General features: G+C 74.1%; 107 protein-coding genes and 5 tRNA genes (1 of these 112 cut by a window edge). 29 read left to right on the forward strand and 83 right to left on the reverse strand.

Annotated elements, in window-relative coordinates:
- The 6 genes from BUB17_RS10090 to pyrR form a co-directional block, all read right to left on the reverse strand.
- Nucleotides 1-838, reverse strand: the 5' portion of a protein-coding gene (locus BUB17_RS10090) for a beta/alpha barrel domain-containing protein (protein WP_244277111.1). The gene continues 515 nt to the left of window position 1, outside the view; the window shows 838 of its 1,353 coding nt (coding positions 1-838); it begins with the start codon at nucleotides 836-838; its stop codon lies beyond the left edge, outside the window.
- Between the two features lie 23 nt (nucleotides 839-861).
- On the reverse strand, nucleotides 862-4,191 hold the full coding sequence (gene carB / locus BUB17_RS10095) for a carbamoyl-phosphate synthase large subunit (RefSeq protein WP_072917447.1): 3,330 nt from the start codon (nucleotides 4,189-4,191) through the stop codon (nucleotides 862-864).
- A gap of 1 nt (nucleotide 4,192) precedes the next feature.
- A complete protein-coding gene (carA, locus tag BUB17_RS10100) occupies nucleotides 4,193-5,359 on the reverse strand; it encodes a glutamine-hydrolyzing carbamoyl-phosphate synthase small subunit (RefSeq protein ID WP_072917450.1) in 1,167 nt (388 codons plus the stop codon).
- A gap of 97 nt (nucleotides 5,360-5,456) precedes the next feature.
- Nucleotides 5,457-6,758 (reverse strand): dihydroorotase, encoded by a 1,302-nt coding sequence (locus BUB17_RS10105; RefSeq protein ID WP_072917453.1) that lies wholly within the window; start codon nucleotides 6,756-6,758, stop codon nucleotides 5,457-5,459.
- Nucleotides 6,755-7,675 carry an aspartate carbamoyltransferase catalytic subunit gene (locus BUB17_RS10110; protein ID WP_072917455.1) on the reverse strand — a complete coding sequence of 307 codons (921 nt, stop codon included), beginning with the start codon at nucleotides 7,673-7,675 and terminating at the stop codon, nucleotides 6,755-6,757. The genes BUB17_RS10105 and BUB17_RS10110 overlap by 4 nt, the downstream gene beginning before the upstream one ends.
- A complete protein-coding gene (gene pyrR / locus BUB17_RS10115) occupies nucleotides 7,672-8,271 on the reverse strand; it encodes a bifunctional pyr operon transcriptional regulator/uracil phosphoribosyltransferase PyrR (protein WP_072917458.1) in 600 nt (199 codons plus the stop codon). The genes BUB17_RS10110 and pyrR overlap by 4 nt, the downstream gene beginning before the upstream one ends.
- 219 nt (nucleotides 8,272-8,490) lie before the next feature.
- On the opposite strand from pyrR, the gene bldD reads away from it, so the two are divergent.
- Nucleotides 8,491-9,042: a transcriptional regulator BldD gene (gene bldD, locus BUB17_RS10120; protein ID WP_072917460.1), complete on the forward strand. Its 552-nt coding sequence runs from the start codon at nucleotides 8,491-8,493 to the stop codon at nucleotides 9,040-9,042.
- 102 nt (nucleotides 9,043-9,144) lie between these two features.
- Here the strand turns inward: bldD and BUB17_RS28205 are convergent, their stop codons facing one another.
- Entirely contained in the window at nucleotides 9,145-11,781 is a 2,637-nt protein-coding gene (locus BUB17_RS28205; RefSeq protein ID WP_072917463.1) for a helix-turn-helix transcriptional regulator, read from the reverse strand.
- A gap of 704 nt (nucleotides 11,782-12,485) precedes the next feature.
- Here BUB17_RS28205 and BUB17_RS10135 point away from each other — a divergent pair.
- The 7 genes from BUB17_RS10135 (at nucleotide 12,486) to BUB17_RS10165 (ending at nucleotide 19,015) form a co-directional block, all read left to right on the forward strand.
- The gene (locus tag BUB17_RS10135; protein ID WP_072917470.1) at nucleotides 12,486-12,722 is read left to right on the forward strand and encodes a hypothetical protein; all 237 of its coding nucleotides are present in this window, start codon (nucleotides 12,486-12,488) and stop codon (nucleotides 12,720-12,722) included.
- Nucleotides 12,723-13,264: 542 nt separating this feature from the next.
- Nucleotides 13,265-13,507, forward strand: a complete 243-nt coding sequence (locus tag BUB17_RS10140) for a hypothetical protein (protein ID WP_072917472.1) — start codon at nucleotides 13,265-13,267, stop codon at nucleotides 13,505-13,507.
- Nucleotides 13,508-13,651: 144 nt separating this feature from the next.
- Nucleotides 13,652-15,937 (forward strand): hypothetical protein, encoded by a 2,286-nt coding sequence (locus BUB17_RS10145; RefSeq protein WP_072917475.1) that lies wholly within the window; start codon nucleotides 13,652-13,654, stop codon nucleotides 15,935-15,937.
- A 383-nt stretch (nucleotides 15,938-16,320) separates the two neighbouring features.
- A complete protein-coding gene (locus tag BUB17_RS26795) occupies nucleotides 16,321-16,869 on the forward strand; it encodes a hypothetical protein (RefSeq protein ID WP_072917477.1) in 549 nt (182 codons plus the stop codon).
- A 540-nt stretch (nucleotides 16,870-17,409) separates the two neighbouring features.
- On the forward strand, nucleotides 17,410-17,646 hold the full coding sequence (locus tag BUB17_RS10155; protein ID WP_072917480.1) for a hypothetical protein: 237 nt from the start codon (nucleotides 17,410-17,412) through the stop codon (nucleotides 17,644-17,646).
- A gap of 191 nt (nucleotides 17,647-17,837) precedes the next feature.
- Entirely contained in the window at nucleotides 17,838-18,686 is an 849-nt protein-coding gene (locus BUB17_RS10160; RefSeq protein WP_072917482.1) for a glutaminyl-peptide cyclotransferase, read from the forward strand.
- An 86-nt stretch (nucleotides 18,687-18,772) separates the two neighbouring features.
- On the forward strand, nucleotides 18,773-19,015 hold the full coding sequence (locus tag BUB17_RS10165; protein WP_141242975.1) for a hypothetical protein: 243 nt from the start codon (nucleotides 18,773-18,775) through the stop codon (nucleotides 19,013-19,015).
- A gap of 18 nt (nucleotides 19,016-19,033) precedes the next feature.
- Here the strand turns inward: BUB17_RS10165 and BUB17_RS27410 are convergent, their stop codons facing one another.
- The 16 genes from BUB17_RS27410 to BUB17_RS10245 form a co-directional block, all read right to left on the reverse strand.
- Entirely contained in the window at nucleotides 19,034-19,318 is a 285-nt protein-coding gene (locus tag BUB17_RS27410; RefSeq protein ID WP_208983360.1) for a nucleoside/nucleotide kinase family protein, read from the reverse strand.
- Nucleotides 19,319-19,618: 300 nt separating this feature from the next.
- Nucleotides 19,619-20,026, reverse strand: coding sequence for a transcription antitermination factor NusB (gene nusB / locus BUB17_RS10175; protein ID WP_072917488.1), 408 nt, complete (start codon nucleotides 20,024-20,026; stop codon nucleotides 19,619-19,621).
- 24 nt (nucleotides 20,027-20,050) lie between these two features.
- On the reverse strand, nucleotides 20,051-20,611 hold the full coding sequence (efp, locus tag BUB17_RS10180; RefSeq protein ID WP_072917490.1) for an elongation factor P: 561 nt from the start codon (nucleotides 20,609-20,611) through the stop codon (nucleotides 20,051-20,053).
- Nucleotides 20,612-21,727 carry a M24 family metallopeptidase gene (locus BUB17_RS10185; RefSeq protein WP_072917493.1) on the reverse strand — a complete coding sequence of 372 codons (1,116 nt, stop codon included), beginning with the start codon at nucleotides 21,725-21,727 and terminating at the stop codon, nucleotides 20,612-20,614.
- Nucleotide 21,728: 1 nt separating this feature from the next.
- Nucleotides 21,729-22,163: a type II 3-dehydroquinate dehydratase gene (aroQ, locus tag BUB17_RS10190; protein WP_072917495.1), complete on the reverse strand. Its 435-nt coding sequence runs from the start codon at nucleotides 22,161-22,163 to the stop codon at nucleotides 21,729-21,731.
- Nucleotides 22,160-23,206, reverse strand: coding sequence for a 3-dehydroquinate synthase (gene aroB, locus BUB17_RS10195; RefSeq protein WP_244277113.1), 1,047 nt, complete (start codon nucleotides 23,204-23,206; stop codon nucleotides 22,160-22,162). Before aroB ends, aroQ begins: the two co-directional genes overlap by 4 nt.
- A 5-nt stretch (nucleotides 23,207-23,211) precedes the next feature.
- Entirely contained in the window at nucleotides 23,212-23,898 is a 687-nt protein-coding gene (locus BUB17_RS10200) for a shikimate kinase (RefSeq protein ID WP_280173868.1), read from the reverse strand.
- Nucleotides 23,895-25,088: a chorismate synthase gene (gene aroC, locus BUB17_RS10205; RefSeq protein WP_072917500.1), complete on the reverse strand. Its 1,194-nt coding sequence runs from the start codon at nucleotides 25,086-25,088 to the stop codon at nucleotides 23,895-23,897. The genes BUB17_RS10200 and aroC overlap by 4 nt, the downstream gene beginning before the upstream one ends.
- Nucleotides 25,089-25,214: 126 nt before the next feature.
- Nucleotides 25,215-25,889 carry a prepilin peptidase gene (locus tag BUB17_RS10210; protein ID WP_072917502.1) on the reverse strand — a complete coding sequence of 225 codons (675 nt, stop codon included), beginning with the start codon at nucleotides 25,887-25,889 and terminating at the stop codon, nucleotides 25,215-25,217.
- Nucleotides 25,890-25,894: 5 nt separating this feature from the next.
- The gene (locus tag BUB17_RS10215; protein WP_072917504.1) at nucleotides 25,895-26,698 is read right to left on the reverse strand and encodes a shikimate dehydrogenase; all 804 of its coding nucleotides are present in this window, start codon (nucleotides 26,696-26,698) and stop codon (nucleotides 25,895-25,897) included.
- A 22-nt stretch (nucleotides 26,699-26,720) separates the two neighbouring features.
- Nucleotides 26,721-28,337 carry an endolytic transglycosylase MltG gene (gene mltG / locus BUB17_RS10220; RefSeq protein WP_072917507.1) on the reverse strand — a complete coding sequence of 539 codons (1,617 nt, stop codon included), beginning with the start codon at nucleotides 28,335-28,337 and terminating at the stop codon, nucleotides 26,721-26,723.
- 73 nt (nucleotides 28,338-28,410) lie between these two features.
- A complete protein-coding gene (ruvX, locus tag BUB17_RS10225; RefSeq protein WP_141242976.1) occupies nucleotides 28,411-29,079 on the reverse strand; it encodes a Holliday junction resolvase RuvX in 669 nt (222 codons plus the stop codon).
- A gap of 5 nt (nucleotides 29,080-29,084) precedes the next feature.
- Nucleotides 29,085-31,781: an alanine--tRNA ligase gene (gene alaS, locus BUB17_RS10230; RefSeq protein WP_072917511.1), complete on the reverse strand. Its 2,697-nt coding sequence runs from the start codon at nucleotides 31,779-31,781 to the stop codon at nucleotides 29,085-29,087.
- Nucleotides 31,782-31,843: 62 nt separating this feature from the next.
- Nucleotides 31,844-32,122 carry a hypothetical protein gene (locus BUB17_RS10235; RefSeq protein ID WP_072917513.1) on the reverse strand — a complete coding sequence of 93 codons (279 nt, stop codon included), beginning with the start codon at nucleotides 32,120-32,122 and terminating at the stop codon, nucleotides 31,844-31,846.
- Nucleotides 32,122-32,547, reverse strand: coding sequence for a DUF948 domain-containing protein (locus tag BUB17_RS10240; RefSeq protein WP_072917516.1), 426 nt, complete (start codon nucleotides 32,545-32,547; stop codon nucleotides 32,122-32,124). Before BUB17_RS10240 ends, BUB17_RS10235 begins: the two co-directional genes overlap by 1 nt.
- Nucleotides 32,548-32,722: 175 nt before the next feature.
- The gene (locus BUB17_RS10245) at nucleotides 32,723-34,093 is read right to left on the reverse strand and encodes a replication-associated recombination protein A (protein ID WP_072917518.1); all 1,371 of its coding nucleotides are present in this window, start codon (nucleotides 34,091-34,093) and stop codon (nucleotides 32,723-32,725) included.
- 136 nt (nucleotides 34,094-34,229) lie between these two features.
- Here BUB17_RS10245 and BUB17_RS10250 point away from each other — a divergent pair, with 136 nt between their 5' ends.
- On the forward strand, nucleotides 34,230-35,147 hold the full coding sequence (locus BUB17_RS10250; RefSeq protein ID WP_280173869.1) for an aldo/keto reductase: 918 nt from the start codon (nucleotides 34,230-34,232) through the stop codon (nucleotides 35,145-35,147).
- Nucleotides 35,148-35,265: 118 nt separating this feature from the next.
- On the opposite strand, the gene aspS is transcribed toward BUB17_RS10250, so the two are convergent.
- The 4 genes from aspS to BUB17_RS10270 all read right to left on the reverse strand — a co-directional run bounded on the left by aspS (nucleotide 35,266) and on the right by BUB17_RS10270 (nucleotide 40,218).
- The gene (gene aspS / locus BUB17_RS10255) at nucleotides 35,266-37,041 is read right to left on the reverse strand and encodes an aspartate--tRNA ligase (protein WP_072917524.1); all 1,776 of its coding nucleotides are present in this window, start codon (nucleotides 37,039-37,041) and stop codon (nucleotides 35,266-35,268) included.
- Nucleotides 37,042-37,084: 43 nt separating this feature from the next.
- Nucleotides 37,085-38,071, reverse strand: a complete 987-nt coding sequence (locus BUB17_RS10260; protein WP_244277117.1) for an aldo/keto reductase — start codon at nucleotides 38,069-38,071, stop codon at nucleotides 37,085-37,087.
- 103 nt (nucleotides 38,072-38,174) lie between these two features.
- A complete protein-coding gene (gene hisS, locus BUB17_RS10265) occupies nucleotides 38,175-39,437 on the reverse strand; it encodes a histidine--tRNA ligase (protein ID WP_072917548.1) in 1,263 nt (420 codons plus the stop codon).
- A gap of 73 nt (nucleotides 39,438-39,510) precedes the next feature.
- Nucleotides 39,511-40,218: an MBL fold metallo-hydrolase gene (locus BUB17_RS10270; RefSeq protein WP_072917551.1), complete on the reverse strand. Its 708-nt coding sequence runs from the start codon at nucleotides 40,216-40,218 to the stop codon at nucleotides 39,511-39,513.
- 153 nt (nucleotides 40,219-40,371) lie between these two features.
- Between BUB17_RS10270 and BUB17_RS10275 the strand changes: the two genes are divergently transcribed.
- Genes BUB17_RS10275 through BUB17_RS10285 form a run of 3 tightly spaced genes read left to right on the forward strand, consistent with a single transcriptional unit; the run spans nucleotide 40,372 to nucleotide 42,568 of the window.
- Nucleotides 40,372-41,199 (forward strand): peptidylprolyl isomerase, encoded by an 828-nt coding sequence (locus BUB17_RS10275; RefSeq protein WP_072917554.1) that lies wholly within the window; start codon nucleotides 40,372-40,374, stop codon nucleotides 41,197-41,199.
- Complete coding sequence (locus BUB17_RS10280) at nucleotides 41,196-41,909, forward strand: peptidylprolyl isomerase (protein WP_072917556.1); 714 nt, start codon at nucleotides 41,196-41,198, stop codon at nucleotides 41,907-41,909. The genes BUB17_RS10275 and BUB17_RS10280 overlap by 4 nt, the downstream gene beginning before the upstream one ends.
- Nucleotides 41,909-42,568, forward strand: a complete 660-nt coding sequence (locus tag BUB17_RS10285) for a methyltransferase domain-containing protein (protein WP_072917559.1) — start codon at nucleotides 41,909-41,911, stop codon at nucleotides 42,566-42,568. The genes BUB17_RS10280 and BUB17_RS10285 overlap by 1 nt, the downstream gene beginning before the upstream one ends.
- 79 nt (nucleotides 42,569-42,647) lie before the next feature.
- Here the strand turns inward: BUB17_RS10285 and BUB17_RS10290 are convergent, their stop codons facing one another.
- The 20 genes from BUB17_RS10290 to BUB17_RS10385 all read right to left on the reverse strand — a co-directional run bounded on the left by BUB17_RS10290 (nucleotide 42,648) and on the right by BUB17_RS10385 (nucleotide 62,877).
- On the reverse strand, nucleotides 42,648-44,963 hold the full coding sequence (locus BUB17_RS10290; RefSeq protein ID WP_072917768.1) for a RelA/SpoT family protein: 2,316 nt from the start codon (nucleotides 44,961-44,963) through the stop codon (nucleotides 42,648-42,650).
- A 387-nt stretch (nucleotides 44,964-45,350) separates the two neighbouring features.
- Nucleotides 45,351-45,944 (reverse strand): adenine phosphoribosyltransferase, encoded by a 594-nt coding sequence (locus tag BUB17_RS10295; protein WP_072917562.1) that lies wholly within the window; start codon nucleotides 45,942-45,944, stop codon nucleotides 45,351-45,353.
- A complete protein-coding gene (secF, locus tag BUB17_RS10300) occupies nucleotides 45,941-47,341 on the reverse strand; it encodes a protein translocase subunit SecF (RefSeq protein WP_072917564.1) in 1,401 nt (466 codons plus the stop codon). The genes BUB17_RS10295 and secF overlap by 4 nt, the downstream gene beginning before the upstream one ends.
- Nucleotides 47,338-48,972 carry a protein translocase subunit SecD gene (gene secD / locus BUB17_RS10305; RefSeq protein WP_072917567.1) on the reverse strand — a complete coding sequence of 545 codons (1,635 nt, stop codon included), beginning with the start codon at nucleotides 48,970-48,972 and terminating at the stop codon, nucleotides 47,338-47,340. The genes secF and secD overlap by 4 nt, the downstream gene beginning before the upstream one ends.
- A gap of 14 nt (nucleotides 48,973-48,986) precedes the next feature.
- Nucleotides 48,987-49,319, reverse strand: a complete 333-nt coding sequence (yajC, locus tag BUB17_RS10310) for a preprotein translocase subunit YajC (protein ID WP_072917569.1) — start codon at nucleotides 49,317-49,319, stop codon at nucleotides 48,987-48,989.
- A gap of 157 nt (nucleotides 49,320-49,476) precedes the next feature.
- Nucleotides 49,477-50,601, reverse strand: coding sequence for a Holliday junction branch migration DNA helicase RuvB (gene ruvB, locus BUB17_RS10315; protein WP_072917573.1), 1,125 nt, complete (start codon nucleotides 50,599-50,601; stop codon nucleotides 49,477-49,479).
- A gap of 52 nt (nucleotides 50,602-50,653) precedes the next feature.
- Nucleotides 50,654-51,292 (reverse strand): Holliday junction branch migration protein RuvA, encoded by a 639-nt coding sequence (ruvA, locus tag BUB17_RS10320; RefSeq protein ID WP_072917577.1) that lies wholly within the window; start codon nucleotides 51,290-51,292, stop codon nucleotides 50,654-50,656.
- A 61-nt stretch (nucleotides 51,293-51,353) separates the two neighbouring features.
- On the reverse strand, nucleotides 51,354-51,920 hold the full coding sequence (gene ruvC, locus BUB17_RS10325; RefSeq protein ID WP_072917581.1) for a crossover junction endodeoxyribonuclease RuvC: 567 nt from the start codon (nucleotides 51,918-51,920) through the stop codon (nucleotides 51,354-51,356).
- Between the two features lie 200 nt (nucleotides 51,921-52,120).
- Nucleotides 52,121-52,870 carry a YebC/PmpR family DNA-binding transcriptional regulator gene (locus BUB17_RS10330; RefSeq protein ID WP_072917584.1) on the reverse strand — a complete coding sequence of 250 codons (750 nt, stop codon included), beginning with the start codon at nucleotides 52,868-52,870 and terminating at the stop codon, nucleotides 52,121-52,123.
- Nucleotides 52,871-52,946: 76 nt separating this feature from the next.
- The gene (gene pdxT, locus BUB17_RS10335; RefSeq protein ID WP_072917587.1) at nucleotides 52,947-53,600 is read right to left on the reverse strand and encodes a pyridoxal 5'-phosphate synthase glutaminase subunit PdxT; all 654 of its coding nucleotides are present in this window, start codon (nucleotides 53,598-53,600) and stop codon (nucleotides 52,947-52,949) included.
- Nucleotides 53,601-53,625: 25 nt separating this feature from the next.
- A complete protein-coding gene (locus tag BUB17_RS10340; protein WP_208983361.1) occupies nucleotides 53,626-54,732 on the reverse strand; it encodes a heparan-alpha-glucosaminide N-acetyltransferase domain-containing protein in 1,107 nt (368 codons plus the stop codon).
- A 58-nt stretch (nucleotides 54,733-54,790) separates the two neighbouring features.
- Nucleotides 54,791-55,705 (reverse strand): pyridoxal 5'-phosphate synthase lyase subunit PdxS, encoded by a 915-nt coding sequence (gene pdxS, locus BUB17_RS10345; protein WP_280173870.1) that lies wholly within the window; start codon nucleotides 55,703-55,705, stop codon nucleotides 54,791-54,793.
- Nucleotides 55,706-55,748: 43 nt separating this feature from the next.
- On the reverse strand, nucleotides 55,749-56,297 hold the full coding sequence (locus BUB17_RS10350) for a LemA family protein (RefSeq protein WP_072917589.1): 549 nt from the start codon (nucleotides 56,295-56,297) through the stop codon (nucleotides 55,749-55,751).
- An 11-nt stretch (nucleotides 56,298-56,308) separates the two neighbouring features.
- Nucleotides 56,309-57,523: a glycosyltransferase family 4 protein gene (locus BUB17_RS10355; RefSeq protein WP_072917592.1), complete on the reverse strand. Its 1,215-nt coding sequence runs from the start codon at nucleotides 57,521-57,523 to the stop codon at nucleotides 56,309-56,311.
- Complete coding sequence (locus tag BUB17_RS10360; RefSeq protein WP_244277119.1) at nucleotides 57,523-58,512, reverse strand: phosphatidylinositol mannoside acyltransferase; 990 nt, start codon at nucleotides 58,510-58,512, stop codon at nucleotides 57,523-57,525. The genes BUB17_RS10355 and BUB17_RS10360 overlap by 1 nt, the downstream gene beginning before the upstream one ends.
- 14 nt (nucleotides 58,513-58,526) lie before the next feature.
- Nucleotides 58,527-59,183, reverse strand: a complete 657-nt coding sequence (gene pgsA / locus BUB17_RS10365; protein WP_072917596.1) for a phosphatidylinositol phosphate synthase — start codon at nucleotides 59,181-59,183, stop codon at nucleotides 58,527-58,529.
- A gap of 1 nt (nucleotide 59,184) precedes the next feature.
- Nucleotides 59,185-59,763, reverse strand: coding sequence for an HIT family protein (locus BUB17_RS10370; RefSeq protein ID WP_072917598.1), 579 nt, complete (start codon nucleotides 59,761-59,763; stop codon nucleotides 59,185-59,187).
- Nucleotides 59,760-61,787, reverse strand: a complete 2,028-nt coding sequence (thrS, locus tag BUB17_RS10375) for a threonine--tRNA ligase (RefSeq protein ID WP_072917601.1) — start codon at nucleotides 61,785-61,787, stop codon at nucleotides 59,760-59,762. The genes BUB17_RS10370 and thrS overlap by 4 nt, the downstream gene beginning before the upstream one ends.
- Nucleotides 61,788-61,870: 83 nt before the next feature.
- Nucleotides 61,871-62,425 (reverse strand): MOSC N-terminal beta barrel domain-containing protein, encoded by a 555-nt coding sequence (locus BUB17_RS10380; protein ID WP_072917604.1) that lies wholly within the window; start codon nucleotides 62,423-62,425, stop codon nucleotides 61,871-61,873.
- Nucleotides 62,422-62,877: an HNH endonuclease gene (locus BUB17_RS10385; protein WP_083606238.1), complete on the reverse strand. Its 456-nt coding sequence runs from the start codon at nucleotides 62,875-62,877 to the stop codon at nucleotides 62,422-62,424. The genes BUB17_RS10380 and BUB17_RS10385 overlap by 4 nt, the downstream gene beginning before the upstream one ends.
- A gap of 175 nt (nucleotides 62,878-63,052) precedes the next feature.
- On the opposite strand from BUB17_RS10385, the gene BUB17_RS10390 reads away from it, so the two are divergent.
- Complete coding sequence (locus tag BUB17_RS10390; protein WP_072917607.1) at nucleotides 63,053-63,601, forward strand: dihydrofolate reductase family protein; 549 nt, start codon at nucleotides 63,053-63,055, stop codon at nucleotides 63,599-63,601.
- A 48-nt stretch (nucleotides 63,602-63,649) separates the two neighbouring features.
- Here the strand turns inward: BUB17_RS10390 and BUB17_RS10395 are convergent.
- The 4 genes from BUB17_RS10395 to BUB17_RS10410 all read right to left on the reverse strand — a co-directional run bounded on the left by BUB17_RS10395 (nucleotide 63,650) and on the right by BUB17_RS10410 (nucleotide 65,769).
- A tRNA-Val gene (locus BUB17_RS10395) sits at nucleotides 63,650-63,724 on the reverse strand.
- 25 nt (nucleotides 63,725-63,749) lie between these two features.
- Complete coding sequence (locus BUB17_RS10400; protein WP_083606239.1) at nucleotides 63,750-64,220, reverse strand: TIGR02611 family protein; 471 nt, start codon at nucleotides 64,218-64,220, stop codon at nucleotides 63,750-63,752.
- A 14-nt stretch (nucleotides 64,221-64,234) separates the two neighbouring features.
- Nucleotides 64,235-65,122, reverse strand: a complete 888-nt coding sequence (locus BUB17_RS10405; protein ID WP_072917610.1) for an anti-sigma factor domain-containing protein — start codon at nucleotides 65,120-65,122, stop codon at nucleotides 64,235-64,237.
- Nucleotides 65,119-65,769, reverse strand: a complete 651-nt coding sequence (locus tag BUB17_RS10410; protein ID WP_083606240.1) for a sigma-70 family RNA polymerase sigma factor — start codon at nucleotides 65,767-65,769, stop codon at nucleotides 65,119-65,121. Before BUB17_RS10410 ends, BUB17_RS10405 begins: the two co-directional genes overlap by 4 nt.
- A 127-nt stretch (nucleotides 65,770-65,896) precedes the next feature.
- On the opposite strand from BUB17_RS10410, the gene BUB17_RS10415 reads away from it, so the two are divergent.
- The 4 genes from BUB17_RS10415 (at nucleotide 65,897) to BUB17_RS10430 (ending at nucleotide 66,709) form a co-directional block, all read left to right on the forward strand.
- A complete protein-coding gene (locus BUB17_RS10415; protein ID WP_072917615.1) occupies nucleotides 65,897-66,340 on the forward strand; it encodes an SsgA family sporulation/cell division regulator in 444 nt (147 codons plus the stop codon).
- Between the two features lie 66 nt (nucleotides 66,341-66,406).
- A tRNA-Gly gene (locus tag BUB17_RS10420) sits at nucleotides 66,407-66,479 on the forward strand.
- A 41-nt stretch (nucleotides 66,480-66,520) separates the two neighbouring features.
- Nucleotides 66,521-66,591: transfer RNA gene (locus BUB17_RS10425), tRNA-Cys, on the forward strand.
- 46 nt (nucleotides 66,592-66,637) lie between these two features.
- A tRNA-Val gene (locus BUB17_RS10430) sits at nucleotides 66,638-66,709 on the forward strand.
- 150 nt (nucleotides 66,710-66,859) lie between these two features.
- On the opposite strand, the gene coaE is transcribed toward BUB17_RS10430, so the two are convergent.
- Nucleotides 66,860-67,456 carry a dephospho-CoA kinase gene (coaE, locus tag BUB17_RS10435; protein WP_072917618.1) on the reverse strand — a complete coding sequence of 199 codons (597 nt, stop codon included), beginning with the start codon at nucleotides 67,454-67,456 and terminating at the stop codon, nucleotides 66,860-66,862.
- A gap of 144 nt (nucleotides 67,457-67,600) precedes the next feature.
- Between coaE and BUB17_RS10440 the strand changes: the two genes are divergently transcribed.
- Entirely contained in the window at nucleotides 67,601-67,873 is a 273-nt protein-coding gene (locus BUB17_RS10440) for a hypothetical protein (protein WP_072917621.1), read from the forward strand.
- Nucleotides 67,874-68,007: 134 nt separating this feature from the next.
- Here BUB17_RS10440 and rpsA read toward each other — a convergent pair whose 3' ends face one another.
- Entirely contained in the window at nucleotides 68,008-69,468 is a 1,461-nt protein-coding gene (gene rpsA / locus BUB17_RS10445) for a 30S ribosomal protein S1 (RefSeq protein ID WP_072917623.1), read from the reverse strand.
- 215 nt (nucleotides 69,469-69,683) lie between these two features.
- Between rpsA and BUB17_RS10450 the strand changes: the two genes are divergently transcribed.
- On the forward strand, nucleotides 69,684-70,538 hold the full coding sequence (locus BUB17_RS10450) for a class I SAM-dependent methyltransferase (RefSeq protein ID WP_083606241.1): 855 nt from the start codon (nucleotides 69,684-69,686) through the stop codon (nucleotides 70,536-70,538).
- Nucleotides 70,539-70,548: 10 nt separating this feature from the next.
- Here the strand turns inward: BUB17_RS10450 and BUB17_RS10455 are convergent, their stop codons facing one another.
- Together BUB17_RS10455 and polA are read right to left on the reverse strand one after the other, a co-directional pair.
- Nucleotides 70,549-71,124, reverse strand: coding sequence for a GNAT family N-acetyltransferase (locus BUB17_RS10455; RefSeq protein ID WP_072917626.1), 576 nt, complete (start codon nucleotides 71,122-71,124; stop codon nucleotides 70,549-70,551).
- Between the two features lie 96 nt (nucleotides 71,125-71,220).
- A complete protein-coding gene (gene polA / locus BUB17_RS10460; protein ID WP_072917628.1) occupies nucleotides 71,221-73,965 on the reverse strand; it encodes a DNA polymerase I in 2,745 nt (914 codons plus the stop codon).
- Between the two features lie 145 nt (nucleotides 73,966-74,110).
- On the opposite strand from polA, the gene BUB17_RS10465 reads away from it, so the two are divergent.
- On the forward strand, nucleotides 74,111-74,515 hold the full coding sequence (locus BUB17_RS10465) for a PaaI family thioesterase (RefSeq protein WP_072917631.1): 405 nt from the start codon (nucleotides 74,111-74,113) through the stop codon (nucleotides 74,513-74,515).
- Nucleotides 74,516-74,575: 60 nt separating this feature from the next.
- Here BUB17_RS10465 and BUB17_RS10470 read toward each other — a convergent pair whose 3' ends face one another.
- The gene (locus BUB17_RS10470) at nucleotides 74,576-74,890 is read right to left on the reverse strand and encodes a hypothetical protein (RefSeq protein ID WP_072917634.1); all 315 of its coding nucleotides are present in this window, start codon (nucleotides 74,888-74,890) and stop codon (nucleotides 74,576-74,578) included.
- Nucleotides 74,891-75,258: 368 nt separating this feature from the next.
- On the opposite strand from BUB17_RS10470, the gene BUB17_RS10475 reads away from it, so the two are divergent.
- From BUB17_RS10475 to BUB17_RS10495, 5 genes are all read left to right on the forward strand, one after another.
- Nucleotides 75,259-76,530: a branched-chain amino acid ABC transporter permease gene (locus BUB17_RS10475; RefSeq protein WP_083606242.1), complete on the forward strand. Its 1,272-nt coding sequence runs from the start codon at nucleotides 75,259-75,261 to the stop codon at nucleotides 76,528-76,530.
- A 3-nt stretch (nucleotides 76,531-76,533) separates the two neighbouring features.
- On the forward strand, nucleotides 76,534-77,532 hold the full coding sequence (locus tag BUB17_RS10480) for a branched-chain amino acid ABC transporter permease (RefSeq protein WP_072917636.1): 999 nt from the start codon (nucleotides 76,534-76,536) through the stop codon (nucleotides 77,530-77,532).
- Nucleotides 77,522-78,592, forward strand: a complete 1,071-nt coding sequence (locus tag BUB17_RS10485; RefSeq protein WP_072917639.1) for an ABC transporter ATP-binding protein — start codon at nucleotides 77,522-77,524, stop codon at nucleotides 78,590-78,592. The genes BUB17_RS10480 and BUB17_RS10485 overlap by 11 nt, the downstream gene beginning before the upstream one ends.
- Nucleotides 78,589-79,461: an ABC transporter ATP-binding protein gene (locus BUB17_RS10490; protein WP_208983363.1), complete on the forward strand. Its 873-nt coding sequence runs from the start codon at nucleotides 78,589-78,591 to the stop codon at nucleotides 79,459-79,461. Before BUB17_RS10485 ends, BUB17_RS10490 begins: the two co-directional genes overlap by 4 nt.
- Nucleotides 79,462-79,640: 179 nt before the next feature.
- Complete coding sequence (locus BUB17_RS10495; protein ID WP_072917640.1) at nucleotides 79,641-80,060, forward strand: DUF7712 family protein; 420 nt, start codon at nucleotides 79,641-79,643, stop codon at nucleotides 80,058-80,060.
- A 69-nt stretch (nucleotides 80,061-80,129) separates the two neighbouring features.
- On the opposite strand, the gene BUB17_RS10500 is transcribed toward BUB17_RS10495, so the two are convergent.
- Complete coding sequence (locus BUB17_RS10500) at nucleotides 80,130-81,476, reverse strand: ABC transporter substrate-binding protein (RefSeq protein ID WP_072917642.1); 1,347 nt, start codon at nucleotides 81,474-81,476, stop codon at nucleotides 80,130-80,132.
- A 192-nt stretch (nucleotides 81,477-81,668) separates the two neighbouring features.
- Entirely contained in the window at nucleotides 81,669-82,271 is a 603-nt protein-coding gene (locus BUB17_RS10505) for an ANTAR domain-containing response regulator (RefSeq protein WP_083606243.1), read from the reverse strand.
- 85 nt (nucleotides 82,272-82,356) lie between these two features.
- On the opposite strand from BUB17_RS10505, the gene BUB17_RS10510 reads away from it, so the two are divergent.
- Nucleotides 82,357-82,430, forward strand: a tRNA-Leu gene (locus tag BUB17_RS10510).
- Nucleotides 82,431-82,661: 231 nt separating this feature from the next.
- Here BUB17_RS10510 and BUB17_RS28210 read toward each other — a convergent pair.
- From BUB17_RS28210 to BUB17_RS10540, 7 genes are all read right to left on the reverse strand, one after another.
- A complete protein-coding gene (locus tag BUB17_RS28210) occupies nucleotides 82,662-82,796 on the reverse strand; it encodes a hypothetical protein (protein WP_280173871.1) in 135 nt (44 codons plus the stop codon).
- Nucleotides 82,797-82,867: 71 nt separating this feature from the next.
- Nucleotides 82,868-83,644, reverse strand: coding sequence for a sulfite exporter TauE/SafE family protein (locus BUB17_RS10515; protein ID WP_072917648.1), 777 nt, complete (start codon nucleotides 83,642-83,644; stop codon nucleotides 82,868-82,870).
- Nucleotides 83,641-84,234, reverse strand: coding sequence for a rhodanese-like domain-containing protein (locus BUB17_RS10520; RefSeq protein WP_072917650.1), 594 nt, complete (start codon nucleotides 84,232-84,234; stop codon nucleotides 83,641-83,643). Before BUB17_RS10520 ends, BUB17_RS10515 begins: the two co-directional genes overlap by 4 nt.
- A gap of 103 nt (nucleotides 84,235-84,337) precedes the next feature.
- Nucleotides 84,338-85,717 carry an MBL fold metallo-hydrolase gene (locus tag BUB17_RS10525; RefSeq protein WP_072917653.1) on the reverse strand — a complete coding sequence of 460 codons (1,380 nt, stop codon included), beginning with the start codon at nucleotides 85,715-85,717 and terminating at the stop codon, nucleotides 84,338-84,340.
- A 58-nt stretch (nucleotides 85,718-85,775) separates the two neighbouring features.
- Nucleotides 85,776-86,081, reverse strand: coding sequence for a rhodanese-like domain-containing protein (locus BUB17_RS10530; RefSeq protein ID WP_244277121.1), 306 nt, complete (start codon nucleotides 86,079-86,081; stop codon nucleotides 85,776-85,778).
- Nucleotides 86,082-86,101: 20 nt separating this feature from the next.
- The gene (locus tag BUB17_RS10535; protein WP_072917797.1) at nucleotides 86,102-86,368 is read right to left on the reverse strand and encodes a metal-sensitive transcriptional regulator; all 267 of its coding nucleotides are present in this window, start codon (nucleotides 86,366-86,368) and stop codon (nucleotides 86,102-86,104) included.
- Between the two features lie 122 nt (nucleotides 86,369-86,490).
- Nucleotides 86,491-86,733, reverse strand: coding sequence for a hypothetical protein (locus BUB17_RS10540; RefSeq protein WP_072917656.1), 243 nt, complete (start codon nucleotides 86,731-86,733; stop codon nucleotides 86,491-86,493).
- Between the two features lie 36 nt (nucleotides 86,734-86,769).
- Between BUB17_RS10540 and BUB17_RS10545 the strand changes: the two genes are divergently transcribed.
- Entirely contained in the window at nucleotides 86,770-87,006 is a 237-nt protein-coding gene (locus BUB17_RS10545) for a hypothetical protein (protein ID WP_072917658.1), read from the forward strand.
- Nucleotides 87,007-87,065: 59 nt separating this feature from the next.
- Here BUB17_RS10545 and BUB17_RS10550 read toward each other — a convergent pair whose 3' ends face one another.
- A complete protein-coding gene (locus BUB17_RS10550; protein WP_072917661.1) occupies nucleotides 87,066-87,470 on the reverse strand; it encodes a DUF302 domain-containing protein in 405 nt (134 codons plus the stop codon).
- A 459-nt stretch (nucleotides 87,471-87,929) separates the two neighbouring features.
- Between BUB17_RS10550 and BUB17_RS10555 the strand changes: the two genes are divergently transcribed.
- Nucleotides 87,930-89,642 carry a pyridoxal-dependent decarboxylase gene (locus tag BUB17_RS10555; RefSeq protein ID WP_244277123.1) on the forward strand — a complete coding sequence of 571 codons (1,713 nt, stop codon included), beginning with the start codon at nucleotides 87,930-87,932 and terminating at the stop codon, nucleotides 89,640-89,642.
- Between the two features lie 47 nt (nucleotides 89,643-89,689).
- On the opposite strand, the gene BUB17_RS10560 is transcribed toward BUB17_RS10555, so the two are convergent.
- The 17 genes from BUB17_RS10560 to BUB17_RS10645 all read right to left on the reverse strand — a co-directional run bounded on the left by BUB17_RS10560 (nucleotide 89,690) and on the right by BUB17_RS10645 (nucleotide 113,140).
- Complete coding sequence (locus BUB17_RS10560) at nucleotides 89,690-90,571, reverse strand: acyl-CoA thioesterase (RefSeq protein WP_083606244.1); 882 nt, start codon at nucleotides 90,569-90,571, stop codon at nucleotides 89,690-89,692.
- Complete coding sequence (pyk, locus tag BUB17_RS10565) at nucleotides 90,568-91,983, reverse strand: pyruvate kinase (protein WP_072917663.1); 1,416 nt, start codon at nucleotides 91,981-91,983, stop codon at nucleotides 90,568-90,570. The genes BUB17_RS10560 and pyk overlap by 4 nt, the downstream gene beginning before the upstream one ends.
- A 233-nt stretch (nucleotides 91,984-92,216) precedes the next feature.
- A complete protein-coding gene (locus tag BUB17_RS10570) occupies nucleotides 92,217-93,704 on the reverse strand; it encodes a glutamate synthase subunit beta (RefSeq protein WP_072917665.1) in 1,488 nt (495 codons plus the stop codon).
- 53 nt (nucleotides 93,705-93,757) lie between these two features.
- Nucleotides 93,758-98,476: a glutamate synthase large subunit gene (gltB, locus tag BUB17_RS10575; RefSeq protein WP_280173872.1), complete on the reverse strand. Its 4,719-nt coding sequence runs from the start codon at nucleotides 98,474-98,476 to the stop codon at nucleotides 93,758-93,760.
- Nucleotides 98,477-98,795: 319 nt separating this feature from the next.
- A complete protein-coding gene (gene lgt / locus BUB17_RS10580; RefSeq protein ID WP_072917668.1) occupies nucleotides 98,796-99,761 on the reverse strand; it encodes a prolipoprotein diacylglyceryl transferase in 966 nt (321 codons plus the stop codon).
- Entirely contained in the window at nucleotides 99,758-100,552 is a 795-nt protein-coding gene (trpA, locus tag BUB17_RS10585; RefSeq protein ID WP_175561331.1) for a tryptophan synthase subunit alpha, read from the reverse strand. The genes lgt and trpA overlap by 4 nt, the downstream gene beginning before the upstream one ends.
- 2 nt (nucleotides 100,553-100,554) lie before the next feature.
- The gene (gene trpB, locus BUB17_RS10590; RefSeq protein WP_072917673.1) at nucleotides 100,555-101,904 is read right to left on the reverse strand and encodes a tryptophan synthase subunit beta; all 1,350 of its coding nucleotides are present in this window, start codon (nucleotides 101,902-101,904) and stop codon (nucleotides 100,555-100,557) included.
- A 253-nt stretch (nucleotides 101,905-102,157) separates the two neighbouring features.
- The gene (trpC, locus tag BUB17_RS10600) at nucleotides 102,158-102,967 is read right to left on the reverse strand and encodes an indole-3-glycerol phosphate synthase TrpC (RefSeq protein WP_083606245.1); all 810 of its coding nucleotides are present in this window, start codon (nucleotides 102,965-102,967) and stop codon (nucleotides 102,158-102,160) included.
- 177 nt (nucleotides 102,968-103,144) lie between these two features.
- Nucleotides 103,145-103,753: a Trp biosynthesis-associated membrane protein gene (locus tag BUB17_RS10605; RefSeq protein ID WP_244277125.1), complete on the reverse strand. Its 609-nt coding sequence runs from the start codon at nucleotides 103,751-103,753 to the stop codon at nucleotides 103,145-103,147.
- The gene (locus BUB17_RS10610) at nucleotides 103,750-105,246 is read right to left on the reverse strand and encodes an anthranilate synthase component I (RefSeq protein ID WP_072917682.1); all 1,497 of its coding nucleotides are present in this window, start codon (nucleotides 105,244-105,246) and stop codon (nucleotides 103,750-103,752) included. Before BUB17_RS10610 ends, BUB17_RS10605 begins: the two co-directional genes overlap by 4 nt.
- Complete coding sequence (gene hisI / locus BUB17_RS10615; protein ID WP_041242359.1) at nucleotides 105,233-105,607, reverse strand: phosphoribosyl-AMP cyclohydrolase; 375 nt, start codon at nucleotides 105,605-105,607, stop codon at nucleotides 105,233-105,235. Before hisI ends, BUB17_RS10610 begins: the two co-directional genes overlap by 14 nt.
- Nucleotides 105,608-105,642: 35 nt before the next feature.
- Complete coding sequence (locus BUB17_RS10620; RefSeq protein WP_141242979.1) at nucleotides 105,643-106,281, reverse strand: hypothetical protein; 639 nt, start codon at nucleotides 106,279-106,281, stop codon at nucleotides 105,643-105,645.
- 103 nt (nucleotides 106,282-106,384) lie between these two features.
- Nucleotides 106,385-108,037: an FAD-binding dehydrogenase gene (locus tag BUB17_RS10625; protein WP_072917691.1), complete on the reverse strand. Its 1,653-nt coding sequence runs from the start codon at nucleotides 108,035-108,037 to the stop codon at nucleotides 106,385-106,387.
- A gap of 86 nt (nucleotides 108,038-108,123) precedes the next feature.
- A complete protein-coding gene (locus BUB17_RS10630) occupies nucleotides 108,124-108,624 on the reverse strand; it encodes a hypothetical protein (RefSeq protein ID WP_141242980.1) in 501 nt (166 codons plus the stop codon).
- 92 nt (nucleotides 108,625-108,716) lie between these two features.
- Nucleotides 108,717-109,166 (reverse strand): hypothetical protein, encoded by a 450-nt coding sequence (locus BUB17_RS10635; protein WP_141242981.1) that lies wholly within the window; start codon nucleotides 109,164-109,166, stop codon nucleotides 108,717-108,719.
- Nucleotides 109,167-109,541: 375 nt separating this feature from the next.
- Nucleotides 109,542-111,353, reverse strand: coding sequence for an ABC transporter ATP-binding protein (locus BUB17_RS10640; RefSeq protein WP_072917699.1), 1,812 nt, complete (start codon nucleotides 111,351-111,353; stop codon nucleotides 109,542-109,544).
- The gene (locus BUB17_RS10645) at nucleotides 111,350-113,140 is read right to left on the reverse strand and encodes an ABC transporter ATP-binding protein (RefSeq protein ID WP_244277127.1); all 1,791 of its coding nucleotides are present in this window, start codon (nucleotides 113,138-113,140) and stop codon (nucleotides 111,350-111,352) included. The genes BUB17_RS10640 and BUB17_RS10645 overlap by 4 nt, the downstream gene beginning before the upstream one ends.
- 103 nt (nucleotides 113,141-113,243) lie before the next feature.
- Between BUB17_RS10645 and BUB17_RS10650 the strand changes: the two genes are divergently transcribed.
- Nucleotides 113,244-113,867 (forward strand): TIGR03085 family metal-binding protein, encoded by a 624-nt coding sequence (locus BUB17_RS10650; RefSeq protein WP_072917702.1) that lies wholly within the window; start codon nucleotides 113,244-113,246, stop codon nucleotides 113,865-113,867.
- The last annotated feature ends 36 nt before the right edge of the window (nucleotides 113,868-113,903 follow it).

A 113,903-nucleotide genomic window follows, 5' to 3' on the forward strand; every position in this document is an offset into this window, starting at 1 on the left:
ACGCGCTGAGCGTGTTGGGGCAGGACAGGTTGAGCTCGACGACGGTCGCGCCGGCCTCCTGGGTCAGCCGCGCGGTGGCGGCGAAGTCGTCGACCAGGCCGGTCCCGTCGCCCTCCCCCATCACGCTGACCACCAGCAGCTGGTCGTCGTCGACCGCGGCGAGGGACCGCTCCAGGTCGGCCATCCACTGCTCGGGCGCCGGGGAGGGGACGCCGAAGGAGTTGACCGTGCTGACGTCCGGTGAGCCCGGCGCCACCCAGTCCCACGGGTCGGCGGTGACCTCGGCGGCCGCGCCCGGCGGCAGGCTCCGCGCCTGGCGCGCCGCGAACACCCAGTTCGGCTGGGCATTGGGCTCGTGCGCGCGGCTGCGGACGGTCTTGTAGGTCAGCACGCTGTAGCCGTTGCGCGCGAAGTGGCGGACCCACTCCTCGCCGCCGCCCAGCACGCACGCCGGCACGCCGATCGGGAAGCCGACGTCCCGGCCGAGCACCCGCCAGCGGCGGTCCCCGGCCCGCGGCCGCTCGGCCAGCCGCGGTCCCAACGGCGTCGCGAGGTTGTCGCGGTAGGAGCCCAGCACGTCGTAGGCCGGCGTCGGCAGCCCGTGGGCGGCCAGCACCCCGCCGTGCCCGGCGAAGAACAGGACGCGGGTGAGCAGCGGCAGGTCGCCCTCGCCGGCCTCGCCCGCGGCCAGCCGCCCGGCCAGCGCGCGGGCCGCCGCGGCCAGCGCGTCGAGCTCCGGCTGCGGCGGTCGCGCGAAGCGGGTCACCCCGGCGAGGAACGCCTCGGGCAGGCCGTCGACCAGCCCGCGGGCGACCAGCTCCTCCCGCACGGCGGCCACCGTGCTCACGGTCGGGCCTGCGCTCACGGTCGGGCCTGCGCGTCGGCGAGCGCCGCGTGGACCTCCTGCAGGCTGCGCACGCCGACGTCCCCGCGGCGCAGCGCCTCGACGGCCTGCACCGCGGCGCCCAGCCCCTGCACCGTCGTGATGCACGGAACGCCCTGGCTGACCGCCGCCGTCCGGATCTCGTAGCCGTCCAGCCGCGGCCCGCTGTTGCCCGGCGCGCCGAACGGCGTGTTGACGACGATGTCGACGTCCCCGGCGAGGATCCGCTCGACGCAGTTGCCGGGGCCCTCGCTGTACTTGCCCACCACCTCGCACTCGACACCGTTGCGGCGCAGCACCTGGGCGGTGCCCGAGGTGGCCAGCACCCGGAACCCGAGGTCGGCGAGGCGCTTGACCGGGAAGATCGCGCTGCGCTTGTCGCGGTTGGCCAACGAGACGAACACCGTGCCACCGGTCGGCAGGCTGCCGTAGGCGGCGGCCTGCGACTTGGCGAACGCGGGCCCGAAGCCGGAGTCCAGGCCCATGACCTCGCCGGTCGACTTCATCTCCGGACTGAGCACGGTGTCGACGCCGTGGCCCTCGACGGTGCGGAAGCGGTGGAACGGGAGCACCGCCTCCTTGACCGCGATCGGCATGTCGGCGGGCAGGTCGGCGCCGTCGCCGGTGGCCGGCAGCACCCCGGAGGTGCGCAGCTCGGCGATCGACTCGCCCACCGCGATCCGCGCCGCTGCCTTCGCCAGCTGCACCGCGGTGGCCTTGGAGACGAACGGCACCGTGCGGCTGGCCCGCGGGTTGGCCTCGATGACGTAGAGGATGTCGTCCTTGATCGCGTACTGGACGTTGACCAGGCCGCGGACGCCGATGCGCGCCGCCAGCTGCTCCGTCGCCGCCCGGATGCGCACCAGGTCGGCGCTGCCCAGCGTGATCGGCGGCAGCGCGCAGGCCGAGTCGCCGGAGTGGATGCCGGCCTCCTCGATGTGCTCCATGACCCCGCCGAGGTAGAGCTCGGAGCCGTCGAACAGCGCGTCGACGTCGATCTCGACGGCGTCCTCCAGGAACCGGTCCACCAGCACCGGGTGCTCGGGGCTGACGTCGGTGGCCTTGGCGATGTAGGCCTCGAGCGTGGCGTCGTCGTAGACGATCTCCATGCCGCGGCCGCCGAGCACGTAGGAGGGCCGGACCAGCACCGGGTAGCCGATCCGCGCGGCGATCTCCCGCGCCTCGGCGAAGGTCGTCGCCGTGCCGTGGGCGGGCGCGGGCAACCCGGTGTCGGCCAGCACCCGGGAGAACGACCCGCGGTGCTCGGCGGCGTCGATCGCCTCGGGAGCGGTGCCCAGCACGGGCACCCCGGCGTCCTTGAGCCGCTGCGCGAGGCCCAGCGGCGTCTGCCCGCCCAGGGTGCAGATGACCCCGGCCACCGGGCCGGCGGCCCGCTCGGCCTCGACCACCTCGAGGACGTCCTCGAAGGTCAGCGGCTCGAAGTAGAGCCGGTCGGCGGTGTCGTAGTCGGTGGAGACGGTCTCGGGGTTGCAGTTGACCATCACCGCCTCGTAGCCGGCGTCCTGCAGCGCCATGACGGCGTGCACGCAGGAGTAGTCGAACTCGATGCCCTGCCCGATCCGGTTGGGCCCCGAGCCCAGGATCAGCACCGCCGGCTTCTCCCGCGGCTCGACCTCGGTCTCCTCGTCGTAGGAGGAGTAGTGGTACGGAGTGCGGGCGGCGAACTCCGCGGCGCAGGTGTCGACGGTCTTGTAGACCGGCCGCACCCCCAGCCGCCGGCGCAGCGTCCGGACGCCGTCCTCCCCGGCCAGCTCGGGGCGCAGCGCGGCGACCTGCCGGTCGGACAGGCCGTGCCGCTTGGCCCGGCGCAGCAGCTCCGCCGTCAGGGACGGGGCGTCGCGGACCTCGGCGCCGACCTCGCCGATCAGCGCGATCTGGTCGACGAACCACGGGTCGAAGCCGCTGGCCTCGGCGACCTGCTCGACGGTGGCCCCGGCGCGCAGCGCGGCCTCGGCCACGTAGAGCCGCCCGTCGACCGGCGTGCGCAGTGCCTCCAGCAGCTCCTCGGCGGAGCGGTCGGCTGCGTCCCCACCCGCCGCACCGACCCCGGCGGGCCCCGTCCAGAAGCCCGCGACCTTCGTCTCGGTGGAGCGCATCGCCTTGCCGAGCGCCTCGGGGAAGTTGCGGCCCATCGCCATGACCTCGCCGACGCTCTTCATCGTCGTGGTCAGCCGCGGGTCGGCGCCGGGGAACTTCTCGAAGGCGAACCGCGGGATCTTGACGACGACGTAGTCCAGCGTCGGCTCGAAGGCGGCCGGGGTGACGCCGGTGATGTCGTTGGTGATCTCGTCGAGGGTGTAGCCGATGGCCAGCTTCGCGGCGATCTTGGCGATCGGGAAGCCGGTTGCCTTGGACGCCAGGGCGCTGGACCGCGACACCCGGGGGTTCATCTCGATGACGACGAGGCGGCCGTCGGCCGGGTTGACCGCGAACTGGATGTTGCAGCCGCCGGTGTCGACGCCGACCGCGCGCAGCACCGCGATGCCGACGTCGCGCATCCGCTGGTACTCGCGGTCGGTGAGGGTCATCGCCGGGGCGACGGTGACCGAGTCGCCGGTGTGCACGCCCATCGCGTCGACGTTCTCGATCGAGCAGACGACGACCACGTTGTCGCTGCGGTCGCGCATCAGCTCGAGCTCGTACTCCTTCCAGCCGAGCACCGACTCCTCGATGAGGACGGTGTGCACCGGGGAGTCGGCCAGGCCGTGGGAGGCCATGCGGCGCAACGAAGCCTCGTCGGTGGCGAAGCCCGAGCCCAGCCCGCCCATGGTGAAGCTCGGCCGGATGACGACCGGGTAGCCGACCTCGGCGGCGGTCTCCAGCGCCTCCTCGACGCTGGCGCAGACCCGGGACCGGGGGGCGTCGGCGCCGATGGACCGCACGATGTCCTTGAACATCTGCCGGTCCTCGCCGCGGTTGATCGCGTCGACGTCGGCGCCGATCAGCCGGACGCCGTACTCCTCGAGCACGCCGTTCTCGTACAGGTCGATGGCGATGTTGAGCGCGGTCTGCCCGCCCAGGGTGGCCAGCAGCGCGTCGGGACGTTCCTTGGCGATGACCTTCTCGACGAACTCCGGCGTCAGCGGCTCGACGTAGGTGGCGTCGGCGATCTCCGGATCGGTCATGATCGTCGCCGGGTTGCTGTTCACCAGGCTGACCCGCAGCCCCTCGGCCTTGAGCACCCGGCAGGCCTGCGTGCCGGAGTAGTCGAACTCGGCGGCCTGGCCGATGAGGATCGGCCCGGAGCCGATCACCATCACGTGGTGGATGTCGGTGCGCTTGGGCATGTCAGGTCTTCTCCCCCGTGCTGTGCTCCACGACGGGAGGCGGGCTGACGGCGTCCCCGCCGTCGCGGGTGGTCTCCATGAGGTCCACGAACCGCTGGAACAGCGGCGCGGCGTCGTGCGGTCCGGCGGCGGACTCCGGGTGGAACTGCACGCTGAACGCCGGGACGTCGAGGCAGCGCAGCCCCTCGACGACGTCGTCGTTGAGGCCGACGTGGCTGACCTCGACCTGCCCGTAGGGGGTGTCGGTCGGCCGGTCCAGCGGCGCGTCGACGGCGAAGCCGTGGTTGTGGCTGGTGACCCGCACCGTGCCGCTGACCCGGTCGAGCACCGGCTGGTTCAGGCCGCGGTGGCCGAAGCGCAGCTTGTAGGTGCCCAGACCCAGCGCCCGGCCGAGGATCTGGTTGCCGAAGCAGATGCCGAACAGCGGCCGGCGGGCGTCGAGCACCCCGCGCACCGCCTCGACCGCGTAGTCGGCGGCCGCGGGGTCGCCGGGGCCGTTGGAGAGGAAGACGCCGTCGGGGCCGTGCTCCAGCAGGTCCTCCGCGGTCGCGCTCGCGGGCAGCACGTGGGTCTCCACCCCGAGCTCGGCCAGGTGCCGCGGGGTGGCGGTCTTGATGCCGAGGTCGAGCGCAGCGATGGTGAACCGCTTCTCCCCCACCGCCGGGACGACGTAGGGGTCGTTCGCGGTGACCGCGGGCGCGAGGTCCGCGCCGCTCATGCCCTCCGAGCCGCGCACCCGGGTCAGCAGCTCCTCGGCGGAGAGACCCTCGCTGCTGATGCCGGCGCGCATGGCGCCGCGCTCGCGCAGGTGGCGGGTCAGCGCGCGGGTGTCGATGCCGCTGAGGCCGACGACGCCCTGCGCGGCCAGCTCGTCGTCCAGGCTGCCGGTGGCGCGCCAGCTCGCCGGGCGGCGGGCGGGGTCGCGGACGACGAAGCCGGCCACCCACATGCGGCGGCTCTCGTCGTCCTCCTCGTTGACCCCGGTGTTGCCGATGTGCGGCGCGGTCATCACCACGATCTGACGGGCGTAGCTGGGATCGGTCAGCGTCTCCTGGTAGCCGGTCATCCCGGTGGCGAACACCGCCTCGCCCAGCGTCGTCCCGACCGCGCCGTAGGCCTCGCCGCGGAACGTGCGCCCGTCCTCCAGGACGAGGATCGCGCCGGTCACCGGAACACCGCCGTCCGGGGCGAGATCTGCACACTGGTCGCCTTCGGGGCCCTGGAGACGACGAGTGTGCAGATCTCGCCGCCGGAGAGCGGTTGCCTCACTTCTGTGCCTTCCCGTCCAGAACGGTCGGGACGCCCCGCAGGAACGTCGCGACCACCCGGCCGGGCAGCTCCCGGCCGGCATAGGGGCTGTTGCGGCTGCGGCTGGCCAGCGCCGCGGGGTCGACGACCGCGCGCGTGCCGGGGTCCACCAGCAGCAGGTTGGCGGGCTCACCCGGTGCGAGCGGGCGGCCGTGTGCGTGCAGACCGCCGCCGTCGAGCCGGCCGATGGCGGCCGGGCGGGCCGACATGCGGTCGGCGACGCCGCGCCAGTCGAGCAGGCCGGTCTCCACCATCGTCGCGACGACCACCGACAGGGCCTGCTCCAGGCCCAGCATGCCCGGGCGGGCGCTGGCCCACTCGGTCTCCTTGTCCTCCACCGCGTGCGGCGCGTGGTCGGTGGCGACGGCGTCGATCACGCCCTCGGCCAGCCCGAGCCGGACGGCCTGCACGTCGGTGTCCGTCCGGAGCGGCGGGTTCACCTTGAAGACCGGGTCGTAGCCCTCGGCGCACTCGTCGGTGAGCAGCAGGTGGTGCGGGGTCACCTCGGCGGTGACCTGCACCCCGCGGGACTTCGCCCAGCGGAGGATCTCCACCGAGCCCGCGGTGGAGACGTGGCAGACGTGCAGCCGGGCGCCGACGTGGTCGGCGAGCAGCACGTCGCGGGCGATGATCGCCTCCTCGGCCGCGGCCGGCCAGCCGGTGAGCCCGAGGCGGGCCGAGCGGTCGCCCTCGTGCATCTGGGCGCCCACGGTCAGCCGGGGCTCCTCGGCGTGCTGGGCGACGACGCCGTCCAGCGCCTTGACGTACTCCAGCGCGCGGCGCATCAGGGCCGGGTCGGCGACGCAGTGCCCGTCGTCGGAGAAGACCCGCACCCGGGCGGCGGAGTCGGCCATCGCGCCGAGCTCGGCCAGCCGCTCACCGGCGAGTCCGACGGTCACCGCACCGACCGGCACGACGTCCACCAGGCCGGCCTGCTGGCCGAGGCGCCACACCTGCTCGACGACGCCGGCGGTGTCGGCGACCGGGTCGGTGTTGGCCATGGCGTGCACCGCGGTGTAGCCGCCGAGCGCCGCGGCGCGGCTGCCGGTCTCGACGGTCTCGGCGTCCTCGCGGCCGGGCTCGCGCAGGTGGGTGTGCAGGTCGACCAGGCCGGGCAGCGCGACCAGCCCGGCGGCCCGGACCACCTCGGCGCCGGTCGCGGCGAGGTCCTCGCCGATCGCGACGATCCGGCCGTCCTCGACCAGGATGTCGGCGGCGTCCTCGCCGTAGGGGCGGGCGCCCGTGATGAGCAGCGTCATGAGGGCGCGCCTCCCAGCAGCAGGTACAGGACGGCCATGCGCACGGAGACCCCGTTGCCGACCTGCTCGACGATCGTGGAGCGGACGGAGTCGGCCACCTCGGCGGCGATCTCCATCCCGCGGTTCATCGGGCCCGGGTGCATGACGATCGCCTCGTCGCCCAGGGCCCCCATCCGGCGCGCGTCCAGGCCGTAGCGGCGGCTGTACTCGCGGGCGCTGGGGAAGTACGAGGCGTTCATCCGCTCGGCCTGGACCCGCAGCATCATCACCACGTCGGCCTTGGGCAGGACGACGTCCAGGTCGTAGGAGACCTCCGCCGGCCAGCTGCCCACCCCGACCGGCAGCAGGGTCGGCGGCGCGACGAGGGTGACCTCGGCGCCGAGGGTGTGCAGCAGCCGCACGTTGGAGCGGGCCACCCGGCTGTGCAGCACGTCGCCGACCACGGCCACGCGCACGCCCTCCAGCCGGCCCAGCCGGTGCCGGATCGTGTAGGCGTCCAGCAGCGCCTGGGTGGGGTGCTCGTGGGTGCCGTCGCCGGCGTTGACCACGCTGCCGCGCACCCAGTTGGCCAGCCGGTGCGGTGCGCCCGAGGCCGAGTGCCGGACGACGATCGCGTCGGAGCCCATCGCCTCGAGGGTCAGCGCGGTGTCCTTGAGGCTCTCGCCCTTGGAGACGCTGCTGCCCTTGGCGGAGAAGTTGAGGACGTCGGCCGACAGCCGCTTGGCGGCCAGCTCGAAGGAGATCCGGGTGCGGGTGGAGTCCTCGTAGAAGAGGTTGACCACCGTCCGGCCGCGCAGCGTGGGCAGCTTCTTGACCTCTCGGCCGGCCAGCGCCTGGTCGATCTGCGCGGCGGTGTCGAGCACCAGCGTCGCGTCGGCGCGGTCGAGGTCCGCCGCCTCCAGCAGGTGGCGCTTCACTGCTCCCCCTCCGTCACGACGACCTCGTCCACGCCGTCGACCTCGGCCAGCCGGACCCGCACCGACTGGTTGCGCGAGGTCGGCAGGTTCTTGCCCACGTAGTCGGCCCGGATGGGCAGCTCGCGGTGGCCGCGGTCGACCAGCACCGCCAGCTGCACCGCGCGCGGGCGGCCGAGGTCGCGCAGCGCGTCGAGCGCCGCGCGCACCGACCTCCCCGAGTAGAGGACGTCGTCGACCAGGACGACGAGCCGGCCGTCGATGCCGCCCTCGGGCAGCAGGGTCTCCTCCAGCGCACGGACGCCCCGCATGCGCAGGTCGTCGCGGTACAGGGTGATGTCGACGGCGCCGACGTCGACCGGGCTGCCGGCGAAGGCCTCCACGCGGGCGGCCAGCCGGCGGGCCAGCGGAGCGCCGCGGGTGGGGATGCCGACGAGGACCAGGTCGGCGAGGCCGCCGGCGGCGTCGTCGCCCGCCCCGGCGCACTTCTCGATGAGCTGGTGGGCCATCCGGTCGACCACGCGGGTCACGTCGGCGGCGGAGAGCACTGCGGACGGCGACGAGAGGTCGCTGCGGGCAGGCTCGGGCTGGCGGGCCATCAGGCCTCCTTCCCCGCCTCACGGGACGGGTCGTTAAAGGAGTGGTCGGACCGGCGTCGACGGTACTGCACGCTGCGAGGTGACCCGCGACGCGCCGGGAGAGGACACGATCGGGGGCCTGCCGACCCCGAGGAGCGTCCCGGTGTCGTCGGACCCGCTCGACCAGTACGCTCCGTGACGACAACCCCGCCCCGACGACGGACAGTGAGCAGGAAGCGAATGAGCACCGACTACTCACGGGCCCTCGGTGCCCGGCTCCGCGCCATCCGCAACCAGCAGGGGCTCTCGCTCCAGGGAGTCGAGGACAAGTCCCACGGCCGCTGGAAAGCAGTGGTCGTCGGGTCCTACGAACGCGGCGACCGTGCCGTGACGGTGCAGCGGCTCTCCGAGCTCGCGATCTTCTACGGCGTACCCGTCTCCGAGCTGCTGCCCGACCCGCGGCCCAGCTCGGCGGTCACGTCGACGACGAAGATCGTGCTGAACCTCGAGTCGCTGGGCTCGCTGCCCGCGGACGAGGCCGGACCGCTGGCCCGGTACGCCTCGACCATCCAGGCGCAGCGCCACGACTACAACGGCAAGGTCCTCTCCATCCGGGCCGAGGACCTCAAGTCGCTGGCGATCATCTACGACATGAGCCCCGACGAGCTGACCAGCCGGCTCATCGAGTGGGGCGTCCTCTCCCCCGGGATGGAGAGCGTCGTCGGCTTCGGCGGCGACGAGGACGAGGACGAGGTCAACCCGAACTGGGAGCGCCGCCGGGCCCCACGCTGAGGAGACGCCCCCGTCGGGTCCCGGCCGGGACCGGTGGGTGCGGCTCGAGCCGGTGGTCCGCGGTGGCGCGTGCGGGGGCGCGCTGCCACCGGGCCAGGACGGTCAGGACCGCGCCAGGGCGGCCGTCGGCAGCATCGCCCTCAGGTCCGCGCGGCTGCTGATCCCCAGTTTGGTGTAGGCGTGCGAGAGGTGGGTCTCCACCGTGCGCACCGACACCACGAGCCGGTCGGCGATCGCCTGGTTGCTCAGCCCCGCGCTGGCCAGTCGGGCGACCTCCTGCTCCCGGGCGGTCAGCGCCGGCAGCGGCAGGACCTCGAGCGCCGACCCCTGGGTCAGGCCGCACTCGCGGGCGAAGGTGGCCGCCCGCAGTCGGGCTGCGGCCGCCGCCCGGCGTTCCCCGCGCCGCTCGTAGGCGGAGGCGGCCTCGGTCGCCGCGTCCGCGGCCAGCAGCAGCGCTCCGCTCTGCTCGAAGCGGGAGCTCACCTTGTCCAGCCCCTCGGCGGACTCGGCGACAGCGGCCGCCGCGTGGGCGGCGAGGTCGGCCATGAACGGTGCGTCCAGCCGTTCGGCCTGTCGGTGCAGCCGGTCGACGATCCGCGGGCCTTGTCCCAACCGCAGACCGTCGTGCAGCAGGACCGCCTCGACGGCCTCCTGGCCCTGACGGGCGGCCAGCGCAGCCGCCTCGAGGACCAGGACACCGGCCTGGCCCCTCCGGCCCTCCGCGGCAGCGACCCATGCCTCTGCCATGCGCCGCAGCGGATCGAACACCGCGACCGCCCCGGCACCGGCCGGCTGCGAACCGTCCAACAGCCGACGGGCGCCGCAGACGTCTCCGACGAGGGCTCGCGCCGCCGCCAGGGAGGACCGGCACAGCGGGAGCAGTCCGACCGGATCCCGCTCCTCGAGAGCCGGTAGCGCCTCGGCCAACCAGCGGCTGGCCACGCGCGGCCGCCCGCTGGCCAGGGCCGCCCACCCGCGGTGGACACCGGCGATCGCATCCCCGATCCACTCCGGCGTCGTCGTCAGGTTCTGCCGGTGCAGTTCCGCCGCCCGCCGCTCGAGTCGGCAGAACCGTCCGCTCAGACCCAGCGCCAGGATCTCCGCCTGGTCGAGCGTCACCCGAGCGTGGATCCGTTCCGCCGGACCGGGGTCGGCGTCGAGCGCCAGCCGACCCGACTCGACCGTGGTCAACGCCTGATCCGTCCGGCCGGTCACCGCCAGGCCGGCTGCCACCGCGGCCGCCGCCAGCGCGTGGGCGGCGCCCGCAGGCGCGGACAGCACGGTGGTGCCCTCCTGCACCGCCCGGTGGGGATCCCCGCCGAGGAAGGCCAGCATCGCCTCGGCCGCGGTGAGGAGGGCGCGGGCGCCGTCGTCCTGCACGGTCGCACGGGTCTCGCGGAGCACCGCCCCCGCCTGGTCGAGCTGCCCGAGCCCGCAGCAGAGGGTCAGCGCCCGAGCCGCTGCCAACCGAGCCCGGTCGTCGTCGGAGCGCACCGCGGGTGCTGCGGCGGCGGCGAGCCGGTCGGCGAGCGCCGGCCGGCCCTGCCACCGGACTGCCTCGACCAGCGTCGCGTGGGCCGGGAACCCGCCACCCTCCTCGACGGCGGCCCGGGCCAGGCGCTCGGCCAGGGGGAGGTCCAGCTGTGCGACCGCGTGACGGGCCCCGGCGGTCAACAGGGCGCCGCTGTGCGCGGTGGCGCCGCTGTCGAGCAGCACGGCGGCGCGGTGCAGCAGGTGGTCGTCGCGTCCACCGGCGGCCTGGTCCCGGGCCAACCGGGAACGGATCCGTTGCCGCGCGGCCTCCGGTACGAGGCTCCGGACCACCTCGGTGTACAGCGGGTGGGCGACCTGGACCTCCCCGGACCCGCCCGCGTCGTCGATCATGCCGCGCCGCTCCAGAGCGGCGACAGCCTCCGGACTGCTGAGCTCCACGACCTGTTCGACGCTGCATGTCCCCGCCGTGCCGAGCACGTGCAGAGCCCGCCACTCGTCCGCATCCAGGTCCCCCACGTGGGCCAGGACGATCTCCGAGAGGCGTTGCGACGGGACCATCTCCCCGGCCCAGGACCAGAGGTCCTCGTACTGCCGCAGCCGGCCGGTACGCAGGCCGTCCTCCACGAGCTCGTGCAGGTACAGCGGGTTCCCCCGGCTCAGCCGCCAGAGACGCTCGACGGTCCGGGTGTGCACCTGACCGCCCACGCAGTGGCCGATCAGCAGGTCGGCGTCCTCACGCTGGAGCGGCTGCAGCTCGATGCGGGTGGCCAGCCCGTCCTTCCACAGGGTCGCCGCCGGGTCCTGGACGGCGTTGCCGGTGCGGACCGTCAGGACGAGGCGCACGGCCCCGCCGGCGGCGAGCTGGTGCAGGAGGGTGATCGACAGGGGGTCGAGGAGGTGGACGTCGTCGACCCCCAGGACGGGTAGCGGTCCGGCGCGGTCGCCGACGATGACCCGGGTCGCCTGCTGCAGGAGTGCCAGGGTGTCCGCCCCGGTGTCGAGGGCAGGGAGGAGGTGGGCGAAAGCGCCGAACGGCACCTGGGCAGCCGCCCTCGTCCCCGCGGCCCAACGGGTGGAACGGCCCTGGTCCTCGGCCAGGGACAGCGCCTCCCGGGCGAGCCGGGTGCGGCCGACACCTGCCGGACCCACGATCACCAGGTTGCCCGGAGAATCGGCGCCCCACGCGTCGAGGATGACCCGGCAGGCGGCATCCCGACCGAACAGCAGCGTGCGCTCCCCCGCCATCAGTCCGTCGGAGCAGGGGTCGACGACTGGCTCTCCTGTGGATGACCTCCGCTCGAGATCAGCCACTGCTGTGCCCAGACGTGCACAGGAACGATCATCACCGCAAGCTCCCCCGGGCCCATGTTCGAAACGGCCCTGTCGCGGAGAGTAGTGGTGATTTCGTCACCGAGCCGTCTCATCACGGGACGTCTCGCGTTCTCGTCGCATCGACGCGGCCCGGACGGTCGGGTCAGCACGGAGGGTGACGATGCGCTTACGACGCCGTGGCTTCACCGAGACCGTCCCGGACCAGCGCCCCGATGACAACTGGGCGTGCCGCCGACAGGGTCGCGCCGACGTTGTCCCGGACGACGTGACGAGCGGATCGCGGCCAGCCTCGGCGCCCCAGGTCCCACCACGCCGTCCCCGAGTCGCGTCCCGACGATCAGCACTGGTGTCACGGAGGCGCCGCCGCCGGGTGCTACGTGGTCGGGCGCCGTCGGTACGTGACCCACTGCGGTCAAATCCGTACGCACAGCCCTCATCTCGGTGGCGCTCGGCGTTGCCTGGACGCCGACCTCTCGTCAGGATCGATTTCGCCGACATCGACACGGTGATCGGCGGCCAGCCGGGCCGGAAATGGACACGGCCCGCCCGCGGGCTGCCTCTACGCGAGGTTTTCGGCCCTTCTGGCACCATTTCGTCGCGACATTCCAGGAGGAACCATGTTCGAGGACCAGACCGTCGACCTGCTGCCCGCACGGACCACCCTGCAGGCCGGAGCGGGCGGTAACGGCGGACGGGGCGGTCGCGGCGGCGACGCCCTCGCCGTCTCGGCCGCGGTCATCTTCGTCGGTGGCGACGTGGACGACAGCAGCTTCACGGCGACGTCCGCTGCGGCCACGGCGACCGGTGGTGCCGGTGCCGCCGGTGGCGACGGTGGTGACGGCGGCGACGACTGATCGCTGAACTGCGCTCTGGCGGCACCGCACCGATGACACCGCACCGATGACACCGTGGCGATGACACCGTGGCGATGACGGCCTGCCGCTGAGCCGATGACGAGGAGGGGCGCCCGGATACCGGTCGCCCCTCCTCCCGTCTCCTCCACAGGTCCTGGGCGGACGCCCCGACCGGTCGATCCCCTCGGGCCTCCCCACAAGGGCAGCTGCACCGCCGGCTAGCGCATCCCGGCGCCGCGAGACGTGACCGGACTACGTGGTCCGGACCCCGTTGTACGTGGTCGGGCGGGGGCGGCTCCGTGGAATTGCGCCGCAATCCCCGTGATGCACGGCGTTGCCTGTTCCTGTCCGGCTCGTCAGGATCGGTCGGGCCAACACCGGAATGGTGTCGATCTCGACGGGGTGATCCGCTCTCGGGCGGATGGGAACGAATCCGGCTTGTTGTGGCTCCCTCTCGGGCTGCATTCACGGCGGCCTCGGTTTCCGAACGCCATCACCTCGTGTCCTCGGCACCATCTCGTCCAGGACATCCAGGAGGAACCATGTTCGAAGACCAGACCATCGAGCTGCTGCCCGCTCGGACCACGCTGCAGGCCGGCTGGGGCGGTAACGGCGGTAACGGCGGCCGTGGCGGGGACGCGCTCGCCGCCTCGACCGCGGTCGTCATCATCTACGGAGACGTGATCGACAGCGAGATCACGGTGATCTCCGGTGCCGCGACGGCGACCGGTGGCGCCGGCGGCGACGGCGGCGACGGCGGCTGGGGTGGCGACGACAACGACTGATCGTTGAGCGTTGTCAGCGGCACCGCGTCGATGACGCCGGCCTGCCGCTGAACCGGTGAGGAGGAGGGGCGACCGGGCACCGGTCGCCCCTCCTTCCGTCCGACCCGAGGTCCTCGGACCCCGGGCAGAGTTGAGGTGAGCTGGATGACGACCCTGACCGACGACGGGCAGAGCCCGCCCACGGCCGTCGTGGGAGACCCCGGGCGCCGGCTCGCCGAGGGCACGGAGCTGCTCGGGGAGTACCAGGACTCCGGGTACCAGACGCCCAAGTTCCTCGTGCGACGGGCCGACGGCCAGGTCATGCAGCTGCCGCTGCTCCTGTACCGGGTGGCCAGCCTCCTGGACGGTCGTGACACCGAGCGCATGGCCACGGACCTGAGCGCCGAACTCGGCCAGGACCTCACCGCCGACCAGGTGTCGTACCTGGTCGAGGAGCGGCTCCGGCCGGCCGGCCTCCTCGCCCCCGACCACACCGACGCCGACGACCCCGGCACGGTGACGGCCCCGACCCGGTCCGATCCCCTGCTCGCCCTCCGTTTTAGGAAGCCCGTGGTCCCGGCCGGGGTCACGTGGCGCATCGCCGGCGTCTTCCGGCTGCTCTTCAGGCGTCCCGCATGGGTGGCGGCGCTGGCCACCTTCCTGGCTCTGGACGCGCTCGTCCTCCTGCAGGGCGACTTCGTGAGCCGCGTCGCGGCGGGCGCGACCACGTTGGTCCACCGGCCCGAGCTGACCCTCGTCCTCCTCACGCTCCTGGTCCTCTCGATGGCCTTCCACGAGATCGGCCACGTCACGGCGTGCCGCTACGGCGGGGCCCGTCCTGGCGACATGGGGGTCGGCCTGTACCTCGTCTGGCCGGCCCTCTACAGCACGGTGACCGACACCTACCGCCTGGGTCGGGTCGGACGGCTGCGCACGGACCTCGCGGGCGTCTACTTCAACGCCATCTTCATGGCCGTCCTGACCGGCCTGTACCTCCGCACGGACGCGACCTGGCTGCTCCCGGGGATCCTGCTCATGCACGTCCAGGCCGCCCAGCAGTTCCTGCCCAGCATCCGGTTCGACGGCTACTACATGCTCGCCGACCTGGCCGGGGTGCCCGAGCTGTTCAACTACGTGGGCCCGGTGCTGAAGAGCCTGGTCCCGGGCAGACCAGCACATCCTCGGGTCCAGGAGCTGCGGCCCCGCTCACGGCGGCTGATCGTGCTCTGGGTCACGGTGACCGTCCCCATGCTGCTGTTCTACCTGGTCACGTTCCTGCTCGTCGTGCCGAGAGTCCTGCCGGTGGTGTGGGACGTGCTGCTCGACTACCAGAGCCGGATGGAGGCGGCGATGCGGGCCGGCGACGTCACGACCGTCGCCCTGAGCGTGTTCCAGCTCCTCCTCATCCTCCTGCCCTGGGTGGGCGCCGCCCTGGTGGTCGCCATGCTCGCGGGGATCCTGCGTCGCCTCGGCGATGCGCGGGGATGGGCGTGGGCCGCCCCCGGTCGCTGGATCGCCGTCCGGCGGTACGCAGCCGTCGCAGGTGTCGCCGGGGTCGCCGGTGCGCTCGTCTGGCGAGTGGCGCAGGTGGCCGGGTCGGCTCCGACGTCGACCCCCGACACCGGGGCGGTCGGAGGGCAGGCCGACGTGCTGACCGGCAGCCCGGCGCTCGCGGTGCTGCCCTCCGTTGTGCTGGTCGCCTGCTTCCTGGCGTCGGCCGCGCTGCTCCGGTGGCGACTGTCGGCGGTCGTCGTGCCGCTGGCCGTAGTCGCGGCGATGGGGCCCGCCGTCTCCGTCCTGGCCACTCCGTCCCCTGCCGTGGTCGGTGCGGCGTGGACGGCACTGGGGGCGACGATCCTGGTGACGGCGAACCGGCTCGGTGCCAGCGGAGGTCGACGAGGACCACGGTCGGTGCCGTGGCAACGTGCCCTGATCGGAGCGGGGGTGGTGGCCATCGCCGCCGGGGTGGCGACGACGCCGCTGCTGGTGCTGCCGCTGGCAGTGGGTGCTGCGCTCCTGGCCATCCGGACGGGGTGGCGAAGCCACGGGCCGATGCGCGAATGGCTCCTGTCGATCGTCGGCGTGCTCGGGGTCACCGCGCTGGCCGCCCTGGCCACGCCCGCTCTGCTCCGGACGATCCCGGGCGCGCTGTCCCCCGCGGGGCACCAGGTCCTCCTGCTGATCGCGGGGCTGACCGTGATCGGCGCGTCGATGGTCCGCGAGCTCCGGTGGGCGGCCGCCGCCCTCGTCCTCGTCGTCATGATCGCCGTCGTTCCCGCGCTCGGCGGCGCCGCCGGCCTTCCCCTCGTGCTCTGCTCGACCGTCGTGCTCGGTGCGCTGCTCGTCCAGGCGCTGACGCGTCACCCGGTCGAGGACCGGCCGCACCCACTGCTCAGGGCACTGCTCGTCGTCCCGACCCTCGTCGTCGTGATCGTCGGGGCCCTCCTCTGATCGCGCCGATGCGATGAGCGTGTGCCGGCTGCGGGGTCTCGCGGACTGCCGGGGCCAGCGTGCGCCGTGTCTGGGGTCGGCCCCGTGGCCCGCGCGGTGCCGGATCGGGTGGCGGATCGGCGGTGGCTGACCCCGGACCGGCGGCTGGAGCGGCCGTGCCGAGCGCGCCTCCTCCACCTCGCCGTCAACAGCGGTCGCCACGGGCGTCCGAAGAGAGGGCGGCTGCGCACCGGTCGTGGAGGTGAAGCCAACGTACCCGGCCCGACTCGACTGCCTGGCTGTGGAGTCTCACGGACTGTTCCCGGTTTGCACCGGAATGGACTCCGAATTGCACGCGCGACGAGTGACGACCAGCGCGTCGGGGGGGACACTGTTGCTGAGCAGTGGACATTCCTGAGGACACCATCGAGATCTCTACACATTTCATGGAGGTAGCCATGCACTTTTCTGTGTCAAGTCTGACGCGGGCCACCAAGCTCTGTGCGGATGCCCTCGTCCCGGCGCTGGTGCTCGTGGCGTGCTCGACCTCCGCCGATGCGAGCAGTTCTGGGACAGCCGGTGCCGCGAGCGCGGCCGGGTCCGCCGGTGCGGCCGGGTCCGCCGGTGCGCCCGGGTCCGCCGGTGCGCCCGGCTCGCCCGGCTCGCCTGGTGCGGCCGGCTCCCCCGGTACCGATGCCGGTGCCAGCGCCATGAGCATCGCTTCCTGCTCGGGGAACTCGTGCTCGGTGACGCTCGCAGGCACCGGCTCACTCGTCCAGGTCCTCGGTGCGACGATCTCGGTCGAGGAGGTTCGCGACGGCCGGGCAGCCCTTCGCGTCGACGACCAGGACATCGCCTGCACGGAGGGACAGAGCGCATCGGCCGGCTCCCTGACGCTGACGTGCACGGAGGTCACGGGCGACACCGTCACCGTGACCGTCTCCCCCGGCTGATGCGCTGGCCCTCGGAAGGGGCACGTCGGTCGACGGCGCGAGGCGCCCGGCGCAGCGCCGATGGCGAGGCGCGGCCAGCGGCCGTCGACGCCCGGTGACGGCTGCACGCGGCCACGAGCGACACCAGGGTCCGGACGGCGTCCCGACGGACTGCCTCGCAGGCCGTGCGCGGTGGACCGGCCGCTTTCTCACTTTCCCCGGCTCCGGCTCGGGCAGGCACCTGCGCCCGGCTCCGGCCCGCTGGACGAGCCTCCGCTCATCCGCAGCTCGCTCCGTGTGGTCCCGGAGAGGCGTGGACCTGCGTGTCCGGGTCCGCGGCTACGTAGTCCGCTCCCATAGATCCGTGTGCACGCACCGTCATCTCGGTGGCGCTCACCGTTGCCTGGACGTCGACTCCTCGTCAGGATCGAATTCGCCGACATCGACACGGTGATCGGCGGCCAGCCGGGCCGGAAATGGACACGGCCCGCCCGCGGGCTGCCTCTACGCGAGGTTTCCGGCCCTTCTGGCACCATTTCGTCGAGCATTCCAGGAGGAACCATGTTCGAGGACCAGACCGTCGATCTGCTGCCCGCACGGACCACCCTGCAGGCCGGAGCGGGCGGTGCCGGCGGTCGAGGGGGTCGCGGCGGCGACGCCGTCGCCATCTCGGCCGCGGTCATCTTCGTCCAGGGCAACGTGGACGACAGCACGTTCACGGTGCAGTCCGGTACTGCCGGGGCGACCGGTGGCGACGGCGGTGCCGGTGGCGCCGGTGGCGCCGGCGGTAACGACTGATCGCTGGACGGCCTGGCGGCACCGCACCGATGACCCCATGTCGATGACGGCCTGCCGCTGACCCGGTGACGAGGAGGGGCGACCGGACACCGGTCGCCCCTCCTCCCACGACTCCCACCGGTCCGTGACCCCTCGGCGCTGCCGAACCTGAGTGACCTCCACACCACGCCTCAAGGGATCGAGATCGCTCCATGAACCGTCTGATCCACCGTCGAGCCCTCGGCGTCGTCCTCACCGTCGCGGTCCTGGGCGGCTGCTCGTCAGGGGACGGCGCGGAGGTCTCCACCGCGGGTCAGCCGGCGCAGCTCCAGGACGCCGTCACGGGCGACTCGGCGCAGTCGTTCCCGGTCCTGCGCCCCGAAGTCCTGGCCGAGGTGCCGCACGACCCGTCCGCCTTCACCCAGGGGCTGGAGCTGCACGAGGGCACCCTCTACGAGGGCACCGGCCTCGAGGGCGAGTCCCAGCTGCGCGTGCTCGACCTGGAGACCGGGGAGGTGCTGCGCGCCGAGTCACTGCCCGGAGAGCTGTTCGGGGAGGGCATCGCCGTGGCCGGGGACCGCATCTGGCAGCTCACCTGGCAGGACGGCGTGGTGCTCGAGTGGGACCGCGCCACCCTCACCCTGCGCCAGCAGCTGCCGCTCGACGGGGAGGGATGGGGGCTGTGCTCCGACGGCACCCGCCTGGTGCGCAGCGACGGGACGGACCGGCTGCGCTTCCACGACCCGGTCACCTTCGCCGAGACCGGCTCGGTCGCGGTGACGGTCGACGGCGAGCCGCTGACCCAGCTGAACGAGCTGGAGTGCGTCGACGGGCAGGTCTGGGCCAACGTGTGGCCGTCCGACGTCCTCGTCCGCATCGACCCGGCGAGCGGACGGGTCACCGCCGCCGTGGACGCGGCCGGGCTGCTCGACCCGGAGCAGCGCGCGAACGCCGACGCGGTGCTCAACGGCATCGCTGCCCTGGGCAACGACGAGTACCTGCTCTCCGGGAAGCTGTGGCCCGTCTCGTTCCGCGTCCGGTTCGTGGAGGGGAGTCGATGACCGATCGGGGTCACGGCCGGGCCGGGGTCTCGTCCCGCGCCGTCAGCGCGTCCGCGGCGGGCGCGTCCGGCTCCGGGTCCAGATCCGTGAGCCTCGTGTCCTGTTCCGGGGACGTCTGCTCGGTGACGCTCGGCGGCCGCGGCTCGCGAGCGCACGTCCTCGGGACGACGTTCGGCCTCGCGGCGGTCGACGGGAACCGGGTGACGCTCCGCGTCGACGACCGCGACGTCACCTGCGACCTGGGGCGGACCGTTGCGGTCGGCGCACTGCGCCTCACCTGCACGTCCGCGACGGACGACACGGTGGCGTTCACGGTCGCCCGAGGCTGACCAGAGCCGGTCGGGCCCTCAGCCGCGACCCCATCGCAACATCCGCGGCCTCGCCGGGTCCCGGTTGTCCACCAGGACGTCAGCGGCCCGCACCGGGTCGGCCTCGGCACGGTAGAGCGCCTGACCGGGCAGGTAGCGCGCCCGGTACCGGTGCTCCACCTCGGCCGCCGAGCCGTAACGAGCGAGGTCGCGGACGAGGGCGCGGGCCAGCGTCACCTCCTCCGGGACCCGCAGGTACACCGACAGCTGCCGGAAGGGGCGCAGCTCCGGCCGCAGCACGAAGACCCTGTCGACGACCAGCACCCGCCGGGGCTGCGCCCGAGGCGCCGTCCCGGAAGGGGACCGGACACTCCCCGACCAACCGGGGCAGGTCGGTGCCGTCCCGGTGGAAACCCTCGGGCGACAGCTCGCCGCGCCGGTAGCGCTCCTCCGGCGGGTGGGGGAAGTCGTCGACCGGGGCGCGGTGCACCTCGCCGGGGAGGGCGGCGGCCAGCGTGGTCTTGCCGGCGGCGTCGGAGCCGTCGATCCCGACGAGGACCCGCCGGCGGACCCGGCGCAGGTCGGTGACCGCGGCCGCGAGCCGCCCGACCAGATCCGCGACGTTCAGCTGGTGGGGACCTCGGCGTCGAGCACGCCGCCCAGGACGCCGTTGACGTAGGCCGGCGAGTCGTCGGTCGACAGCGACCGGGCCAGCTCGACGGCCTCGTCGATCACGACGGCGTCGGGCACGTCGTCGACCCACAGCAGCTCGAAGACCGCCATCCGCAGGATCGCGCGGTCGACGTCGGGCAGCCGGTCGATCGACCAGCCGCGCGCGTGCCGGTCGATCAGCTCGTCGACGCGGGCGGCGTGCTCGGCCACCCCCTCCACCAGCCGGACGGCGTGGTCGGGGATCGGCGGGTTGGCGAGGGCGACCCGCTCCCGGAGCAGCTCCACCGGGTCGCTGCCGCGGACGTCGGCCTCGTAGAGGACGTCGACGGCGCGCTTGCGCGCCTTGCTGCGGGCAGCCATGAGTTCCCGAACCCGCCCGAGCCGTCAGTTGGCGCGGCCGAGGTACCGGCCGTCGCGGGTGTCGACCTTGAGCTTGTCGCCGGTGTTGACGAACAGCGGCACCTGGATCTGCGCGCCGGTCTCCAGCGTGGCGGGCTTGGTGCCGCCGGTGGACCGGTCGCCCTGCAGGCCCGGGTCGGTGTGCTGCACCACCAGCTCCAGGGTCACGGGGAGCTCGACGTAGAGCGGGGTGCCCTCGTGGACGGCGACGACGACCTCGGTGTTCTCGAGGAGGTAGTCCGCGCCGCTGCCGAGGGTCTCGGCCGGGACGTGGATCTGGTCGTAGGTCTCGCCGTCCATGAAGACGAAGTCGGTGCCGTCCCTGTACAGGTACGTCATGCTCCGCTTGTCGACGGTGGCGGTGTCCACCTTGGTGCCGGCGTTGAAGGTCCGGTCGACGACCTTGCCCGAGAGCACGTTCTTCAGCGTGGTGCGGACGAACGCGCCGCCCTTGCCCGGCTTGACGTGCTGGAACTCGGTGACAGCCCAGAGCTGGCCGTCGAGGTTGAGGACCATGCCGTTCTTGAGGTCGTTGGTGGTAGCCATCTAGAGGACCAGCAGTTCCTTGCTCGTGAGGGTCAACAACTCGGGCTCGTCGTCCGTGACGATCAGCGTGTCCTCGATCCGGACACCGCCGTGGCCGGGCAGGTAGACCCCCGGCTCCACGGTGACGGCCATGCCGGCGGTCAGCCTACCCGCGCCCAGCTGCCCGATGCCCGGCGCCTCGTGGATCTCCAGCCCCACCCCGTGCCCAAGACCGTGGGTGAAGTGCTCCGCGTGGCCGGCCTGCGCGATGACGTCGCGGGCGGCGGCGTCGACGGCGACCACGTCGGCGCCGACGGCCAGCGCCGCCCGGCCCGCGGCCTGCGCGGCGGCGACCAGCTCGTACACCTCGCGCTGCCAGTCGGCTGCCGCGCCCAGGACCACGGTGCGGGTCATGTCGGAGTGGTAGCCGTCGACGGTCGCGCCGAAGTCCAGCTTGAGGAGGTCGCCGGCCCGCAGCTCGGTGCTGTCCGGCCGGTGGTGCGGGATGGCGGAGTTGGCGCCGGCGGCCACGATCGTCTCGAACGACGGCGCCTCGGCACCCAGCGTCAGCATCCGGGAGTCGAGCTCGCGGCCGACCTGCAGCTCGGTGCGCCCGGGCCGCAGCGCCCCCTCGGCGGCCAGCTCGGCCAGCGCCGCGTCGGCGACCGCGCAGGCCCGGCGCAGGGCGTCGATCTCGTCGTCGTCCTTGACCGCGCGCAGCGCCTCGACCGCCCGGCGCACGCTGGTCAGCTCCGGCACGGTGCCCCCGGCGGCTGCGTCGGCGAGCACCGCCTCCAGCGCACGCAGCCCGTCGACGGTGAGGTGGTGGCTCTCGTACCCGATCGTCCGGGCGGGTGGGCGACCTGATCGAGGCAGCACCGCCTCGCGCGCCAGGGCGGCGACGGTGCCGCGGTCGACGAGCAGCTCGACGTCCGGCACCTGGGTGCCGGCCTGGGTCGTGTAGCGGCCGTCGGTGCCGAAGACGTCGCCGCCGTCGGCGCGCAGCAGCAGCGCCCCGTTGGAGCCGGTGAACCCGGTCAGGTAACGCACGTTGAGCAGGTCGGTCACCAGGACGGCGTCCAGCTCGCGCTCCACCGCCGTCGTCCGCAGCCGCTCCCGTCGCTCCGCGTACCGCACCTCAGCGCACCCCCTGCGCGGCCAGCCAGCGCAGCGCCAGCACGTAGCCCTGCACGCCGAGCCCGGCGATCACCCCGTCGGCGACCCCCGAGACGTAGGAGTGGTGCCGGAACTCCTCGCGCTGGTGGATGTTGCTGATGTGCACCTCGACCAGCGGGGCGGTCAGCATCGCCAGCGCGTCGCGCAGCACCACCGAGGTGTGCGACCAGCCGGCCGGGTTGAGCACCACCGGGTCGCCGGCGTCGGCCGCGGCGTGCACCCAGCGCAGCAGTTCGCTCTCGTCGTCGGTCTGCCGGACCTGCACCTCCAGGTCCAGCTCGTCGGCCGCGGCCGTGACCAGCTCGACCAGCTCGGCGTACGTCGTCGTCCCGTACTTCTCCGGCTCGCGCGTGCCGAGGCGGCCGATGTTGGCGCCGTTGAGCACCTGGATGGTCACGATGTCTCCGCAACTGCGGCCCAGGCCGCGTCGAGCCAGGCCTGATCGGGGTCGGCGAGGATGCGCGGGTTGCCGATCCCGTCCAGGACGACGAACCGCAGCGAGGCGCCGCGGGCCTTCTTGTCCACCCGCATGACCGACTGGATGCGCGCCCAGTCCCCGGCGTAGCGGGTGGGCAGCCCCATCGCGGCGACCAGCCGGGCGTGCCGGTCGACGTCGTCGCGGGTCAGCAGCCCGGCCTGGCCGGCCAGCTCGGCGGCGAAGAGCAGGCCGACGGCGACCGCCTCCCCGTGCCGCCAGCCGAAGTCCTCCACCCGCTCGATGGCGTGGGCCAGGGTGTGCCCGTAGTTGAGGAACTCCCGCACGCCGGTGTCGTAGAGGTCCTCCCCCACCGCGTGGGCCTTGACCCGCACCGCGCGCTCGATGAGCTCCTCGGTGCCGCGGCGGCCGGTCGGGTCGGCCTCGAGCAGGTCGAGGATGCTGGGGTCGGCGATGAAGCCGCACTTGACCACCTCGGCCATCCCGGCGCGGAACTCCGCCTCGGGCAGCCCGGCGAGGACGTCGGTGTCGGCCAGCACGGCCACCGGCGGGTGGAAGGCGCCGACGAGGTTCTTGCCCGCGCCGGTGTTGATGCCGGTCTTGCCGCCCAGCGCGGCGTCCACCATGCCCAGCACGGTCGTCGGTACCTGGACGACGCGGACGCCGCGGGTCCAGGTCGCGGCCACGAAGCCGGCGAGGTCGGTGACCGCGCCGCCGCCCACCCCGACGACGGCGTCGGACCGGGTCAGTCCCAGCCGACCGAGCTCCTCCCACACGCCGGCGGCGACCGCGGCGGTCTTGGCCGCCTCGCCGTCGGGGACGACGACCGCCTCGGCCGCCACTCCGGAGGTCTGCAGCGTCTCCACGACCGCGCCGGCCAGCCCGGCCAGCGGCCGCGCGTGGACGACGACGGCGCGGGCGGTGCCGTCGAGCACCAGCCCCAGCTCGTGCTGCGCGCCGGACCCGATGACCACGTCGTAGGGTCGCTCGCCCGGGACCGTCACCCGCCTCACGGTGCGGCCCGCACGGGGACCGCGGCCGCGACCTCGTCGACGACCTCGTCGGGCGCACGCCCGCCGGTGGTCACGGTGACGGTGGCGACCTCGGCGTACAGCGGCGCCCGGGCGGCGAGCAGGGTGCGCAGCGTGGCCCGGGGGTTGAGGCCGAGCACCGGGCGGCTGCGGCCCAGCCCCACCCGCTCGGCGGCCGAGACCAGGTCGACGTCCAGCCACACGACGGTGCCGCCGGTCCGGGTGTAGGCGGTCAGCCGCTCGCGGGTGACGGCGCTGAGCACCGCGCCGCCGCCGAGGGCCAGGATCCCGTCGTGCTCTGCGAGCGCGACCGCCACGGCCTGCTCCTCCAGCGCGCGGAAGTGCGGCTCGCCGAGGTCGACGAACAGGTCGGCCACCCGCTGGCCGGTGCCGGCCTCGACGTCGGCGTCGGTGTCCCGGAACGGAACACCGAGCCGGCCGGACAGCGCGGTGCCGACGGTGGTCTTGCCCGACGACGGCGGCCCGACCAGGACCAGCAGCGGGCGGCGCGCGGCGGTCATCGCCTGGGCGGGGGTCCCGGGTCCGGCGGAGGTCGTCGGCTGGGCGGGGGTCCCGGGTGCGGCGGAGGTCATCGGCTGGGCGGGGGTCCCGGGTGCGGCGGAGGTCATCGGCTGGGCGGGGGTTCCCGGTCCGGCGGAGGTCATCGGACGCTCAGCGCGTCGAGGTAGGCGCGCGCGTTGCGACGGGTCTCGGTCACCGAGTCGCCACCGAACTTCTCCAGGGCGGCGTCGGCCAGTACCAGCGCCACCATCGCCTCCATGACGACGGCGCCGCGGGGCACCGCGCAGGCGTCGCTGCGCTGGTTGATCGCCACGGCCGGCTCGCCGGTGGCCACGTCGACGGTGGCCAGTGCCCGCGGCACCGTCGAGATCGGCTTCATCGCCGCGCGGACCCGCAGCACCCCGCCGTTGGTCATGCCGCCCTCGATGCCGCCGGCGCGGTCCGACAGCCGCTGGATGCGGGCCTCGCCATCTGCACCGGGGGCCAGGACGATCTCGTCGTGGGCGACCGAGCCCCGGCGGCGAGCGGTCTCCAGCCCGTCGCCGACCTCGACGGCCTTCACCGACTGCACGCCCATCAGGGCGCCGGCCAGCCGGGAGTCCAGCCGGCGGTCCCAGTGCACGTGGCTGCCCAGGCCCGGCGGCAGGCCGTGCACGACCACCTCGACGACTCCGCCGAGGGTGTCGCCGTTCTTCCGGGCGTCGTCGACCTCGGCCACCATGAGCGCGCTGGTGGCCGGGTCCGCGCAGCGCACCGGGTCCTCGTCGATGCGCGGGTTGTCACCGGGGCCGGGGACCACGCCGTCGGGGACGACGACGGGACCGATGCCGACCACATGGCTGACCACCTCGACGCCGAGGGCCTGGCGCAGGAAGGCCCTCGCGATCGCGCCGAGGGCGACCCGGGCCGCGGTCTCCCGGGCGCTGGCCCGCTCGAGCACCGGCCGCGCGTCGTCGAAGCCGTACTTCTGCATGCCCGGCAGGTCGGCGTGGCCCGGCCGCGGGCGGGTGAGCGGGGCGTTGCGGGCCTGGCCGGCGAGCACCTCGGCGTCGACCGGGTCGGCGGACATGACCGTCTGCCACTTCGGCCACTCGGTGTTGCCGACCTGGACGGCGATCGGCCCGCCCTGGGTGAGCCCGTGCCGGATCCCGCCGGTCAGCGAGACGGTGTCCTGCTCGAAGGACATCCGGGCGCCGCGGCCGTGGCCGAGACGGCGGCGGGCGAGGTCGACGTCGAGGTCGGGGGTCGCGACCTCGACGCCGGCGGGCAGGCCCTCGAGGATGGCGGTGAGCTGCTGGCCGTGCGACTCACCGGCGGTCAGCCAGCGCAACATGACCGTGATTGTGCCAGTTGGAGGACCCCTTCCTCCCCACCCTTCGAGGAAGGACCCCGTCCCCCTCACCGCAGGCGAGCTCGCGACGAGCCTCTGGACGGGGCCGCCCCGGGAAGGGGGCCGTGCTCAGGCGAGGGGCACCGGTCCGGCCACGACCAGGGCCAGCACCGCGCCCACCAGCAGCGGCGGCCCGAACGGCAGCGCGGTGCGCCAGCCGGCCCGCCCGGCGGTGATCAGCGTCAGCGACGCCACGGCCCCGGTCACCAGGCCGAGGAACACCCCGGCCAGCAGCGCGCCCCAGCCCACCCAGCCGAGCACGAGGCCGAGCAGGCCCAGCAGCTTCACGTCGCCGAACCCGAGCCCCTGCGGGGAGAGGACGGCGGCGCCCGCGGCCAGCCCGAAGGCGGCCGCGCCGGCCAGGACGGCGCGCAGCAGCGCCGGCCAGGTGCCGAGGGCGACGGCGTCGACCAGCAGCGCCGTGGCCACCGCCGCGTACGCCGGGACGGTCACCCGGTCGGGCAGCCGGTGGGTGGCGAGGTCCACCGCCCCGAGCACGACGCCGGCGACCCCGGCCCAGGCCAGCGCGACCGTGCCCGGCCGCAGCCCGCCGGCCAGCAGCGCGCCGGCCAGGGCCAGCACGACCAGGACTGCGGTGACGGCGGTGCGCAGCGGGCTCGCCGACGCCGCCTCGTCCCGCCGGGCCAGCCGGACCGACACCCGCGCCGACCACGGTCCCAGCACCAGGCCGCCGACGAGGGCCAGAGCGGCGACGGCACCGGCCGGGAGGTCCGCGGGGGGCACGCCGGTCAGCGGGGCCCGACGGCGGCGTCGAGCACGCCGCGCATCGCCACCAGCGGCGCGGGCTGCCCGGTCATGAGCTCCACCTGTGCGGTGGCCTGCCAGAACAGCATCTCCAGGCCGCCGATCACGGAGCCCCCGGCCGCGGTGACGGCGGTGGCCAGCGGCGTCGGCCACGGGTCGTACAGGACGTCGAGCACGGTCTGACCCGCCGTCCAGGGCAGTGCGGCCACGGCTTCCTGGCCGCCGACCGGCACGGTGCTCACCACGACGTCGGCCTCCACGACGGCCGAGGTCAGCGACACCACCGTCGTCGGGACACCGAGGGTGTCGAGCACCCGCAGCAGGTCGCCGGCGCGGCCCGGCTCGCGGACGACGACGTCGACGTGCTCGGCGCCCAGCGAGGCGAGCGCCACCGCCGCGGCTGCCGCCGTGCCCCCAGCGCCGATTATCGCGCCGCGGGTCACCGAGGTGACCCCGGCCTGCTGGAGGGCGGTGCCGGCGCCGAGGACGTCGGTGTTCTCCGCCCGCCAGCCCGCCTCGGTGCGGACCAGCGTGTTGGCCGCGTGCAGCAGGCGCGGCAGCGGCTCCACCACGTCGGCGACGTCCACCGCGGCCTGCTTGCACGGCATCGTCACCGAGAAGCCGCGCCACTCCTCGCCGAGCCCGGCCAGCAGCACCGGCAGGTCCGCGGGACCGACGTCGAGGGCGTCGTAGGTCCAGTCGTCGAGGCCCAGCGCCGCGTAGGCGGCCCGGTGCAGCAGCGGGGACAGGGAGTGGCCCACCGGGCGGCCGAGGACGGCTGCCCTCACTCCCCCACCCTCCCGCCGATCCTCACCCGCCCGGCTGCTCGCGCAGCCACTGCTGGAACAGCAGCACGTTCTGCTGGTGCTCCTCGGCGGTGCGCGCGAAGCGGGTCTCGCCGGTGTCCGGATCGATGACGACGAAGAAGCGCCAGTTCCCCGGAGCCGGCGCGAGCACCGCCTCGATGGCCTGCTCGCCGGGGTTGCTGATCGCACCCGGCGGCAGCCCGGCGTACACGTAGGTGTTGTACGGCGAGGGGTTGGCCCGGTCCTGCGGCGTCGTGGTGATCCCGGACTTGCCGTTGGCGTAGTTGACCGTGGTGTCCAGCTGCAGCGGCATGCCGTCGGCCAGCCGGTTCTCCAGCACGCGGGCCACCATGGCCATGTCCTCGGGCGAGGCGGCCTCGGCCTGCACGATGCTGGCCTTGGTGAGCACGGTCAGCCGGTCGGCCTCGGGCACCTGCAGCGCGTCGAGCGCCTGCTCGGTCCGCGCCACCATGCCGCCGAGCATGTCGGCGGGGGTGTCCCCCGGCTCGAAGTCGTACGTCGCGGGGAACAGGAAGCCCTCGAGCATCCCGTTGGCGTAGGCCGGCAGCCCCAGCGCCACGGGGTCGGCGGCGACGGCCTGCAGCTCGGCCAGCGGCGTCCCGGTCTCCTCGGACAGCAGCGTGAGGGTCGCGGCCACGGTGAGCCCCTCCCGCACGGTGACCCGGGTGACCTGGCGGGCCGCGGGGTCCAGCAGCAGGTCCAGGGCGGCCGCGCCGCTCATCTGCGAGCGCAGGACGTAGACGCCGGGCTGGATGCCCGTGGCGGCCGGCTCGGTCTCCGCGGCGTCGACGAACGGTCCGGGCGAGGCGATGACGCCCTCGGCGACGAGCGTGCGGGCGATGTCGCTCAGCGTGTCACCGGAGGAGACCCGCACCTCGACGGTGCCGCTGCCCTGCCCCGTGAAGTCCTGGCCCCCCGGGTTGACCAGGCCGATCAGCGCCTTGCCGCCGTAGAAGATCCCGGCCACGAGACCGGCGAGGACCAGCAGGGAGAGGACGACGGCCAGCGGGCTGCGTCGGCGACGCGGGCGGCCGGAGCTCCGCCCGCCGCCGGGCGGCTCCTCGCCGCCGGAGTGGTCGTCGGCGGAGTGCTCGTCGCCGGAGTGCTCGCGCTCGGCGCGCCGGTCGCGGCGCCGGCGGCGGACGTCGGAGGAGCCGGAGGCGCCGAGCACCTCCAAACCGCCGGTGGAGTCGGCGTCGTCCCACTCGTGCGCGTCGGCGGGGTGCACCGCGGGGTCGTCGGGGTCCGCGCCGGGGACGGCGGGGACGGCTCCCAGCCCGACCGTGGCGTCGTCGGCGGCACCGTCGGGACGGCGGGAGATCCGGGACCAGGCGCCCGCGGGCAGCGGCGGCAGGTCGGGCAGCGGCTCGGACGGGTGCGGCGGGCGGTCGCCGGCGTGCGCGACCGGGCCGGGCAGCGGGCCGGTGCTGCGGTCGTCGTCGGCCCGGCGACGGCGCGGAGCGGGCCCGGCGGTGCGACGCTCGTCCCCGACCGGCGGCCGGCTGGGCATCGACGCCAGCCAGGCGGCCGCGGGCACGCCGCTCGGGGCGTCGGGAGAGGCGTGCCGACCCCGCCGCCCCGGCGGGGTCGGGCCGGTCACGCTTCCTCCTCGCTGGAGCTCGTCGGTCGCGTGACCGGTGGTGCTGGGTCCCGGCGCGAACTCGCGAGCTCGTTCACGAGCGCTCCCGCTGCGCGTCCAGATAGGCCTGGAGGATGACCACGGCGGCGGCCTGGTCGATCACCGAGCGCTGGCGGCGGCTGTCCAGACCGTTCGCCCGGAGGGAACTGGCAGCGGTCACGGTGGAGAGCCTTTCGTCGACGAGGTGCACGGGCACCGAGCCGATGCGCCCGGCGAGTGCCCGAGAGTAGGCACGGGCCTCCTTCGCCGACGCGCCCGACGCACCCGAGAGGTGCCTCGGCTCCCCCACGATCACCTCTGTCACCTCGTGTTCCACGACGAGGGCGGCGATGCGGTCGAGATCGGACTCGTCGCGGGCCCGCTGCACCGTCTCCAGCGGGCTGGCGAGGGTGCCGGTGGGGTCGGAGATCGCCACGCCGACGCGCACGGTGCCGACGTCGATGCCCAGCCGGCGCCCCTGCCGCCTCGGGCGGGGCGGGATCGGCAGGCCGCCCGGCAGCCCGCCGGACAGGTCGATCTGGGCGGTCTCGTGCCGCACCGGCGGGAACCCGGCGCGCAGGTCGATCTGCTCGGTCGCGTGGTGGACCGGCCGTTCGGGCTGGGCGGGCGGGGTCGACCGCGGCCGCGCCGGGGGGACGGCGGGCCGTCCCTGCATCGGGCGCTCGCCCGCCGGACCGGTCTGGTCGGGGTGCTGACTGGGCACTCCGCTCACCTCCCTGCGGCGGTCGCGACCGCCTGTTCGCCGGCCTGCAGGGCCGCTGGGATGCCCGCGGGGTCGGTACCGCCCCCCTGGGCGATGTCCGGCTTGTTGCCGCCACCGCGGCCACCCACCGAAGCGGCTGCCGCGCCCAGCACGTCACCGGCCGACAGCCCGCGCTCGACGGCGGCGGGATTGACGGCCGCCACGAGCCCCACCTTGCCCCCCGACTCGGAGGCGAGCAAGACGACACCCGGGCGGTCGGCGGGCAGCCGACCCCGGACGTCGAGGGCCAGTGTGCGCAGGTCGCCGCCGCCCAGTCCGCCCGGCGCGCCGGTGACCACCGACACCCCGTGGACGTCGCGCGCGCCGGCCGCCAGCTCCCCGGCCGCGGCCAGGGTCTGCTGGGCGCGCAGCTCGGCGAGCTCCTTGTCGACGTCGCGGAGCCGGGCCAGCATGCCGCTGACCCGCTCGACGACGGTGTCGGTCGGCGTCTTGAGCAGCTCGCCGAGCTGGCGCACCAGGTCGCGCTCACGGGCCAGGTACCGGAAGCCCTCCAGGCCGACGACGGCCTCCACCCGGCGGGAGCCCGAGCCGACGGAGGACTCGCCGGTCAGGGCCAGCGTGCCGATCTGGGCACTGCCCTGCACGTGGGTGCCACCGCAGAGCTCGCGCGACCACGGGCCGCCGATCTCCACGACGCGGACCTGCTCGCCGTAGGTCTCGCCGAACAGCGCCAGCGCGCCGACGGCCTGGGCCTCGGGCAACGTCATGTAGCTGGCGCTGACCCGGTGGTCGGCCCGGACGGCGGCGTTGGCGACGTCCTCGATGTCGTGGCGCTGCTGCCGCGTCAGCGCGCCCTGCCAGGCGAAGTCCAGCCGCAGGTAGCCGGGGCGGTTGTAGGAGCCCGACTGCAGCGCCTGCGGGCCGAGCACCTGGCGCAGTGCGGCGTGCACCACGTGGGTGCCCGAGTGCGCCTGGCAGGCCGACAGCCGCCACTCGCGGTCGACCTCGGCGGTCAGCTCCGCACCCTCCCGGAGCTCGCCCTCGAGCACCCGCACCTGGTGGGCGACCAGGCCCTTGACCGGGCGCTGCACGTCGAGCACCTCGGCGCGCCCGCCGTCCCAGGTGAGGACGCCGGCGTCGGCCACCTGGCCGCCGGACTCGGCGTAGAACGGCGTGCGGTCGAGCACCACGCGGGTGATCTCGCCCGGCCCGGCAGGGGTCCTCGACGCCTCCTCCTCGGCGGCGAGCTCGGGGACCAGGCCCAGCACGCGGGAGTCGGTGCGCAGCGTCTCGTAGGCCCGCCAGTCCGTGGGGCCGTGCTCGGCCAGCAGCCGGCGGTAGGCCAGGACGTCGACCGAGCCGGTCTTCTTGGCGCGGGCGTCGGCGCGAGCCCGGTCGCGCTGCTGCTGCATGAGCGCCCGGAAGCCCGCCTCGTCGACGCGCACGCCCTGCTCGGCGGCCATCTCGAGGGTGACGTCGATCGGGAACCCGTAGGTGTCGTGCAGGGAGAACGCCTGCTCGCCGGTCAGGCGCGGTGTGCCGGACTCCTTCGCCTGCCGGACGGCGGTGTCGAACAGCGTCGTCCCCTGGGTGAGGGTGCGCCGGAACGCCTCCTCCTCGGCGTAGGCGACGCTCGAGATGCGGGCGAAGTCGGCCTCGAGCTCGGGGTAGCTGGCCCTCATGGCGTCCTTCGACACCGGCAGCAGCTCGGGCAGGCTGGCCTCGTCGACGCCGAGCCGCTTCATCGAGCTGATCGCCCGGCGCAGCAGCCGGCGCAGGATGTAGCCCCGGCCCTCGTTGCCCGGCGTGACGCCGTCGCCGATGAGCATCAGGCCGCTGCGCACGTGGTCGGCCACGACCCGCAGCTGCACGTCGTCGTCGTGATCGCGGCCGTACGTCACGCCGGCCAGCTCGGCGGCGCGGTGCAACACCGGGGCGACCTCGTCGATCTCGTAGAGGTTGTCGACGCCCTGCAGCAGGTAGGCGACCCGCTCCAGGCCCATGCCGGTGTCGATGTTCTTCTTGGGCAGCTCGCCGACGATCCGGAAGTCCTCCTTGCTCCGGACGTCGGTGAGCTCGTACTGCATGAAGACGAGGTTCCAGATCTCCAGGAACCGGTCACCGGCCGTGTCGACCAGCGGGCCGCCGTCGGGGCCGAACTGCGGGCCCCGGTCGAAGTAGATCTCGCTGCACGGGCCGCCCGGGCCGGGCTGGCCGGTGTGCCAGTAGTTGTCCTTCTTGCCCAGCCGCTGGATCCGCTCGACCGGCAGACCCGCGATCCGGTGCCACGCCTCGGCGGCCTCGTCGTCGTCCAGGTAGACGGTGACCCAGATCCGCTCCGGGTCGAAGCCCAGCCCGCCGTCGTCCACCGAGCCGGTGACGAGCTCCCAGGCGTGCCGGATCGCCCCCTCCTTGAAGTAGTCGCCGAAGGAGAAGTTGCCGTTCATCTGGAAGAACGTGCCGTGGCGGGTGGTCTTGCCCACCTCCTCGATGTCGAGGGTGCGCACGCACTTCTGCACGCTGGTCGCCCGCGGGTAGGGCGCCGGCTCCCGGCCGGTCAGGTACGGGATGAACGGCACCATGCCGGCCACGGTGAACAGCAGCGACGGGTCCGGGGAGACCAGCGAGGCACTGGGGACGACGGTGTGCCCGCGGCTGGCGAAGTGCTCCAGGAAACGGCGGCGGATCTCGGCGGTCTGCATGTCCTACTCGGTGTGGGAGGCGCGGTCGGCCGGGGTGCGGCGTCCCGCGGGGAGGAGGGGGCTCAGCGGTCGGTGGCGTGCCGGCCGGGCAGCTGGACCTGACCGGCCTCGGGCAGCGGAGCGTCCAGGCCGGTGCCGGTCCGCAGCTCGCTCTCCCGCTCGGCCATCGCCGCGCGCACGTCGGCACCGAAGTCGCCGATGGCGTCGGCCAGGTCGCGCAGGCCCTCGGCGATCGAGGCGCCGATGCCGGTCGGCGTCATCCGCTCCGCCGCGCGGGAGATCTTGCGGACGACGAGGGCGCCGATGGTGACGCCCATGGCGAGCCAGAACAGCCGGCGCATCAGGCGGCCCGCCGGGCGGCACGGCGCGAGCGGCGCTCGGCCTTGTCACGCGCGGCCGCGTCGGCGATCGCCTGGCCCTCGCGCTTCTTGCGGGCGGCACTGCGCACGCCGTAGCTGAACGCGGCGACCTTGATCAGCGGGCTGCCGAGGGTGGCGGCGACGACGCTGCTGAGGGCGGCGACGTTGCTGGAGACGTTGGCGGCGTTGCCGGTGATGTCGTCGACCCGCTCCAGGTTGCTGTTGACGTGCGCCACCGTCGTCGACGCCTGGCTCAGGATCGGGCCGCTCTGCTCCCGCGTCTGGCGGATGGTCAGCGTCGCCTCGTCCAGCGTGCGACCCAGCTTGAGGATCGGGACGGCGAGCAGCACCACCAGCAGCACCAGCGCCAGCGCTGCGATCAGTCCGGCCCACTCTCCTGCGGACACCCGGTCCTCCTGGTTCTTCGGCCGTGCTTCTCGGCGGTGTGGTTGCTGCGGCGTCCGGGCCCCCGCCGGTCGCCGCCGGCGGGCGTCGGCCCGGCGTGGTCACAGTAGTCGGGGGTTCCGGCGCCCGTCCGTGGCCCGCCGGTCGCTCAGCGCCCGCGCCGGACGATGCCCTCGGTCAGGCCCCGCGACCCGGGCTGCCCGTGCTGCGATGCTCCCGGGGCTGTCTCCTGACGATCGCCCGCAGCTTGGCCAGGCGCGCGCCGATCGTGGCCTCGGCGCCGCGGTTCGTGGGCCGGTAGTAGTCCTTGCCCATCAGGGCGTCCGGCGGGTACTGCTGCGGCACCACGCCGTCGGGGTGGGCGTGCGGGTAGACGTAGCTGCCCCCGTGGCCGAGCTTCTTCGCGCCCGCGTAGTGCGCGTCGCGCAGCCCCGGCGGCACCGGCCCGGCGAGCCCCGCGCGCACGTCGGCGACGGACTCGCCCATCGCCACGGTGACCGCGTTGGACTTCGGCGCCGTGGCCAGGTGGACGACGGCCTGAGCCAGCGGGAAGTGGCCCTCCGGCATGCCGATGAAGGCCACCGCGTCGGCGGCGGCGACCGCGGTGAGCAGCGCCGTCGGGTCGGCCATGCCGATGTCCTCGCTGGCGGAGATGACCAGCCGGCGGGCGATGAAGCGCGGGTCCTCCCCCGCCTCGACCATGCGCGCCAGGTAGTGCAGCGCCGCGTCGACGTCGCTGCCGCGGATGGACTTGATCAGCGCGCTGGCGACGTCGTAGTGCTGGTCGCCCTGCCGGTCGTAGCGCACCGCGGCCTGGGCGACCGCCGTCTCCAGCGTGTGCAGGTCGAGCACCTCGGCCCCGGCCGCCCGGGCCGCACCCGCCCCCGACTCCAGCGCGGTGAGCGCCTTGCGGCCGTCCCCGCCGGCGATGCGGACCAGGTGCTCCTCTGCCTCCGGGCTCAGCGTCACCGCGCCGTCCAGCCCCCGGTCGCTGGCGAGCGCCCGGTGCAGCAGCGTGCGGACGTCGTCGTCGTCCAGTGGCTGTAACGCGAGCACCAGGCTGCGGGACAGCAGCGGGCTGACCACGGAGAAGAACGGGTTCTCGGTGGTGGCGGCGATGAGGCTGACGATCCGGTCCTCCACCGCGGAGAGCAGGCTGTCCTGCTGGGTCTTGGAGAAGCGGTGCACCTCGTCGATGAACAGCACGGTTCGCCGGCCGGCGTAGGTCAGCTCGCGCTTGGCGCTCGCGATGACCGCGCGGACCTCCTTGACCCCGGCGTCGAGGGCCGACAGCTGCACGAACTGCCGCTTGGTGGCCAGCGAGATGACGTGCGCCAGCGTGGTCTTGCCGGTTCCCGGCGGGCCGTAGAGGACCAGCGACATCGGCTCGTCGGCCTCGACCAGGCGGCGCAGCGGCGCCCGTGGGCCCAGCAGGTGGGACTGGCCGACGACCTCGTCCAGCGACCGCGGCCGCATGCGGACGGCGAGCGGCGCGCCGGGGTCGGCGCCCGATGCCTCCGGCGCCGGCTCGTCGAACAGCGAACTCACGATGACCTCGGTTCGCTCCCGCGGCGCGCTCCGCTCCTCGGTCGCTCTGTCACTGCTCGCCTCCGCGGTCGCTCCGCTCCTCGCTCGCAGACCTCGCTGCGATGCTCACTCCCTGTCGGCTCGCGCGCTCCCTGCGATGCCCACGCGCCTGTCCGCTCACGCTTGCGAACGCTACCCGCGGGGCACGACAGGGCCCGTGCAGCAGCGACGCATCGGAGACCGGACCGTCAGTGCCATCGGGCTCGGGGCGATGCCCCTGTCCACCAAGGACGACCGGCCCTCGCGCGAGGATGCCGTCGCCACCGTGCACGCCGCGCTGGACGCCGGCGTGACGCTGATCGACACCGCCGACGCCTACGCCCGGGACGAGGCGGAGTTCGGCCACAACGAGGAGCTGGTCGCCGCGGCGCTGGCCTCCTACGGCGGCTCGACGGACGCCGTGCTCGTCGCGACCAAGGGCGGGCACACCCGGCGCGGCACCGACTGGGAGCTCGACGGCTCCCCCGCCTACCTGCGCACGGCGTGCGAGGACTCGCTGCGCCGGCTGGGGGTCGACGCCATCGGCCTGTACCAGTTCCACCGGCCGGACCCGGACACGCCGTGGGAGGAGTCGATGGGCGCCCTGCGGCAGCTGGCCGACGACGGGCTGGTGCGCATGGTCGGCATCTCCAACGCCGACGTCGCGCAGATCGACGTCGCCCGCTCGATCGTCGGCCCGGCGCTGGCCAGCGTGCAGAACCAGTTCTCCCCCGGCTGGCGCTTCTCCGCCGACGAGGTCGCGCACTGCGCAGGGCACGGGCTGGCGTTCATCCCGTGGAGCCCGTTCGGCGGGGTGTCGGCGGCCGGGTCGCTGTCGGCGTCCGCGCCGGCGTTCGCCGAGGTCGCCGAGGAGCTGGGGGTCTCGGTGTACCGGGTGACGCTGGCCTGGCACCTGGCGCAGTCCGACGTCGTCGTCCCGATCCCGGGCGCGTCGCGGCCGTCGTCCATCCGGGACTCCGCGGCCGCAGCGGACCTGCAGCTGACCCCCGAGCAGCTCACCCGCCTGTCCACCTGACGCCCTCTCCCGCCCTAGGGGCCTGCGTCGAGTGAGCAGTTGCGGTCGCCGACACGCAACGACACGCCGCGGTGGGCGACCGCAACTGCTCACTCGGTCGGGCGCGAGTGAGCAGCCCCTACGTCGTCGGGTCGGTCGGCCCCGGCGCGCCCGGCTCACCGGGCAGGGCCGGCTCCTCGGGCTTGGCGTCGATGCCGGCCTCCTTGCGCTGTGCCTCGGTGATCGGCGTCGGGGCACCGGTCAGCGGGTCGAAACCGGCGCCGGTCTTCGGGAAGGCGATGACCTCGCGGATCGACTCCACCCCGGCCAGCAGCGCGCACGTGCGGTCCCAGCCGATCGCGGCGCCCGCGTGCGGGGGCGGCCCGTAGGCGAACGCCTCGAGGAAGAAGCCGAACCGCTCGCGGGCCTCCTGGCGGGACATCCCGAGGGTCTCGAACACCCGCTCCTGCAGGTCCGGGTCGGCGATGCGGACCGAGCCGCTGGCCAGCTCGTTGCCGTTGCACACCAGGTCGTAGGCGTCGGACAGCGCGGCGCCCTTGTCCTCGGCGAAGCGGTCCCGCCACTCGGGGGTGGGCGAGGTGAACGGGTGGTGCATGAAGGTCCACTCGCCGTCCTCGGTCTCCTCGAACATCGGGAAGTCGACGACGAAGAGGAACGACCAGGAGCCCGGCTCGATCAGCTCCAGCCGGCGGGCGACCTCGTTGCGCGCCGCACCGAGCAGCTCCTGCGCCTGCCGGCGCGCGCCTGCGGCGAAGAACACGCAGTCCCCCGGCTGCGCACCGACGGCCGCGACCAGTCCGGAACGCTCCTCCTCGGAGATGTTCTTGGCGACCGGCCCACCGAGCGTGCCGTCCTCGGCGATCGTCACGTAAGCCAGGCCGCGGTGACCGCGCGACTTCGCCCAGTCCTGCCAGGCGTCGAACGCCCGCCGCGGCTGCGAGCCGCCGCCCGGCATCACGATCGCGCCGACGTAGGGGGCCTGGAACACCCGGAAGGGCGTCTGTGCGAAGTACTCCGTCAGCTCGGTGAGCTCGATGCCGAAGCGCAGGTCGGGCTTGTCCGAGCCGAAGCGGTCCATCGCCTCGCGGTAGGTCATCCGCGGGATCTCCGCGACCTCGTACCCGGCCAGCTCGCGCCACAGCGCCCGGACGACGTCCTCGACGACCGCGAGGACGTCGTCGCGCTCGACGAAGCTCATCTCGAAGTCCAGCTGGGTGAACTCCGGCTGCCGGTCGGCACGGAAGTCCTCGTCCCGGAAGCAGCGGGCGATCTGGTAGTAGCGCTCCAGCCCGCCGATCATCAGCAGCTGCTTGAACAGCTGCGGGGACTGCGGCAGTGCGTACCACTTGCCCGGCTGCAGCCGCACCGGGACGACGAAGTCGCGGGCGCCCTCCGGCGTCGAGCGGGTCAGGTCCGGCGTCTCGACCTCGACGAAGCCGTGCTGGGCCATGACCCCGCGGGCGACCCGGTTGACCTCCGAGCGCAGCCGCAGCACCCGGGCCGGGCCCTGCCGGCGCAGGTCGAGGTAGCGGTACCGGTAGCGGACGTCGTCCGAGGCGGCCTGGTCGGTCTCGATGGGGAACGGCAACGGCGCCGAGGACGACAGCACCCGCAGCTCGGCCGCGGCCACCTCGATCTCGCCGGTCGGCAGCTCCGGGTTCTCGTTGCCCTCGGGACGGCGGCGCACCTCGCCCGTGACCAGCACGCAGAACTCGTTGCGGAGGGCGTGCGCCTCCTCCTCGCGGACGACGACCTGGACGTAGCCCGAGGCGTCGCGCAGGTCGACGAAGACCACGCCGCCGTGGTCGCGGCGGCGGGCCACCCAGCCGGCGAGGGTGACGGGAGAACCGGCGTCGGACGCGCGCAGCGTTCCGGCGTCGTGGGTGCGGAGCACTAGAGGGCCTCTCGAGGGTGGTGGGGTGGGCCGGGTGTCCAGCTCACCAGCGGTCGTGGACGTGCGCGCGGATGCGCTCGTCGTAGACACGCTCGAGGTCGGAGAGCTGGGAGTCGGGGAGCCTCGGCAGCGCGGCCGCCGCGGCGTTACCGCGGACCTGCTCGACGGTCCGCGCGCCGGGGATCACCGCGGTGACGCCCGGCTGGTCGATCACCCAGCGCAGCGCGAACGCCGCCGTGGGCGCGTCCCCGGCGATTGCGGCGACCTCGCGGGCGGCGGCCACGCCGACCTCGAACGGCACGCCGGAGAAGGTCTCGCCCACGTCGAAGGCCTCGCCGTTGCGATTGAAGCTGCGGTGGTCGTCGGGCGCGAACGTCGTCGACTCGTCGTACTTGCCGGTCAGCAGGCCGCTGGCCAGCGGCACCCGGGCGAGGACACCGACCCCGGCCGTGGCGGCCGCGGGCAGCAGCTCCTCCAGCGGCTTGCGCCGGAAGACGTTGAGGATGACCTGGATGGTCTGCACGCCGGGGTGCTCCAGCGCGGTCAGGCCCTCGGCGACGGTCTCCACCGACACGCCGTAGGCCGCGATCGCACCGTCGGCCACCATCGCGTCGAGGGCGTCGTACACCCGGTGGTCGCTGTACACCGCCGGCGGCGGGCAGTGCAGCTGCACCAGGTCGAGGGTCTCCACGCCGAGGTTGCGGCGGGACCGGTCGACCCAGGCGCGCAGGTTCTCGGGCGTGTACTGCGCGGCCTCGAACGGATCGGCGCGGCGGCCGGCCTTGGTCGCGACGAACGGGCGGTCCGAGTGGGCCACCAGCGCCCGGCGGATGCGCTCCTCCGAGCGGCCGTCGCCGTAGACGTCGGCGGTGTCGAGCAGGGTGATCCCGGCGTCGAGCGCGGCGTCGAGCACGTCGGCCGCGCTGTCGTCGTCGACGTCCCCCCAGTCACCGCCCAGCTGCCAGGTGCCCAGGCCGACGACGCTGACCTCGGCCCCCGTACGACCCAGTGGCCGCTGCTCCATGCTCATCGGTCGACTCCGCCCTCGTTCCGCTCCTCGGTCGCTGTCCCCCGCACGCGGGAGGTGCCCCCAGCACGCAGCGATGCCCGCTCGGGTGTCGTCTCCAGCTCGCTCATGCCTCCACGCTCGCACGCACCGTCTCGAACAGCTCGCCCACGGGGACGGGGCGCTGCTCGCCGGTGCGCATGTCCTTGAGCTGGCCGACACCCTCGGCCAGGTCCCGCTCGCCGATGACGACGACGTGCGAGGCGCCCGACCGGTCGGCGGCCTTCATCGCGCCCTTGAGCCCGCGCCCGCCGTAGACGGTGTCCGCGGAGACGCCGGCCTGCCGCAGCTGCCCGACCAGGCGCACCGCCAGCCGCCGGGCCTCCTCGCCCAGCGGGACGACGAAGGCCTGCACGCCGGTCGCCGTCCCGACGTCGAGGCCCTCGGCCTGGACCGCCAGCAGGGTGCGGTCGACGCCGACGGCGTAGCCGATGCCGGAGACGTCCGGGCCGCCGAGCGCGGCCGACAGGCCGTCGTAGCGCCCGCCGCCACCGATCGCCGACTGCGCGCCGAGCCCGTTGTGCACGAACTCGAACGTCGTCTTCGTGTAGTAGTCCAGCCCGCGCACCAGCCGCGGCGCCTCGGTCCAGGTCACGCCGAGGTCGGTCAGGTGCTGGCGGACGGCGTCGTAGTGCGCCCTGGTCGAGTCGGGGAGGTGGTCGACCATCAGCGGCGCCTCGTCCAGCTGCGCCTGCACCTCGGGCCGCTTGTCGTCGAGCACCCGCAGCGGGTTGATCGCCGCACGCCGCCGGGTCTCCTCGTCCAGGTCCAGCTTGTCCAGGTAGGCGACGAGCTGGTCGCGGTACTGCGGGCGGCAGGTCGCGTCGCCCAGCGAGGTCAGCAGCAGCTCGAAGTCGGTGAGCCCCAGGTCGCGGAAGCCCTGCACGCCCAGCGCCACCACCTCGGCGTCCAGCGCCGGGTCGTCGACGCCGAGCGCCTCCATGTCGACCTGGGTGAAGTGCCGGTAGCGGCCGGCCTGCGGGCGCTCGTAGCGGAACGCCGAGCCCACCGTCCACAGCTTCACCGGCAGCGCGCCGGTGTGCAGCCGGTGCTCGATGAAGGCCCGCATCAGTCCGGCGGTGAGCTCCGGACGCAGGGTCAGCGAGCGGCCCCCGCGGTCGTCGAAGGTGTACATCTCCTTCGTCACGACGTCGGTGGACTCCCCCACCCCGCGGGAGAACACCTCGGTGTGCTCGAACACCGGCGTCTCGACGTAGCCGTAGCCGGCCCGGCGCAGCGGCGCGGTCAGCGTCTCCCGGACGGCGAGGAAGCGCTCGGAGTCCGGCGGCAGGACGTCGAAGGTGCCCTTCGGCGCGGTCAGCACGCTCACGTGTCCTCCTCGCTGGCGCTCGTCGGCCGCGTTCGCGGCGCTGCTGTGCGATCCGGTGAGCTCGCGAGCTCGCTCACAGCCCGCGCCCCTTCGGCGCCGGGCCCTCGCCCGCGGCGGCTTCGGCCAGATAGGGGTTGGTCGCCCGCTCGCGGCCGATCGTGGTGACCGGGCCGTGCCCGGGCAGCACCACCGTCTCGTCGTCCAGCGGCAGGACGACGTCCTGCAGCGAGCGCAGCATGTCCTCCCACGACCCGCCGGGGAGGTCGACCCGGCCCACGGACCCGGCGAAGAGCACGTCACCGGCCAGCAGGCCCGGGGCCCCGTCGAAGCCGGCGCCGAGGTCGAGGGAAAAGACCACCGAGCCCTGCGTGTGCCCAGGGGCGTGCCGCACCGTCAGCTCGACGCCGGCCAGCGACAGCACCACGCCGTCGTCCAACGGCTTCACGTCGGCCGGGTCGGGCAGCCGGACGCCGGTGACCAGCGGGGCCAGCTGCGAGCCGTGCCAGCGGGCCGGGTCGCTGAGCATCCCGGAGTCGGCCGGGTGCAGGTAGGCGGGGATGTCGTAGCCGTCGCAGACCGGCAGCACGGAGAAGGTGTGGTCGAGGTGGCCGTGGGTGAGCACGACGGCGACCGGCTTGAGGCCGTCGTCGGCGAGCATGCGGGCCAGCGGCTCGACGGCGTCCATGCCGGGGTCCACCACCACGCACTCCTGCCGGGGCCCGGGGGCGACGGCGTAGCAGTTGGTGCCGAACGCGCCGGCCGGGAACGAGCGGATGAGCACCCGTGCAGGTTACGCGGGGCCTCCGCGCCGCTCCGGGCCTCTCCACTGCCAGGGACCGGTCAGGCCCGGCACCTAGACTCGGGGCTCCGACCAGCGGGGTGCGGGCGCACCCGGACGTCCCCCCGCAGCCGTGCGTCTCGAGGAGTACCACCCGTGCCCAGCAACAAGCAGCGGCGGGAGGCCGCCCAGCGGCGCCTGCAGCGCCAACTGGAACGCCGCGCCGAGCTGGCGCGCAAGCGCCGTCGCAACCTGCTCATCGGGGTCACCGCCGCCGCGGTCGTGCTCGTCGTCGCCACCGTCCTGCTGATCACCGGGATCGGCGGCGACGACACCGATCCCGCCGCCGCGGAGCCCACGCCCACGCCGGCCGCCCCGGCCACGCCGGGCGTCGTCGACGGCAGCGACGGCACCTGCGACTGGACGCCGGCCGATCCCACCGCCAACCCGAACCTGCAGGCCGACACCGGCACCCCGCCGGTCGAGGTGACGCCGACCGGCACGACCGAGATCGACATCACCACGAACTTCGGCCCGATCGGCCTCACGCTGGACAACGCCAACGCCCCGTGCGGGGTGGCGAGCATGGTCCACCTGGCCGGCCAGGGCTACTTCGACGACACGGTCTGCCACCGGGAGACCGACTCCGCGGGCCTCGCGGTCCTGCAGTGCGGTGACCCGAGCGGCACCGGCGCCGGCGGCCCGGCCTACGAGTTCCCGACCCAGGTCACCGGCGGGGAGACGTACCCGCGCGGCACGGTGGCCATGGCCAACAGCGGCCAGGGCTTCGACGGCAGCCAGTTCTTCCTCGTCCACGGCGACAGCCAGCTGCCGCCGTCCTACACCGTCCTCGGCACCATCGACGAGGTCGGCCTGGCCACGCTCGACACCATCGCCGCCAACGGCAACGACGGCAGCAACGGCCCGGGGGACGGTGCGCCCACCCAGGAGGTCCGCATCCAGTCGCTGACGGTGGCCGCGTGAGCCGGCGGCCGCGCGCGGCGGCCGGCCTCACCGGGGCGCTGCTCGCGCTGAGCGCCTGCGGCGGCGACTCCGCCGCCGAGGGCAGGCAGGACGGCGGCAACGGCTCGGGCGGCGACGGTGCGGCGGCCTCGGGCACGGTGACCTGCGCGTGGGGCGAGGGCTCCTCGGCCAACCCCTACCTCACGGAGGTGGCTCCGCCGGAGGACGTCGTCCCCGCGGCCGGCACCACCGACCTGCGGGTGGCGACCAACCTGGGCGAGCTCACCGTCACGCTGGACCGGGCGGCCACCCCGTGCGCCGCCGCCAGCCTGGTGCACCTCTCCGAGCAGGACTTCTTCGATGACACCGCCTGCCACCGCGAGGTCGACAGCGAGGGGCTGCAGGTGCTGCAGTGCGGCGACCCGACCGGCACCGGCGCCGGCGGGCCGACCTACACCTCCCCGACCGAGGTGACCGGCGAGGAGACCTACCCGCGCGGCACCGTCGCGATGGCCAACAGCGGCCAGGGCTTCGACGGCAGCCAGTTCTTCTTGGTGTGGGGCGACAGCCGGTTGCCGCCGGCGTACACCGTCGTGGGCACCGTCGACGAGGCCGGGCTCGCGGTGCTCGACCAGGTCGCGGTCAACGGCAACGACGGCTCGCTGGAGCCGAGCCCTGGCGGCGGCGCCCCGAACGTCCCGGTGACCATCGAGTCCGTCACCGTCGCCTGATGGGCCCGGCCGCGCCCGACCCCTACGCGGGCTTCCCGCGAGCGTTCTTCGAGCGCGCCGACGACCGGGACGACGCCGTCTTCTACGCCCCTCCGCGGCTGGTCACGCACATCGACGACGCCGCGATCGCCGCCGTGGGCGACCTCTACGCCGAACTGGCCATCGACGGGACCGCGCCCGGACCCCGGCGGGTGCTCGACCTGATGTCGTCGTGGGTCTCGCACTTCCGGACGCCGCCGTCCGAGCTCGTCGTGCTCGGCATGAACGCCGACGAGCTGGCGGCGAACCCGGCGGCCACGGAGCGGGTGGTCCACGACCTCAACGCCGATCCGCGGGTCCCCCTGCCTGACGCCGACGTCGACGCGGTCGTCTGCTGCGTGTCGATCGACTACCTGACCCGGCCCATCGAGGTGCTGGCCGACGCCGGGCGCGTGCTGCGCCCCGGCGGCCCGCTGGCGATCACCTTCTCCAACCGGTGCTTCCCCACCAAGGCCGTCCGCGGCTGGCTGTCCACCGACGACGACCAGCACGGCCGGGTCGTCGCCGAACTGGTCCGCCGTACGGGCCTGTTCGACGAGCCGCACGTCGAGCTGCGGACGCCCTGGGGGGTCGGCGACCCGCTGTTCGCGGTGACCGCCACCCGGCTGGCGACGAGGTGACGTCCGTCACTCAGCCGGCGACACCGGCGATCTCACCCCGTTCGGGACCACCAGGCGTGCGCGATCGCCGATCTCGCCGCTAGGCGGTGACGCGCTCGACGTCGAAGACGCCCTCGACGTTGCGCACCGTCTGCAGCACCGCGCCCAGGTGCGCCGGGTCGGCCAGCTCGAAGGTGAACCTGCTGATGGCCACGCGGTCGCGGCTGGTCTGGACCGACGCCGACAGGATGTTCACCCGCTCGTCGGCCAGCGCCTTGGTGACGTCGGAGAGCAGCCGGTGCCGGTCCAGCGCCTCCACCTGGATGGCCACCAGGAACACCGAGCCCGGCTGCGAGGCCCACTCGACCTCGACGAGGCGCTCGGGCTTGCGCTCGAGGTCGGCGGCGTTGGTGCAGTCGGTGCGGTGCACGCTCACCCCACCACCGCGGGTCACGAAACCCAGGACGGCGTCACCGGGTACCGGGGTGCAGCACTTGGCGAGCTTGGCCCACACGTCGGTCATGCCGTGGACGACGATGCCCGGGTCGCCGCCGGCGGAGCGGCGGTGCACCGGGCGGCGCATCGGGATGGTCGTCTCGGCGATGTCCTCGGCCGCGCCCTCGGCGCCGCCCAGCGCGGCGATGAGCTTCTCGACGATCGACGAGGCGGAGATCTGGTTCTCCCCCACCGCGGCGTACAGCGCGGTCACGTCGGCGTAGCGCAGGTCCTTGGCCAGGGTGGCCAGCGCGTCGTCGCGGAGCAGCCGCTGCAGCGGCAGGCCCGCCTTGCGCATCGCCCGGGTCAGCGCCTCCTTGCCCGCCTCGACGGCGTCCTCGCGGCGCTCCTTGGTGAACCACTGGCGGATCTTGGTGCGCGCGCGGGACGAACCGACGAACGCCAGCCAGTCCTGCGACGGCCCGGCGGTCGGCGACTTGGAGGTGAAGATCTCGACGACGTCGCCGTTGCCGAGCTTGCTGTCCAGCGAGACCAGCGTGCCGTTGACGCGGGCGCCGATGCACCGGTGCCCGACCTCGGTGTGCACCGCGTAGGCGAAGTCCACCGGGGTGGCGTTCCCCGGCAGGCTCACCACGTCGCCCTTGGGCGTGAAGACGAAGACCTCCTGCGGACCGAGGTCGTAGCGCAGGGTTTCCAGGAACTCGCCGGGCTCCTGCGCCTCTCGCTGCCAGTCCAGCAGCTGGCGCAGCCACAGCATGTCGTCGGGCGAGCCGGTCTTGGCGCCCCGGGACCCGCCGTCACCGGTCTTGCCGCCGGGCCTCGCCTTCTCCTTGTACTTCCAGTGCGCGGCGATGCCGTACTCGGCGGTGCGGTGCATGTCGTGCGTGCGGATCTGCAGCTCGACCGGCTTGCCCTGCGGCCCGATCACCGTCGTGTGCAGCGACTGGTACATGTTGAACTTCGGCATCGCGACGAAGTCCTTGAACCGGCCGGGCACCGGCTGCCAGTGCGCGTGCATGATGCCCAGCGCCGCGTAGCAGTCGCGGACCGAGTCGACCAGGATCCGGATGCCGACGAGGTCCCAGATGTCGGTGAAGTCCCGGCCGCGGACGATCATCTTCTGGTAGATCGAGTAGTAGTGCTTGGGCCGGCCGGTGACGACGGCCTCGATGCCGGCCGTCTTCAGCTGGTCGGTGACCGCCGCGGTGACCTCGGCGAGGTAGGTGTCCCGCGACGGCGCCCGCTCGGCGACCAGCCGCACGATCTCGTCGTAGCGCTTGGGGTAGAGGGTGGCGAACGCGAGGTCCTCGAGTTCCCACTTGATCGTGTTCATACCCAGCCGGTGGGCCAGCGGGGCGAGGATCTCCAGCGTCTCGCGCGCCTTCTTCTCCTGCTTCTCCGGCGGGAGGAAGCGCAGTGTGCGCATGTTGTGCAGCCGGTCGGCGAGCTTGATGACCAGCACCCGGGGGTCGCGGGCCATCGCTACGATCATCTTGCGGATCGTCTCGGCCTGGGCGGCGTCCCCCAGCTTGACCCGGTCGATCTTGGTGACGCCGTCGACCAGGTGGGCGACCTCGGGGCCGAACGCCTCGCTGATCGACTCCAGCGTCTGGCCGGTGTCCTCGACCGTGTCGTGCAGGAGCGCCGCGACCAGCGTGGTGGTGTCCATGCCCAGCCCGGCCAGGATGGTGGCCACGGCCAGCGGGTGGGTGATGTAGGGGTCGCCGCTCTTGCGCTTCTGCGTCTCGTGCGCGGCCTCGGCGACGTCGTAAGCCCGCTGGAGGAGGGCGAGGTCGGCCTTGGGGTGGCTCTGCCGGTGGAGCACCGCGAGCGGCTCGAGCACCGGGCGGACCACGGTGCTGCGCTGGCCGGCGACGATGCGCCGGGCCAGCCGGTCGCGCACTCGGCGCCGGGGTGCGCCGCCGTGCGTGTCGTGCTCGCCGGGGGGCTCGGTGTCCACGTCGTCGGGACGGCGGACCAGCGGGCGGCTCGGCAGTGGCGGGCGATCGGCTCCGTCGGCGGCGCTGGTACCCGGGGGCGGGGCCGGCGCTCCGTCCCCGCCCGGCGGAGCTGGCGCCCCGTCCCCGCCCGGCGGAGCCGGCGCCCTGTCCCCGCCCGGCAGGGCCGGCGCCCTGTCCCCGCCCGGCAGGGCCGGCGCCCTGTCCCCGCCCGGCAGGGCCGGCGCCCTGTCCCCGCCCGGCAGGGCCGGCGCGTCGGGCCGCGCGGCAGCCACGTTGGTGGCGGCGTCGGGGCCCATGGCGACTCCTGCTCAGCCGTTGGACGGGTGACCCTCCCCATGCTAGACGGGAAGCCCCTGCTCGCGACCCCGTCCGGGGTCACCTACCTCTCAGGTGGTCCAGAGCGCGTGCACGGTGTGCGGCGCCAGTTGCTGCCGCCCGGCGAGGTCGGTCAGCTCGATGACCACCGACACCGCCACCACGACACCGCCGAGCCCCTCGATGAGCGACACGCTGGCGGCCAGGGTGCCGCCGGTGGCCAGCACGTCGTCGACCAGCAGCACCCGCTGCCCCGGGGTGAGGGAGTCGGTGTGCACCTCGAGGGTCGCGGTGCCGTACTCGAGCGCGTAGTCCGCCGAGAGCCGCTCGCGCGGCAGCTTGCCGGCCTTGCGGACCGGCACCACGCCCACGCCGGCCTGCAGCGCCACCGCGGCGGCGAGCAGGAAGCCGCGGGCCTCGACGCCGACGACGACGTCGAAGCCGGGGTCGCCGGTGCCCGGGGTGGCGAGCGCGGCCGCGCGGGGGTCCACGAGGGTCGGGGCGGCCAGCCCCTCGACCATCCGGCGGAAGGCGGCCCCGTCGGCGAACACCGGCGTGAGGTCGCGGAAGACGACCCCGGGCTGCGGGAAGTCCGGGATGTCGACGGCGAGCGAGGCGATGAGCTCGTCCAGCGGCAGACCGCCCGCCTCGGTGGCGGCGCTCACCGGCGCCTACGGCCGCCGGAGCGGCGGGTGCCCGACTGCGGACGGGCGCCGGGTCGCGGCGCGGCGGTCGCACCGCTGCGGGGGGACGGCCGCGCGTCGGGACGCACCGACTCCGGCGACTCGACCACGACGTCGGCCTGCGCCGGGCCGAGGTCCAGCTCGCGCTCGGCGAGCGCGACCCCGGCCGTCCGCGGGGCGGCGCCGCCCCCGCGGCGGGCGCTGGCGACCGGACCGGCACCCGTTCGCCGGTCCCCGCCCTGCCGCGCCTGGGAGGACCGGCGGGCGAGCACCCGACGGCGCAGCGCCTGCACCTCCGGCTCGCGCTCCTTGAGGTCCGCGACGATCGGCGTGGCCAGGAAGATCGAGGAGTAGGCGCCCGCGGCCAGACCCACGAACAGCACCAGGGCCAGGTCCTTGAGCGTCCCGACGCCGAGCAGCCCGGCGCCCACGAACAGCAGGCCGGCCACCGGGAGCAGCGCGATCACCGAGGTGTTGATCGAGCGCATCAGGGTCTGGTTGACCGCCAGGTTGGCCGCCTCGCCCCAGGTCATCCGCGCCGACTTGTCCAGGTCCTTGACGTTCTCGTCGACCTTGTCGAAGACGACGACGGTGTCGTAGAGCGAGAAGCCGAGGATGGTGAGGAACCCGATCACCGTCGAGGGCGTCACCTCGAAGCCGACGAGCGCGTAGACCCCCGCCGTGACGACGATGTCGTGCACCAGCGCCGCGATCGCACCGACCGCCATCTTCGGCTGGAAGCGGACCGCCAGGAACAGCACGACCGCGACGAGGAAGACGGCGAGGGCGACCAGCGCCTGGCGGGTGATGTCCTGGCCCCACTCCGGGCTGACCGCCTCGGGGCTGACCTGGGACGGTTCGACGCCGGCCGCGGCCGCGACCGCGTCGACGACCGCGCGCTCGGTCTCGTTGTCCAGCGCGCCGGTGCGCAGCAACAGGGCGTTGCCGCCGACGACCTGGGCCGAGGCGACCTCGGCTCCGGCGTCCTCCGCGGCCTCCCGCACCTCGGCGAGCTGCTCGGTGCTCCCCGGCAGCCGCAGGCTGTTGCCGCCGGCGAAGTCGATGCCGAAGTTGAACCCCCGGAAGACCATGGCGGCGATGCACAGCAGGACCACCACCGCGGTGACCCGGTAGATCAGCCGGCTGCGGCCGACGACGTCCAGCCCGGCCTCGCCGTTGTAGAGCCGGTGCGACAGGGAGCCGCGGTGCCGTGGACGCCGGCTGGTCCCGCCCTCGCGGGGCAGGCCGGCCGCGTCCAGCGCGGTCTCGTCGGCGGCCGCGGCGGCGTCGTCGGTGGCGCTGCCGGCGGCGGCCGCCTCGTCGGCATCGGTGCCCACGGGCAGCTCGTCGGCGCCCGGTCGGGGATCGCGGCCGGTCATGCGTCGCTCCTGTCCTGCGCGGTGCGGCCGGCGCCGGTGGCGACGAGCTCGCGATCCCGGGGAGGACGGCGGCTCGCAGCCGGGCGCGGGCGGTCGAGGCTGCCGCCCAGGCCGGAGAAGCGGCTGCTGCCGAAGACGCGGTAGCGGGCCAGCACAGCCATCAGCGGGTGGGTGAAGAGGAAGACGACGACCAGGTCCAGGACCGTCGACATGCCCAGCGTGAAGGCGAAGCCCTTGACGTCGCCGATCGCCAGCACGTAGAGGATCGCCGCGGCCAGGAAGCTGACCGCGTCGGCCGAGAGGATCGTGCGGCGGGCGCGGACCCACGCGCGCGGCACGGCCGAGCGCAGGGTGCGGCCCTCGCGGATCTCGTCCTTGAGCCGCTCGAAGTACACGACGAACGAGTCCGCGGTGATGCCCAGCGACACGATGAACCCGGCGATGCCGGCGAGGCTGAGCGTGAAGCCGATCTGCCGGCCCAGCACCACCAGGACGCCGTAGACGACCACCGCCGACAGCACCAGGCTGGCGATCATCACCAGGCCGAGCAGCCGGTAGTAGAGCAGCGCGTAGAGGAACACCAGCGCGATGCCTATGGCGCCGGCGATCAGGCCGGCCTGCAGCTGCTCGGCGCCCAGCTCGGTGGAGATGGACTGCGCGGTCGCCTGGGTGAAGGTCAGCGGCAGCGCGCCGTAGCGCAGCTGGTTGGCCAGCTCCTCGGCGCTCTCCTGGTCGAAGGAGCCGCTGATGGTGGTCGGGTTGCTGGTGATCGCCACCTGGATGGTGGGTGCGGAGATGACCCGGCCGTCGAGGGTGAAGGCGACGTTGTTGCCGACGTTGGCCGCGGTGTAGGCCGCCCAGGTGGCCTCGGCGTCGCGGTCGAAGTCCAGCAGGACGACCCACTCACCGGTGCCCTGCTGGGTGCCGGCGCTGGCGTCGGCGACCTGGGTGCCCTCGATGATCGCCGGGCCGAGCAGGTACTTGGCCGACCCGTCCTCGGTGCACGCGGCGACGTAGCTCTCCGGCAGGTCGACCTCGGGGGTGGTGTCCTCCGGATCGCAGGTGAGCGTGGCGTACTCCGCCGCGGCCTGCTCCTGGGTGACCGGCGGGGCCCCGGGCTCGGGCAGCGAGGGGTCGGCGACGGCGCCGTCGGACGGCGTGGCGGGGTCGGCGGGCGCCGCCGGGTCAGACGGCGTGGCGGGGTCGGCGGGCGCGGCCGACTCCCCTGCCGGGGTCTCCTCGGCGGCCGGGGTGGCCGGCTCGGGGCCCTGGATGACCGGGCGGAAGCGCAGCTGGGCGGTCTGGCCCAGCTCGCGCGCCTGCTCGCCGTCGTCCCCGGGGACCGAGATGACGATGTTCGAGTCGCCCTCGGTCACCACCTCGGCCTCCGCGACGCCGAGGCCGTTGACCCGCTGCTCGATGATCTGGCGGGCCAGCTCCAGCTCGGTGGGGTCGGGGGCCTGGCCGTCGGGCGTGGCCGCGGCGAGGGTGACCGTCGTCCCGCCGCGCAGGTCGAGGCCGAGCTGCGGGGTGCGGGTGTCTCCGGTGAGGAAGACGAGGCCGTACAGGACGGCGACGACGAGCAGGAAGGCGCCGAAGTACCGGCGGGCGGGCAGCGTGCGCTGGGCCACGGGGCGGCTCCGGGTCAGCGGGTGCGGTCGGCCGGGCCGCCGTCCGCGTCGTCCCCGGGCAGCACCGGACCGTCGGCCGGGCCGGCCACCGCGGGCTTGCGGATCTCGAGGACCGCCTGCCGGGCGAAGGTGACCACCACGCCGGGGGCGATCTCCAGGTCCACGGTGCCCTCACCGAGCGCGGCGACGGTGCCGTGCATGCCGGCCGTCGTCATGACCGGGGTGCCCAGGGTCAGCGACTCCTGCAGCGTCCGCTGCTGCTCCTGGATCTTCTTGCGCTGCCGCGCCGGGAGCACGATGAGCAGCACGAAGGCCAGGACCAGGATGACGAGCGGGAACAACTCCACGACAGATGTGCCTCTCTACCGCGCCGTACGGGCCGCGGTGGGTGCGGCCCGGGACGGGGCCGCGTCGGGTGCGTCGGCTGCGGCGCGGGGACATCCGGGCAGCCGAGCGGGCCACGCGCGGCGACGCCGGACGAGTTGCGCGCCAGCGCTCCGCAGTCTAGGCGTCGAACAACGTCTCTGACGACGAACCCGGGGCCTGTGGGTCGGCTGTGACCCGACCGAGGGGGACGCCGCCGCGCGGCACCGGTTGGCCCAGGTGGTGCCAGGCCGCCTCGGTGGCCACCCGCCCGCGGGGGGTGCGGGCCAGCAGGCCGGCGCGGACGAGGAACGGCTCGCACACCTCCTCCACGGTGTGCGGCTCCTCCCCCACGGCCACCGCGAGGGTGGCGACGCCCACCGGACCGCCGCCGAACTTGGTGACCAGCGCGTCGAGCACCGCCCGGTCCAGCCGGTCCAGGCCCAGCTCGTCGACGTCGTAGAGCGCGAGCGCGGCCTCGGCGACCGCCCGGGTCACCCGCCCGTCGGCGCGCACCTCCGCGTAGTCGCGCACCCGGCGGAGCAGCCGGTTGGCGATGCGCGGCGTGCCGCGGGACCGGCCGGCGATCTCCGCCGAGCCGTCCGCGGTGAGCTCGACACCCAGCAGCGCGGCGCTGCGGGCCAGCACCCGCTCCAGCTCGGCCGGCTCGTAGAACTCCATCTGCCCGACGAAGCCGAACCGGTCGCGCAGCGGCCCGGTGAGCAGCCCGGCGCGGGTGGTGGCCCCGACCAGGGTGAAGGGGTTGATCTCCAGCGGGATCGCGGTGGCCCCCGGCCCCTTGCCGACGACGACGTCGACCCGGAAGTCCTCCATCGCCATGTAGAGGAGCTCCTCGGCCGGACGGGCGATGCGGTGGATCTCGTCGATGAAGAGCACGTCGCCCGGGGCCAGGTTGGACAGCATCGCGGCGAGGTCACCGGAGCGCTCGATCGCCGGGCCGCTGGTGATCTTCACCGCCGTCCCGAGCTCGGAGCCGATGATCAGCGCCAGGCTGGTCTTGCCGAGGCCGGGCGGGCCGGAGAGCAGCACGTGGTCCGGCGGGCGGCCGCGCCGCTTGGCGCCCTCGAGGACCAGCTCCAGCTGGCGGGCCACCTTGGGCTGGCCGATGAAGTCGGTGAGCGAGTGCGGCCGCAGGGCCGACTCGACGACCCGCTCCTCGTCCCCGGCTGCCGCCGACACCGAGAAGTCGCGCGTGAGGCCCTCCGCCGGCTCGGCGGGCAACCCGCGGTCGAAGGGGCTGCTCATCGGATCACCCGCTCGCTCAGCGCCGGCGGAGCCGGCACGGTCACCCAGCCGCTCACGATCGGCCCAGCAGGCGCAGCGCCTGGCGCAGCAGGACGGCCACCTCGACCGAGCCGGTGGCGGTGACCTGCTCGTCGGCCAGCGGGGCGAGCTGGACGATCGCCGCGTCGGCCTCCTTGCCCGTCCAGCCCAGGCTGACCAGGGCCGAGGCCAGCTGGTCGCGCCACGGGGTGACGGGGGTGACCGCCGGCAGGCCCGCGGGGGCGGCGCCGTCGAGCTGGGTGTCGGTCGAGGTGACGCCGAGCCGGTCGCGCAGCTCGAGGATCAGCCGCTCGGCGCCCTTCTTGCCGATGCCGGGGACCTGCATGAGCGCCTTGACGTCGGCCATCGACACCGCCCGGCGCACCTCGCGCGGCGGGTGGATGGCGAGCACGGCCTGCGCCAGCCGCGGTCCCACGCCGTTCGCCGTCTGCAGCAGCTCGAACAGCTGGCGCTCGTCGTCGTCGGCGAAGCCGTAGAGGGTCAGCGAGTCCTCGCGCACCACCAGGCTGGTCGCCAGCCGCGCGCTCTCCCCCACCTGCAGCCGGGCGATGGTGCCCGGCGTGCACTGCACCGCCAGACCGACTCCGCCGACCTCGACCACCGCGCCGTCCGGCGACACCGCGGCCACCCGGCCGTTCACGCTCGCGATCACCGTCGCACCCCCGTCGGGCTCGCCGCGCAGCCGCGGGGCGGCACACCGGTCAGCAGTGTGCTCACCGGGACACCCCCTGCCAGCGCGGCAGCGTCCGCCGCACCACCGGCGCGCCGATCCCGCCCGCCAGCGCGGCCACCCGGAGCCGCTGCTGCGCCGGCCCGCGCCAGGCGTGGCAGACCGCGAGCGCCAGCGCGTCGGCGGCGTCGGCCGGCTTGGGGGCCGCCGCGAGCCCCAGCACCCGGGTGACCATCAGGGTGACCTGCTCCTTGTCCGCGCGGCCGCTGCCGGAGATGGCGGCCTTGACCTCGCTCGGGGTGTGCCAGGCGACCGGCCGGTCGGCCTGCGCGGCGGCCAGCGCGGCCACGCCCGCGGCCTGCGCCGTCCCCGTGGCGGTGCCCTTGTTGTTCTGGGTGAAGACCCGCTCGATCGCCACGACGTCGGGGCGGTGCTCGCGCAGCAACGCGGTGACGGCGGTGTGCAGCTCCAGCAGCCGCAACTCGAGGTCGAGCTCTGCAGCGGTGCGCACGACCCCCACGCCGACCGCGGTCGGCCGCGCGCCGGGGCGGCCGTCGACCACCCCCCAGCCGCACCGGGTGAGGCCCGGGTCGATACCGAGCACCCGCATGGAGGCGCCTCCTGCCGTCAGCCGAACTGGTGTTCGACCCACGGTAGCCGTCCGGGGCGACGGGACGACGCGACACGCCCGCGCGAGCGGACGTGCGGGCACGGCCCCCTCGCGGGAGCCCGCCGCCGGCCCCGTCCAGGGCGCCGCCCCGAGCCCGTGGGGGGCAGGACGGGGCCTCCCGTGGCAGGGGCGAGGGAGTGCTAGATCTTCTCGAGCACCTCGTCGGGGACGTCGTAGTTGGCGTAGACGTTCTGCACGTCGTCGCAGTCCTCGAGCGCGTCGATCAGCCGGAACACCTTGCCCGCGGCCTCCTCGTCGAGCTCGACGGAGACGCTGGGCACGAAACCGGCGTCGGCCGAGTCGTAGTCGATGCCGGCGTCCTGCAGGGCGGTGCGCACGGCGACCAGGTCGGTGGGCTCGCACACGACCTCGAAGCTGTCGCCCTGGTCGCGGACCTCCTCGGCGCCGGCGTCGAGCACCGCCATGAGCACGGTGTCCTCGTCGACCGCGTCGGACCTCGGCACCACGATGACGCCCTTGCGGGAGAACAGGTAGGACACCGAGCCGGGGTCGGCCATCGACCCGCCGTTGCGGGTCATCGCGGTGCGCACCTCCATGGCCGACCGGTTCCTGTTGTCGGTCAGGCACTCGATGAGGACGGCGACCCCGCCGGCCGCGTAGCCCTCGTAGGTGATCGTCTGGTAGTCGACGCCACCGGCCTCCAGACCGGCGCCCCGCTTGACCGCGCGGTCGATGTTGTCGTTGGGCACCGAGCTCTTCTTCGCCTTCTGGATGGCGTCGAACAGCGTCGGGTTGCCCCCCGGGTCACCGCCGCCGGTGCGCGCCGCGACCTCGATGTTCTTGATCAGCTTGGCGAAGAGCTTGCCGCGCTTGGCGTCGATCCCGGCCTTCTTGTGCTTGGTCGTCGCCCACTTGGAGTGGCCGCTCACGAATCCTCCTCGCTGGCGCTCGTCGGCCGCGTTCGCGGCCCCGCTCCTGTGCCCGCCGCTGAGCTCGCAAGCTCGCTCACGAAGTGCCCCTCTCGTTCCCGGCGTCCACGCCGGCCTGCTCGGCCAGGTGACGGCGGACGATCTCCACGAACAGCGCGTGCACCCGGCGGTCCCCGGTCAGTTCGGGGTGGAAGCTGGTGGCCAGCAGGTTCCCCTGGCGGACCGCGACGATCCTACCGTCGGCGGGTCCGCCGACGACCCGGCCGAGGACCTGCACGCCCTCCCCTGCCTGCTCCACCCACGGCGCCCGGATGAAGACGGCGTGCACCGGACCGCCGGCCACGCCGTCGATCTCGACCTGCGACTCGAAGGAGTCCACCTGCCGGCCGAAGGCGTTGCGGCGCACCGTCACGTCCAGCCCCCCGACGGTGACCTGGTCGGCCGGGGCGTCCAGCAGCCGGTCGGCCAGCATGATCATCCCGGCGCAGGAGCCGTACACCGGCAGCCCGCCGGCCACCGCGTCGCGCAGCGGTCCCAGCAGCCCGAACCGCGTGGCCAGCCTGGCCATGGTGGTCGACTCCCCACCGGGGACGACGAGGGCGTCGACCTCGGCCAGCTCCTCGGGACGGCGCACGGTCACCGCCTCGGCACCGAGCTCGGTCAGCGTCGCGAGGTGCTCCCGGACGTCGCCCTGCAGGGCCAGCACACCGACGACGGGCTCCCTCGACACGAGGGACCAGGCTACGGCCCGCAGCTCACGGCCCGGCTGCCCGCCGCGAGCTCCAGGTCAGCAGCCGTTCCAGCGGGCCGCGGCCCAGCTGGAGCCGCCAGACCGTGGCCAGCACCAGGGCGGTGAGGGTGAACGCGGCCCAGGTCCCCCAGTCGTCGTTGCCGGCGGCCAGCACCCGGATGGCGACGATCTGCGCGGAGTAGACGGTGAGGGCGAGCGCGCCCACGGAGGCCAGCGGGTACGTCAGCCGCGGCAACAGGTCGGCGACCACCAGGCACACCCCGATGACGGCGACCGCGACGCCGCCGGAGCCGACCACCTCGAACGTGGTCGACGTGTGCGGCTGAGCGCCGGCGAACCAGGCCGGGTCCCACGTGCCGGAGGTGCCGAAACCGGCCTCGATCCCGTCCAGGTCCTGTCCCGGTGCGAGCTGCCGGGTGCTCATCCAGCCGCCGAGGTACCCCAGGACCGCGGCGCCGGTCCCGCCCACGACCAGCACCGCACGCACCCGCGCCGTCCGCAGGTCGAGGCGGCCCACCGCCAGGCCGACCAGCACGAAGGCCAGCCAGACCGCCGCGGGGTAGTAGCCGGTGAACATCAGGAACGTGAAGGCGTTGCCCTCCTCGTCCAGCTCGGTGGCGTACCGGCCGACCGCGAGGGTGAGCGGCGGCGCAGCCAGGGCGACGACGCCAGCGGCCAGCAGCAGCCGTGCCGGCGGCCAGGTCAGGAAGGGCAGCGCGAGCCCGAAGAGCGCCGCGTAGACGCCGAGGATCACCGCGATGTCGGTGTCCAGCAGCTCCAGGACGCCGCCGATGGCGAACACCCAGGCGGCGCGGACGAGGATGCGGCTGCGGGCCCGGGCCAGTTCCCGGCCGGTCGCCGTGGTGCGGCCCCCGGAGAGCAGCGCGATGGAGACGCCGGCCAGCGTGGCGAACAGGATCGACGGCCGGCCGTCGACCAGCGCCGTCCAGGTGGACGGGCTCCAGCCGAGCTCGCCGGTGTCACCCAGGTGGGCGGCGAACATGCCGAGGACGGCGATGCCGCGGGCGACGTCGAGACCACCGACCCGCTCCCCGGGAACGAGCGCCGGCCGGGTGCCGGCGGCAGGGGGGTCTGCCAGGGAGGCGGTCACGGACCGAGCGTAGGAGCCCGTGCCGGACGGATCGAGGAGATCACCCTCTGGGGGGAGGTCACCAGCCTCGGGTGGCGTACCGCTGGCTGTCCGGCAGCGTGGCGACGTCGATGCCGACCATCGGCTCACCCAGCCCGCGGGAGACCTTGGCGATCACGTCGGGGTCGTCGGAGAACGTGGTGGCCTCCACGATGGCCGCGGCCCGCTGCGCGGGGTCGCCGGACTTGAAGATGCCCGAGCCGACGAAGACGCCCTCGGCGCCCAGCTGCATCATCATCGCGGCGTCCGCGGGGGTGGCGATGCCGCCGGCGGTGAACAGCACGACCGGCAGCTTGCCGAGCCGGGCGACCTCGGCGACCAGTGCGTGCGGGGCCCGCAGCTCCTTGGCCGCGACGAACAGCTCGGTCTCGTCGAGGGTGCCCAGCCTGCGGATGCCGGCGCGGATGGCCCGCACGTGCCGCACGGCCTCGACGACGTTCCCGGTGCCGGCCTCGCCCTTGGAGCGGATCATCGCCGCGCCCTCGGCGATCCGCCGCAGCGCCTCGCCCAGGTCGGTCGCGCCGCACACGAAGGGCACGGTGAACCCGCTCTTGGCGATGTGGTGCGCCTCGTCGGCCGGGGTGAGCACCTCGGACTCGTCGATGTAGTCGACCCCGAGGCTCTGCAGCACCTGGGCCTCGACGAAGTGCCCGATCCGGGCCTTGGCCATGACCGGGATGGAGACCGCGTCGATGATGTCCTGGACCATGTCCGGGTCGCTCATCCGCGCGATGCCGCCCTGGGCGCGGATGTCGGCGGGCACCCGCTCGAGGGCCATGACCGCGACCGCGCCGGCGTCCTCGGCGATGCGCGCCTGCTCGGGGGTGACGACGTCCATGATGACGCCGCCCTTGAGCTGCTCGGCCATGCCGCGCTTGACGGCCATGGTCCCGGTGGTGCTGGTGCCGGGTGCGGACGCGCTGTGCTCTGTCACGGGGACTGCCTCGGTCTCGGACGTCGGGGAGGGGCTCCCGATGCTACGGGCGCCCACGGCCACCCCCGGCGGCGCTGCCCGTGACCTCGCGCAGGTCGTCCTCGATGTCGAAGAACCGCGGCACCGGACGGGAGGCGTGCAGCCGCAGCAGGGTGGGCAGCCGCCGGGTGCGCAGCGCGGAGGTGTCGCGGACGGCGTCGTTGTAGAAGCGCCGGGCCAGGCCGATGCGGGTCGCCGTCCCCGCCAGGTCGGCACGCAGCGCGGTCGGCACGCCCGGCAGGTCGGCCGGGAGCTCGCGCAGCTCGCGGCCCAGGGCGTTCTCGACCAGCTCCCGGTCACCGGTCCGCGGGGCGCGGACCTCGCGGACGCACGCCCGCAACCGGGCGGCCCGCTCCTCCCCCACCGCGGCGGCGTGATCGCGGGCCAGCTCCTCGGCCAGCTCGGCGCGCCGCGCCAGCTGGGTGTCCAGGACGGTCCAGGTCCGCGCGACGCGCGCCTCCAGCCGGCCCAGCCGGGTGAGGGTCCAGGTCACCCAGGCCGCCAGCAGCAGGACGACGGCGGCGGTGAGCAGCAGCCAGACGTCGGGTGTCACGACGGGTCAGGCTAGCGCTGCACCCACCGCCGCAGGGCCGACCGGGTCGGGACGTCACCCGGGACGGTGGCCAGGTCGGCCGGCTCGTCGTCCGACGCGGTGACCGCGCCGCTGCCGGGCAGGACGACGGTCTCGTAGACGGCGAGCACGCGGCGGGCCACCACCGACCAGTCGTACTCCGCGGCGACCCGCCGGCCGGTGTCGGACAGCCGCGCCCGGCGCTCCGGATCCGCGAGCAGGTCGGACAGGGCGCGGGCGAGGTCGCGGGCGTCGCCGCGGCGCACCAGCCCCTCGGCCGCGCCGTCCCCCAGCACGGCGGCGAAGGCGTCGAGGTCACTGGCCACGATCGGGGCCCCGGCGGCCATGGCCTCGATGAGGACGATCCCGAAGGACTCCCCCAGCAGGTTGGGCGCGCAGTACACGTCCACCGACCGCAGGAACGCGCCCTTCTCCGCCTCGCTGAGCTCACCGAGCAGCGACACGTGCGGAGCGAGGTCGTCCCCGACCAGCTCACGGACGGCCTCGGGGTCGCCGCGGCCGGCGATGAGCAGCTGGGCGCCGGGGTGCCGGCGGACGACGGTGCGCATCGCCTCGAGCAGCACCGGGAGGCCCTTGCGCGGCTCGTCGTAGCGGCCGAGGAAGCCGATCGTCGGCCCGTCGACGCCGCGGGTGCGGCCGGGCAGCGAGGGCCCCTCCGCGAAGGCCGCGACGTGCACGCCGTTGGGGATGATCACCGCGTCGCCGCCGAGGTGCTCGACCTGCACCCGGCGGGCGAAGTCCGACACCGCGATGCGTCCGGAGATCTTCTCCAGCCACGGGCGGATGAGGGGGCCGACGGCAGCCAGCCACTTGGAGCGGGTCGTGGCGGCGTGGAACGTGGCCACGACGGGGCCGGTGGCGACCATGCAGACCACCAACGAGACCGAGGGCGTCGCCGGCTCGTGCACGTGGACGACGTCGAAGTGGCCCTCCCGCAGCCAGCGCCGCACGCGGGTGGCGCTGACCGGCCCGAGCTGCAGGCTGGCCATCGAGCCGTTGTACGGCACCGGCACGGCGCGCCCGGCCCAGGTCGCGTGCTCGGCCGGGAGGGACTCCTCCCGCTCCGCGGGGGTCAGCACCTCGACGTGGTGGCCCAGGCCGCGCAGCGTCTCCGCCAGGTCCCGCACGTGGTACTGCACGCCGCCGGGGACGTCCCACGGGTAGGGGCAGACCAGCCCGATGCGCATCAGCCGCGCCCCCGCCGGGGCGGATCGGGCGGGACGTCGTCCCAGACGCGGCCGAGGACGTGCCAGTCCTCGGGGTGCTCGGCGATGCCAGCGGTGAAGACGTCGGCCACGTCCTGCATGGCGGTGCTGACGCGCTCGCGCAGCCGGCCGGGCCCATCCACCGGGACCTCGGGGGAGACGACGTGCCGCCAGCCGGTCTCGGTGAAGTGCGACACCGCCGGGTGCAGGGCGGCGCCGGTCTGCGCGGCCAGCAGCGCGGGCCCGCCCGGCATGGTCGTCCGGCGGCCGAAGAGGTCCACCGGCACGCCGCCGGAGCCGAGGTCCCGGTCGACCAGCAGGCAGATCATGCCGCCGCTCTCCAGCCACTCGCGCAGCACGGCCGAGCTGGGGCGGGGCCCGCCGGTGAGCGGCACGACCCGCATGCCGAGCGTCTCGCGGAACTCCAGGAACCGCCGGTAGAGGGACTCGGGCCGCAGCCGCTCCGCGACGGTCATGAAGGGCCCGTCCAGGAAGTCGACCAACCAGACGCCGGCGACGTCCCAGTTGCCGCTGTGCGGCAGCGCGACGATCAGCCCCCGGCCCTCGTCGCGGGCCCGCTGCAGGTGCTCGCGGCCGGGCAGCTCGGTGCCGTCGAGGATCCGCTGCACACCCAGCCGCGACAGCCGGAACGCCTCCTGCCAGTAGCGGGCGTAGGAGCACACGCCCCGCACGGTCAGCTCGTGGAGCGCCTCCTCGTCGAGCCGGCCCCCGGTGGCGACGCGGAGGTTGGCGCGCAGCTGCCGCACCCCGCGGCCCTCGCGCGCGGCGGCCCAGCGGCCGGCGGCGTCGAAGGCGCCCCGGGCCACCGGCTCGGGCAGCGCCTTCACCGCGCTCCAGCCGGCGGCGTAGCCCAGATCGGTGAGCCGTGCCGTGGCTCGGGCGCGCCGCCCCGGATCGCCCGGGACCAGCCGCAGCCCGGGAACGCGCGGGGTCGCCGTGCCTGTGTCCACCCCGGGCGCGTCGGTCACAGCAGCAGGCCCGGGGGCGGCGGGGTCGACGGCGGTGGAGTGGGCAGGGCCCGGCCGCGGGCCTGCCGGTGGACGGCGACGAACCGCTGGGCGACGGTGACCGCGCTGCCCACGGTGAGCACCCACAGCGCGACGTGCAGCGCGTAGGGGATGCCCAGGCCGAGGAACCCGGTGCCGACCAGCACGAGGATCAGCCGCTCGGTGCGCTCCACGACGCCGACGTCGCAGGTCAGCCCCATGCCCTCGGCCCTGGCCTTGACGTAGGAGGTGAGCACGCCGAGCACCAGGCACAGCAGCGCCAGCAGCACGATGAGCCGGTTGTCGCCGGCCCCGGAGAACCACCAGACCAGCGCGCCGAAGATCGCCGCATCGGCCGCGCGGTCGCCGGTGGAGTCCAGCACCGCGCCGAACGCCGAGCCGCCGCCGCGGGCCCGGGCCAGCGCGCCGTCCAGCATGTCCAGGAGTACGAAGACGGTGACGGTGAACGCGCCCCAGAACAGCTGCCCGGTCGCGATCAGCCCGACGGCGCCGGCGATCGCGCCGAGCGTGCCGACCAGCGTGACCGCGTCGGGGGTGACCCCGGCCCGGGCGAGCCGGGCCACGACCGGCGCCCAGAACCGGCCCACCGCGGCGCGTGCGTTGACGCCGAGCACCTCAGGCCTCCGGGACGGGCCGGCCGTCCGGCCAGTGCTGGGCCAGCAGCGCCCGGGTCTCCCGCAGCACCTGCGGCAGCACGCGGGTCAACCCGATGACCGGCATGAAGTTGGTGTCCCCGCCCCACCGCGGCACGGCGTGCTGGTGCAGGTGGTCGGCGATGCCGGCGCCGGCGACCGAGCCCTGGTTCATGCCGATGTTGAAGCCGTGCGCCCCGGACACCGCGCGCACGACCCGCATGGCCGTCTGCGTGAACCCCCCGAGCTCGGCGACCTCGGCCGCCGTCAGGTCGGTGTAGTCCGGCACGTGCCGGTAGGGCACGAGCATCAGGTGCCCGGCGTTGTACGGGTACAGGTTGAGGACGGCGAAGACGTGCTCGCCGCGCGCGACGACGAGCCCCTCCTCGTCGTCCATCTGCGGGATCAGGCAGAACGGGCAGTCGTGCGCACCGGTGGGCTTGCCCTCGCCGCGGATGTAGGCCATCCGGTACGGCGTCCACAGGTGCTCGAAGACCGTGGCCGGGCCGCCGTCGTCACGGGAGACGGCGATCCGGGAAGCCTCCTCCGACTCGGTGCTCATCCGGCCACCAGCGCCTCGGCGGTCGGGTCGGTGTTCGCCCGGCTCGCGATCCACTCGGCGACGGCGGCCACCGCCTTCTCGACCGGCACGCCGTTGTGCTGGCTGCCGTCGCGGAAGCGGAAGGAGACCGCGCCGGCCTCGGCGTCGGTCGCCCCGGCGATGAGCACGAAGGGGGTCTTCTGCTTGCTGGCGGTGCGGATCTTCTTCTGCATGCGGTCGTCGGAGTCGTCGATCTCCACGCGGATGCCCCGGGCCCGCAGCTGCAGGGCGACGTCGCGCAGGTAGCCGACCTGCTCGTCGGTGACCGGGATGCCGACGACCTGCACCGGGGCCAGCCAGGCCGGGAAGGCGCCGGCGTAGTGCTCGGTGAGCACGCCCATGAACCGCTCGATCGAGCCGAACTTCGCCGAGTGGATCATCACCGGCTGCTGCCGCGTGCCGTCGGAGGCGCTGAACTCCAGGCCGAAGCGGGCCGGCTGGTTGAAGTCGTACTGGATGGTCGACATCTGCCAGGTGCGGCCGATGGCGTCCCGCGCCTGCACGGAGATCTTCGGGCCGTAGAACGCCGCGCCGCCGGGGTCGGGCACCAGCTCCAGCCCGGTCTCCTTGGCGGCCTCCTCGAGCACGGCGGTGGCCACCGCCCACTCCTCCTCGGTGCCGATGAACTTGTCCGAGTCGCCGCGGGTGGACAGCTCGAGGTAGTAGTCGTCCAGGCCGAAATCGCTCAGCAAGCCCAGCACGAAGGCGAGCAGGTGCCGGATCTCCCCGGGCGCCTGCTCGGGGGTCACGTAGCTGTGCGAGTCGTCCTGGGCGAAACCGCGCACCCGGGTGAGCCCGTGGATCACGCCGGACTTCTCGTAGCGGTAGACCGATCCGAACTCGAACAGCCGCAGCGGCAGCTCCCGGTAGGACCGCCCGCGGGACCTGAAGATCAGGTTGTGCATCGGGCAGTTCATGGCCTTGAGGTAGTACTCGGTGTTCTCGAACTCCATCGGCGGGAACATCGTGTCCGCGTAGTACGGCAGGTGGCCGGAGGTCTCGAACAGCCCGCGCTTGCTGATGTGCGGCGTGCCGACGTAGTCGAAGCCCTCCTCGATGTGCCGGCGGCGGACGTAGTCCTCCATCTCCCGCTTGACCACCCCGCCCTTGGGGTGGAAGACGGGCAGCCCGGAGCCGATCTCGTCGGGGAAGCTGAACAGGTCCAGCTCCACGCCGAGGCGCCGGTGGTCGCGGCGTTCGGCCTCGGCCAGCTGCTCCAGGTACGCCTTGTGCGCCTCCCTGCTCTCCCAGGCGGTGCCGTAGATGCGCTGCAGCTGCGGGTTCTTCTCGCTGCCCCGCCAGTAGGCGGCCGCCGACCGGGTGAGGGAGAAGGCCGGGATGTTCGACGTGCGCGGCAGGTGCGGGCCGCGGCACAGGTCGGTCCAGACCAGGTCGCCCGTGCGGGCGTCCCGGTTGTCGTACATGGTCAGCTGCGCCCCGCCGACCTCGACGGAGGCGCCATCATCCGAGGACGCAGCCTCGCCGCCCTTGAGGCCGATCAGCTCCAGCTTGAACGGCTCGTGGGCGAGCTCGGCCTGCGCGTCGGCGTCGCTGATCTCCCGGCGGGAGAAGTACTGGCCGGCCCGGACGATCTCGGTCATCCGCTTCTCGAGGGCCTGCAGGTCCTCGGGGGTGAAGGGCCGGTCGGGGGCGAAGTCGTAGTAGAAGCCGTGCTCCACCGGCGGGCCGATGCCCAGCCGGGTGCCGGGGAAGAGGTCCTGCACGGCCTGGGCCAGCACGTGGGCGGCCGAGTGCCGGATCACCGCGCGGCCCTCGGGGCTGGCGGCGGGCACCGGCTCGACCTCGGCGTCGCCCTCGGGGACCCAGGCGAGGTCCTTGAGGTCGCCGGTCGCCAGGTCCCGGACGACGACCGCGCCGTCCGGCCCCTTGAGCGGGGTGCCGGCCGCTCTCAGCGCCTCCTGGGCCGTCGTCCCGGCCGGCACCCGGATCGGGGCGGGAGCGGCGGAGGTGGGCGCGGCTGACACGGGGGCTCCTGCGGGGTCGACGAACGGGCGCTCCCGAGCCTAGTGCGCGGTGCGTGGTCCCCCGGAGACGCCGCCCGACCGGATCAGGACGGCAGGACCTCGGCGCGGTCCCCGACCCGCACCGTCCCGGGCCGCCGCACCTCGGCGTAGACCCCGAGGCAGTGCTTGGGGGTACGGGTGACCGACACCTCGACCTCGCCGAGGCGCACGGTGCGCCCGACCCACGAGCGCTCGTCCTCGCCCTCGGGCAGGTCCAGCAGCAGGTTGGCGCGCGGATCGTCGGCCGAGCAGCCCTCCGGGACGTCGCCGGCGTCGGCGCGCGCGATCGCCCCGCGGCTGACCAGGTGCACCGCAGCCGCGTCCACCTGCGGCTGGCCGGACCGCTGCAGGCGCACCGGCCGGCCCAGCACCTCGGTGAGGGTGATCGTGTCGGCCTCGTCGTCCCCGGTGGCGACGACCTCGGCCATCCGCGGGGTGGTCTTCACCGTCACCCGCTCCCCCGTCGTGGCGTCGACGACGGTCCAGGCCCGGTCGCCGACCAGCCCCGCCGGGCCGACCTCGGCCTCCCGCACCGTCCGCCCGGCCAGGCTCTTCACCGGGTAGACGCTCACCTGCACGACGCTGCCCGCTCCGGTCACGAGGCGACCGTACGTGGATCCGTCGCGGCGGGCGGCCGGCGGCGCAGGCGGCGGCGCTGGGCGTCCAGGTAGGGCCGCGCGCGGCGCTGGCCACCCTGGCGGTCGATGGCCTCCTGCAGGGCGTCGAGCGCCCGGGCCAGCCGGCCGGCGTCGGGCTGCCAGCCGCGCCGCTCGCACTCCTCGAGCCAGTCCACCGGCGCCCGGTGCCCGCGCTCGGCGTTGCAGCGACGGCAGGCGGCGACCTCGTTGGCCGGCCACGACGGGCCGCCCTTGAGCCGGGGGATGACGTGCTCGGTGGTCGGCGGGACCAGGCCGCCGAGGACCCGGCCGCACCAGATGCAGGTGTCGCCGTCGCGCTCCAGGGCCTCGGTGAGGCGTTGAGCGCGTCCCGGCCGGCGCGGACGAACGGGCACGGGCGGGGCTGGCGACCGGCGGCGGGACATCTGCTCCATCGTCCTCCTCGGGGACGCTCCGTGCCGGGACCGGGCTCCCCGTCGAGCACCTCCGCACCGTCTCGGAACGGCGCGCTGCCCACCGATGAGGAACCGGTACGACGAAGGTCTCCCTCGACGACGACCACCACCGGACCCGCGACCGCCGGGCCGGACCAGACGCGGAGGAGCAGTCATGGGCGCGATCAGGGTGCACGAGTTCACGACCGTCGACGGGGTCGTCGACGCCCCGATGTGGACGATGGACTACGGCTTCCCCGACGACCTGGCCGCGTCCATCGGCGCGCTCACGGCCCCGGCACAGGGCATCCTGCTCGGCCGGACCACCTTCGAGATGTTCGCGCCGGCCTGGTCGGGCCGCACCGCCGAGGACGACCCCGGCGCGCCGTTCTTCAACGACACGACGAAGTACGTCGTCTCCGCGACGCTGACCGACGCCGAGTCGACGTGGCGCAACTCCACCGCGGTCGGCGGCTACGACGCCGGCCGGGTGCACGAGCTCAAGGCGCAGGGCGACCTCTACGTGAGCGGCAGCGCCACGCTCGTGCGCGCGCTGCTCGCCGACGGCCTGGTCGACGAGCTGCACCTGTACGTCTACCCACTCGCCGTCGGCAGCGGCATCCGGCTCTTCCCCGAGGGCAGCGCACAGCAGCTGTCGCTGCTCGACGTGGAGCGCCTCAGCAACGGGGTGGCCCACCTGACCTACGGCCCGGCCACCACCTGACTGTCGGACGACGAGAGGCCCGGATCCGTGGACCCGGGCCTCTCGTGCTGGTGGGCGATACTGGGTTCGAACCAGTGACCTCTTCGGTGTGAACGAAGCGCTCTACCACTGAGCCAATCGCCCCTGCGGCAGCCATTCTGCCAGACGCTCAGCGCCAGAGTGGCACCCACCCCGGCACCCAGTCGGGGACGCCCATGACGTGCAGCACGACCACCAGGACGCCGTAGACGAAGGCGGCGGTGGCCAGTGCGACCGCCGCCCGCACCCACGCCCGCTGCCGGCCCAGCCACTCGGTCCACGCCCGGACGTGCCGCCGCGTGAAGTCCAGCAGCCGCTCCGCCCAGGTGAACTCGGTGGCCAGCAGGAAGAGCCCGGTGATGACGGTGAGCCAGCCCGGCCCGGGCAGCGGGATGGTGACCAGCCCGAAGGCCACGACGAGGCCGCCGACCGCGCCCACGACCAGGCGGTAGCCGTGGTCGAGGGGACGGCGGGCGGCCAGGCGCCGGCGCCAGTGCGTGGTGGCGACGCGCTCTCGCAGGCTGCGGTGGCTGTGCTCAGCGTGGGCCCGCCGCGCACCGGACGCCGGGGCACCGGCCTGACCCGCGACGGACGGGGTCACCGTCTCCGGACCGTTCAGCTGGGCACCTCCCCGGACGCCACGATGTCGCTCGGCTCCGGCGGAGCCTGCCGGCCGGGCTCGAGGCTCACCGCATAGCCGGTGTACCCGTCCAGCCCGGACGCCCCGGAGCCTACGGTCCAGAGGGCCGGTTGCGGGGACGTGACGTCGAAGGTGCCGAGCGGTGTGGCCGAGCCCGCGTTGGTCCCCCACACCACGTAGGTCTGGTCCTGCACGTCGTTCGGCGCCAGGCCCTGGGAGACCACCTGCACCTGGTCATCGCGGGCGACGACGGTGGCCACCGTCGTGCCGTCGGCCGCCATCGGCGCGATCGTCGCCTGGCCGGGGGTCAGCAGCGCCTCCACCAGCCGGGCCTGCTCGGCGGCGGTGGCCTGCGCCTCCTCCCGCGCCGAGCTGAGCACCACGTTCCAGGTGCCCAGGGCCAGGATCGCCGCGACCGCGGCGGCCACGAGGGCGTTGGGCAGCACGCGGCGCCAGCTGGGCTGCGGCCCCGCCGGGCCCAGCGGGAGCGGCGCCCGGTGCGACCCCGACGGCCGGCCCTCGGGCTGTCGTCCGGGAGCGGGGGCGTCCGCGGCGACGGGCGGCAGCGGCTGCGCCGTCCGCTCGCCGTCGCCGGCCGGGCGGGGCAGCTGCGCGGTCTCCTCCACGGCGGCCCGCAGCCGGGCGCGCAGCCGCTCCGGAGGGTCCGCAGGCGGCAGGTCGCCGGCCAGGGCCCCCATGACGTCGGTGGTCTCGGCCACCGTCTGCCGGCACCGGGAGCAGGTGGGCAGGTGCGCGGCGAAGAGCTCCTCGTCCTCCGGCTCGAGCGCGTGCAGCGCCCACCCGACGGCGAGTTCGTCGAAGGACTCGTGCGGTCCGCGACGCGGGTCCTGGGGCGCGCTCACCGGCTCGTCCCGTCCGCCGGCGCGGACGCCCCGAGCGCGCCGCCCCGGGCGACACCCGTGGCGCCGCCGAGCTCCTCCCGCAGCCGGCGCATCCCGGCGAGCATGCGCGTCTTCACCGTGCCCAGCGGCGTGCTGGTCAACGCCGCGACCTCCCGCTGTGTGTAGCCGCCGTCGTAGGCCAGGGTGAGCGCCTCCCGCTGGGGAGCCGGCAGTGCGCTCAGCGCGCCGCGCACCTGCTCGGACACCACCCTGCTCCACGCCTCGTCCTCCACGTCCCGGGACGACGTCGGGGTGGAGCGGACCAGGTCCTCCTCCGCCCGGCTCTGCCGACGGCGGTGAGACTCCTCCCGGCGGACGGCGTCGACGGCCTTGTGGTGGACCATCGCCAGGAGCCAGGAGGAGAAGGAGCCACGGGCGGCGTCGAAGGCTCCCGGGTCGCGCCAGACGCTGAGGAACACGTCCTGCACCACGTCCTCGGCCAGGACGTCGTCGGCGAGGATCCGCCGCGCGAGCGCGAAGGCCGGGCGGCTGTACCGGTCGTAGAGCTCGTCGACGGCGCTCCCGTCGCCCGCGCGCATGCGCAGGACGAGGTCGGCGCCCGCGGGGCCGTCCCCGACGCGCCGTCCCGGACTGCTCACGAGGCCCATCGTCACACGCGGTCTTCGCGACAGGCGGGCGACGCGGTTCAGGTGCGCCCGGAAGGGGCACTCAGAGGTCGATGCGCCCGATGAGTCCCGGGCGTCACCTCGGTCAGGGAAGGTCGTTGTTGGAGACATGAGCAACCGCGCCACGCCTGGGTACACGTGTCCGACGACGCTGCACCTCGTCGGCCCGCAGTCGTGGACAGAGGTCCCCGCGCTGCTGAGCTACGAGGTCAGCGACCCCTTCGCCGTGCGGATCACCTTCGGCGACCACGCCGAGGAGGACGGCATCTCCTGGCTCGTGGGCCGCGACCTGCTCCAGGCCGCCCTCGACCAGCCGGCGGGCGAGGGTGACGTGCGGCTGTGGCCGTCACGTACCTCGGGCGACGTCCTCTTCCTGCACCTGCGCGCGCCTTCCGGTGAGGCGCTGTTCGAGGTCTCCCGCGGCACGGTCGCCGGGTTCCTGCAGCTGACCGCCAGCGTCGTCCCCTTCGGCGAGGAGTCCTCGGTCCTCGAGGTGGACGGGGAACTGGCCGCCCTGCTGTCCAACGGCGGCGCCGACCCGACGGGTCGGTGACCACCGGGGGACCCCCGTGAACCCCCCTCCGCGGGTCGGGTATCGTTCCCCCTGCACGACAGCAACGCGGACGTGGCTCAGTTGGTAGAGCATCACCTTGCCAAGGTGAGGGTCGCGGGTTCGAATCCCGTCGTCCGCTCGGAACCTCGGGCGCTGGTCGCGAGACCGGCGCCCGTGTGCGGTGGAGTGGCCGAGAGGCGAGGCAACGGCCTGCAAAGCCGTCTACACGGGTTCAAATCCCGTCTCCACCTCGGCCACCGCCGAGTGCGGTGGAGCGGCCGGCCAGCAGGCCGGATCGGGCGATTGGCTCAGTGGTAGAGCGCTACCTTGACACGGTAGAGGTCACTGGTTCGAACCCAGTATCGCCCACAGGCAGGAGAGGCCCGGGTCCCGCGGATCCGGGCCTCGCTGCTGTCCGGGGACCGCCCCGCTCCGATCCCGGCCACAGCCACGTGCACCCGGCTCGGGGCAGGCAGGCCGCCGGGACCACGGATCACCGACCACGCGGCGAGTACGCCGTCAGCCGGGGGCAGGCGCCACCCGCTCGGCCCAGAAGCGCTCCACCTGCACCTCGAGGTCCTCGACGCTGCCGCTGTTGTCCAGCACGACGTCGGCCACCGCCCGGCGCTGCTCGTCACTGGCCTGCGCGGCGATCCGCGCGCGGGCGTCGTCCTCGGACAGCCCCCGGCCGACCAGCCGCCGCACGCGGGTGTCCAGGTCGGCCTCCACGACGAGCACCAGGTCGTAGGAGCCGGCCTGACCGGTCTCGACGAGCAGCGGCACGTCCTGCACCACCACCGCGTCCGGTGGCGCGGCAGCGACCAGCTCGGTGGCCCGCGCCCGGACGAGCGGGTGCACGATGCCGTCCAGCCGGCGGCGGGCGTCGGGGTCGGCGAACACGACCGCGGCCAGGGCCGGACGGTCCAGGGCGCCCTCGGGAGTGAGCACCCCACGGCCGAACGCCGCGACGACGGCTTCGAGTCCCGGTGTCCCCGGCTCGACGACCTCACGGGCGAGGCGGTCGGCGTCCACGACCCGCGCGCCGCGGGCGGCGAGCAGCCCGGCCACGGTGCTCTTGCCCGATCCGATCCCGCCGGTCAACCCGATCCGCAGCACACACGGACCGTAGCCAGCGCTCGGGGAACGATCACGGACGGGTAACACCCGCCCGCGCCGTCCGGCGCGTCGCTCCAGTCACACGCGTCCCATCGGCAACTCTCTGCTCGGCGATCTTCCCCGCCCAGAGAGGCAGAACCGACCATGTCCCGTCCCGCGCACGCCGCCCCCTCGTCGACCCCCACCGCCACCCCTCGCGGCCCCGGTCGGCACCGGCTCGACCGCCCGGCCGGCGTGCGGTGCACGGACCTGCCGATGGTCCGCGAGCGGCTGGAGCGCGCGGGCGGCGCCCGTCCCCGCAACGCGTTCCTGCGCTGGCTGTCGGCGACCGCCCCGGCCGGCCGGCACACCTGGCAGTTCCTCGCCACCAGCGGCGCCCGCCCGCGCACCGCGTTCGCGATCATCCTCAGCCTCTGAGAAAGGACCCCGTCCCGGGACGGGGCCGCACAAGCGTCCCTCCACGGGGATGGGAGGGACGACCGAGGCCCGGTACCCCGCGGGGTACCGGGCCTCGGCCTCAAGTGGTGCTGCTCAGCTGCGCTGAGCGGGGATCACTCGCCGCCGGCGAGCTTGGCCCGCAGCGCGGCCAGCGCCTCGTCGCTGGCGAGGGTGCCGCCCGACGTGTCGCTGACCTCCGCCTCACCGCTGGAGTAGTTGCCCCCGGCCGCAGCTTCGGCGTCGGCCTCGCGGGCCGCGGCGATCTGCTTGCGGTGCGCCTCGAAGCGCGCCTGGGCCTCGGCGTACTGCCGCTCCCACGTCTCGCGGGCCTCGTCGAAGCCCTCGAGCCACTCGCCGGTCTCCGGGTCGAAGCCCTCGGGGTAGATGTAGTTGCCCTGCTCGTCGTAGGACGCGGCCATCCCGTAGGCGGCGGGGTCGAACTGCTCCTCGTCGCCGACGACGCCCTCGTTGGCCTGCTTCAGCGACAGCGAGATCCGGCGCCGGTCGAGGTCGATGTCGATGACCTTGACGAGGATCTCGTCGCCGACCTGCACGACCTGCTCGGGGATCTCCACGTGGCGCTCGGCCAGCTCGGAGATGTGCACCAGGCCCTCGATGCCCTCGTCGACGCGGACGAACGCACCGAAGGGCACCAACTTGGTGACCTTGCCGGGCACGACCTGGCCGATCTGGTGGGTCCGGGCGAACTGACGCCACGGGTCCTCCTGCGTCGCCTTCAGCGACAGCGAGACCCGCTCGCGGTCCAGGTCGACGTCGAGCACCTCGACGGTGACCTCCTGGCCCACCTCGACGACCTCGGACGGGTGGTCGATGTGCTTCCAGGACAGCTCGGAGACGTGCACCAGGCCGTCGACCCCACCCAGGTCCACGAAGGCACCGAAGTTGACGATCGAGGAGACGACGCCGGTGCGGACCTGGCCCTTGGCGAGCTTGTTGAGGAACTCGCTGCGGACCTCGGACTGGGTCTGCTCCAGCCACTGCCGGCGGGAGAGGACGACGTTGTTGCGGTTCTTGTCGAGCTCGATGATCTTCGCCTCGAGCTCGCGGCCCACGTAGGGCTGCAGGTCGCGGACGCGGCGCATCTCGACCAGCGAGGCGGGGAGGAACCCGCGCAGGCCGATGTCGAGGATGAGACCACCCTTGACGACCTCGATGACGGTGCCGGTGACGACCTCGTCGGCTTCCTTCTTCGCCTCGATCGTGCCCCAGGCGCGCTCGTACTGGGCGCGCTTCTTGGACAGGATCAGGCGGCCTTCCTTGTCCTCCTTCTGGAGGACGAGGGCTTCCACCTCGTCGCCGACGCTGACGACCTCGTTGGGGTCGACGTCGTGCTTGATGGACAGCTCGCGCGAGGGGATGACGCCCTCGGTCTTGTAGCCGATGTCCAGCAGCACCTCGTCCCGGTCGACCTTGACGATGACGCCTTCGACGATGTCGCCGTCGTTGAAGTACTTGATCGTCTGGTCGATCGCTGCGAGGAAGTCCTCGGCGGTGCCGATGTCGTTGACGGCGACCTGGGGGGTGCTGTTAGGACGGACCTGGGTGGAGGTCATGTGGTCGAGTGCTCCGGACGGGGGGTGCGTAGGGACAGGACGACCCGCGGCCGGATGACCGCGGGGAGCGGGGAGAGCCGGCGCGCGCCGATCCCCTGGCGGGTTCAGCACTGACAGACCTCTGGCGCGCCCCCATGGTACGGAGCCGGGGACCAGCCGGTCCACCTGGGTCGAGCACCGCTCCGGACCCCGCGGCGTGTCACGATCGGCGTGTCATGGACACCCCGGTCGCTCCCCCGCCCGACCTGCTCCTCGCCGACGACGGCTATCCGGCGCCGAGCGGCGTCGCCCGCCGGCCGGCGGGCTCGACGGAGTCGGTCCGGGCCAACCGGCGCTGGTGGGACGCCGCGGCACCGGCCTACCTCGCCGAGCACGGCGACGACCTGGGGGACGTCGACTTCCTGTGGTGCCCCGAGGGCCTGCGCGAGGCCGAGGCACACCTGCTCGGGGAGGTCGCCGGGCGCCGGGTGCTCGAGGTCGGCTGCGGGTCCGCGCCGTGCTCGCGGTGGCTGCGCCGCGAGGGGGCCGACGTCGTGGCGCTCGACCTCTCCGGCGGGATGCTGGCCCGCGCCGCCGAGCTCAACCGCGCCACCGGCATCGACGTCCCCCTGCTGCAGGCCGACGTCGGAGCGCTGCCGCTGGCCTCGGCGAGCGTGGACATCGCCTGCTCGGCGTTCGGCGGGCTGCCCTTCGTCGCCGACGTCGAGGCGGCACTGGCGCAGGTGGCCCGCGTGCTGCGTCCGGGCGGGCGGTTCGTCGCCTCGGTGAACCACCCGATGCGCTGGCCGCTGCCGGACTCCCCCGACCCGGAGGACCTGCGGGTCGTGTCCTCCTACTTCGACCGGACGCCGTACGTGGAGACCGGCGAGGACGGCCGGGCCGTCTACGTCGAGCACCACCGCACGGTCGGCGACTGGGTGCGCGCCGTCGTCGGGGCAGGGCTGGTCCTCGACGACCTGCTCGAACCGGAGTGGACGCCCGGCCGCACGCAGGAGTGGGGGCAGTGGTCCCCCGCCCGCGGGGCGCTGGTCCCCGGGACGCTGGTCCTGGTCTGCTCGAAGCCGGCGTGAGGCCCTGGCGTCACCAGACGTCGCCGTCGCGCCAGTCGCAGGTCAGGCTGCCGTCGAGGTCGAGCGGCACGACGCCGGGGAGGACGAGGACCGCTCCGTCGGCGTCCGGGGTGCGGACGGTCCCGGCCGGGCCGAGGACGGACGTCGGGCCGCGCCACCGCTGCCAGCCGCGGGCGGTGTAGAGGGCGGCGCCGTCGTCCGTCGCACCCAGCGCGCCCAGCTCGTAGGCGCCGCGGACGACGTCCTCCAGCGCGGCCATGACGGCCGAGGCGACGCCGTTGCGCCGGCGGGCCGACGGAACAGCGACGGCCTCGACGTGACCGGTGCGCAGCGCCCGGCCGCCGTGGATGAGGCGGCGCTGGACGACGGCACCGTGGCCGACCAGCTCACCGTCGGCCCACGCCAGCGCGTGCAGCCCGCCGAGGGCGTGGTCCCAGTCCGCATCGTCGAAGTCGTCGTGGAACGCGTCGTCGAGCAGCGCCCGGGCCGCGCCGAGGGTCCGCGCGGGCACGCGGGCGGTGTGCAGGAGCTCGACGGCAACCACCCGACGATCCTCGCAGCTCGACCCTCGACCTGATGTCGACATCGAGGGTCTCGCATGCCGAGCTCGTGCGCTGATGCGCAGTCCTGCCCGGGCGGATTCAACTGCGCGCACGCGCACACCGTTGCCGCTGACGCCGCCTCAGTGGGCGGCCTCGTTCCAGGTCCGGCCGAAGCCGACCGAGACCTCCAGCGGCACCGAGAGCTGCGCGGCGCCGGCCATCTCGCGGCGCACCAGGGCCACCAGCGCCTCCCGCTCCCCCGGCGCCGCCTCGAGCACGAGCTCGTCGTGCACCTGCAGCAGCATCCGGGAGCGCAGGCCCTCGTCGGCGATGGCCTGCTCCACCCGCAGCATGGCCACCTTGATGACGTCGGCCGCCGACCCCTGGATGGGGGCGTTGAGCGCCATCCGCTCGGCCATCTGGCGACGCTGCCCGTTGTCGCTGGTCAGGTCGGGCAGGTAGCGGCGGCGGCCCAGCGTCGTCTCGGTGTAGCCGGTCTGCCGGGCGTCGTCGACCACTCCGTCGAGGTACTGCCGGATCCCGCCGAAGCGCTCGAAGTAGGCGTGCATCTGCTCGCGCGCCTCCTCGGTGGAGATCCGCAGCTGCGCGGCCAGCCCGTAGGCGGACAGCCCGTAGGCCAGGCCGTAGCTCATCGCCTTGATCCGGCGGCGCATCTCCGGGTCGACGTCCTCGATCGGGATGTTGTAGGCCCGCGAGGCGACGAAGGAGTGCAGGTCCTCCCCCGAGGTGAAGGCCTCGATGAGCCCCTCGTCGCCGGAGAGGTGCGCCATGATCCGCATCTCGATCTGGCTGTAGTCCGCCGTCATCAGCGACTCGTAGCCGGAACCGACGACGAACGCCTGCCGGATCCGCCGGCCCTCGGCCGTGCGGATCGGGATGTTCTGCAGGTTCGGGTCGATCGAGGACAGCCGGCCGGTGGCGGCGATCGTCTGCTGGAACGTCGTGTGGATCCGTCCGGCGTCGTCGACCATGGGGATCAGGCCGTCGATGACGGTGCGCAGCCGGGTCACGTCGCGGTGCCGCAGCAGGTGCTCGAGGAACGGGTGGCCGGTCTGCGCCAGCAGGTTGGTCAGCGCCTCGGCGTCCGTCGTGTAGCCGGACTTGATCTTCTTGGTCTTCGGCAGCCCCAGCTCGTCGAAGAGCACCGCCTGCAGCTGCTTGGGCGAGCCGAGATTCACCTCACGGCCGATCACCGCGTAGGCCTCGGCGGCCGCGGCGGCCACGCCGTCGGCGAACTCCCGCTGCAGCTCGCGCAGGAAGTCCAGGTCCGCGGCGATGCCGCGCTCCTCCATGCGGGCCAGCACGAAGGTCAGCGGCAGCTCGAGCTCCTCGAGCAGCGAGTCGCCGCCGCGCTGACCGAGCAGGGAGTCCAGCGCGTCGGAGAGGTCGTTGACGGCGACGGCCTTGAGGACGTCGGCGTGCGCGGCCTCGCGGGCGAGGTCCTCCTCCGACGGCCCCATCCCGTCGAGGGTCAGCTGGGACTCCTCGGCGACCGAGTCCTTCAGCTCGCGGCGCAGGTACCGGACGGCGAGGTCGCCCAGGTCGAAGGAGCGCTGGCCGGGCAACGCCAGGTAGGCGGCCAGCGCCGTGTCGCTGACCACGCCGGCGAGATCCCAGCCGCGTGCCCAGACCGCCAGCAGCGGCCCCTTGACCTCGTGCACGACCTTCTGTGCGTCCGGGTCGGCCAGCCAGTCGGCCAGCGCCTGCTCGTCGGCGGCGTCGAGGTCGGGACCCAGGTCGACGAAGGTGGCGTGGTCGTCGCCGCCGGCGAGCGCGAGGCCGGTCAGCTCACCGGTGCCCCGGCCCCAGGTGCCCCGGAAGATGATGCCGGTGCGGCTGGTGCGCGCGTGCTGGTCCAGCCAGGCGCCGAGCCCGCCGGCGGGCACCTCGTCCTCGGTGACGTCGAAGCCGCCCTCGGCCTCCGGCTCGGCGCTGGTGAGCGTGGCGAACAACCGGTCGCGCAGCACCCGGAACTGCAGGTTGTCGAAGAGGGTGTGCACCTCGTTGCGGTCCCAGGCGCGGACGGCGAGGTCCTGCGGGCCGAGCTCCAGCGCCACCTGCCGGTCGAGTTCGGTGAGCCGGCGGTTCTGCAGCACCGAGGACAGGTGCTCGCGCAGCTTGTCGCCGACCTTGCCCTTCACCGTGTCGACCTGGTCGACCAGCGCGTCGAGCGAGCCGTACTCGCGAACCCACTTCGCCGCGGTCTTCTCCCCCACGCTCGGGATGCTCGGCAGGTTGTCGCTGGGATCGCCTCGCAGCGCCGCGAAGTCCGGGTACTGCGCCGGCGTCAGGTTGTACTTGGCCTCGACCTCCTCCGGGGTGAACCGGGTGAGGTCGGAGACGCCCTTGCGCGGGTACAGCACGGTGACGTGCTCGTTGACCAGTTGCAGGGCGTCGCGGTCACCGGTGCAGATGAGCACGTCCATGCCCTGCTCGACCGCCTGCACGGTGAGGGTGGCGATGACGTCGTCGGCCTCGTAGCCCTCGGCGGTGATGACCGGGACGTGCAGCGCGGCCAGCACCTCCTGGATCAGGCTGACCTGGCCGCGGAAGTCGGTGGGGCTCTCGCTGCGGTTGGCCTTGTACTCCGCGTAGATCTCGCTGCGGAACGTCTTGCGGCCCACGTCGAAGGCGACCGCCACGTGCGTCGGCTGCTCGTCGCGCAGCACGTTGATCAGCATCGAGGTGAAGCCGTAGACAGCGTTGGTCGGCTGCCCGGTCGTCGTCGAGAAGTTCTCGACCGGCAGGGCGAAGAAGGCGCGGTAGGCCAGCGAGTGCCCGTCGAGCAGCAGCAGCCGCGGGCGCGTCCCGTCAGCGGAGGGAAGGGCGGGGCTGGACGCGGAGGCGGAGACCGGAGCGGACATCGCCGCCGATCTTAGGTGCGCCCACCGACCACCCCAGGCACGGCGGCCTCCTGCAGGGTCCCGCCGCGAGCCTGCGAGCGGTGGGGGCAGGGGATCCTTCGACCTGCAGCAGGGTCGTCGCGCGAGCGGTGGTTACCGTGCCCGGGTGACCGTGGACCGCCCCGCCTGGCTCGACGCCGGGCAGATGAGCCCGCTGGACGACAAGCTGGGCATCCGGATCACCGACTTCGACCCCGACCACGTGGTCGCGACGATGCCGGTCGAGGGCAACCAGCAGCCGTTCGGGCTGCTGCACGGCGGGGCCACCTGCTCGCTGGTCGAGACCGTCGGGTCCTGGGCCGCGGCGCTGGGCGCGGGCCCGGGCCGGCAGGCCGTCGGGGTGGAGCTCAACGTCAGCTACCTGAGGGCGGCCACCGAGGGCGTCGTCACCGCCGTCGCCACGCCGGTCCGCCGCGGCCGGACGCTGGCCACCTTCACCATCGAGGTGACCGACGAGCAGGGCCGCGCAACCGCCACCGCCCGCCTCACCTGCATGCTGCTGGCCGCCTGAAGAAGGACCCCGTCCTCCGCACCGCTCGCAGGCTCGCGCGAGCCTCTGGACGGGGCCGCGTCAGCCCTCCGCGGTGCGGGTGACCGGCGGACCGAACCCCATCGGGGCGGAGAACCGTTGCCGCTCGGCCTCGTGCCCGCCGACGGCTCCGACGACGTGCCCGGCACCCACCGGGGCGCGTAGGCCACGGCGGCTGGGAGCAGCGCCGCACCGGTGGTGGACGACGAGGTCGTCGACGGTCACCTGCGGCACGCCGAGGACCACTGACAGCGGGTCGACGCCGAGGACGGCCGGGCCCACGGCCACCTCGCCCATGCCCGCACCGCCGTCCGGGGCGTTCGGACCGGGCAGCCCGGCGAGCAGCACGCGCTGCACCGGGTCGGCGAGCAGCCGACGAGAGCCGGCGGCGGCCGCGGGCCGGTCGGCGGGACGCGCGTCGTGACGCGGGCACGGACACGGGCCCCCTGGACGGTGGCCGGGGAGTGCACCGGACGACCCCCGCGACCACGAGGCGCGCCGCCCGTGGAACGGGCGTGGCGGGTGCGGCGTGTCGCGGACAGGTAACAGCTGGGCCGCGGGACGTCGAACCGCAACACCGCTGGGTTACCGTCCCCCGTCATGCACAGAGCCAGGGAGGTCGAGTGACGCACGCACCAGGCCGTGTACCGGGACGCGGTGCACCCGGGGGACCCGCCCCTGCCCGGCGCCGGTCCGCACGGGGATCCCGTGCACGCGGTGGCCGGATGCTGCTCCGCCTGATCCTGCTGACCGTCCTCGGCGGCCTCGCCCTGGCGCTGGCACCCGGTGCCGCGTCGGCGCAGACCCAGGAGCCTGCGGCCACCGAGCAGGTGTCCGGCACCCTGCGGACCAACGCCAGCGGGCCGATCGAGGGCGTGGAGGTGGTCGTCACGACCGCCGCCGGCGCCGAGGTCGAGACCGTGGAGACCGACGACAACGGCCAGTGGGCGGTGCCGCTGCCCGGTCCGGGCCAGTACACGGTCACCATCGACGCCGACGACCTGCCCGACGGCGTGGTGCTCACCGGCGAGAACACCCGCACGGTCACCGTCGACGCGGGCCGCAACCAGGGCGTGATCATCGCGCTCAGCGACGGCAGCCGGGAGGCCGGCGGTGGCACGGTCCGCTGGGTGCAGTTGCTCGTCGAGGGTCTGCGGTTCGGCCTGCTCATCGCCATGGCGGCGGTCGGCCTCTCGCTGATCTTCGGCACCACCGGGCTGACCAACTTCGCGCACGGCGAACTGGTGACCATCGGCGCGATCGCCGCGTGGTTCATCAACGTCCAGGGCGGCGTGCCGCTGGTGCCGGCCGCACTGATCGCCATGGTGATCGGCGCGGGGGTCGGGGCGCTCAACGAGCTGGCGATCTGGCGGCCGCTGCGCCGTCGCGGCACCGGCCTGGTCGCCGCGCTGGTCATCTCGATCGGCCTGTCGCTGCTGCTGCGCTACCTGTACCAGATCATCTTCGGCGGCGGCTCGGAGGCCTACGCCGACTACCGGGGTCAGCGGGCCGTCGACTACGGCCTGTTCAGGATGACCAACGCCGACCTGTCGTCGATCGTCATCGCGCTCGTCGTCCTGCTGCTGGTGGCGGTCATGCTGCAGCGCACCAAGATCGGCAAGGCGATGCGGGCGGTCTCCGACAACCGCGATCTCGCGGCGTCCTCGGGCATCAACGTCAACCGGGTGATCCTGGTGGTCTGGATGATGGGCGGCGCGCTCGCGGCCCTCGGCGGCGTCCTGCTCGGCCTCTCCGACGAGGTGCAGTGGGACATGGGCTTCCGGCTGCTGCTGCTCATGTTCGCCGGGGTCACCCTCGGCGGTCTCGGCACCGCCTACGGCGCCCTGGTGGGCAGCATCGTGGTGGGTGTCTTCGTGCAGATGTCGACGCTGGTCATCCCGAACGACGTCAAGTACGTCGGCGGGCTGCTCCTGCTGATCGTCATCTTGATCGTGCGGCCGCAGGGCATCCTCGGCAGCCGGGTGAGGGTGGGCTGAACGATGGGTGAGCTGGTCGACGCCCTGGCCGTCGCGCTCAAGGCCGGCCTGGGCTTCCAGGCCGTCTTCCTGGCGCTGCTGGCCATCGGCATCAACGTGCAGTTCGGCTACGCCGGGCTGCTGAACTTCGGGCAGATCGCCTTCGCGATGCTCGGCGGCTACGGCATCGCCGTCTCGGTGAGCCAGTGGGGGCTCAACTTCTGGGTGGGCGTGGCCGTCGGGATCCTCGCCGCCGTCGTCCTCGCGCTGCTGCTGGGTCTGCCGACCCTGCGGCTGCGCGCCGACTACCTGGCCATCGCGACCATCGCGGCGGCCGAGGGGCTGCGGCTGCTGTTCCGCTCGGTGTCGGCGACACCCGTCACCAACGGCACGCGCGGGCTGTCCGGCTTCAACGCCGACTTCGTGGCCCTGGCGCCGTGGGACACCGCCCGCCGCTACGGCATCCTCGGCACCCGGTGGAGCGGCGCCGAGCTGTGGGTGACCGTGGTCGGGTGGCTTCTCGTCGCGCTGTCCTGCCTGCTCATCTGGCTGCTGGTCCGCAGCCCCTGGGGCCGGGTGGTGAAGTCCATCCGCGAGGACGAGGACGCGGTGCGTTCGCTCGGCAAGAACGTCTACGTCTACAAGATGCAGGCGCTGGTCCTCGGCGGTGTGCTGGGCTCTCTGGGCGGCATGGTGTACGCCCTGGGCACCGCGTCGGCCAACCCCGACCAGTACCAGAACGCCAACACCTTCCTGGCCTACGCCGCCCTGATCCTCGGCGGCGCGGCCCGCGTCCTCGGTCCGGTCGTCGGCGCGATGCTGATGTTCTTCATCATCCAGTTCGCCGACACCGGCCTGCGTACGCTGATCGGCAACGGGGTGATCCCCGAGGACCTGCTCTCGGCGACCGACGTGGCTCAGCTCCGGTTCGTGTTGATCGGGCTCGGACTCATGCTGCTGCTGGTCTTCCGACCACAGGGCATCTTCGGCGACCGACGAGAGGTGATGCTCGATGCCCGCTGACCAGACCCCCGGCCGGCCGGCCTCGCACGGCGCGACTGCCTCCGGCGCGACGGCCCCCTCCGGCGCGGCCCCGGGCGCCTCCGCCCCGGAGCACGCCTGGCGGACGGGTGACGCGCCCCGCCGGGTGGCCCAGACGGCGCTCAAGGACCTGCCGTGGGAGGTCGGGGTGGCCAAGCCCGACCCGGCCATCGTCGTCGACGGGGTCACCCGCACCTTCGGCGGGCTCACCGCCGTGTCGGTCGACCACCTGGAGGTCCAGCGCGGCGGTATCACCGGCCTGATCGGGCCCAACGGCGCCGGCAAGACCACGCTGTTCAACCTGCTGACCGGCTTCGACCAGCCCAACACCGGCACGTGGTCGTTCGAGGGCCGCCCGCTGGGCAAGCTGGCGCCGCACCAGGTGGCCCGGCTGGGCGTCGTCCGCACCTTCCAGCTGACCAAGGCGCTGTCCCGGCTCACCGTGCTGCAGAACATGCTGCTCGGTGCTCAGGGGCAGAAGGGTGAGAGCTTCCTGCGCGCCCTGGTGCCCGGGATCTGGCGGGCGCAGGAGCGGGCCAACACCGAGAAGGCGATGGAGCTGCTCACCCGGTTCAAGCTGGACCGGAAGAAGGACGACTTCGCCGGCACGCTCTCCGGTGGTCAGCGCAAGCTGCTGGAGATGGCCCGCGCGCTCATGAGCGACCCGAAGGTCGTCATGCTCGACGAGCCGATGGCCGGCGTGAACCCGGCCCTCACCCAGAGCCTGCTCGGGCACGTCAAGGACCTGCGTGAGCAGGGCATGACGGTCGTCTTCGTCGAGCACGACATGGACGTCGTCCGGGACATCAGCGACTGGGTCGTGGTCATGGCCGCGGGCAAGGTCATCGCGGAGGGCCCGCCGGAGTCCATCAGCCAGAACCAGGCGGTCGTCGACGCCTATCTCGGCGCCCACCACGACGCCCCGCTCACCGTCGAGGAGGAGGACCGCGTCCTCGCCGAGGCCGAGGCGGCCATCGCCCGTGAGGAGAACGCCGACGGCGACGTCATCGGCTCCGACACCCGACGCGAGGAGGACCGATGAGCACGATGAACGACCCCGCCATGGAGGACCCGATGTTCCAGGTCGGGCACTCCGACGGCGGTAGCCCCGACGAGCGGGCCATCGCCGGGGACATGTCCCGGGCGGAGCGGGCCGCCACCCGCGAGGAGCACACGCGGCTTGCCGAGGGCGCGCTGGTGCGGGCCGACGAGCTGGTCGCCGGGTACGTGCCCGGCGTCAACATCCTCAACGGCTGCGACTTCTACCTGCAGGACGGCGAGCTGGTCGGCATCATCGGCCCCAACGGCGCCGGCAAGTCCACGCTGCTCAAGACCCTGTTCGGGCTCATCCCGGTGCGCGCCGGCACGGTCACCCTCCGCGGCGAGGACATCACGTCCGCGCCGGCCCACCGGCTGGTCTCCCTCGGTGTCGGCTACGTGCCGCAGAACAACAACGTGTTCCCCTCCCTCACCATCGAGGAGAACATGCAAATGGGCGCCTACCTGCGGCCGAAGGTCTTCCGCGAGCGCTTCGACTACGTGGCCGACCTGTTCCCGATGCTCGGGGAGCGCCGCAAGATCAAGGCCGGGTCGCTGTCCGGCGGTGAGCGCCAGATGGTGGCCATGGGGCGGGCGCTGATGATGGAGCCGTCCGTCCTGTTGCTCGACGAGCCGTCGGCCGGCCTCTCCCCCGCCTACCAGGACGAGGTCTTCATCCGCTGCCGGCGGATCAACGCCACCGGCGTCTCGATCATCATGGTCGAGCAGAACGCCCGCCGGTGCCTGCAGATCTGCGATCGCGGCTACGTCCTCGACCAGGGCCGCAACGCCTACACCGACACCGGTGAGTCGCTGATGCACGACCCCAAGGTCATCGAGCTGTACCTGGGGACGCTGGCCAAGGCGCACTGAAGAAGGACCCCTCCGCTCCCCACCACTCGGAGAAGGACCCCGTCCCCCTCACCGCTCGCACGCTCGCGGCGAGCCTCTGGACGGGGCCGGCGGGAACCTGGAGGGCGGCCGTTCCAGTGCCTCACCCGGCGCCGGTCCCCTGCTGGGGCCGGCGCCGTCGTGCTGGGTAGGCAGCGGTCATGAACTGGACCTGGGAGCTGCGGTCCCGCGACGGCGGGATGAACGGCCTGGAATTCGCCCGCTGCACGACGGCGAGCGGCTTCTCCCGCGTGCTGGTGCACGCCGCCCCCGCCCAGCTGCACCTGGAGGTGCGGGCGGACGACGGCACGCTGGTGGTCAGCAACGACGCCGACCGGGACGGCGACTACTCCCCCATCACGCTGCTCGAGTTCGACGACGACCGGGTGCGTCGCCGCGAGGTCTGGCCGGGGCCGGAGTTGTACGGGTTGCCGGTCCTGCTGCCCGGCGGCGAGGTCGGCGTCCTCATCACCTGGGAGCACGCCTCCGACCGGAGCTGGTGGCGCTGGTCGGTGGAGTTCTCCAACCACCGGGGCAGGCCGGCCGACTGGGCGCCGGAGGGCCAGCACGTGCAGCGCTGAACCCGTGGACGACGACGGCCCGGCACCCCTGAGGGGTGCCGGGCCGCTGCCCGTGCGGACGGAGCTACCTCAGCGCTGCGGGCCGATGCCCTGCGAGTTGAGGCTCTCGATGATGCGCGCGGACTCCTCGAAGCCGATCACCACGACGGCGTCGGGGGCGAAGTCCACCATCTGCTGGACCTCGGCGTCGTAGTTCGCCGCCTGCGGGTCGTAGGTCAGCGTCTGGATGCTGTCCTCGGCCAGGCCCGCCGCGATCAGGTTCTCCCGGGTGTTCTCCATCAGACCGGTGCCGTACGGGTCGTTGAGCGCCATGATCCCGACGGTGTTGTTGCCGTCGTTGATGATCAGGTCCGACAGCGCCCGGGCCTGCAGCGTGTCCGGGGGCGCGCTGCGGAAGTACAGCCCGTTGTCGTTGTAGTCGGTGAACTGGTCGGAGGTGTTCGCCGGCGAGAACTGGACGACGCCGGAACCGGTGATCCGGTCGATGACGGTCAGGCTGACACCCGAGGACGCCGCGCCGATGATGGCGTTGACGCCGCCCTGCAGCAGGCGGTCGACCGTCTGGGTGGCGGTGTCGGTCGAGGCGTCACCGGAGTCACCCTCGATGAGCTGGACCGGCTGGCCCAGCACGCCGCCGGCGGCGTTGATGTCGTTGACCGCCAGGCGGGCGCCGGCGACCTCGGGCGGGCCGAGGAAGGCGAGGTTCCCGGTCAGCGGCAGCAGGGTCCCGATCACCAGCGGCTCGCCGGTGGCGCCGGGCGCGGCGTACGCCGGGCCCTCGTCCGTGGTGGCGTTGGCGCTGTCCCCGGCGAGGACGAAGTCGGTGGCGGCCTCGTCGAGCTGGTTGTCCTCCCCGAACTGCAGGATGCCGAAGCTCGCCTCCGCCGGCTCACCGGCGTCGGCGAAGCTGAGCGGACCGGAGATGCCGTTGTAGTCGACGTTCCCGCCGTTGTTGATGATCTCCAGGCAGGCCGCGAAGTCGGTGCAGGCCTCGCCACCCACGGTGATCCCGTTGATGAACTCCTTGAAGACGTTCGCGTCGTTGGTGCCGGCCGCCTGCGCGGCGAGCGCCGTCACCACCACCGCGTCGTAGGTCTCGCCGGCGTAGTTGTAGTCCTGCAGGTTCGGGTCGATCTCGCGCAGCCGGTCGGTGAACTCCGAGCCGAGGTCGGTGAGCGGTGTCGTGCCCTTCATGCCGGCCAGGGAGCCCGGCGCGGTGAAGGACTCACCGAGCGCGTTGCCCATGTTGCCGTCGGTGCCGTAGACGTTGACCTGTCGCTCGCCGCCGCCGGTTCCGCCGGCCGCGTCGCCACCGCCACCGGCGCTGCTGTCGTCGCCACCGCCGCCACAGGCGGTCAGGACGAGGAGGGCCGCGGCCGCGACGGCGGCGTTGCGCGCGAGGATGCCTGTGCGCATCAAACAACTCCCACTGTGGTGTCGGTCGTGCTCCCGGCTCGCCCAGGCGGGCGACCGGTCAGTGGGGGGAAGGTAGCTGCCGGATCCGGAGGAGGAGCAGGGGTCGGCACGACCGTGATCAGGTCGTGACCTGCGGGCTCCCGGCTCGTCACGCTGCGTGTCGGACGCGCGACCGGGGCCGCACCGCAGGCGTCAGCTGCCCGTCGTCGGGTCCGCGGCGGCCTGCGGCTGCAGGATGCGCTGGGCGATCGCCTTCATCGACGTGCGCTCGTTCATCGCCGTCCGCTGGATGAACCGGAAGGCCTCGGCCTCGGTGATCCCCTGGTCGGCCATCAGCTTGCCCTTGGCCTGCTCGACCACCTTGCGGGTCTCCAGGCGTTCCTCGAGCGTGCGCACCTCGCCGTCGAGGGCGGTCATCTCGGCGAACCGGCCACGGGCCACCTCGATGGCCGGCACCAGGTCGTTCTTGGAGAACGGCTTGACCAGGTAGGCCATGGCGCCGGCGTCGCGCGCCCGCTCGACCAGCTCGCGCTGGCTGAAGGCGGTCAGCACGATGACCGGGGCGATGCGGGCCGAGGCGATCTGCTCGGCGGCCGAGAGCCCGTCGAGCACCGGCATCTGGATGTCCAGGATCACCAGGTCCGGCCGCAGCTCGGTGGCCTGGTCGACGGCCTGCTGCCCGTCGCCGGCCTCGGCCACGACGGTGTACCCCTCCTCCTCGAGCATCTCCTTGAGGTCGAGGCGGATGAGCGCCTCGTCTTCGGCGATGAGGACCCGGATCGGCTCGCTGCTCACGCGCGGGAGCCTATCGATGCCGGACCGTCCACGACGGCCCGTTAGGCTGTTCCTCGCCTCACCGGCCGCCTGGGCCGGCCGGTACGCCCCCGTACCCCAATCGGCAGAGGGAGCGGATTCAAAACCCGCGCAGTGTGCGTTCGAGTCGCACCGGGGGCACCGTCTGGTCCTGACCGTTGACCCCGACCACGCTGACCATGGGTGGCCAGTCGGTCCTGCGGAGGGCAGCGAACGGCCCCGCCGGCCTCGATGGGGGGCTCTGGCGGGGCCGGCGTGCAGCGCGTACGGGGCGCGCTGGGCGATCAGCCACTGGTAGGCCAGGATGTCCGCCTTCGGCGCGCCGAGCTTCGACGGGGTGAGCTCGCGCAGGTGCGCGGGCAGGCGGGGGCTCTAGGGCTGCCCGTCGACGACGACGGTGCGCAGGCTCAGCCCCGTGCGCTCGGGAACCTGGCCGATCTGCAGCAGGCCCGCGCAGGTGCCGTGCGTGTCGTTCGCCCGGGACTCCACGGTGTTGTGCAGTCGCATAGGAACGACAAAGGCAGGTGTGGCGCCCGGGCTGCGCGGTGCTCGATACCAGCGGGCTGGGAGCCGGCGTGTCAGGCCACGGCCAGGGCAGTGCCGATCTGCACGAGGATGCCGGCGGCGACGACGAACACCAGGTAGGCGAACCAGCGGCGCAGTCGTGCGGTGTCCAGCCGGGTGGCGAGCCGTCCGGCGGCCAGCGCGGTGACGACGGCGGCCGCGGTGAACGCGATGGTGACCGGGACGTCCAGGGGCGCGTCGCCGGCGTGCGCGGCGAACCCGGCGGCGGAGTTGACGGCGACGATCAGCAGCGAGGTGCCGATCGCGGCCTCCATCGACAGGCCCAGGACGACGACCAGGACCGGGATGATCAGGAATCCGCCGCCGACGCCCAGCAGGCCGGTGAGGAACCCGACGACGAGACCGCCGGCGAGGGTGCGGGGCAGGCAGCGGCGCCAGTTGACCCGGCCGCCGTCGGTGGCGCACGCGGCGCCGGTGGTGGGCTTCTCCGACAGCATCCGGACGCCGGCGCCGATCATCAGGGCGGCGAACAGCCCGAGGACGATCTCGGGTGGGAGGAGCCGGTTGACCGCGGCGCCGGCGAACGCGGTGGCGATGCCGGCCGCGCCGAACAGGAGCGCGATCCGCCAGGCGATCTGGCGTTTGCCCAGCCGCGGGAGCAGCGCCACCAGCGCGGTGGTGCCGACGACGAGCAGCGACGTCGCGACCGCCTGCGGCAGGTCCTGTCCGGCGGCGTAGACCAGCGCGGGGACGGCGAGGATCGACCCGCCGCCGCCGAGCAGGCCGACCAGCGCCCCGATGACCAGGCCGAGGACGATCGGGACGGTCATGACGCGGCGCTGCCGGACGCCCGGAGCACCTGCACCGCGTCGGGCAGGGTCACGGCGCGGCCGCCGCGGTTGTAGGGCAGCCGGGACAGCGCCGCGCCCATCGCGCAGGTGTCGGTGATCGCTGCGGTGGCCAGCCCGGCGCCGATGCCGCCGGCGAGGAAGCGGGCCTTGGGGAAGCGGAGGCTGGCCAGGATGCTGGTCGCGACCAGGCCGCCGGCGACCAGGCGGACCTGGCGTTCCAGTGCCCAGCGGGCCCGGCCGCGGCGTACCGGCTGTCCGGTGGCGGTGTGCGCGGCGACGCCGCCGTCGAGCACCGACAGCTGCTGCGCCCCGGCTGCGGCCAGCGCGGTGTGGGCGGTCCTGGCCCGAGTGCCGGCCTGGCAGACCAGCACGACCGGGCCGTCGAGCTCGGCGGCCAGCACGGTGGCGTGCTCGGTCACCACCGGCAGCGGGATGTTGATCGAACCGGGGATGTGCGCGGTCTCGTACTCGGCCGGGGTGCGCACGTCGACCAGGGTCGGCGTGGTGTCGCCGGCGAGCCGGTCGGTCAGCTCGGCCGGGGTGATCAGGGCGGTGGGGCGGGGGTTCACGGGGCTGTCGTCCTCTGGATCGGTAGAGGTGCTGCGGGCAGGGGGAAGCCGGCGGCCACCGGGGACGGGGCCTCCCGGTGGCCGCCGGGTCGGAGTGGGCCGGTCAGACGGTGGCGGGCTGGGCGTGCAGGCCGGCGGCGGCCGCGCCGGTGTCGGGGTCGCCGTAGCCGCCGTCGACCAGCACCGGGCGGCGACCGGAGCGGGCGAGCATCGAGGCGGCGATGGAGGCGCGGTAGCCCGAGCCGCAGTACACCCACACGTCGCCGGCGGGGACCTCGTCGAGGCGGCCGGGCAGGTCGTGGATCGGGATGTGCAGCGAGCCACGCACCCCGCCGCCGGCGCGCTCGTCGTCGCGGCGGGCATCGAGGACCACCAGGTCGGGGTCGGCGCCCATCGCCTCGGCGAGGCCGGTGAAGTCGCTGACCGGGTAGGAGGCCAGCTCCCGGCCGGCGGCCAGGGCCTCGGGGCTGCCGATCGCGGCGCCGGCGAGCCGGTCGATGCCGATGCGGACCAGTTCGCGGCGGGCCTCGGCGACCTGCTCCTCGGTCTCCCCGATCAGGGTGATCGGGGCGCCCCACGGGACCAGCCAGCCGACGTAGGTGACGAAGTTGGCGATGGCCAGCTCGAAGTTCAGCGCGCCGGGCAGGTGACCGGCGGCGAACGCGGTGCGGCTGCGCAGGTCGATCACCCACTCACCGGCGGCCAGCCGGCCGGCCAGTTCCTCGGGGTCGACCGGCCGGGGCATGGACAGGTCCACCGGCGCGGGGCCGGCGGCGTTGCCCGGCCCCATGTGGGCGTACCAGGCCGGGATCGCCGTGAGGCCGGCGATCAGCTGGTCGACGAAGGTCTGCTCGTCCTGGGTCAGCGCCGGGTTCACCCGCGCCTGCTCGCCGACGGTGGCGGAGTTCCCGCTGGTCGGGGTGGCCGCGCAGAACGAGCCGAACCCGTGGCTCGGGAACACCGGGGTGCCGGCGGGAAGCTCGTCGACCAGCCGGCGCACCGAGTGGTACTGGGCGTGGGTGAGCTCGTCGGTGTGCTCGGGGCCGACCAGGTCGGTGCGGCCGGTGGCGCCGTAGAGCATGGAGCCGCCGGTGAACACCGCCCGCACCTTCCCGTCGGCGTCGGCGAGGACATAGCTGACGTGGTGGTGGGTGTGCCCAGGGGTGTGCAGCACCCGCAGCCGCATCGGGCCGGCGGCGAGCACGTCGCCGTCGGCGACCGCAGTGCGCTCGTAGGCGACGGTGTCCCCGGCCGGGACGGCGTAGTCGGCGCCGACGGTGCGGGCCAGCTCCAGCCCACCCGACCAGTAGTCATTGTGGAGATGGCTTTCAGCCACGAGCGCGATGCGGACGTTCCGCTTCTCGGCCAGTGCCAGTACCCGGTCGATGTCGCGCTGTGGGTCGATGACCACGCCGACACCGCCGGCGCTGACCAGATAACTGCGGTCGCCGAGGCCGGTGGTCTCGATGATGTCGATCTGCACGTGAAGGCTCCTCTGTACGGTACGGGGCAGGGGTACCCGTGAAGGAAACGGACGTCGGTCAGGCGGTCGGGCGGCCCTCGGCGGTCCAGGCGGTCATGCCGCCGGCGAGGTTGGCCACGTCGTAGCCCTGCTGGGCGAGGAACTGCGCGGCCCGGGAGCTGCGCCCGCCGCTACGGCAGACGGTGATCACCGGGCGGCCGCGGTCGAGCTCGAAGGCGCGGGCGGGCAGCTGTCCCAGTGGGATGTGGGTGCTGCCGGCGATGCGGCCCTCGGCGAGCTCGGCGGCCTCGCGGACGTCGAGCAGGACGGCCTCGGTGCGGTCGGCGGCCTGGGCGGGGGTCAGCTGGGGGATCTGCGGGTTCACGGCTGCTCCGGAGTCGATGGTCAGGCGAGGGTCAGGAAGAGGCGCTCGAGCTCGCGCAGGTCGACCTCGCGGGTCTCGCCGTCCTCGTTGGTCGAGCAGTAGCGCATCCCGGTGGAGACGACGGCGAAGCCGGCCTTGCTCAGCGCCTTGGATGCTGCGGCCAGCTGGGTGACCACGGCCGAGCAGTCCCGGCCGTCCTCGATCATGCGGACGATGCCGCCGATCTGACCCTCGATGCGCTTGAGGCGCTTGACGACGTCGGCGAGCTCGCCCTTGGGGATGTCCACGTCGTCCATCATGGATACCCCTGGGGGTATTGGCAAGGCGGTGGTCGGTGATGGTCGGCACAGCCGGCAGACGGGCGCGGTACACGGGCAAGAACCCCGGTGCCGGCGTTCTGCGCCGCCGGTCACCCGTGCGCGCCACGGCCGAACCACGTCCAGCAGGAGAACGGCATCTGCATCGTCTGCGCCGGGCTGGACGCGGCCACCGCGGACACGGCGTTCCGGGCCACGGTTGCGGCCGCCGGCGGCCGGCCGCAGCCGGGCGCGCCGTATGTCGACGCGCGCACGAAGGTGGCGCTGACCTGCTTCGCCGGGCACCGCTGCGAGACCGCGCCGGCGTACCCGAGGAGCGGCAGCCGGCTGTGCAACCGGTGCAGCGTCGAGTTCGACGGGGTGTACCTGCTGTGGCATCCCGCCACGAAGCGATCAAGGTCGGCATCCCCTCCGCCGACAGCCGCGTCCGCACGCACCTCGCGAACGGCTATCGGCCGGCCACCCAGTGGACCGGGCTGGACCACGACATCGTCGTCACCACCGAGCGGGAGGTGCTCACCGCGTGGCGGGCCGCCGGGATCGCGCCGGTGCACACGGCCCCGCGTGACGGGTGGACCGGGACCGCACCGGCCGAGCACCCCGGCTGACCACCCGGCTGCGGCTGGTCGAGCTCCTCGGCGCACCCGATGCTGCCGGGGACGCCGGATCAGGTGGCGGAGCTGGCGACCGCCCGCAGCGCGTTCTGCAGCCGGGCCTTGGCGTCGGCGGCGATCGGCTCGAGCTCCGGCCGGCCGGGCACGGTGACCATCAACTCCGGGTTGAGCGCAGACACCAGCACTCGCCCGTCCTGGTCGGTGCGGACCACGACGTTGCACGGGAGCAGCAGCCCGAGATCGGGCTCGATCGCCAGGCCCTGCCGGGCCAGCGGGGCGTTGCAGGCGCCGAGGATGATCTGCGGCGGCACGTCCACGTCCAGCTTGGCCTTCAAGGTCGCGGCCACGTCGATCTCGGTGAGGATGCCGAAGCCCTGCTCGGCCAGCGCCGCGCGGGTGCGCGCCGCTGCCTCCTCCAGCGGGAGGTCGACGTGCACGCTCATGCCGAAGTCGGCCATGACGGGCGCTCCTTCCGGTTCTCGCGGACGTGGGCTGCCGTGCAGCAGGTCGGGGCGGCCGTACCCCCCGCGCAGCTGGCCAGTCGCCCGCGGCGCCGTGGGTCACTCGCGCCCGTACAGCCCCACGGCGTGTGGGCCCGGGCGCGCTGCCCGGAGTACGGGGGACCGCTGCCTGCGCCGCGGAGAGCCCTCCGTCGACCCGTCGCGCTCATGCACGCGCGCCACGGCGAGCGAACCCACGTGACGCCCCACGAGGCATGCCCGGGGCTCGAAGGGCGCAGTCGTGTGAGAACTCGGCGGTCAGCGGTGAGAACTCGGCCGAACCTCATCCCGCGGTGCTGGTCGGAGCAACGGTCAGCACCCCACTGTCGTGAGCGGGACACGACCCGCGCAGTGTGCGTTCGAGTCCCACCGGGGGCACCTCAGGAGGACTTCGGGGACGGGCCATACGGTGACACGGTGAGCGAGCCCGAGCCGACGCCGTCCGCCCCGCACATGACCCCGGAGCAGTTCCGCCGGCACGGCCACGAGGTCGTCGACTGGATCGCCGACTACTGGACGCGGATCGGCTCGCTGCCCGTCCGCTCCCCCGTCGCCCCCGGCGACGTGCGCGCGGCGCTGCCGTCCGCCCCACCGGAGGACGGCGAGCCGTTCACGGCCATCCTCGCCGACCTCGACCGCGTCGTCGTCCCCGGGCTGACCCACTGGCAGCACCCCGGCTTCCTGGGCTACTTCCCGGCGAACACCTCCGGGCCCTCGGTGCTCGGCGACCTGGTCTCGGCCGGCCTCGGCGTGCAGGGCATGTCGTGGGTGACCAGCCCGGCGGCCACCGAGCTCGAGCAGCACGTCCTCGACTGGTTCGGCGACCTGCTCGGCCTGCCGGAGACCTTCCTGTCGACCGGTACCGGCGGCGGCGTCGTGCAGGACTCCAGCTCCGGAGCCAACCTCGTCGCGCTCCTGGCGGCCCTGCACCGCGCCAGTGGCGGGGAGACCGTCCGCCACGGCGTCCGGCCCGACGAGTACACCGTCTACGTCTCCGCGGAGACGCACTCCTCGATGGAGAAGGCCGTGCGGATCGCCGGCCTGGGCAGCGACGCCGTCCGGATCGTCGAGGTCGACGGCGACCTGGCCATGCGCCCGCAGTCGCTCGGAGCCCGGCTCGAACGGGACGTCGCCCGCGGGTACCGGCCGGTGCTGGTCTGCGCCACTGTCGGGACGACGTCGACGACGGCCGTGGACCCGCTCGCCGAGCTCGGCCCCATCTGCCGCGACGCCGGCGTCTGGCTGCACGTGGACGCCGCCTACGCAGGGGTGAGCGCCGTCGTCCCCGAGCTGCGGGGCCTGCAGGCCGGCGTCGAGTGGGCCGACAGCTACACCACCGACGCGCACAAGTGGCTGCTCACCGGCTTCGACGCGACGTTGTTCTGGGTGGCCGACCGGGCCGCGCTCACCGGCGCATTGGCGATCCTGCCGGAGTACCTGCGCAACGCGGCCACCGACGCCGGCGCCGTCGTCGACTACCGCGACTGGCAGATCGAGCTCGGCCGCCGCTTCCGCGCCCTCAAGCTGTGGTTCGTGCTGCGCTGGTACGGCGCCGAGGGCCTGCGGGCCCACATCCGGTCCGGGGTGGGCCTGGCGCGGGAGCTGGCCGGCTGGGCCGACGCCGACGACCGCTTCGACGTCGTCGTCCCGCACCCGCTGTCGCTGGTGTGCCTGCGCCCGCGCTGGCCCGAGGGGGTGGACGCCGACGTCGCCACCATGACGCTGCTCGAGCGGCTCAACGACGGCGGCGAGGTCTTCCTGACCCACACCACGGTCCGCGGCCAGGTGGTGCTGCGGGTGGCGATCGGCGCACCGACGACGACGCGGGCGCACGTGGAGCGGGCCTGGGCGCTGCTGTGCGGGGGCCACGACTGGCTGGCCGCCGACTTCGCCGAGTCCGCCGCGGAGCGCGCGCGGGAGCAGACCGAGCGCCGCGCCGCCGCCGAGCGCGCCCGGGAGGACGCCGCGCGGGAGGAGGCCGCCCGCGCGGCGGCCCTGCAGCCGGTCGACACGCCGGCCGCCCAGGACGAGACGGCGGCCCAGGCGCACGCGCAGGAGGACCTGCCGCCGCCGGAGACCGCCCCGCGGGCCGAGGCCGACCACCCGGAGGCCGACGCGGCCCCTCTGTAGGCTCCCGCCGCGAGCGTGCGAGCGGGTGGGGGCAGAGGGGTCCTTCTTCAGCTCTGCAGCGACCGGATGAGGCCCTGCTGGGTGACCGTGGCCACGTGCGTGCCGTCGGCCGCCCAGATCTGGCCGAAGCACAGCGCCCGGCCGCCGGAGGCCGCGGGGCTGTCGGTCTCGTACAGGAACCACTCGTCGGCGCGCACCGGCGCGTGGAACCACACCGCGTGGTCCAGGCTGGCGCCGACGTACTCCCCGCCCCAGCCGCCGCCCGTGCGGGCCAGCCCGGCCGAGATCAGGGTCAGGTCGCTGACGAAGGTGAGCGCCGAGCGGTGCACGCGGTCGTCCCCGGGCAGCCGGCCGGCGACCCGCATCCACACGCAGGTGCGGGTGTCCGGCGGCGACTTCGGCGCCCGGTCGAAGGGGTCCTCGAGCAGCCGCTGCTCCACCGCCCGGCTGATGGCCAGCGCGGCCGCGGCGCGCTCGCCGTACGGCGCGACCACCTCGGACAGGCTGGGCAGGGTCTCCGGGGCGGGCACCTCGGGCATCGGGAGCGCGTGCTCGACGACGGGGGTCTCCGGCACCGAGGCGTCGGCGGTCAGCGCGAAGATCGCGACGTCCTCCCCCCGGCGCCGCTGACAGGCGATGACCCGCCGCGTGCTGAACGTGCGCCCGTCCCGGATCCGCTCGACGGCGTAGCGGATCTCCTCGTGCGGGTCACCGGGCCGCAGGAAGTACGAGTGCAGCGAGTGCACGGCGCGCTCGCCCGGCAGCGTCCGCGAGGCGGCCATGAGGGCCTGCCCGGCCACCTGTCCGCCGAAGATGCGCTGCAGCGGCGTCCGCGGCGTCTGGCCGACGTACAGGTCGGTGTCGCGCTCCTCGAGGTCGAGGACGGCCATCAGCGAGGCGGCCTGGCTGCCGCCGTCCACCTGGGTCACGAGTCGGTACCCACCTCGTGGACCCGGATGAGGTTGGTCGACCCGGGGGTGTTCGGGGGGCTGCCGGCCACGACGACGACCCGGTCGCCCTCCTTGAGCCGGCCGATGGACAGCAGCGAGAAGTCGACCTGCCGGACCATGTCGTCGGTGTGCTGCACCTCGGGGACCAGGAAGGTCTCCACGCCCCAGGACAGCGCCAGCTGGCTGCGCACCCGCCCGTCGACGGTGAAGGCGAGCAGCGGCATCCGGGGGTGCAGCGCGGCCAGCCGCCGGGCGCTGCCGCCGGTCTGGGTGAAGGTGGCCAGGGCCTTGACGTCGAGGGATTCGGCGATGTCCCGGGCGGACCGGACGATGGCGCCGGACCGGGACCGCGAGCGCCGGACCAGCTCGGGGACGCGCACGGCGTCGCTCTCGACGGCGTCGATGATCCGCTCCATCGTCCGCACCGCGGCGATCGGGTAGCGCCCCACCGAGGTCTCCCCCGACAGCATCACCGCGTCCGCGCCGTCCAGGACGGCGTTGGCGACGTCGGAGGCCTCCGCGCGCGTGGGCCGGGAGTTGGTGATCATGGACTCGAGCATCTGCGTGGCCACGATCACCGGCTTGTTGCGCTCGCGGGCGGCCTGCACGGCCCGCTTCTGCACCAGCGGCACCTGCTCCAGCGCCAGCTCCACGCCCAGGTCGCCGCGGGCGACCATGACGCCGTCGAACGCCTCGACGATCTCCTCGAGGTTCTCCACCGCCTCGGGCTTCTCCAGCTTGGCGATCACGGGGACGGAGACGTCCTCCCGGCGCATGACGTCGCGCACCAGGTCCATGTCGCGCGGCGAGCGCACGAAGGACAGCGCGACGAAGTCGACCCCCATGTGCAGGGCGAAGCGGAGGTCCTCCTCGTCCTTGTCCGACATCGCCGGCACGCTCACCGCGACGCCGGGCAGCGACAGGCCCTTGTTGTTCGACACCTCGCCGCCCTCGACGACCAGGCACCACACGTCCGGGCCCTCGATCGCCACGACCGACAGCGCGAGCTTGCCGTCGTCGACCAGCAGCCGGTCGCCGACCTTGGCATCCGCGGCCAGGCCCTTGTAGGTGGTGGAGACCCGCTCAGCGGTGCCCTCGACGTCCTCGACGGTGATGCAGACCCGGCTGCCGGTCTCCCAGTCGACCGGGCCGTCGGTGAAGGTGCCGAGGCGGATCTTGGGGCCCTGCAGGTCGGCGAGGATGGCGACGGCGCGACCGGTGCGGTCGGAGGCCTCGCGGACCATGCGGTAGGCCCGCTCGTGGTCGGCGTGCGCGCCGTGGCTGAAGTTGAGCCGGGCGACGTCCATCCCCGACTCGACGAGGGCGGTGACCTGCTCCTGGGAACCGGTCGCCGGCCCGAGGGTGCAGACGATCTTGGCGCGTCGCGACATGGGTCAGACGCTAGTGGGGCAGCCCGGCGCGCGTGGGGAGGGTGCCCTGTGACGTCGGCCCCCACGCGACGAGGGCCGGGCCCCGCGGATGCGGGACCCGGCCCTCGGCGGCGAACCGGAACGGCCATCCTTCAGGGTCCCGCTGGCCCCGTCCCGGGTCCCGGCCTGAGCGTGCGAAGACTGGGGAGGACGGGGTCCTGCTACGAGGCGTGGGGGGAAGGGTGGTCCTTCTGTTACCGCAGCGCCACCGCGGTGGGGGTCACCGGGCGCGGCAGCGTCGTCGAGCCGGTCAGCCAGGCGTCGACGGCGCCGGCGGCGGCCCGGCCCTCGGCGATCGCCCACACGATGAGCGACTGCCCGCGGCCCATGTCACCGGCGACGAAGACACCGGGGACGGTGGACATGAACTCGACGTCGCGGGCGACGTTGCCCCGCTGGTCGAGCTCGACCCCGAGCCCCTCGACGAGGCCCTCGCGCTGGGCGCCGGTGAAGCCCATGGCGAGGAACACCAGGTCGGCGGGCAGCTCCCGCTCGGTGCCCTCGACCTTCTGGAACCGCCCGTCCACCCGCTCCACGTCGTGGATGAGCAGTGCGCGCAGGTTGCCCTCGTCGTCGCCGACGAAGCGCTCGGTGTTGACCGAGTAGAGCCGCTCCCCGCCCTCCTCGTGGGCGCTGGAGACACGCATGACCATCGGGTAGGTCGGCCACGGGTTGGTCTCGGTCCGGCGGTCCGGCGGCGCCGGCATGATCTCCAGCTGGGTCACCGAGAGCGCCCCCTGCCGGTGGGCGGTGCCCAGGCAGTCCGCGCCGGTGTCGCCGCCGCCGATGATCACGACGTGCTTGCCGTGGGCGTCGATCGGCGGCTCGTCGAGCTCGCCGAGCGCCTGCCGGTTGCCGAAGGGCAGGTACTCCATCGCCAGGTGGATGCCACGCAGCTCCCGGCCCGGCGCGGGGAGGTCCCGGCCCACGGTGGCGCCACCGGCCAGGACGACGGCGTCGAAGTCCGCGCGCAGCTGCTCGACGGTCGGGGCGCCGTCCCGGCCGCTGCCGACCTCGACCCCGGTGACGAACCGGGTGCCCTCGGCCCGCATCTGGTCCAGCCGCCGGTCGAGCACCGCCTTCTCCATCTTGAACTCGGGGATGCCGTAGCGCAGCAGCCCGCCGACGCGGTCGGCCCGCTCGAAGACCGTGACGTCGTGCCCGGCCCGGGTCAGCTGCTGGGCGGCGGCCAGCCCGGCGGGCCCGGAGCCGATGACGGCGACCTGCTTGCCGGTGTGCTCCTGCGGGGGGACCGGCTTCACCAGGTCGCGCTGGAACGCCTGGTCGATGATCTCCCACTCGATCTGCTTGATCGTGACCGGCGACTCCTGCAGGTTGAGCACGCAGGAGCCCTCGCACGGCGCGGGGCACAGCTTCCCCGTGAACTCCGGGAAGTTGTTGGTCGCGTGCAGCCGCTCGATCGCCTCGGTCCAGTCGTCACGGCGGGCGAGGTCGTTCCACTCCGGGATCAGGTTGCCCAGCGGACAGCCGTGGTGGCAGAACGGGATGCCGCAGTCCATGCACCGGGCGGCCTGCTGGCGCACCGCGGCGACCGGGAACACGGCGTCCTCCCCGTTCTGCCGGGAGAGGTAGACGTCCTTCCAGTCCAGGATCCGCACGTCGACGGGACGCCGCGGCGGCAGCGCCCGCTCGTGCTTGAGGAATCCGGTCGAGTCAGCCACGTGCGGCCTCCATCGTCTCGTCATGGAGCGAGCTGCAGGGTCGGGGGCGCGGCTCAGCCACGAGCCGCCTCCATCACCGCGCGGTCGACGTCCGTTCCGGCGGCCTCGGCGGCCCGCCGGGCCTCGAGCGCGCGCCGGTAGTCGCGCGGCATGATCACGCTGAACCGCTCGGACCAGCGGCCCCAGTCGGCCAGCAGCGCGGCGGCCACCGGCGACTCGGTGTCCGCGGCGTAGCGGACGAGCACGTCGCGCAGCCACTGCGCGGACTCCCCGTCCAGCGGCTCGACGTCCACCATCTCGGGATTGACCCGGTGCCGGGCCAGGTCGAGCACGTAGCCGATGCCGCCGGACATGCCGGCCGCGATGTTGCGGCCGGTCGGGCCGAGGATCACCGCAGCGCCGCCGGTCATGTACTCCAGCGCGTGGTCGCCCACCCCCTCGACGACGGCCAGCGCGCCGGAGTTGCGCACGCAGAACCGCTCGCCGACCCGGCCGCGCAGGAAGACCTCACCCGCGGTGGCGCCGTAGCCGATGACGTTGCCGGCGAGGACGTTGTCCTCGGCGGCGAAGCCGGCCTCGCGGGCCGGCCGGGCGACGATCCGCCCGCCGGACAGCCCCTTGCCGACGTAGTCGTTGGCGTCGCCGAACAGCCGCATCGTGATGCCCCGCGGCAGGAAGGCGCCGAAGGACTGGCCGGCCGACCCGGTGAAGGTCAGGTCGATCGTGCCGTCGGGCAGGCCCTCGCCGCCGAAGCGCCGGGTGACCATGGAGCCCAGCATCGTGCCGACGGTGCGGTTGACGTTGCGCACCGGGAGCTCGAGGCTGACCGGCCGCGCGTCGAGCAGCGCGCCCTCGCACAGCTGGATCAGGGTCTGGTCCAGGGCGACGTCCAGGCCGTGGTCCTGCTCGCGCACCTTGTGCCGGGCAGCACCCTCGGGCAGGGCCGGCACGGCCAGCATGCGGGACAGGTCCAGCCCGGCGGCCTTCCAGTGGTCGACCGCCTTGCGGGTGTCGAGCAGCTCGGCGTGGCCGATCGCCTCGTCCAGCGAACGGAAGCCCAGGTCGGCGAGGTACTGGCGCACCTGCTCGGCGAGGAACTCGAAGAACGTCTCGACGAACTCCGGGCGCCCGGTGAACCGCTTGCGCAGCTCGGGGTTCTGCGTCGCGACGCCGACGGGGCAGGTGTCGAGGTGGCAGACGCGCATCATCACGCAGCCGGAGACGACCAGCGGAGCGGTGGCGAAGCCGTACTCCTCGGCGCCCAGCAGCGCGGCGATGACCACGTCCCGGCCGGTCTTCATCTGCCCGTCGGCCTGGACGACGATGCGGTCGCGCAGGCCGTTGGCCAGCAGCGTCTGCTGCGTCTCGGCCAGGCCCAGCTCCCACGGCGACCCGGCGTGCTTGAGCGAGGTCAGGGGTGCGGCGCCCGTTCCGCCGTCGTGCCCGGAGATGAGGACGACGTCGGCGTGCGCCTTGCTCACCCCGGCCGCGACAGTCCCGACGCCGACCTCGCTGACCAGCTTGACGTGGACCCTTGCTGCGTCGTTGGCGTTCTTCAGGTCGTGGATCAGCTGCTTGAGGTCCTCGATCGAGTAGATGTCGTGGTGCGGCGGCGGGCTGATCAGGCCGACACCCGGCGTGGAGTGCCGGGTGCGCGCCACCCACGGGTACACCTTGGCGCCGGGCAGCTGGCCGCCCTCGCCGGGCTTGGCGCCCTGCGCCATCTTGATCTGGATGTCGTCGGCGTTGACCAGGTACTCGCTGGTGACGCCGAACCGGCCGCTGGCCACCTGCTTGATGGCCGAGCGGCGCAGGTCGCCGTTCGGGTCGGGCCGGAACCGGTCGGGGTCCTCGCCGCCCTCACCGGTGTTCGACTTGCCGCCCAGCCGGTTCATGGCGATCGCCAGGGTCTCGTGCGCCTCCTGCGAGATGGAGCCGTAGCTCATCGCGCCGGTCTGGAAGCGCTTGACGATCTCGGCGGCCGGCTCGACCTCCTCCAGCGGCACGGGCGGGCGGACGCCGGTGCGCAGGGTGAACAGGCCGCGCAGGGTGGCGGCCTCCTCCGACAGCTGGTCGACGGTCTGCGTGTACCGCTCGAACACCTCGAACTGCCGCGAGCGGGTGGCGTGCTGCAGCAGGAACACCGTCTCGGGGTTGAACAGGTGCACCTCGCCCTCGCGGCGCCACTGGTACTCCCCGCCGGTCTCCAGCCGCCGGTGCGCGCGCTCGGTCGGGTTCTCCGGGTACGCGCGGCGGTGGCGCATGGCCACCTCCTCGGCCAGGACGTCGATGCCCACGCCGCCCAGCGGGCAGGAGGTGCCGGTGAAGTACTCGTCGACGAGCTCCTGGGAGAGGCCGACCGCCTCGAAGATCTGCGCCATCGTGTACGAGCCGACGGTGCTGATGCCCATCTTGCTCATGACCTTCAGGACGCCCTTGCCCAGCGCCTTGACCACGTTGCGGACCGCCTGGGCCGGCTGGATGCCGGTCAGGTTGCCGTCCCGGATCAGGTCCTCGATCGACTCGAAGGCCAGGTACGGGTTGACCGCGGCGGCGCCGTAGCCGAGCAGCAGCGCGACGTGGTGCACCTCGCGGCAGTCGCCGGACTCGACGACCAGCCCGACCTCCATGCGGGTCTTCTGCCGCACGAGGTGGTGGTGGACGGCGGCGGTCATCAGCAGCGACGGGATCGGGGCGCGCTGCTCGTCGCAGTCCCGGTCGGAGAGCACGATGATCCGGGCGCCCGCGGCGATGGCCTTGCTGACCTTGGTGCGCAGCTGCTCGACCGCCTGCGCCAGCGCCGTCCCGCCGCCGTTGACGTCGTAGTGGCCGGTGATCCGGACGGCGGCGTACCCGGGCAGGTCGCCGTCGTCGTCGATGTGCAGGATCTTGGCCAGCTCGTCGTTGTCGATGACCGGGTACGGCAGGAACAGCTGACGGCAGGACGCCGGGGTCGCGCGGAGCAGGTTCTGCTCGGGGCCGAAGGTGCGGCCCAGGCTGGTCACCAGCTCCTCGCGGATGGCATCCAGCGGCGGGTTGGTCACCTGGGCGAAGAGCTGCCCGAAGTAGTCGTAGAGCAACCTGGAGCGGTCCGACAGCGCGGCGACCGGGGTGTCGGTGCCCATGGAGCCGATCGGCTCGGCGCCGGAGGACGCCATCGGGGTGAGCAGGACGCGCAGGTCCTCCTCGGTGTACCCGAACAGCTGCTGCCGGCGGACGACGGACTCGTGGCTGGGCCGGGCGCGGCGGCGCTCGGGCAGCTGCGGGAGGTGCACCAGGCCGGCGTGCAGCCAGTCCTCGTAGGGGTGCTCCCCCGCCAGGGCGCCCTTGACCTGCTCGTCGGAGACGATCTTCCCGGCCGCGGTGTCGACCAGGAACATCCGGCCCGGCTGCAGCCGGCCCTTGGCGACGACCTCGGAGTCGGGGATCTCCAGGACGCCGACCTCGCTGGCCAGCACGACCAGGTCGTCCTCGGTGTGCCACCAGCGACCCGGGCGCAGCCCGTTGCGGTCGAGGACGGCGCCGATCAGCGTGCCGTCGGTGAACGCGACCGCGGCCGGCCCGTCCCACGGCTCCATGATCGAGGCGTGGAACCGGTAGAAGGCCCGGCGGGCCGGGTCCATCTCGTCGTGGTTCTCCCACGCCTCCGGGATCATCATGAGCACCGCGTGCGGCAGCGAGCGGCCGGACAGGTGCAGCAGCTCGAGCACCTCGTCGAAGGTGGCCGAGTCGCTGAAGTCGCTCGCGGTGACCGGGAAGATCCGCTCGAGGCCGAGCTCGGACGCGGGGCCGGCCGGTCCGTCGAACAGCGCCGTCTCCAGCTTCGCCTCGCGGGCGCGCATCCGGTTCCGGTTGCCCTTGATGGTGTTGATCTCGCCGTTGTGCGCGATCACCCGGAACGGGTGGGCCAGCGGCCAGCTCGGGAAGGTGTTGGTCGAGAACCGGCTGTGCACCAGGGCGATCGCCGAGGCGTAGCGCTCGTCGCGCAGGTCGGGGAAGAACGCGGGCAGCTGGTCGGTGGTCAGCATGCCCTTGTAGGTGATGGTGCGGCTCGACAGCGAGGTGATGTAGAGGGAGCTGCCGGCCTCGGAGGCGGCCCGCTCGGCCCGCTTGCGCAGCACGAAGGCGCGCCGCTCCAGCCGGGTCACGCCGTTGACGGCCTGGGCGCCGCCGAACGCGGTCGCGTCGGCGCGGGCACCGATGGTCTCGGCCACGAACAGCTGGGCGAAGTGCGGCATGACCGCGCGGGCGGTGGGGCCGACGTCGGCGCCGTCCGGGTCGACCGGCAGCTCGCGCCAGCCGAGGACGGTCAGGCCCTCCTCGGCGGCCAGGCGGGCGACGTCCTCCGCCCGCGCGGCCCGCTCGGCGTCGTCCACGGGCAGGAAGGCGATGCCGACGGCGTACTCGCCCACCGGGGGCAGGTCGAAGTCCACCTCGGCGCGCAGCAGCGCGTCGGGGACCTGGGTGAGGATGCCGGCGCCGTCCCCCGAGTTCGGCTCGGAACCGGCGGCGCCGCGGTGGTCCAGGTTGTGCAGGGCGGTGAGCCCGGCGGCCACGATCTTCCGGCTGGCGCGACCCCGCACGTCGGCGACGAAGGCGACGCCGCAGGCGTCCTTGTCGTTGGCCGGGTCGTACAGGCCGGACGCGGCCGGGACGGCCGAGAACGGCACAGCCGGGCCGGCCGGGAACGGCACGGCGGGAACCGCGGTGGACGGCACGGCGGTGCCGTCGGAGCCGGGGCGGGTCGCGGCGGGGGCGGTGGACTCGGGCATGTCACTCCCGTCGTCGGCACGCCGCCCGGGCGCCGTCGGCGGTGACGGGAGCGGGGCGGGGGCGCTGGGCCCGGCCGGTGGTCAGAGGGCAGAGGAGCGGAGCACTGCGGGAGGCCGGCCGGCGGACGGTCGGGGGGACCGTGCACCCGGCTGGGCGAGCACCGGGGGGTGGTGCCCCGGTGCTGTCGTCCGCGGGGCGGCGCTGGCCCGGTTCCGACGCGTGCGACCCCGCCAGGATCACCGTGGGGTCTCGGCAGAAGGGTACACAGGCGCACCACCGATCTCGTACGCCTGGAGCCGCGGGGACGGCGCGTCGCCCTCAGGACCCGGGGTGTCGCGGACTCCCGTCCTCACCAGCGTCTTCGCCTTCCCGGGGCTCTCCAGCGCCCGGGGCGACGGCGGGAGCGGCGTCGGCTCGGCCGCCGCGGGTCCCGGTGTCGGCGTCGTCACGGCCCCGCGCGACCACCTCGCGGGGCCGGCCGCGCTGCCAGACCAGGTAGGCCACCGCGAGCAGGCCGACGACCACCGAGGTGTAGACGTTGATCCGGATGCCGGCGACGGTCTCCGCGGGGTCGCTGCGCAGCAGCTCGATCCACAGCCGGCCGGTGCAGTAGAGCGCGACGTAGAGCGCGAAGGCGCGCCCGTGGCTGAGCCGGAAGCGCCGGTCGACCCAGATCACGACGAGTGCGGCGGCCAGGTTCCACAGCAGCTCGTAGAGGAACGTCGGGTGGAAGGTGCCGAGCACGAGCGGCTGGCCGTCGGGGCCGATCACCGCCTGGGTGCCGGTCCAGTCGTAGATCGTCAGCGCCCAGGGCAGGTCGGTGGGGCGGCCGTAGAGCTCGTTGTTGAACCAGTTGCCCAGCCGGCCGATGGCCTGCGCGACGAGCAGCCCCGGGGCCAGCGCGTCGGCGAAGGCCGGCAGCGGGATGCCCCGGCGGCGGCAGGCGATCCACGCGCCGACCCCGCCCAGGGCGATCGCGCCCCAGATGCCGAGGCCGCCCTCCCAGATGGCGAAGGCCCGCAGCGGGTCGCCGCCGTCGCCGAAGTACGGACGGGGGCTGCTGAGGACGTGGTAGAGCCGGCCACCGATGATCCCGAACGGCACGGCCCACACGGCGATGTCGAGGACCTCGCCGGGCGCTCCGCCCCGGGCCACCCAGCGGCGCTCGGTGATCAGGACCGCCGCGACGATCCCGGCGATGATGCACAGCGCGTAGGCGCGGATGGGCAGCGGGCCCAGCTCCCAGACGCCCTGCGTCGGGCTCGGGATCGCGGCGAGGTTCATGCCGGCGTTCCTGCCCGGCGCACGCCCTCGGCCAGTTCGGCCGAGAGCGCGCGGACCCCCTCGGCGCCGCGCCCGTCGAGCATCTCCCGGACGTAGGCCGAGCCCACGATCACCCCGTCGGCGAAGCGGGCCACCTCTGCTGCCTGGTCGCCGTTGGAGACGCCCAGCCCCACGCAGATCGGCAGGTCGCCTGCCACCAGCCGGGTGCGCGCGACCAGCTCGCCGGCGGTGCTGCTGACCGTGGTCCGCGTGCCCGTGACCCCCATGGTCGAGGCGGCGTAGACGAATCCGCGGGACGCCGCGACGGTGGCCGCGAGCCGTGCGTCGGTCGACGACGGGGCGACCAGGAAGACCCGGTCGAGCCCGGTGCGGTCGGTCGCGGCGATCCAGGGCCCGGCCTCGTCCGGGATCAGATCAGGGGTGATGGCTCCGGCTCCCCCGGCGGCGGCCAGGTCGTCGGCGAAGCGGTCCACTCCGTAGCGCTCGACCGGGTTCCAGTAGCTCATCACCACCGGCACCCCTCCGGCGGCCGCGACCGCACGGACGGCCGGCAGCACGTCGGGCAGCCCGACGCCCGCCCGGACGGCGACGTCCATGGCCTCCTGGATGACCGGACCTTCCATGCCGGGGTCCGAGTAGGGCACTCCGACCTCGAGGGCGTCCGCGCCGCCTTCGACGGCGGCGACCATCGCCTCGACGGAGGTGTCGACATCGGGATAGCCCACCGGCAGGTAAGCGATGAGCGCGGCCCGGCCCTCCGCCCGCGCCGCGGCGATGCGATCGGCGAGCATGCTCACGCCGACTCCCCCGCGTCCTGCCCGGCGACCGCGTCGCCGGAGGTGACCGCGCCCTCGAGGGGCTGCTGGTCGGTGTCCATGCCGGCGCCGGGCTCGACGTGCTCGCGGTCGCCGAGGCCGAACCAGCGCGACGCCGTCTCGACGTCCTTGTCGCCGCGGCCGGAGAGGTTGACCAGCAGCAGTGCCTCCGGCCCCAGCTCGCGGCCCATCACCAGCGCCCCGGCCAGGGCGTGCGCCGACTCGATCGCCGGGATGATGCCCTCGGTGCGGCACAGCAGCGCGAAGGCCTCCATGGCCTCGGCGTCGGTGACCGCCCGGTACTCCGCCCGGCCGATGTCGTGCAGGTGGGAGTGCTCGGGCCCCACGCCCGGGTAGTCCAGCCCGGCGCTGATCGAGTGCGACTCGATGGTCTGGCCGTTCTCGTCCTGCAGGAGGTACGAGCGGGCGCCGTGCAGCACCCCCGGCGTCCCGCCGGTGATGGTGGCCGCGTGCCGGCCGGTGCCCACGCCGTCCCCGCCGGCCTCCAGGCCGACCAGGCGGACGCCGTCGTCGGGGACGAAGGCGGTGAAGATGCCGATGGCGTTGGAGCCGCCGCCCACGCAGGCCAGGACGGCGTCGGGCAGCCGGCCCAGCCGCTCGAGCACCTGGGCGCGCGCCTCGTCGCCGATGACCCGCTGGAAGTCGCGGACCATCTCCGGGAACGGGTGCGGGCCGGCGACGGTGCCGAAGACGTAGTTCGTCGTCTCGACGTTGGTGACCCAGTCGCGGAAGGCCTCGTTGATGGCGTCCTTGAGGGTGCGCGAGCCGGTGGTGACCGGGACGACCTCGGCGCCGAGCAACCGCATCCGGGCGACGTTGAGCGCCTGGCGGCGGGTGTCCTCCTCGCCCATGTAGATGGTGCAGGACAGCCCCATGAGCGCGGCCGCGGTGGCGGTCGCGACGCCGTGCTGCCCGGCGCCGGTCTCGGCGATGACCCGCTGCTTGCCGATCCGCCTGGTGAGCAAGGCCTGGCCCAGCACGTTGTTGATCTTGTGCGATCCGGTGTGGTTGAGGTCCTCGCGCTTGAGCCAGATGCGCGCCCCGCCGGCGTGCTCGGCGAACCTCGGCACCTCGGTGATCGGGCTGGGCCGGCCGGTGTAGTCGCGCTGCAGCGCGGCGAACTCCTCGATGAAGGCCGGGTCGACGCGCATCGCGCGGTAGGCCTCGGTGAGCTCGTCGAGGGCGGCGATCAGCGCCTCCGGCACGAACCGCCCACCGAAGACCCCGAAGTGGCCGGTGGCGTCGGGCCAGCCCGGCTGCGCCGGCTCGAGTCGCGTTTCCGGCGGGGAGACGGCGCTCGTGGTCATGGCCCCAGTGTCCCGCGTCCGGGCGCCGGGGTGGTGGGGTGGGTCGGCAACACGCTGGTGGGGTGGGTCGGCAACACGCTGGTGGGGTGGGTCGGCAACACGCTGGTGGAGTGCTCAGCGCACCGGCGGTCGGGCTCCGGCCGCTGTCGCGCCGCTGCCCCCGCACTCGCACCGGTGCAGCAGCGCCGACGCGCAGGCAACCGCGCGGGAGTCGCTCGGTCCGAGCCGGGCGACGCCGGCTGAGGCGGACCGCTCAGCGAGGGGTGCGCGGAGTGGCCGGGTGCGCGCCGGCGGTGACCAGGTCGGCGACCGCCTGGCGGGCGTCGCCGGCGGTGACCAGGCCCTCGCCGACGAGCACGGCGTCGGCGCCGGCCGCCGCGTAGGAGATGAGGTCGTGCGGCCCGCGGACGCCGGACTCGGCGACCTTGACGACCTCCGACGGCAGCCCGGGGGCGATCCGCTCGAAGGTGGAGCGGTCGACCTGCAGCGTGGTGAGGTCGCGGGCGTTGACGCCGATCACCGCGGCGCCGGCGGACAGCGCGCGGTCGGCCTCGGCCTCGGTGTGCACCTCGACCAGCGCGGTCATGCCCAGCGACTCGACCCGCTCCAGCAGACCGAGCAGCGCGTTCTGCTCCAGTGCGGCCACGATCAGCAGGACGACGTCCGCCCCGTGGGCGCGCGCCTCGTGCACCTGGTAGCTGGTGACGACGAAGTCCTTGCACAGCACCGGGACGTCGACGGCCGCGCGGACGGCGGCGAGGTCGGCCTGGCCGCCGCCGAAGCGGCGCCGCTCGGTGAGCACGCTGATCACCCGCGCGCCGCCGTCGGCGTACTGCCGGGCCAGCACCGCGGGGTCGGGGATGTCGGCGAGCGCGCCCTTGGAGGGGCTCTGCCGCTTCACCTCGGCGATGACGCCGACACCGGGCGCACGCAGCGCGGCGAGGGCGTCGAGGGGCGGGCGGGCGTCCCGGGCGGCGGCCTTGACCTCCGCCAGCGGGGTGGTCGCCTCACGGGCCGCCAGCTCCTCACGGACGCCGGCGACGATCTCGTCGAGCACGGACACGAGTCCTCCCCGCTGCTGCTCGTCAACCGCCCACCGGGCCAGGAGAACCACCCACCGGGCGCGGCCCGGGCCGGGCCTCGATCCGTGGAGCCACTCTAGAGGCGGCGGACCCGCCGACTGCCCGCGGGGGCGGCCGGACACCCCGGACGGGGGTGTGGACCGGGCGGTCCGGGGTACTCAGCGCTGTTCGCCGGGCTCCTCCGTGGGGTCCTCCCCCCGGTCGAGCGCCCGCCAGGCGTCCAGCGCGCGGTCCTCGTCGGTCTGCCGGCGGACGGGTGTCGCGACCGCGGCGGCGGCGCGCTCGTAGCGGCGTCCCATGCCCGGCCAGCTCGAGCCGCGCAGCACGGTCAGCAGGCCGGCCGCCACCGCCAGCAGCCCGGCGACCAGGACGAGCACCGGCCAGGCGGCGGACACCTCGGCCGTGAGCGTGCTCCCCGGCGTCCCGCTGGTCACCACCCCGGTCGCCGTGACGTCCAGGTCGGTGAGCAGCGTGCGCAGGCCCGACCAGCCGAGCGCTCCCCCGGCGACCGCGGCCAGCAACCCGACCAGGACGCGGCCGGCACCGTGGACGGCGACCAGCGCCACCGCGGCCGCCAGCAGCACCAGCCCGCCGGCCGGGACCAGCGGTGCGAGCTCCGCACCGGCCAGCTGTTCGGTGACCGGTGGCAGCGGCTCGGGTCGTTCGACGGTCGCGGTCACCCAGATCTGGCCGCCGGCGGACAGCGCCAGGCCCCCGGCCGCGGCGAGCCCGACGACGGCCGCGGCCATCTCGCGGCGGTCGCTCACGGTAGCTCCCGCATCCCCTCCGCCGTCGCGATCGCCGACAGCACCGCCCGGGCCTTGTGCCGGGTCTCGGCCTCCTCGGTGGCGGGGTCGCTGTCGGCGACGATCCCCGCGCCGGCCTGCACGTAGGCCCGCCCCTGGTGCAGCACCGCCGTCCGGATCGCGATCGCCATGTCCAGGTCGCCGCCGGCGTCGAGGTAGCCGACGGTGCCGGCGTACAGCGCCCGCCGGGTGGGCTCCAACGATTCGATGATCTCCATCGCGCGCGGCTTGGGCGCCCCGGAGACGGTCCCGGCGGGGAAGGTCGCGTCGAAGACGTCCAGGGCGTCCCACTGCGGGGCGACCTCGCCGGCCACGGTCGACACCAGGTGCATGACGTGGCTGTAGTGCTCGACGCGCATGAAGTCGGGCACCTCGACCGAGCCCGGCACGCAGACCCGCCCCAGGTCGTTGCGGGCCAGGTCGACGAGCATCACGTGCTCGGCGCGCTCCTTGGGGTCGGCGAGCAGGCCCTCGGCCAGCCGCACGTCCTCCTCCGGGGTCGCGCCGCGCGGCCGGGTGCCGGCCGGCGGGTGCACGACGGCCGAGCTGCCGGTCACCGTGACCAGCGCCTCCGGCGAGGAGCCGACGACGTCGAACGGCGACTCCCTACCGGCGAAGCGCAGCAGGTACATGTAGGGCGAGGGGTTGGTCGCCCGCAGCACCCGGTAGAGGTCCAGCGCCTCGACCTCGGTGGGCACCTCGAAGCGCTGCGAGAGCACCACCTGGAAGGCGTCGCCGGCCCGGATGTGCTCGCGCACCCGCTCCACGCCGTCCGCGAAGACGCCCGGCGCCATGTTGCTCCGCACCGGCGGCGGCGCGGCGGTCGCGAAGGTGGCCACCCCGGGGGGCGCGGCCTTGGCCAGGTCGGCGGCCATCGCGTCGAGCCGGGTCACCGCGTCGTCGTAGCCCTCGGCCCCGCACACCGCGTTGGCGATGAGCAGCACCGTGCCGTCGTGGTGGTCGAGCACCGCGAGGTCGGTGACCAGCATGAGCGCGAGCTCGGGCATGCCGAGGTCGTCGGCGGCGGTGACCGGCAGCCGCTCCAGCCGCCGGACGACGTCGTAGCCGAGGTAGCCGACCAGGCCGCCGGTCAGCCGGGGCAGGTCGGCGGTGCGCGGCGAGCGCAGCCGGCGGGCCAGCGTGCGGACGGCGGCCAGCGGATCCCCGGGCAGGTCGTCGGTGAGGCCGGGCAGCTCCTCCCCCAGCCACAGCGCGGCGCCGTCCCGCTCGGTGAGCACCCCGGCACTGCGGACGCCGACGAAGCTGTACCGGCTCCACTGCTTGCCCTGCTCGGCGGACTCCAGCAGCACCGTGCCCGGCCGGTTGCCGGCGAGCTTGCGGTAGATGCCGACCGCGGTCTCGCCGTCGGCCAGCAGCCGCCGGGTGACCGGGACCATCGGCTGGTCGAGGGCCGAGAACTCCTCCGGCGACGGGGTGGTCTCACCGAGCCGCACGAGTGACCTCCAGCTCGCGGTGGAAGCAGGAGCGCTCGCCGGTGTGGCAGGCCGGCCCCTCCTGGTCGACGAGCACCAGCAGCGCGTCGCCGTCGCAGTCCAGGCGGACGTCGCGGACCCACTGGCGGTGCCCGGAGGTCTCCCCCTTCACCCAGTACTCGCGCCGGCTGCGCGACCAGTAGGTGGCCCGGCCGGTGGTGAGGGTACGGCGCAGCGCCTCGTCGTCCATCCAGGCGACCATGAGCACCTCACCGGTGTCGTGCTGCTGGACGACGGCGGCGACCAGCCCGGCGGGGTCACGGCGCAGGAGTGCGGCGACCGCGGGGTCCAGGGCGGACTCGGCGGCGGGGACGGCGGACACGGTCCGATCGTCCCACCCGCGGCCGACCGGCCGGGTCACCGGTGCGGCGTCGTCCTCCCGTCGGGGCGGCCCGCGAACCACGCCCGGGCGGGCCGGCCCACCGACAGCCCCAGCGCGACGGCCGGCCCCGCGGCGAAGCAGACGACGAGGAACAGCAGCACCCCCGACGCCGAGCCGAAGGCGCCCAGCAGGCGCGCCGCCCAGTAGACGGCCAGTGCCAGCTGCAGCGCGAACGCGGCTGCCAGCGTCCAGCGGGCGAGGGCGCGGCGGCTGGTGAGCGCCAGGACCCCGGCGGCCACCAGCAGGACCACCGAGAACAGCTGCACGAGGGAGAGCACGCCCGCCTCGGCGGCGAGGGCCGCGCCGTCGGCCGGGAACCCGGGCTCGTCGGCGGCCATCGAGAACACCGTTCCCAGCAGCTGCAGGTAGGCGGTCGCCAGGGCCACCGCCGCGGCCTGCACGAGGGCGAGGACCGCGGCAGCGATCACCTGTCCCGGCCGCTGCGGCCGCGCGGGGGCCGGCGGCCACGGCTGCGGCCACGCCGTTCCGTACGGGGCCGGCGGCGGCCAGCCGGGAGCCGGCCGGTACGGCGCCGTGGTCGGCGGCCCCGCGTACGGCGCGCCGGGCTGCGTCTCCGTGGCCGGGTCGGCCCAGGGGCTCGGGGACGTGCTCACCGGGTCCATCGTCCGACTCCGCACTCGATCCGCTCCTCGGTCGCTGTCCCCCGCAAGCGGGAGATGCCGCCAGCCCGCGGCGATCCTCCCTCGCGCGTCGTTCTCACAGCGCGGCCGCGAGCGCCCGGCCGACGACCCGGCCGGAGAACAGGCAGCCGCCCAGGAAGGTGCCCTCCAGCGAGCGGTAGCCGTGCATGCCGCCGCCGCCGAAGCCCGCGACCTCGCCCGCTGCGTAGAGGCCGGGGAAGACCGCACCGCCGGCCTGCAGCACGCGGCCGGAGAGGTCGGTCTCCAACCCGCCGAGGGTCTTGCGGGTGATCAGGTTGAGCCGGACGGCGATCAGCGGCCCGGCCTCGGGGTCGAGCAGCCGGTGCGGCGGGGCCACCCGGATCAGCCTGTCGCCGAGGTAGCTGCGCGCGCCGCGGATCGCGGTCAACTGCATGTCCTTGGTGAAGGGGTGGGCGACCTCGCGGTCGCGGGCCACCACCTCGCGCTCGACGTCGGCCAGCCGCAGCTCGGGGGTGCCGTCGGTGACCCGGTTCATGCCGGCGAACAGCTCGGGCAGGGTGCGGGCGACGACGAAGTCCTCCCCCTTGTCGAGGAAGGCCTGCACGGGTGCGGCGACGCCGGCCTTGACCCGGCCGAGCAGCAGCTTGACGTCCTTGCCGGTGAGGTCGGGGTTCTGCTCGGAGCCCGACAGCGCGAACTCCTTCTCGACGATCTTGTGCGTGGCGACGAACCAGGTGTGCTCGTACCCGGTCTGCCCGATGTGGGCCAGCGTGCCGAGGGTGTCGAAGCCGGGGAACAGCGGCACCGGGAGCCGCTTGCCGGTCGCGTCGAGCCACAGCGACGACGGCCCGGGCAGGATCCGGATGCCGTGCCGCTGCCAGACCGGCGAGTGGTGGGCGATGCCCTCGGTGTAGTGCCACATCCGGTCGCGGTTGATCAGGCTCGCCCCGGCGGCCTCGGTCGCCTGCAGCATCAGGCCGTCGACGTGCGCGGGGACGCCGGAGAGCAGCCGCTGCGGCGCCGGGCCCAGGCGGGCGGGCCAGTTCTGCCGGACCAGGTCGTGGTTGCCCCCGATGCCGCCGGAGGCGACGACGACGGCCTGCGCCGAGACCTCGAACTCGCCGACCGCGGTGCGCGAGCTGGCCTCGCCGCGCGCGACGTCGGCGGGCTCGAGGACGGTGCCGCGGACGCCGGTGACCGCGCCGCCGCTGACGACGAGCTCGTCGACGCGGTGGCGGAACCGCATCTGCAGCACCCCGCGGTCGGAGGCGCCCCAGACCCGGCGGGCGAAGGGGTCGACGATGCCCGGCCCGGTGCCCCAGACGATGTGGAACCGCGGCACCGAGTTGCCGTGGCCGGTGGCGGTGTACCCGCCGCGCTCGGCCCAGCCGACCACCGGGAAGAACCCGATGCCCTGCTCGCGCAGCCACGCCCGCTTCTCCCCTGCGGCGAACTGCAGGTAGGCCTCGGCCCACTGGCGCGGCCAGCGGTCCTCCTGTCGGTCGAAGCCGGCGCTGCCGAACCAGTCCTGGCGGGCGAGCTCGAGCGAGTCGTGCACCCGCAGCCGTCGCTGCTCGGGCGAGTCGACGAGGAACAGCCCCCCGAAGGACCACCAGGCCTGTCCGCCCAGGGAGTGCTCGGGCTCCTGGTCGAGCAGCACCACCCGCTTGCCCGCATCGGCCAGTTCCGCGACGGCGACCAGCCCGGCCAGCCCCGCTCCCACCACGACGACGTCGGTGTCGATCACGTCACTCCTCGCTGGCGCTCGTCGCCGACGTGATCGGCGATGCCGTGTCCATGCGTGACCTCGCGAGCTCGGTCACGTTCTGCACGCTAGCCGCTGCGTTGCGTCCGACGACCTCGCTCGGGGGTCCGCGTCGCCCGGGCAGGGCGGGTCCACTCCCGGACCGGGCGACGGACGGCGAGCACCAGGCACCCGACCGGCCCGACGAGCAGCAGCAGCGCCTGCCCGGCCACCGCACCGAGGCCGAGCACGCCGAACAGCACGGCGGCGCCCAGCAGGCAGAGCACCAGGACGACGCTGACGACGGCCAGCAGACCCCACGCCCGCGCGCGCCCGAGGGCGACGAGCACCGCGCCGGCCACGGCGAGCACGGCGAGCACCGCGAGGACGACGACGGACCAGGACGTCGCCACCTCCGGGTCGCGCAGCAGCCAGGCCAGCCAGAGGTACTCGGCGGCGACCAGGACGCCGAAGACGGCCGCGAACGGGGCGAGCACCGGCCGTCCGGCCGGTGGCGGCGGCTGCTGCCGGGGCGCCGCCCGCGGCGAGCGACGCGCCGCCGCCCGGCTGCGGGAGGAGGACGACGCCATGGCCGGCAGCGTAGGAGAAGGGCCCCCTTGCCCCCCACCACTCGCAAGCTCGTGGCGGGACCCTGCAAGGGGGCCCACTCGGCTGGACGTCGTCAGCGGGTGCGGCGCGGCCGTGCGGTCACCCAGCGACGCACCCGCGGGGTGGCGGCCAGCACCCCGGCGAGCACCGGGGCCACCAGGAGCAGCAGCGGCCAGCCGGGGCTGCCGGCGTCCTCGGTGCCGGTGGCGGCCCACACCACGGCGCCGGTCAGCACCGCGACCGGGACGACCGCGAGCACCAGCAGCAGCCACCCGCGGCGGGCCAGCAGCCAGACCGCGCCCCACACCTGCAGGACCGGGGCGAGCAGCAGCAGGTAGGTCCACGGGTCGGGCCCGGCGTCCGCGCTGAGCCCGCCGAGCGCCACGGCGATGACGGCGAGGAAGGCCGGCGGCAGGGCGCCGACGAAGCCGAGGACGGCGGCGACGAGGCCGAGCGGCGGCATGCGCGCGTCCGGCGGGGGCAGCTCGGCTGCCGGACGACCGCGGTCGCGGGGTGTGGCCACGCCCGCAGGTTAGGCCGCCCGGACCTGGTGAGGCGGCCCGCCGGCGCGCACGGCACGGCCGCCGCCACCCACCGTCGGGAGCTCGGCGTGAGCGCCGGACCGGCTGCCGTCGGCGAGATCGCCGGCCAGGCCCCCAGGGACTGCAGGACGACCAGCCCGGCACTGCCGTGACCGGGGAGGGAGCTGGACACGGCGATGGCGACACACGGCGATGGCGACACACGGCGATGGCGACACACGGCGATGGCGACGAGCCTTCCGAGGATCTGTGCCGAGGGCGGCGACCACGTCGCGAGGACGGCGGTCAGCAGCCGAGCCGCGGGACGTCGTCGCCTGGAACGCCCTGCAGCGCGTCACGGGCGACGACGGCGCGCGTCAGGCCGTCGGCTGGGGCTCCCCGGCCGAGGAGCGGCGCCAGGAGGCGTGCAGCCGCGCGTAGGGGCCGTCGGCGTCCACCAGCTCAGCGTGCGACCCGCGCTGCACCACCCGGCCGGCGTCGACGACGAGCACCTCGTCGGCCCGCTCGGCGGTGGAGAGCCGGTGGGCGATGGTGAGCGTCGTCCGGCCGTCGGTGAGCCGGTCGAGGGCGTGGGTGAGACGGCGCTCGGTGGCCGGGTCGACGGCGCTGGTGGCCTCGTCGAGGACGAGCAGGTCGGGGTCGGCGACGTAGGCGCGGGCCACGGCGACCAGCTGCCGCTCCCCCGCCGACAGCGACTCCCCGCGCTGGCCCACGCGCGTGGCCACGCCGTCGGCCAGCCCGGCCACCCAGTCGCCCAGCCCAAGCTCCTGGAAGGCGGCGTGCACGGCGGCGTCGGTCAGCCCCGGCCGCCCGTAGCGCACGTTGTCGGCCACCGTGGCGTCGAAGAGGAAGCCGTCCTGCGGCACCATCACCACCCGCTGGCGGAGCGAGGCGAAGGCGACCTGCTCCAGGGGGATCCCGGCGAGCAGCACGCGGCCCTCGGTGGGGTCCATGAGCCGGGTGACCAGCTTGGCGAACGTCGTCTTCCCCGAGCCGGTCTCACCGACGACGGCGACCCGGCGGCGCGGCGCGATCTGCAGGTCGACGTCCTGGAGCGCCGGGGGCGCGCCCGGCGCGTACCGGAAGGTGACGTGCTCGAACCGCACGCCCAGCGGCGTGTGCGGCAGCTCCCGCGCCGTGGTCGGGTCGGTGACGGCGGGGTCGCGCACGTCGGGCTCGGTCTCCAGCACGTCGAGCACCCGGCGGAACCCGGCGACCGCGTTCTGCGCCTCGTTGAGCACCTCGCTGGCGGTCTGCACCGGCGAGACGAACAGCGTGACGAGGAACAGGAACGCCACCAGGGTGCCGGGCGTGAGGTCGCCGTCGAGGCCGAGCAGGACGCCCGCGACGACCACCGCGACGTTGGCGACCGCGGCGACGAACTCACCGCTGACGAAGACCGCCGCGGTGACCCGCTGGGCCCGGACCTGAGCCCGGTAGTGCCGGTCGATGGCCCGGTCCAGCCGGGCGGCGGTGCGCTCGCGGATGCCGTAGGCGCGCACGGTGGGAGCCCCGACGACGGACTCCGAGACGGCGGCCAGCACGTCGCCGACCCGCTCCCGGACGACGCCGTGGACGACGGCCAGCCGCGCGGCGAAGAACCGGACGGCGATCGCCAGCGGCACGAAGCAGACCAGCACCACCAGGGTCAGCTGCCAGGAGTAGACCGCCATGACGACCGTGGCCACCAGCAGCTGCCCGAGGCTGACCACGCCCAGCACGCCGCCCCACTGCATGAAGGTGGAGAGCTGGTCGACGTCGCTGGTGACCCGGGAGACCAGCGAGCCGCGGCGCTGCCCCTGCTGGTGCAGCACCGAGAGGTCGTGCACGTGCCGGAACGCCCGCACCCGCAGCCCGGCCAGCGCGGTCTCCGTCGTGCGGAACAGCCGGACGTTCATCCGGTAGACCGCGACGACGGTCAGCAACACGACGACCGCGCACACCAGGACGACGTTCCGGACCAGGTCGAGGTCCGGCCCGCCGGGGCCGGCGAGGCCGCGGTCGATGACCTGCTGGACGGCGATCGGCACGACCACCCGGCCGGCTGTCGCCATCAGCGCCAGGGCGAAGGTGGCCGGGAGGCCGCGGCGGAACTCCGGCATCATCCGCAGGCCGCGGCGCAGGGTGGCGACGGCGCCCTCGTTCCGGTGCTCGACCAGCGCCGTCACGCCGCCACCTCGGTCTGCGCGTAGGCCCGCACCAGCGCGGCGTACCCGGGCACCTCGGCCAGTAGCTGCTCGTGCCTGCCGCGGGCGAGCACCCGGCCACCCTCCAGCCACACGACCTCGTCGGCCAGCGCGATGGTGGCCTGCCGGTAGGCGACCACGACGACCGTGGAGGGCCGCTCGGCACGGTTGGCGGGATGCTCGCGCAGGGCGTCGAGGATGCGGGCCTCGACGGCGGGGTCGACCGCGCTGGTCGCGTCGTCGAGCACCAGCAGCCGCGGACGGCGGACCACCGCGCGGGCCAGCGCGATCCGCTGCCGCTGGCCGCCCGACAGCGTGGCGCCGCGCTCGCCGACCCGGGTGTCCAACCCCTCGGGCAGCCGGCGCACCACGTCGTCGACCGCGGCGACCTGCAGCGCCGCCCACACCTCGTCGTCGGGGACGTCGGCCCCGAGGGTGACGTTGCCGCGCACCGTGTCGTCGAAGAGGAAGGTGCCCTGCGGGACGAACGCCGCCTGGGCGCTGACCTCGCCCTCGCGCAGCGCGCGCAGGTCCACCCCGTCGAGCAGCACCTCGCCGGTGGCCGGGTCGACCAGCCGGACGAGCAGGCCGGCGAGCGTCGACTTGCCCGACCCGGTCGGCCCGACGACGGCGACCGTGCTGCCCGGCGCGACGTCGAAGGTGATGCCCGACAGCGTCGGGCGGACCGCGCCCTCGAAGCCGTAGTCGACCCCGCGCAGACCCAGCCCCGCACCGCCGGTGCCCGCGGCCGCTGGCTCGGTGCCGTGCGGGGTCTCGCCGGTCGCGTCGAGCACCGGCGTCACCCGGTCGAAGCCGGCCAGCGCGCGCGGCAGGTCGGCGAGCACCCAGCCGATGGCGCGGATCGGCAGCGCCAGCAGGGTGAACAGGTAGGCGATGGAGACCAGGGCGCCGGCGTCGGTCGCGCCGTCGGCGACGCGGGAGGCACCGATGAGCAGCACGGCGAGGGTGCCCAGGTTGGGCAGCGCCTCCATCAGCGGGTCGAACAGCCCGCGCACCCGGCCGACCGCGACCAGCCCGTCGCGCAACTCGTCGGCGCGCGCGGTGAACCGGCGGGTCTCGACGTCCTCCCGGCCGAGGGTCTTCACGACCAGCGCTGCGTCGAAGCTCTCGTGGGCGATCTCGCTGACCTCCGCGCGCAGCTGCTGGGCGCGCCGCATCCGCGGGCTCATCGCCTGCGAGTAGACGGCGTTGACCACGAACACCAGCGGGAAGACGACCAGCCCGACCACCGCCAGCCACGGGTCGGTGGCGACCAGCACGGCCACGGTGATGCCGATCATCACGACCGCACCACAGGCGAAGGGCAGCGGCGCGACGAAGAACCAGGCGGCCTCGACGTCGGAGTTGGCGTTGGACAGCAGCTGCCCGGTCGGGTGCCGCTGGTGCCAGGACAGCGGCAGCCGCAGGTACTGACCGGTGACGCGGCGGCGGTAGGCGGCCTGCAGCCGGTAGCCCATGACGCCGGCGAACAACCGCCGGCCGAGGATGCCGAGGATCTTGAGGACGGCGACGCCGAGGATGGCGGCCGCGGCCAGGGCGAGCGCGCCGGCGGAGGTCACGCCGTCGTCCAGGGCGGGGAGGACGACGCGGTCGGTGATCTCCCCGAGCACGTAGGCGCTGGCGACGGTCATGGCGCCGTAGAGGCTGCTGGCGAGGAAGGCCAGGGTGAACATGCCCGGCTGCTCGACGATCGCGCGGCCGACGTGGCGCATCCCTCGCCGGACGACGGCGTCTCGGCGGCGGGGCACAGGTCTCCTCGGTGGTCGTGCGGGGCGGTGCTCCGACTGTACTTAGGAGAGCTAAGGAGCCGCCTCCGGTTTCCCGGGTCCGCCCCGTCGGTAACCCCGCCCGGTGACCACCTCTTCCCGGCCCCTGGCCGCACGCGAGCGCGCGGCGCTCGCCGACCTCCTCGAGGAGCTGGGGCCGGACGCGCCCACCTGCTGCGAGGGCTGGACGACGGCGCACCTGGCCGCGCACCTCGTCACCCGGGACCGCCGTCCGGACACCACGCCCGGTTACGCGCTCGAGTCCACGCGGATCGGCCGGCCGCTGGCCGCCTGGTCGCACCGCGCGGAGGACCGCCTGCGCGCCGGCACCCGCTACGCCGACCTGGTCGCCCGGGTGCGCTCCGGGCCGCCGCGCTGGCTGCCGGCCGCGTGGCCGCCGGTGTCGGCGGTGGTCGACACGGCGGAGTACGTGATCCACCACGAGGACGTCCGCCGGGCTCGAACAGGCTGGACCCCCCGTGCGCTCCCGCGGGAGGTGCAGGACCGGCTCTGGGGCAACGTCGTCCTCTTCGGCCGGCTCGCCGCCGGCCGGGTGCCGGGCGCGCTGGTGCTGCGCCGCAGCGACGTCCCGGGGGTGGAGCGGCGCTACGGCAGCGGGACGCCGGAGACGGTGGTGGCGGGCGAGCCGCTGGAGCTGCTGCTGTGGAGCAGCGGGCGCCGGGACGTCGCCCGCGTCACGACCGGCTGAGCGGGGGCCGCCCGGCGTCAGCTCCGGCGTGGTCGG

The organism is Geodermatophilus obscurus, from assembly GCF_900143215.1.
Taxonomy (GTDB): domain Bacteria; phylum Actinomycetota; class Actinomycetes; order Mycobacteriales; family Geodermatophilaceae; genus Geodermatophilus; species Geodermatophilus obscurus_A.

Bases quoted from the DNA above. Each gene is read 5' to 3' on its own strand.
- carB (WP_072917447.1), bottom strand. From the start codon at position 4,191: ATGCCCAAGCGCACCGACATCCACCACGTGATGGTGATCGGCTCCGGG.
- BUB17_RS10105 (WP_072917453.1), bottom strand. From the start codon at position 6,758: ATGACGCTGCTCATCACGGGCGCCCGCCCCTACGGCGAGGACGCCGCC.
- pyrR (WP_072917458.1), bottom strand. From the start codon at position 8,271: ATGGCCCGCCAGCCCGAGCCTGCCCGCAGCGACCTCTCGTCGCCGTCC.
- bldD (WP_072917460.1), top strand. From the start codon at position 8,491: ATGAGCACCGACTACTCACGGGCCCTCGGTGCCCGGCTCCGCGCCATC.
- BUB17_RS28205 (WP_072917463.1), bottom strand. From the start codon at position 11,781: ATGGCGGGGGAGCGCACGCTGCTGTTCGGTCGGGATGCCGCCTGCCGG.
- BUB17_RS10135 (WP_072917470.1), top strand. From the start codon at position 12,486: ATGTTCGAGGACCAGACCGTCGACCTGCTGCCCGCACGGACCACCCTG.
- BUB17_RS10140 (WP_072917472.1), top strand. From the start codon at position 13,265: ATGTTCGAAGACCAGACCATCGAGCTGCTGCCCGCTCGGACCACGCTG.
- BUB17_RS10145 (WP_072917475.1), top strand. From the start codon at position 13,652: ATGACGACCCTGACCGACGACGGGCAGAGCCCGCCCACGGCCGTCGTG.
- BUB17_RS10155 (WP_072917480.1), top strand. From the start codon at position 17,410: ATGTTCGAGGACCAGACCGTCGATCTGCTGCCCGCACGGACCACCCTG.
- BUB17_RS10160 (WP_072917482.1), top strand. From the start codon at position 17,838: ATGAACCGTCTGATCCACCGTCGAGCCCTCGGCGTCGTCCTCACCGTC.
- nusB (WP_072917488.1), bottom strand. From the start codon at position 20,026: ATGGCTGCCCGCAGCAAGGCGCGCAAGCGCGCCGTCGACGTCCTCTAC.
- efp (WP_072917490.1), bottom strand. From the start codon at position 20,611: ATGGCTACCACCAACGACCTCAAGAACGGCATGGTCCTCAACCTCGAC.
- BUB17_RS10200 (WP_280173868.1), bottom strand. From the start codon at position 23,898: ATGACCTCCGCCGGACCGGGAACCCCCGCCCAGCCGATGACCTCCGCC.
- aroC (WP_072917500.1), bottom strand. From the start codon at position 25,088: ATGTTGCGCTGGCTGACCGCCGGTGAGTCGCACGGCCAGCAGCTCACC.
- alaS (WP_072917511.1), bottom strand. From the start codon at position 31,781: ATGCAGACCGCCGAGATCCGCCGCCGTTTCCTGGAGCACTTCGCCAGC.
- BUB17_RS10235 (WP_072917513.1), bottom strand. From the start codon at position 32,122: ATGCGCCGGCTGTTCTGGCTCGCCATGGGCGTCACCATCGGCGCCCTC.
- BUB17_RS10250 (WP_280173869.1), top strand. From the start codon at position 34,230: ATGCCCACGCGCCTGTCCGCTCACGCTTGCGAACGCTACCCGCGGGGC.
- BUB17_RS10260 (WP_244277117.1), bottom strand. From the start codon at position 38,071: ATGAGCATGGAGCAGCGGCCACTGGGTCGTACGGGGGCCGAGGTCAGC.
- BUB17_RS10285 (WP_072917559.1), top strand. From the start codon at position 41,909: ATGGGCCCGGCCGCGCCCGACCCCTACGCGGGCTTCCCGCGAGCGTTC.
- secF (WP_072917564.1), bottom strand. From the start codon at position 47,341: ATGACCGGCCGCGATCCCCGACCGGGCGCCGACGAGCTGCCCGTGGGC.
- ruvB (WP_072917573.1), bottom strand. From the start codon at position 50,601: ATGAGCAGCCCCTTCGACCGCGGGTTGCCCGCCGAGCCGGCGGAGGGC.
- ruvC (WP_072917581.1), bottom strand. From the start codon at position 51,920: ATGCGGGTGCTCGGTATCGACCCGGGCCTCACCCGGTGCGGCTGGGGG.
- BUB17_RS10355 (WP_072917592.1), bottom strand. From the start codon at position 57,523: ATGCGCATCGGGCTGGTCTGCCCCTACCCGTGGGACGTCCCCGGCGGC.
- BUB17_RS10370 (WP_072917598.1), bottom strand. From the start codon at position 59,763: ATGAGCACCGAGTCGGAGGAGGCTTCCCGGATCGCCGTCTCCCGTGAC.
- BUB17_RS10385 (WP_083606238.1), bottom strand. From the start codon at position 62,877: ATGGAGCAGATGTCCCGCCGCCGGTCGCCAGCCCCGCCCGTGCCCGTT.
- BUB17_RS10390 (WP_072917607.1), top strand. From the start codon at position 63,053: ATGGGCGCGATCAGGGTGCACGAGTTCACGACCGTCGACGGGGTCGTC.
- BUB17_RS10410 (WP_083606240.1), bottom strand. From the start codon at position 65,769: ATGGGCCTCGTGAGCAGTCCGGGACGGCGCGTCGGGGACGGCCCCGCG.
- BUB17_RS10415 (WP_072917615.1), top strand. From the start codon at position 65,897: ATGAGCAACCGCGCCACGCCTGGGTACACGTGTCCGACGACGCTGCAC.
- BUB17_RS10440 (WP_072917621.1), top strand. From the start codon at position 67,601: ATGTCCCGTCCCGCGCACGCCGCCCCCTCGTCGACCCCCACCGCCACC.
- rpsA (WP_072917623.1), bottom strand. From the start codon at position 69,468: ATGACCTCCACCCAGGTCCGTCCTAACAGCACCCCCCAGGTCGCCGTC.
- BUB17_RS10450 (WP_083606241.1), top strand. From the start codon at position 69,684: ATGGACACCCCGGTCGCTCCCCCGCCCGACCTGCTCCTCGCCGACGAC.
- BUB17_RS10455 (WP_072917626.1), bottom strand. From the start codon at position 71,124: ATGTCGACATCAGGTCGAGGGTCGAGCTGCGAGGATCGTCGGGTGGTT.
- polA (WP_072917628.1), bottom strand. From the start codon at position 73,965: ATGTCCGCTCCGGTCTCCGCCTCCGCGTCCAGCCCCGCCCTTCCCTCC.
- BUB17_RS10475 (WP_083606242.1), top strand. From the start codon at position 75,259: ATGCTGCTCCGCCTGATCCTGCTGACCGTCCTCGGCGGCCTCGCCCTG.
- BUB17_RS10480 (WP_072917636.1), top strand. From the start codon at position 76,534: ATGGGTGAGCTGGTCGACGCCCTGGCCGTCGCGCTCAAGGCCGGCCTG.
- BUB17_RS10485 (WP_072917639.1), top strand. From the start codon at position 77,522: ATGCCCGCTGACCAGACCCCCGGCCGGCCGGCCTCGCACGGCGCGACT.
- BUB17_RS10490 (WP_208983363.1), top strand. From the start codon at position 78,589: ATGAGCACGATGAACGACCCCGCCATGGAGGACCCGATGTTCCAGGTC.
- BUB17_RS10495 (WP_072917640.1), top strand. From the start codon at position 79,641: ATGAACTGGACCTGGGAGCTGCGGTCCCGCGACGGCGGGATGAACGGC.
- BUB17_RS10500 (WP_072917642.1), bottom strand. From the start codon at position 81,476: ATGCGCACAGGCATCCTCGCGCGCAACGCCGCCGTCGCGGCCGCGGCC.
- BUB17_RS28210 (WP_280173871.1), bottom strand. From the start codon at position 82,796: ATGCGACTGCACAACACCGTGGAGTCCCGGGCGAACGACACGCACGGC.
- BUB17_RS10515 (WP_072917648.1), bottom strand. From the start codon at position 83,644: ATGACCGTCCCGATCGTCCTCGGCCTGGTCATCGGGGCGCTGGTCGGC.
- BUB17_RS10550 (WP_072917661.1), bottom strand. From the start codon at position 87,470: ATGGCCGACTTCGGCATGAGCGTGCACGTCGACCTCCCGCTGGAGGAG.
- pyk (WP_072917663.1), bottom strand. From the start codon at position 91,983: ATGTCGCGACGCGCCAAGATCGTCTGCACCCTCGGGCCGGCGACCGGT.
- gltB (WP_280173872.1), bottom strand. From the start codon at position 98,476: ATGCCCGAGTCCACCGCCCCCGCCGCGACCCGCCCCGGCTCCGACGGC.
- lgt (WP_072917668.1), bottom strand. From the start codon at position 99,761: ATGAACCTCGCCGCGATCCCGAGCCCGACGCAGGGCGTCTGGGAGCTG.
- trpA (WP_175561331.1), bottom strand. From the start codon at position 100,552: ATGCTCGCCGATCGCATCGCCGCGGCGCGGGCGGAGGGCCGGGCCGCG.
- trpB (WP_072917673.1), bottom strand. From the start codon at position 101,904: ATGACCACGAGCGCCGTCTCCCCGCCGGAAACGCGACTCGAGCCGGCG.
- BUB17_RS10630 (WP_141242980.1), bottom strand. From the start codon at position 108,624: ATGGCGTCGTCCTCCTCCCGCAGCCGGGCGGCGGCGCGTCGCTCGCCG.